At 61.8% G+C, this 113,280-nt stretch carries 110 protein-coding genes (2 of these 110 only partly in view); 51 read left to right on the top strand and 59 right to left on the bottom strand.

The window, feature by feature from the left end; all coding sequences use genetic code 11:
- Together QA637_RS04030 and QA637_RS04025 are read right to left on the bottom strand one after the other, a co-directional pair.
- Positions 1-175, bottom strand: partial view of an NUDIX domain-containing protein gene (locus tag QA637_RS04030; protein WP_153441463.1) — the start only. It extends 419 nt beyond the left edge of the window; 175 of the gene's 594 nt are visible here — the first part of the coding sequence; it begins with the start codon at positions 173-175; its stop codon lies beyond the left edge, outside the window.
- Between the two features lie 58 nt (positions 176-233).
- On the bottom strand, positions 234-2,366 hold the full coding sequence (locus tag QA637_RS04025) for a molybdopterin-containing oxidoreductase family protein (RefSeq protein WP_283064869.1): 2,133 nt from the start codon (positions 2,364-2,366) through the stop codon (positions 234-236).
- Positions 2,367-2,435: 69 nt separating this feature from the next.
- Between QA637_RS04025 and QA637_RS04020 the strand changes: the two genes are divergently transcribed.
- From QA637_RS04020 to QA637_RS04005, 4 genes are read left to right on the top strand one after another with little or no spacing between them, the layout of a single operon-like run.
- Entirely contained in the window at positions 2,436-3,305 is an 870-nt protein-coding gene (locus QA637_RS04020; RefSeq protein ID WP_283063731.1) for a 23S rRNA (adenine(2030)-N(6))-methyltransferase RlmJ, read from the top strand.
- 51 nt (positions 3,306-3,356) lie between these two features.
- Complete coding sequence (locus QA637_RS04015; RefSeq protein ID WP_153441465.1) at positions 3,357-3,788, top strand: hypothetical protein; 432 nt, start codon at positions 3,357-3,359, stop codon at positions 3,786-3,788.
- Positions 3,785-4,498, top strand: coding sequence for a ribonuclease T2 family protein (locus QA637_RS04010; RefSeq protein WP_283064867.1), 714 nt, complete (start codon positions 3,785-3,787; stop codon positions 4,496-4,498). The genes QA637_RS04015 and QA637_RS04010 overlap by 4 nt, the downstream gene beginning before the upstream one ends.
- A gap of 17 nt (positions 4,499-4,515) precedes the next feature.
- Positions 4,516-5,106: a glutathione S-transferase gene (locus tag QA637_RS04005; RefSeq protein WP_153441467.1), complete on the top strand. Its 591-nt coding sequence runs from the start codon at positions 4,516-4,518 to the stop codon at positions 5,104-5,106.
- A 48-nt stretch (positions 5,107-5,154) separates the two neighbouring features.
- On the opposite strand, the gene QA637_RS04000 is transcribed toward QA637_RS04005, so the two are convergent.
- Complete coding sequence (locus tag QA637_RS04000) at positions 5,155-5,793, bottom strand: outer membrane protein (protein ID WP_153441468.1); 639 nt, start codon at positions 5,791-5,793, stop codon at positions 5,155-5,157.
- A gap of 360 nt (positions 5,794-6,153) precedes the next feature.
- On the opposite strand from QA637_RS04000, the gene QA637_RS03995 reads away from it, so the two are divergent.
- From QA637_RS03995 to QA637_RS03975, 5 genes are all read left to right on the top strand, one after another.
- Entirely contained in the window at positions 6,154-6,918 is a 765-nt protein-coding gene (locus QA637_RS03995) for an SDR family oxidoreductase (RefSeq protein WP_283063730.1), read from the top strand.
- The gene (gene uvrC / locus QA637_RS03990) at positions 6,915-8,939 is read left to right on the top strand and encodes an excinuclease ABC subunit UvrC (protein WP_283063728.1); all 2,025 of its coding nucleotides are present in this window, start codon (positions 6,915-6,917) and stop codon (positions 8,937-8,939) included. The genes QA637_RS03995 and uvrC overlap by 4 nt, the downstream gene beginning before the upstream one ends.
- A gap of 276 nt (positions 8,940-9,215) precedes the next feature.
- Positions 9,216-9,803, top strand: a complete 588-nt coding sequence (gene pgsA / locus QA637_RS03985) for a CDP-diacylglycerol--glycerol-3-phosphate 3-phosphatidyltransferase (RefSeq protein WP_283063726.1) — start codon at positions 9,216-9,218, stop codon at positions 9,801-9,803.
- On the top strand, positions 9,800-10,060 hold the full coding sequence (gene moaD, locus QA637_RS03980; protein WP_283063724.1) for a molybdopterin converting factor subunit 1: 261 nt from the start codon (positions 9,800-9,802) through the stop codon (positions 10,058-10,060). Before pgsA ends, moaD begins: the two co-directional genes overlap by 4 nt.
- A 4-nt stretch (positions 10,061-10,064) precedes the next feature.
- Positions 10,065-10,535: a molybdenum cofactor biosynthesis protein MoaE gene (locus tag QA637_RS03975; RefSeq protein ID WP_283063722.1), complete on the top strand. Its 471-nt coding sequence runs from the start codon at positions 10,065-10,067 to the stop codon at positions 10,533-10,535.
- On the opposite strand, the gene QA637_RS03970 is transcribed toward QA637_RS03975, so the two are convergent.
- Positions 10,536-11,432, bottom strand: a complete 897-nt coding sequence (locus tag QA637_RS03970) for a branched-chain amino acid ABC transporter permease (protein WP_283063720.1) — start codon at positions 11,430-11,432, stop codon at positions 10,536-10,538.
- 67 nt (positions 11,433-11,499) lie between these two features.
- Here QA637_RS03970 and QA637_RS03965 point away from each other — a divergent pair, with 67 nt between their 5' ends.
- Both QA637_RS03965 and QA637_RS03960 read left to right on the top strand, forming a co-directional pair.
- Complete coding sequence (locus tag QA637_RS03965; protein WP_283063718.1) at positions 11,500-12,060, top strand: CGNR zinc finger domain-containing protein; 561 nt, start codon at positions 11,500-11,502, stop codon at positions 12,058-12,060.
- Complete coding sequence (locus QA637_RS03960; RefSeq protein WP_283063716.1) at positions 12,057-12,560, top strand: lipoprotein; 504 nt, start codon at positions 12,057-12,059, stop codon at positions 12,558-12,560. The genes QA637_RS03965 and QA637_RS03960 overlap by 4 nt, the downstream gene beginning before the upstream one ends.
- A 125-nt stretch (positions 12,561-12,685) precedes the next feature.
- Here QA637_RS03960 and ndk read toward each other — a convergent pair whose 3' ends face one another.
- Complete coding sequence (gene ndk, locus QA637_RS03955) at positions 12,686-13,108, bottom strand: nucleoside-diphosphate kinase (RefSeq protein WP_003531616.1); 423 nt, start codon at positions 13,106-13,108, stop codon at positions 12,686-12,688.
- A gap of 285 nt (positions 13,109-13,393) precedes the next feature.
- Here ndk and QA637_RS03950 point away from each other — a divergent pair, with 285 nt between their 5' ends.
- Positions 13,394-13,906 carry a DinB family protein gene (locus tag QA637_RS03950; RefSeq protein ID WP_283063673.1) on the top strand — a complete coding sequence of 171 codons (513 nt, stop codon included), beginning with the start codon at positions 13,394-13,396 and terminating at the stop codon, positions 13,904-13,906.
- Here the strand turns inward: QA637_RS03950 and QA637_RS03945 are convergent.
- Complete coding sequence (locus tag QA637_RS03945; protein WP_283063671.1) at positions 13,847-16,498, bottom strand: non-ribosomal peptide synthetase; 2,652 nt, start codon at positions 16,496-16,498, stop codon at positions 13,847-13,849. The genes QA637_RS03950 and QA637_RS03945 overlap by 60 nt on opposite strands.
- 251 nt (positions 16,499-16,749) lie before the next feature.
- Between QA637_RS03945 and QA637_RS03940 the strand changes: the two genes are divergently transcribed.
- Positions 16,750-17,829 carry a GGDEF domain-containing protein gene (locus tag QA637_RS03940; protein WP_283063669.1) on the top strand — a complete coding sequence of 360 codons (1,080 nt, stop codon included), beginning with the start codon at positions 16,750-16,752 and terminating at the stop codon, positions 17,827-17,829.
- A gap of 75 nt (positions 17,830-17,904) precedes the next feature.
- Here QA637_RS03940 and QA637_RS03935 read toward each other — a convergent pair whose 3' ends face one another.
- Both QA637_RS03935 and QA637_RS03930 read right to left on the bottom strand, forming a co-directional pair.
- Complete coding sequence (locus QA637_RS03935) at positions 17,905-18,189, bottom strand: hypothetical protein (protein WP_153441481.1); 285 nt, start codon at positions 18,187-18,189, stop codon at positions 17,905-17,907.
- A gap of 75 nt (positions 18,190-18,264) precedes the next feature.
- Positions 18,265-18,555, bottom strand: a complete 291-nt coding sequence (locus QA637_RS03930) for a hypothetical protein (protein ID WP_184108525.1) — start codon at positions 18,553-18,555, stop codon at positions 18,265-18,267.
- A 309-nt stretch (positions 18,556-18,864) separates the two neighbouring features.
- Between QA637_RS03930 and QA637_RS03925 the strand changes: the two genes are divergently transcribed.
- Entirely contained in the window at positions 18,865-20,754 is a 1,890-nt protein-coding gene (locus QA637_RS03925) for an ABC-F family ATP-binding cassette domain-containing protein (protein ID WP_283063666.1), read from the top strand.
- A gap of 66 nt (positions 20,755-20,820) precedes the next feature.
- Here the strand turns inward: QA637_RS03925 and QA637_RS03920 are convergent, their stop codons facing one another.
- Positions 20,821-21,663, bottom strand: coding sequence for a GNAT family N-acetyltransferase (locus QA637_RS03920; protein ID WP_283063664.1), 843 nt, complete (start codon positions 21,661-21,663; stop codon positions 20,821-20,823).
- Positions 21,664-21,863: 200 nt separating this feature from the next.
- On the opposite strand from QA637_RS03920, the gene QA637_RS03915 reads away from it, so the two are divergent.
- Positions 21,864-22,790, top strand: a complete 927-nt coding sequence (locus QA637_RS03915; RefSeq protein WP_283063662.1) for a Gfo/Idh/MocA family protein — start codon at positions 21,864-21,866, stop codon at positions 22,788-22,790.
- A gap of 224 nt (positions 22,791-23,014) precedes the next feature.
- Here the strand turns inward: QA637_RS03915 and QA637_RS03910 are convergent, their stop codons facing one another.
- Both QA637_RS03910 and QA637_RS03905 read right to left on the bottom strand, forming a co-directional pair.
- Positions 23,015-23,464 (bottom strand): DNA polymerase III subunit chi, encoded by a 450-nt coding sequence (locus tag QA637_RS03910; protein ID WP_153441486.1) that lies wholly within the window; start codon positions 23,462-23,464, stop codon positions 23,015-23,017.
- 33 nt (positions 23,465-23,497) lie between these two features.
- A complete protein-coding gene (locus tag QA637_RS03905) occupies positions 23,498-24,991 on the bottom strand; it encodes a leucyl aminopeptidase (protein WP_153441487.1) in 1,494 nt (497 codons plus the stop codon).
- Positions 24,992-25,301: 310 nt separating this feature from the next.
- Here QA637_RS03905 and lptF point away from each other — a divergent pair, with 310 nt between their 5' ends.
- The 6 genes from lptF to rsmA all read left to right on the top strand — a co-directional run bounded on the left by lptF (position 25,302) and on the right by rsmA (position 32,905).
- Positions 25,302-26,474: an LPS export ABC transporter permease LptF gene (gene lptF / locus QA637_RS03900; RefSeq protein WP_283063659.1), complete on the top strand. Its 1,173-nt coding sequence runs from the start codon at positions 25,302-25,304 to the stop codon at positions 26,472-26,474.
- Positions 26,471-27,553, top strand: a complete 1,083-nt coding sequence (gene lptG, locus QA637_RS03895; RefSeq protein WP_153441489.1) for an LPS export ABC transporter permease LptG — start codon at positions 26,471-26,473, stop codon at positions 27,551-27,553. Before lptF ends, lptG begins: the two co-directional genes overlap by 4 nt.
- Positions 27,553-29,901 carry an LPS-assembly protein LptD gene (locus QA637_RS03890; protein WP_184108524.1) on the top strand — a complete coding sequence of 783 codons (2,349 nt, stop codon included), beginning with the start codon at positions 27,553-27,555 and terminating at the stop codon, positions 29,899-29,901. The genes lptG and QA637_RS03890 overlap by 1 nt, the downstream gene beginning before the upstream one ends.
- Before the next feature lie 197 nt (positions 29,902-30,098).
- A complete protein-coding gene (locus tag QA637_RS03885; protein ID WP_167528343.1) occupies positions 30,099-31,037 on the top strand; it encodes a peptidylprolyl isomerase in 939 nt (312 codons plus the stop codon).
- A gap of 9 nt (positions 31,038-31,046) precedes the next feature.
- Positions 31,047-32,075 (top strand): 4-hydroxythreonine-4-phosphate dehydrogenase PdxA, encoded by a 1,029-nt coding sequence (gene pdxA, locus QA637_RS03880; protein ID WP_283063656.1) that lies wholly within the window; start codon positions 31,047-31,049, stop codon positions 32,073-32,075.
- Complete coding sequence (gene rsmA / locus QA637_RS03875) at positions 32,075-32,905, top strand: 16S rRNA (adenine(1518)-N(6)/adenine(1519)-N(6))-dimethyltransferase RsmA (protein ID WP_283063654.1); 831 nt, start codon at positions 32,075-32,077, stop codon at positions 32,903-32,905. Before pdxA ends, rsmA begins: the two co-directional genes overlap by 1 nt.
- Before the next feature lie 18 nt (positions 32,906-32,923).
- On the opposite strand, the gene gmk is transcribed toward rsmA, so the two are convergent.
- The 7 genes from gmk to fabD all read right to left on the bottom strand — a co-directional run bounded on the left by gmk (position 32,924) and on the right by fabD (position 39,972).
- Positions 32,924-33,583 (bottom strand): guanylate kinase, encoded by a 660-nt coding sequence (gmk, locus tag QA637_RS03870; RefSeq protein ID WP_153441494.1) that lies wholly within the window; start codon positions 33,581-33,583, stop codon positions 32,924-32,926.
- A 3-nt stretch (positions 33,584-33,586) separates the two neighbouring features.
- The gene (locus tag QA637_RS03865) at positions 33,587-34,474 is read right to left on the bottom strand and encodes a YicC/YloC family endoribonuclease (protein ID WP_283064865.1); all 888 of its coding nucleotides are present in this window, start codon (positions 34,472-34,474) and stop codon (positions 33,587-33,589) included.
- A gap of 202 nt (positions 34,475-34,676) precedes the next feature.
- Positions 34,677-35,882 (bottom strand): endolytic transglycosylase MltG, encoded by a 1,206-nt coding sequence (gene mltG / locus QA637_RS03860; RefSeq protein ID WP_283063652.1) that lies wholly within the window; start codon positions 35,880-35,882, stop codon positions 34,677-34,679.
- A 328-nt stretch (positions 35,883-36,210) separates the two neighbouring features.
- Positions 36,211-37,476: a beta-ketoacyl-ACP synthase II gene (fabF, locus tag QA637_RS03855; RefSeq protein WP_153441497.1), complete on the bottom strand. Its 1,266-nt coding sequence runs from the start codon at positions 37,474-37,476 to the stop codon at positions 36,211-36,213.
- A 218-nt stretch (positions 37,477-37,694) separates the two neighbouring features.
- Complete coding sequence (locus tag QA637_RS03850; RefSeq protein ID WP_003531676.1) at positions 37,695-37,931, bottom strand: acyl carrier protein; 237 nt, start codon at positions 37,929-37,931, stop codon at positions 37,695-37,697.
- Positions 37,932-38,263: 332 nt separating this feature from the next.
- Entirely contained in the window at positions 38,264-39,001 is a 738-nt protein-coding gene (fabG, locus tag QA637_RS03845) for a 3-oxoacyl-[acyl-carrier-protein] reductase (protein ID WP_283063564.1), read from the bottom strand.
- 26 nt (positions 39,002-39,027) lie between these two features.
- Positions 39,028-39,972 (bottom strand): ACP S-malonyltransferase, encoded by a 945-nt coding sequence (gene fabD, locus QA637_RS03840; RefSeq protein ID WP_283063562.1) that lies wholly within the window; start codon positions 39,970-39,972, stop codon positions 39,028-39,030.
- Between the two features lie 336 nt (positions 39,973-40,308).
- On the opposite strand from fabD, the gene QA637_RS03835 reads away from it, so the two are divergent.
- Positions 40,309-41,352: an aldo/keto reductase gene (locus QA637_RS03835; protein WP_283063560.1), complete on the top strand. Its 1,044-nt coding sequence runs from the start codon at positions 40,309-40,311 to the stop codon at positions 41,350-41,352.
- 129 nt (positions 41,353-41,481) lie between these two features.
- On the opposite strand, the gene QA637_RS03830 is transcribed toward QA637_RS03835, so the two are convergent.
- Positions 41,482-41,814, bottom strand: a complete 333-nt coding sequence (locus tag QA637_RS03830; RefSeq protein ID WP_153441501.1) for a four-helix bundle copper-binding protein — start codon at positions 41,812-41,814, stop codon at positions 41,482-41,484.
- Between the two features lie 356 nt (positions 41,815-42,170).
- Between QA637_RS03830 and rpsF the strand changes: the two genes are divergently transcribed.
- The 4 genes from rpsF to rplI all read left to right on the top strand — a co-directional run bounded on the left by rpsF (position 42,171) and on the right by rplI (position 44,642).
- Positions 42,171-42,617: a 30S ribosomal protein S6 gene (gene rpsF, locus QA637_RS03825; protein WP_034854248.1), complete on the top strand. Its 447-nt coding sequence runs from the start codon at positions 42,171-42,173 to the stop codon at positions 42,615-42,617.
- Between the two features lie 24 nt (positions 42,618-42,641).
- Positions 42,642-42,890, top strand: a complete 249-nt coding sequence (gene rpsR / locus QA637_RS03820) for a 30S ribosomal protein S18 (RefSeq protein WP_025426448.1) — start codon at positions 42,642-42,644, stop codon at positions 42,888-42,890.
- 187 nt (positions 42,891-43,077) lie between these two features.
- On the top strand, positions 43,078-44,031 hold the full coding sequence (locus QA637_RS03815; protein WP_283063537.1) for a YybS family protein: 954 nt from the start codon (positions 43,078-43,080) through the stop codon (positions 44,029-44,031).
- Positions 44,032-44,066: 35 nt separating this feature from the next.
- The gene (gene rplI / locus QA637_RS03810; RefSeq protein ID WP_153441502.1) at positions 44,067-44,642 is read left to right on the top strand and encodes a 50S ribosomal protein L9; all 576 of its coding nucleotides are present in this window, start codon (positions 44,067-44,069) and stop codon (positions 44,640-44,642) included.
- 108 nt (positions 44,643-44,750) lie between these two features.
- On the opposite strand, the gene QA637_RS03805 is transcribed toward rplI, so the two are convergent.
- The 3 genes from QA637_RS03805 to QA637_RS03795 all read right to left on the bottom strand — a co-directional run bounded on the left by QA637_RS03805 (position 44,751) and on the right by QA637_RS03795 (position 47,975).
- Positions 44,751-45,818 carry an HlyD family secretion protein gene (locus tag QA637_RS03805; RefSeq protein WP_283063536.1) on the bottom strand — a complete coding sequence of 356 codons (1,068 nt, stop codon included), beginning with the start codon at positions 45,816-45,818 and terminating at the stop codon, positions 44,751-44,753.
- A gap of 21 nt (positions 45,819-45,839) precedes the next feature.
- A complete protein-coding gene (locus tag QA637_RS03800) occupies positions 45,840-47,408 on the bottom strand; it encodes an MFS transporter (RefSeq protein WP_283064864.1) in 1,569 nt (522 codons plus the stop codon).
- Between the two features lie 123 nt (positions 47,409-47,531).
- Entirely contained in the window at positions 47,532-47,975 is a 444-nt protein-coding gene (locus QA637_RS03795) for a MarR family winged helix-turn-helix transcriptional regulator (protein ID WP_283063535.1), read from the bottom strand.
- Between the two features lie 330 nt (positions 47,976-48,305).
- On the opposite strand from QA637_RS03795, the gene QA637_RS03790 reads away from it, so the two are divergent.
- From QA637_RS03790 to QA637_RS03765, 6 genes are all read left to right on the top strand, one after another.
- Positions 48,306-49,805 carry a replicative DNA helicase gene (locus QA637_RS03790; protein ID WP_153441505.1) on the top strand — a complete coding sequence of 500 codons (1,500 nt, stop codon included), beginning with the start codon at positions 48,306-48,308 and terminating at the stop codon, positions 49,803-49,805.
- Positions 49,806-50,116: 311 nt separating this feature from the next.
- A complete protein-coding gene (gene alr / locus QA637_RS03785; protein ID WP_283063532.1) occupies positions 50,117-51,256 on the top strand; it encodes an alanine racemase in 1,140 nt (379 codons plus the stop codon).
- Positions 51,257-51,402: 146 nt separating this feature from the next.
- The gene (gene radA / locus QA637_RS03780) at positions 51,403-52,809 is read left to right on the top strand and encodes a DNA repair protein RadA (RefSeq protein ID WP_283063531.1); all 1,407 of its coding nucleotides are present in this window, start codon (positions 51,403-51,405) and stop codon (positions 52,807-52,809) included.
- Positions 52,810-52,953: 144 nt separating this feature from the next.
- Entirely contained in the window at positions 52,954-53,550 is a 597-nt protein-coding gene (locus tag QA637_RS03775; RefSeq protein ID WP_153441508.1) for a CvpA family protein, read from the top strand.
- Positions 53,551-53,698: 148 nt separating this feature from the next.
- Positions 53,699-55,189, top strand: coding sequence for an amidophosphoribosyltransferase (gene purF, locus QA637_RS03770; RefSeq protein WP_283063530.1), 1,491 nt, complete (start codon positions 53,699-53,701; stop codon positions 55,187-55,189).
- Between the two features lie 11 nt (positions 55,190-55,200).
- Positions 55,201-55,941, top strand: a complete 741-nt coding sequence (locus tag QA637_RS03765; RefSeq protein ID WP_283063529.1) for an SDR family NAD(P)-dependent oxidoreductase — start codon at positions 55,201-55,203, stop codon at positions 55,939-55,941.
- A gap of 101 nt (positions 55,942-56,042) precedes the next feature.
- Here the strand turns inward: QA637_RS03765 and QA637_RS03760 are convergent, their stop codons facing one another.
- The 4 genes from QA637_RS03760 to QA637_RS03745 form a co-directional block, all read right to left on the bottom strand.
- Entirely contained in the window at positions 56,043-56,912 is an 870-nt protein-coding gene (locus QA637_RS03760; protein WP_283063527.1) for a CDP-alcohol phosphatidyltransferase family protein, read from the bottom strand.
- Positions 56,913-56,921: 9 nt separating this feature from the next.
- A complete protein-coding gene (locus QA637_RS03755) occupies positions 56,922-57,620 on the bottom strand; it encodes a phosphatidylserine decarboxylase (RefSeq protein WP_283063526.1) in 699 nt (232 codons plus the stop codon).
- A 101-nt stretch (positions 57,621-57,721) separates the two neighbouring features.
- Positions 57,722-59,614, bottom strand: coding sequence for an ABCB family ABC transporter ATP-binding protein/permease (locus tag QA637_RS03750; RefSeq protein ID WP_283063525.1), 1,893 nt, complete (start codon positions 59,612-59,614; stop codon positions 57,722-57,724).
- Positions 59,615-59,838: 224 nt separating this feature from the next.
- On the bottom strand, positions 59,839-61,566 hold the full coding sequence (locus QA637_RS03745; protein ID WP_283063523.1) for a LysM peptidoglycan-binding domain-containing protein: 1,728 nt from the start codon (positions 61,564-61,566) through the stop codon (positions 59,839-59,841).
- 251 nt (positions 61,567-61,817) lie between these two features.
- Here QA637_RS03745 and QA637_RS03740 point away from each other — a divergent pair, with 251 nt between their 5' ends.
- Positions 61,818-62,435 carry an LOG family protein gene (locus tag QA637_RS03740; RefSeq protein ID WP_283063521.1) on the top strand — a complete coding sequence of 206 codons (618 nt, stop codon included), beginning with the start codon at positions 61,818-61,820 and terminating at the stop codon, positions 62,433-62,435.
- A 94-nt stretch (positions 62,436-62,529) separates the two neighbouring features.
- Here the strand turns inward: QA637_RS03740 and rarD are convergent, their stop codons facing one another.
- The 7 genes from rarD to cysS all read right to left on the bottom strand — a co-directional run bounded on the left by rarD (position 62,530) and on the right by cysS (position 69,206).
- Positions 62,530-63,468 (bottom strand): EamA family transporter RarD, encoded by a 939-nt coding sequence (gene rarD / locus QA637_RS03735; RefSeq protein WP_283063519.1) that lies wholly within the window; start codon positions 63,466-63,468, stop codon positions 62,530-62,532.
- A 194-nt stretch (positions 63,469-63,662) separates the two neighbouring features.
- Positions 63,663-65,279, bottom strand: a complete 1,617-nt coding sequence (gene cimA, locus QA637_RS03730; protein WP_283063517.1) for a citramalate synthase — start codon at positions 65,277-65,279, stop codon at positions 63,663-63,665.
- Positions 65,280-65,344: 65 nt separating this feature from the next.
- Positions 65,345-66,307, bottom strand: a complete 963-nt coding sequence (gene pip, locus QA637_RS03725; protein ID WP_283063515.1) for a prolyl aminopeptidase — start codon at positions 66,305-66,307, stop codon at positions 65,345-65,347.
- Positions 66,304-66,804 (bottom strand): GFA family protein, encoded by a 501-nt coding sequence (locus QA637_RS03720; protein WP_283063513.1) that lies wholly within the window; start codon positions 66,802-66,804, stop codon positions 66,304-66,306. The genes pip and QA637_RS03720 overlap by 4 nt, the downstream gene beginning before the upstream one ends.
- Complete coding sequence (locus QA637_RS03715; RefSeq protein ID WP_283063511.1) at positions 66,801-67,280, bottom strand: GFA family protein; 480 nt, start codon at positions 67,278-67,280, stop codon at positions 66,801-66,803. The genes QA637_RS03720 and QA637_RS03715 overlap by 4 nt, the downstream gene beginning before the upstream one ends.
- Entirely contained in the window at positions 67,277-67,759 is a 483-nt protein-coding gene (locus tag QA637_RS03710; RefSeq protein WP_153441521.1) for a GFA family protein, read from the bottom strand. The genes QA637_RS03715 and QA637_RS03710 overlap by 4 nt, the downstream gene beginning before the upstream one ends.
- Before the next feature lie 46 nt (positions 67,760-67,805).
- The gene (gene cysS, locus QA637_RS03705; protein ID WP_283063509.1) at positions 67,806-69,206 is read right to left on the bottom strand and encodes a cysteine--tRNA ligase; all 1,401 of its coding nucleotides are present in this window, start codon (positions 69,204-69,206) and stop codon (positions 67,806-67,808) included.
- Between the two features lie 419 nt (positions 69,207-69,625).
- On the opposite strand from cysS, the gene QA637_RS03700 reads away from it, so the two are divergent.
- The gene (locus QA637_RS03700) at positions 69,626-69,772 is read left to right on the top strand and encodes a hypothetical protein (RefSeq protein ID WP_153441523.1); all 147 of its coding nucleotides are present in this window, start codon (positions 69,626-69,628) and stop codon (positions 69,770-69,772) included.
- 22 nt (positions 69,773-69,794) lie between these two features.
- On the opposite strand, the gene QA637_RS03695 is transcribed toward QA637_RS03700, so the two are convergent.
- A complete protein-coding gene (locus QA637_RS03695) occupies positions 69,795-70,574 on the bottom strand; it encodes an SOS response-associated peptidase (RefSeq protein ID WP_283063507.1) in 780 nt (259 codons plus the stop codon).
- A 58-nt stretch (positions 70,575-70,632) separates the two neighbouring features.
- On the opposite strand from QA637_RS03695, the gene QA637_RS03690 reads away from it, so the two are divergent.
- From QA637_RS03690 to QA637_RS03655, 8 genes are all read left to right on the top strand, one after another.
- Positions 70,633-71,097: an NUDIX hydrolase gene (locus QA637_RS03690; RefSeq protein ID WP_283063506.1), complete on the top strand. Its 465-nt coding sequence runs from the start codon at positions 70,633-70,635 to the stop codon at positions 71,095-71,097.
- Positions 71,094-71,531 (top strand): TIGR02301 family protein, encoded by a 438-nt coding sequence (locus tag QA637_RS03685; RefSeq protein ID WP_283063505.1) that lies wholly within the window; start codon positions 71,094-71,096, stop codon positions 71,529-71,531. Before QA637_RS03690 ends, QA637_RS03685 begins: the two co-directional genes overlap by 4 nt.
- A gap of 160 nt (positions 71,532-71,691) precedes the next feature.
- Positions 71,692-71,961 (top strand): hypothetical protein, encoded by a 270-nt coding sequence (locus QA637_RS03680; RefSeq protein WP_153441527.1) that lies wholly within the window; start codon positions 71,692-71,694, stop codon positions 71,959-71,961.
- A 16-nt stretch (positions 71,962-71,977) separates the two neighbouring features.
- A complete protein-coding gene (locus tag QA637_RS03675; protein WP_283063503.1) occupies positions 71,978-72,727 on the top strand; it encodes a hypothetical protein in 750 nt (249 codons plus the stop codon).
- Between the two features lie 109 nt (positions 72,728-72,836).
- A complete protein-coding gene (gene ygfZ / locus QA637_RS03670) occupies positions 72,837-73,685 on the top strand; it encodes a CAF17-like 4Fe-4S cluster assembly/insertion protein YgfZ (RefSeq protein WP_283063501.1) in 849 nt (282 codons plus the stop codon).
- A complete protein-coding gene (locus tag QA637_RS03665) occupies positions 73,682-74,290 on the top strand; it encodes an HD family hydrolase (protein ID WP_283063499.1) in 609 nt (202 codons plus the stop codon). Before ygfZ ends, QA637_RS03665 begins: the two co-directional genes overlap by 4 nt.
- A complete protein-coding gene (locus QA637_RS03660) occupies positions 74,291-74,830 on the top strand; it encodes a tyrosine phosphatase family protein (protein WP_283063497.1) in 540 nt (179 codons plus the stop codon).
- Entirely contained in the window at positions 74,820-75,800 is a 981-nt protein-coding gene (locus QA637_RS03655; RefSeq protein WP_283063495.1) for an NUDIX hydrolase, read from the top strand. The genes QA637_RS03660 and QA637_RS03655 overlap by 11 nt, the downstream gene beginning before the upstream one ends.
- Positions 75,801-75,810: 10 nt before the next feature.
- Here QA637_RS03655 and QA637_RS03650 read toward each other — a convergent pair whose 3' ends face one another.
- The 8 genes from QA637_RS03650 to QA637_RS03615 form a co-directional block, all read right to left on the bottom strand.
- A complete protein-coding gene (locus tag QA637_RS03650) occupies positions 75,811-76,341 on the bottom strand; it encodes a superoxide dismutase family protein (protein ID WP_283063493.1) in 531 nt (176 codons plus the stop codon).
- Positions 76,342-76,533: 192 nt separating this feature from the next.
- The gene (gene nadC, locus QA637_RS03645; RefSeq protein ID WP_283063491.1) at positions 76,534-77,436 is read right to left on the bottom strand and encodes a carboxylating nicotinate-nucleotide diphosphorylase; all 903 of its coding nucleotides are present in this window, start codon (positions 77,434-77,436) and stop codon (positions 76,534-76,536) included.
- A 58-nt stretch (positions 77,437-77,494) separates the two neighbouring features.
- Positions 77,495-79,093 (bottom strand): L-aspartate oxidase, encoded by a 1,599-nt coding sequence (locus QA637_RS03640; protein ID WP_283063489.1) that lies wholly within the window; start codon positions 79,091-79,093, stop codon positions 77,495-77,497.
- A 57-nt stretch (positions 79,094-79,150) separates the two neighbouring features.
- Complete coding sequence (nadA, locus tag QA637_RS03635; protein ID WP_283063487.1) at positions 79,151-80,230, bottom strand: quinolinate synthase NadA; 1,080 nt, start codon at positions 80,228-80,230, stop codon at positions 79,151-79,153.
- Between the two features lie 165 nt (positions 80,231-80,395).
- Entirely contained in the window at positions 80,396-81,634 is a 1,239-nt protein-coding gene (locus QA637_RS03630) for an MFS transporter (protein WP_283063485.1), read from the bottom strand.
- A gap of 152 nt (positions 81,635-81,786) precedes the next feature.
- Positions 81,787-82,638, bottom strand: coding sequence for an MOSC domain-containing protein (locus QA637_RS03625; RefSeq protein ID WP_283063483.1), 852 nt, complete (start codon positions 82,636-82,638; stop codon positions 81,787-81,789).
- A 79-nt stretch (positions 82,639-82,717) separates the two neighbouring features.
- Positions 82,718-83,374, bottom strand: coding sequence for an HD domain-containing protein (locus QA637_RS03620; RefSeq protein ID WP_283063481.1), 657 nt, complete (start codon positions 83,372-83,374; stop codon positions 82,718-82,720).
- Positions 83,371-86,190: a DUF2339 domain-containing protein gene (locus QA637_RS03615; RefSeq protein WP_283063479.1), complete on the bottom strand. Its 2,820-nt coding sequence runs from the start codon at positions 86,188-86,190 to the stop codon at positions 83,371-83,373. Before QA637_RS03615 ends, QA637_RS03620 begins: the two co-directional genes overlap by 4 nt.
- A gap of 195 nt (positions 86,191-86,385) precedes the next feature.
- Here QA637_RS03615 and QA637_RS03610 point away from each other — a divergent pair, with 195 nt between their 5' ends.
- Positions 86,386-88,398, top strand: a complete 2,013-nt coding sequence (locus tag QA637_RS03610; RefSeq protein WP_283063477.1) for a PhoX family protein — start codon at positions 86,386-86,388, stop codon at positions 88,396-88,398.
- 72 nt (positions 88,399-88,470) lie between these two features.
- On the opposite strand, the gene recO is transcribed toward QA637_RS03610, so the two are convergent.
- Positions 88,471-89,220, bottom strand: a complete 750-nt coding sequence (gene recO, locus QA637_RS03605; protein ID WP_153441541.1) for a DNA repair protein RecO — start codon at positions 89,218-89,220, stop codon at positions 88,471-88,473.
- A gap of 226 nt (positions 89,221-89,446) precedes the next feature.
- Here recO and QA637_RS03600 point away from each other — a divergent pair, with 226 nt between their 5' ends.
- Positions 89,447-90,187, top strand: coding sequence for a L,D-transpeptidase (locus QA637_RS03600; protein WP_283063475.1), 741 nt, complete (start codon positions 89,447-89,449; stop codon positions 90,185-90,187).
- A gap of 4 nt (positions 90,188-90,191) precedes the next feature.
- On the opposite strand, the gene QA637_RS03595 is transcribed toward QA637_RS03600, so the two are convergent.
- Together QA637_RS03595 and QA637_RS03590 are read right to left on the bottom strand one after the other, a co-directional pair.
- On the bottom strand, positions 90,192-90,554 hold the full coding sequence (locus QA637_RS03595) for a hypothetical protein (RefSeq protein WP_283063473.1): 363 nt from the start codon (positions 90,552-90,554) through the stop codon (positions 90,192-90,194).
- An 11-nt stretch (positions 90,555-90,565) separates the two neighbouring features.
- On the bottom strand, positions 90,566-91,048 hold the full coding sequence (locus QA637_RS03590) for an SRPBCC domain-containing protein (RefSeq protein ID WP_283063471.1): 483 nt from the start codon (positions 91,046-91,048) through the stop codon (positions 90,566-90,568).
- 51 nt (positions 91,049-91,099) lie between these two features.
- Here QA637_RS03590 and QA637_RS03585 point away from each other — a divergent pair, with 51 nt between their 5' ends.
- The 3 genes from QA637_RS03585 to rkpK all read left to right on the top strand — a co-directional run bounded on the left by QA637_RS03585 (position 91,100) and on the right by rkpK (position 94,081).
- Positions 91,100-91,432: an ArsR/SmtB family transcription factor gene (locus QA637_RS03585; RefSeq protein WP_283063470.1), complete on the top strand. Its 333-nt coding sequence runs from the start codon at positions 91,100-91,102 to the stop codon at positions 91,430-91,432.
- 172 nt (positions 91,433-91,604) lie between these two features.
- Positions 91,605-92,630 carry an NAD-dependent epimerase gene (locus QA637_RS03580; RefSeq protein ID WP_283063468.1) on the top strand — a complete coding sequence of 342 codons (1,026 nt, stop codon included), beginning with the start codon at positions 91,605-91,607 and terminating at the stop codon, positions 92,628-92,630.
- A gap of 137 nt (positions 92,631-92,767) precedes the next feature.
- Positions 92,768-94,081 carry a UDP-glucose 6-dehydrogenase gene (gene rkpK, locus QA637_RS03575; RefSeq protein WP_153441545.1) on the top strand — a complete coding sequence of 438 codons (1,314 nt, stop codon included), beginning with the start codon at positions 92,768-92,770 and terminating at the stop codon, positions 94,079-94,081.
- Positions 94,082-94,185: 104 nt separating this feature from the next.
- Here the strand turns inward: rkpK and QA637_RS03570 are convergent, their stop codons facing one another.
- The 4 genes from QA637_RS03570 to QA637_RS03555 form a co-directional block, all read right to left on the bottom strand.
- The gene (locus QA637_RS03570; protein WP_153441546.1) at positions 94,186-94,500 is read right to left on the bottom strand and encodes a hypothetical protein; all 315 of its coding nucleotides are present in this window, start codon (positions 94,498-94,500) and stop codon (positions 94,186-94,188) included.
- Positions 94,501-94,746: 246 nt separating this feature from the next.
- A complete protein-coding gene (locus QA637_RS03565; protein ID WP_283063464.1) occupies positions 94,747-97,050 on the bottom strand; it encodes a Tex family protein in 2,304 nt (767 codons plus the stop codon).
- A gap of 200 nt (positions 97,051-97,250) precedes the next feature.
- Positions 97,251-98,507 carry a cyclopropane fatty acid synthase gene (locus tag QA637_RS03560; protein ID WP_283063462.1) on the bottom strand — a complete coding sequence of 419 codons (1,257 nt, stop codon included), beginning with the start codon at positions 98,505-98,507 and terminating at the stop codon, positions 97,251-97,253.
- A 395-nt stretch (positions 98,508-98,902) separates the two neighbouring features.
- Positions 98,903-99,901 carry a glutathione S-transferase family protein gene (locus QA637_RS03555; protein ID WP_153441548.1) on the bottom strand — a complete coding sequence of 333 codons (999 nt, stop codon included), beginning with the start codon at positions 99,899-99,901 and terminating at the stop codon, positions 98,903-98,905.
- Positions 99,902-100,075: 174 nt separating this feature from the next.
- Between QA637_RS03555 and QA637_RS03550 the strand changes: the two genes are divergently transcribed.
- Complete coding sequence (locus QA637_RS03550; RefSeq protein WP_153441549.1) at positions 100,076-101,074, top strand: glycerophosphodiester phosphodiesterase family protein; 999 nt, start codon at positions 100,076-100,078, stop codon at positions 101,072-101,074.
- A gap of 66 nt (positions 101,075-101,140) precedes the next feature.
- Here the strand turns inward: QA637_RS03550 and era are convergent, their stop codons facing one another.
- The 8 genes from era to rpoZ all read right to left on the bottom strand — a co-directional run bounded on the left by era (position 101,141) and on the right by rpoZ (position 108,019).
- The gene (gene era, locus QA637_RS03545) at positions 101,141-102,070 is read right to left on the bottom strand and encodes a GTPase Era (protein WP_153441550.1); all 930 of its coding nucleotides are present in this window, start codon (positions 102,068-102,070) and stop codon (positions 101,141-101,143) included.
- 8 nt (positions 102,071-102,078) lie between these two features.
- On the bottom strand, positions 102,079-102,795 hold the full coding sequence (gene rnc, locus QA637_RS03540; RefSeq protein ID WP_153441565.1) for a ribonuclease III: 717 nt from the start codon (positions 102,793-102,795) through the stop codon (positions 102,079-102,081).
- Entirely contained in the window at positions 102,795-103,538 is a 744-nt protein-coding gene (gene lepB, locus QA637_RS03535; protein ID WP_283063459.1) for a signal peptidase I, read from the bottom strand. The genes rnc and lepB overlap by 1 nt, the downstream gene beginning before the upstream one ends.
- Before the next feature lie 147 nt (positions 103,539-103,685).
- On the bottom strand, positions 103,686-104,105 hold the full coding sequence (gene acpS, locus QA637_RS03530) for a holo-ACP synthase (protein WP_153441551.1): 420 nt from the start codon (positions 104,103-104,105) through the stop codon (positions 103,686-103,688).
- A complete protein-coding gene (locus tag QA637_RS03525) occupies positions 104,102-104,659 on the bottom strand; it encodes a DUF2062 domain-containing protein (protein WP_283063457.1) in 558 nt (185 codons plus the stop codon). The genes acpS and QA637_RS03525 overlap by 4 nt, the downstream gene beginning before the upstream one ends.
- Before the next feature lie 191 nt (positions 104,660-104,850).
- A complete protein-coding gene (locus QA637_RS03520; RefSeq protein ID WP_283063455.1) occupies positions 104,851-105,003 on the bottom strand; it encodes a DUF3563 family protein in 153 nt (50 codons plus the stop codon).
- 279 nt (positions 105,004-105,282) lie between these two features.
- Entirely contained in the window at positions 105,283-107,508 is a 2,226-nt protein-coding gene (locus QA637_RS03515; protein WP_283063453.1) for a RelA/SpoT family protein, read from the bottom strand.
- A gap of 103 nt (positions 107,509-107,611) precedes the next feature.
- A complete protein-coding gene (gene rpoZ, locus QA637_RS03510) occupies positions 107,612-108,019 on the bottom strand; it encodes a DNA-directed RNA polymerase subunit omega (protein WP_136504099.1) in 408 nt (135 codons plus the stop codon).
- Positions 108,020-108,486: 467 nt separating this feature from the next.
- Between rpoZ and QA637_RS03505 the strand changes: the two genes are divergently transcribed.
- Positions 108,487-109,065, top strand: coding sequence for a LabA-like NYN domain-containing protein (locus tag QA637_RS03505; RefSeq protein ID WP_153441554.1), 579 nt, complete (start codon positions 108,487-108,489; stop codon positions 109,063-109,065).
- Positions 109,066-109,115: 50 nt separating this feature from the next.
- Here QA637_RS03505 and smpB read toward each other — a convergent pair whose 3' ends face one another.
- A complete protein-coding gene (gene smpB / locus QA637_RS03500) occupies positions 109,116-109,595 on the bottom strand; it encodes an SsrA-binding protein SmpB (protein ID WP_136504097.1) in 480 nt (159 codons plus the stop codon).
- Positions 109,595-110,479 (bottom strand): 4-hydroxy-tetrahydrodipicolinate synthase, encoded by an 885-nt coding sequence (dapA, locus tag QA637_RS03495; RefSeq protein WP_283063450.1) that lies wholly within the window; start codon positions 110,477-110,479, stop codon positions 109,595-109,597. Before dapA ends, smpB begins: the two co-directional genes overlap by 1 nt.
- A 292-nt stretch (positions 110,480-110,771) precedes the next feature.
- Here dapA and QA637_RS03490 point away from each other — a divergent pair, with 292 nt between their 5' ends.
- Both QA637_RS03490 and QA637_RS03485 read left to right on the top strand, forming a co-directional pair.
- On the top strand, positions 110,772-112,838 hold the full coding sequence (locus QA637_RS03490) for a transglycosylase SLT domain-containing protein (protein WP_283063448.1): 2,067 nt from the start codon (positions 110,772-110,774) through the stop codon (positions 112,836-112,838).
- Between the two features lie 158 nt (positions 112,839-112,996).
- Positions 112,997-113,280 carry the 5' portion of a BA14K family protein gene (locus tag QA637_RS03485; RefSeq protein ID WP_283063447.1) on the top strand. Its footprint extends 208 nt past the window's final position, so the window shows 284 of its 492 coding nt (coding positions 1-284); it begins with the start codon at positions 112,997-112,999; its stop codon lies off the right edge, out of view.

Below are 113,280 nucleotides of genomic sequence, written 5' to 3'. Positions count from 1 at the left end.
GATCGAAAAGCAGGATTGTTGCGGCGCGACCGTGGTCGTGAACTTCCCGGACCAGCCGGGCGGTTTGACCATCGGACATTTCCTGTTCGAGCGTGACCTCCTCGAGGCTGACGAAGCCGTTCCAGAGGGTTTTGCGGTCGATGATCCGGACGCGCGGGTCGGCATGTTCCGTCATGTGAGATCCTTGTCGAAAAAGGGAATCCGGCTGCAGAAGCCGCGGGCGCGAACAATCGTCAGGCCCGACGCACCCAGACCCGGTTATCGTGGAAAGCCGCGCCGCCGTAGGGCGCGACGGCGTCGGCACCGGTGAGGACATTGATCCCTTCGCCGTCGAGATGGGCGCCGTTCGGCCAAATCCCTTCGGCGATGACGACGCCGCGGCGTGCCCCGCCGCCGATTTTCGCATGGAGCCGGACCTCGCCGCGTTCGTTGCCGAGCATGACGACATCGCCCTCGGCAATGCCGAGCGCAGCCGCATCTTCGGCGTGGATCATGGCCTCCGGTCGTCCCTCCTTCTGAATGGACGACGGCGTTTCGGAGAAGGTCGAGTTCAGGAACGAGCGCGCCGGGGAGGTCGCCAGCCGGTATGGATGGCGTTCGTCGGCCACTTCGATCAGATCGACATGGTCCGGAAATTCAGGCAGCCTGCCGTACGGGCCCTGCGGGCCCATCGATTTCGGCGGCCGGTTGGGTGCGGGCGTGCCGGTCCAATCGGCCTTGAAGCGGAACTTGCCGTCCGGATGCCCGAAGCCGTTGAGAAAATGCGCCTCCTCGAAAGCCGGCTGGCAATCGAGCCACTTCTCCTCTTTCATGCGCTCGTAACCGATGCCGTAGTTGGCCAGCAGTTGATCGATGTGCTGCTGTTCGGTGAGCCCAAAGCCGGTGCGGTCGGCAACGCCGAGGCGCTTTGCCAACTCCTCGATGACGAAGAGATTGGTGCGCACGGTCGGCGGGGGCTCAACGATCTTCGGACCGATGAGAATGTGCTGGTGGCCTCCGCCGCGATAAAGATCGTCGTGCTCGAGGAACATGGTTGCAGGCAGGACGATGTCGGCGAGGCGGGCGGTGTCCGTCATGAACTGCTCGTGCACGGCAACGAAGAGGTCGCCGCGCAGGAAACCCTGTTTCACCAGTCGCTGCTCGGGCGCGACATTGGCGGGGTTGGTGTTCTGGATGAGGAGCGCCGTCACGGGGCCGCGATGGCGCAGCGCCTCGGCATCGCCGGTCAGCACACGGCCGATCTGCGATTGATCGAGCATGCGGATGTCGGGATCGTGGAATGCGGAACCGAGGAGTTCGCGCTTGTCCAGCTTGAAGATGTCGTTGTTCGAATGGAACGCGCCGCCGCCCTCGTGCTGCCAGGAGCCGAGCACCGTTGCGACCGAAGCCGCCGCATGGATGGCGACGGAGCCGTTGCGCTGGCGGGTGAAGCCGTAGCCCAGGCGGAAATAGGTCCTGGGCGTCGTCCCGACGAGCTTGGCGAAGGCCTCGATCTCCTCCACCGACAGGCCGGTGACGGCGGAGGCCCACTCGGGGCCCCGTGTCTTAAGATGCGCTTCGAGGCCCGCGGGATCATCGGCGAATTTCGCCATGTAGGCGCGGTCGGCATAGCCGTCGCGGAAGGCGATATGCATGACGGCGCAGGCAAGCGCGGCATCTGTGCCCGGTTTCAGCACGAGCCCCATATCGGCTTGCTTGACGGTCGGGTTCTCGTAAACGTCGATGACGACGATCTTGGCGCCGCGGTCCTTGCGCGCCTTGACCGCATGGGTCATCACGTTGACCTGCGTCGCGACCGCATTGGTGCCCCAGATCACGACGCAATCGGCCTTGGCCATCTCGCGCGGGTCGGGACCGCGCAAGGCACCCGTCGCCATGGTGAAGCCGGTCCAGGCCATGTTGGTACAGATCGAGCCGAAGAAGCCGGAATAGCGCTTGGCGTGGCGCAGCCGCTCGATGGAGTCACGCTGGACCTGTCCCATGGTGCCGGCGTAGAAATAGGGCCAGACCGCTTCCGAGCCGTGCTTCTGCTCGGCTTTGACGAATTGATCGGCAATCTCGTCGAGCGCTGCTTCCCAGGAAATTTCCTGCCAGTTGCCCTCGCCCTTGGCGCCGGTGCGGCGCTGCGGCACCATCAGCCGGTCGGGATGATAGATGCGCTCGGCATAGCGCGCGACCTTCGCGCAGATGACACCGGCCGTGTAGCTGTTTCCGGCCGCGCCGCGCAGGCGGCCGATCTGGCCTTCGGCCGTGAGATCGACCTCAAGCGCACAGGCGGACGGACAGTCGTGCGGACAGACGGAGTAGCCGATCGATTTTTCTGCTTTGATAGGGGTCGCAACGTTCATGGCTTTTCTATATGGCATCCGCTTGAGGGCAAAAAGCCCCATTCGCCAATCCATCGAAACAATTGATCAGAGCCATCGGCAACGCTCATGAACTACCGGCACATCTATCACGCAGGCAATTTCGCCGATGTCCTGAAACATGCGGTGCTGGCGCGGCTTATCACGTACCTCAAGCAAAAGGACAAGGCCTTTCGGGTGCTCGACACGCATGCCGGCATCGGGCTCTATGACCTTTCGAGCGAGGAAGCGCAGAAGACCGGCGAATGGCGCGATGGCATCGGCCGATTGCTCGACGCTGAGCTTCCTGCCCCGATTGCCGCGATCCTCGAACCTTATCTCTCCGCCGTCCGCAACCTCAATCCCGACGGCGGCCTCACCCATTATCCCGGCTCACCGAAACTCGTGCGCATGCTGTTCCGGCCGCAGGACCGGCTTTCGGCGATGGAACTGCATCCGGACGATTACGAGACGCTGCACCGCCAGTTTGACGGCGACTTCCAGAGCCGCATCACCCATCTCGACGGCTGGCTGGCGCTCGGAGCCCACCTGCCGCCGAAGGAAAAGCGCGGCCTCATTCTCGTCGATCCTCCGTTCGAGATCGAGGGTGAATACGAGCGGCTGGTCGACGGCCTTGCAAAGGGATACCGCCGCTTCGCCGGCGGCATCTTCTGCCTCTGGTATCCGCTGAAGAAAGGTGCGCCGATAAAGGACTTTCACGCGGCGCTGAAGGTGCTGGAGATTCCGAAAATGCTCTGTGTGGAACTTTCGGTGCGCAGTGATCGCGACACGACCGGGCTTGCCGGATCGGGGCTCATCATCGTCAACCCACCCTTCACGTTGAAAGGTGAGCTCGATATCCTGCTGCCCTTCCTGAAAACACAGCTGACGCAGGATCGCTTCGCTTCGGCCCGCTGCTTCTGGCTGCGAGGTGAAGCGCCTCTCAATCCGGGGCCTTGACGGATCGAGGGCGAAGGCGTCAATCTCCTGAAAGGATTCAGGGAGATGGCCATGACTCGTACGCTTGCCGCATCGCTTCTGCTCTCGCTTTCCCTCACCACCGGTGCTGCCGCCGCCGACTATATCGGGGAACCCGCTCCCCATGCAGTCTATGATATCGGCGCCTGCGGCAACGCCTCCGTTCTGGGTTTCATCACCCGGCGCTTCGACTACAAGGCAGCAAACTACCTTCATGCGAACCTCGCCATAGCGGAGATTCGCGACATGGGCCAAAATCGGTTCGAGCCACGTGATTATACGCATCTCGTCGAGCGCGAATATTGCTACGCGACTGCAGTGATGACGGACGGCGAACGACGGCCGCTCTGGTATCTGATCGAACGCCCATGGGGCTTTGCCGGTGTCGGCAGGAGTATCGAGTTCTGCGTCGGCGGCCTCGATCCCTGGTACGTCTACGGCGCCCATTGCGCTTCGCTTCGCTGACTGCTGTGAAAAGGCTGCTGCCGGCGCTCGTCGCCGTTCTGACGATCGCCGCCTGCAGCGATGACAGTGCAGAGAGAACCGCCCCGCATTCCGGAACCGGCGCCACGAAGACTGCCGCGGCAGCTCCGGTTCCCGTCGGCAAGGGCTTCGACTTCTACGTCCTTTCCCTGTCCTGGTCGCCCACCTGGTGCGGCAACAACGATCCCTCCGGGAAGTCCGATCAATGCGAGACCGGCAGTCGCCGTGGCTTTATCGTGCACGGGCTCTGGCCACAAAATGAAAAGGGCTATCCGGAATATTGCCCGACGCGGCAATCCGATCGCGTCCCGGAGGCGCTCGGCCGGCAATATCTCGACCTCATTCCCTCGATGGGACTGATCGGCCATCAGTGGCGCAAGCACGGCACCTGCTCGGGCCTCAGCCAGGCGGACTATTTTGCCGTGGCGCGCGCCGCGCGCGAACGGGTGACGATCCCGCCGGAACTTGCATCGACGGAAGGATCGCGCGATGTCCCCGTGTCGACGATCGAAGCCGCGCTGATCGCGAAAAATCCCGGCATGACGCCGGAGACGATCGCTGTTACCTGCGAAGCCAGGCTTCTTGAAGAGATCAGAATCTGCTTCGACAAGACACTGAAATTCACGGCGTGCCCGGGAGTGGATCGCCAAGCCTGCAGAAGGGATGCGGTTTCTCTGCCCCCTGCCCCATGACAACGGAAAGACTTCGAATGAAGATACTCTATTCGCCTGCCTCCCCCTATTCGAACAAGGTCCGCATGGCCGCGCACCATATCGGCATCGCCGCGGAAAGCGTGCTGACGGACACCAACGCCAATCCGCCTGAACTGATCGGCAACAATCCGCTGGGCAAGATTCCGACCTTGATTACCGCGGACGGCAAGGCGATCTACGACAGCCGGGCGATCATGCATTTCCTCGACCGCGAAACGAAGGGCAAGCTTTATCCGAAGAACGCAGCCAAGCGCACCGAAGTAGAAATCTTCGAGGCGCTTTGCGACGGCATCTGCGACAGCCTGCTTGCAATCGTCTACGAAAAGCGCTTTCACCCGCCGGAGAAGGTGCATCAACCCTGGATCGACCGCCAATGGGAAAAAGTCGAGCGTGGGTTGGATTACCTGAACGCCAACCTGCCCAAGACCGGCGGCAAGCTCAACGCTGGACATTTCGCGCTAGCAGCCCTGTTGCGCTACATCGAACTGCGTTTCGCCGGCGAATGGCAGAAAGGGCGACCGAAGCTCAAGAATTGGCCGGCGAAGTTCGAGAAGTACTTTCCCGACTATTCCAAATTCAAGGCATGAAAAAAGGCCGGGTCACCCCGGCCTTTTCGCTGATGCGGCGTCAGCCGATCAGAACTTGACACCCATACCGAGGCGCACGCTGTGCTCGTCGTAGCCGGAGGAGACGCTGGTACCGCCGGCGCGGAAGTCCTTGGAAGCGTAATCCGTGTAGCGGTATTCGACGCGCGCCGTGACGTTGTCCGTCACGAAGGTTTCGGCGCCGGCACCGGCTGTCCAGCCAACAAGGGTCTTGTCGTCGGCACCGGCCGCTGTTCTAAGCTTGGCATTGCCCAGAGCAACACCGGCGGTGCCGTAAAGCAGGACCGGATTCAGATCGACACCGACGCGTCCGCGGACCGAACCATTGACGCCTTGTGTGACGCTGCGACCGCTGGAGTGGGAGTCGTTTCCGGCATAGTTCACGTCGGCTTCACCGCCGTAGACCATCTGGCCGCTCTGAACGTTGTAGCCGCCATAGAGACCGCCGCCGAAACCGGCGGAGGTGTTCCCGCCGGTCGCATCGGCTTCGCCGTGATGCCAGCTCGCAGTGCCGCCAACATAGGCGCCCGACCAATCCTTTGTCACCGGTTCGGTATATTCGGCAGCCGGGGCAGCCGGAACCTCTTCGACGACGTCTGCGGCGTGGGCGGCCTGCAAGGCAACGAGAGCCATGGCCGAAGCCATGAGGGTGGTGGTCAGCGTACGCATACTATTCTCCTTTTCAACCGATGCTCCGATGCAATTGTATCTTTGCGGAGCACCGGACATTCTCTGATTAACCCGCCCGGTCGAGTGGAAATTGATCAGAAAATACGGATTCTCAAGAGCTAAAATGTGGAATTTTGGCGGCACGGACGTGGCTGAAATTAGGTGTTGCCTACGCGACACAGGGTATTTATTAACCATAATACTAGTTTAACGAAATATATACTATAACACTTCAAATTAATACAACTTACCGGCTTTGCATTAATTTTTCCGAAATGAATCCCTTCGGATAGTTTCAGGTTGGCGGTTCTTGCCTATATCTTCGTCCAGCCAGAACAGGATTCGAGGGACGGGAAAAAGTTGACGAGAACACTCAAGGCGGCGCTTGTAACCGGCGGCGCCAAGCGCATCGGCAAGGCAATAGTTGAAGATCTCGTCGCGCACGGCTTCGCCGTCGCCATCCATGCAAACGGATCGATCGCCGAAGCAGATGCGCTGGCGAAGAGCCTCACTGCGAAAGGCGCCAAGGCGGTCGCGCTGAAAGCCGACCTCACCGATTCGGCTGCCGCGTCACGGATCATCGCGGAGGCGACGGCTTTGCTTGGTCCGCTCGACCTGCTCGTCAACAATGCCTCGATCTTCAAGAAGGACAGTCTGGAGGAGTTCGACGAGGATGTTTGGGAGCGTCATTTCGCGCTGCACGTCAAGGCCCCTTCCCTGCTTGCGCGCGACTTTGCCCGGCAGCGACCGGACGACGTTTCCGGCCTTATCGTCAACATCATAGACCAGCGCGTCTGGTCTCCAAATCCGCGCTTTTATTCCTATATGCTTTCCAAGTCTGCACTGTGGACGGCAACCCAGACGATGGCGCAGGCGCTTGCCCCGCATATTCGCGTCAACGGCATCGGACCGGGGCCGACACTGCCGAACGAACGGCAGAAACAGAGCGAATTCCAGGCGCAGGTCGACGCCCTGATCCTCAAGCGCGGTCCGGCGCTCGACGAGTTTGGACGCGCGATCCGCTTCCTTTTCGACACGCCGTCGGTTACCGGACAGATGATCGCGCTTGACGGCGGCCAGCACCTTGCCTGGGAGACGCCGGATATTCGGGAGATAGTGGAATGAACGGGCAGACGCCCACCGATGGCGGCATCCTTTACGACGGCAGCGAAACCGATGACGACGACGATTTGCTCGATGTGACGGAAGGCGAGCGGCTGGCGCCGACGATCGATTGGGCGGAGAACCGCGTCGAAACGCAAGGCCTCAAGGGTGCGGAACTCATTCAGGCCTTCGTCAAGCTTTTGCCGAACGGCCCGGGCGTCTACCGCATGTTCAACGACGCCGGCGACGTGCTCTATGTCGGCAAGGCCCGCAGCCTCAAGAAGCGGGTGAACAACTACGCACAGGGCCGCGGCCATTCCAACCGCATCTCGCGGATGATTCGCGAGACGGCGAACATGGAGTTCGTCACGACGCGGACGGAGATCGAGGCGCTGCTGCTCGAAGCCAATCTCATCAAGCGGCTGCGTCCACGCTTCAACGTGCTTTTGCGCGACGACAAATCCTTCCCCTATATCGTCGTCACTGGCGACAGCAGGGCGCCGGCGCTCTTCAAGCATCGCGGGGCCCGCAGCCGCAAGGGCGATTACTTCGGTCCCTTCGCCTCGGCCGGCGCCGTCGGACGGACGATCAACTCGCTGCAGCGCGCCTTTCTCTTGAGAACCTGCACGGACAGCGTATTCGAGACGCGCACCCGCCCCTGCCTGCTTTACCAAATCAAACGGTGTTCGGCGCCCTGCACTGGCGAAATCAGCGATGCCGACTATGCGGAGCTCGTTCGCGAGGCAAAGGATTTTCTCTCCGGCAAGAGCCAGGCTGTGAAGGCGACGATCGCCGCCGCCATGAGCGAAGCCTCGGAGAATCTCGATTTCGAGCGTGCCGCGCTCTACCGTGATCGCCTCGCGGCGCTGAGCCACGTACAGAGCTATCAGGGCATCAATCCGGCAGGCGTTGAAGAGGCGGACGTCTTCGCGATCCATCACGAAGGCGGGATTTCCTGCATACAGGTCTTCTTCTTCCGGACCGGACAGAACTGGGGAAACCGCGCCTATTTCCCGAAGGCCGATCCGTCGCTTCCTTCGTCGGAGGTCCTCAGCGCCTTTCTCGCCCAGTTCTACGATGACAAACCTTGTCCGCGGCAGATCCTGCTTTGCGAGGCGGTCGAGGAACAGGAGCTGCTCGGTCGGGCGCTCAGCGAGAAATCCGGCTACAAGGTATCGATCCTGGTGCCGCAGCGCGGCGAGAAGAAGGATCTCGTCGATCACGCGCTCGCAAACGCGCGCGAGGCCCATGGCCGCAAGCTTGCCGAGACCGCATCGCAAGCGCGGCTGCTCGAAGGCTTTGCCAGGACCTTCCAACTGGAACAGGTGCCGCGCCGCATCGAGATCTACGACAACTCGCATATCATGGGTACGAATGCCGTCGGAGGCATGGTGGTCGCCGGTCCCGATGGTTTCGTCAAAGGCCAGTACCGCAAGTTCAACATCAAATCGACCGATATCACTCCGGGCGACGACTTCGGGATGATGCGCGAGGTCATGACGCGGCGCTTCTCGCGCCTCCTGAAGGAGGAAGGCAAACCCGATCGCAGCGCTGAACCCGGCGACGACAGCGCATTCCCGGCCTGGCCGGATGTCATCCTGATCGACGGCGGCCAGGGCCAGATGACTGCCGTCCGCGCGATACTCAAGGAACTCGACGTCGAGGACTGCGTAACTGCAATCGGCGTTGCCAAGGGCGTCGATCGCGACGCCGGCCGCGAGCGCTTTTTCGCCGCGGGGCGCGAGAGCTTCACGCTGCCGCCGCGCGATCCGGTCCTCTATTTCATTCAAAGACTGCGCGACGAGGCGCATCGATTCGCCATCGGCTCGCACCGCGCCCGCAGGAAGAAGGAAATGGTCAAAAATCCGCTCGACGAAATCACCGGCATCGGGCCGACGCGCAAGCGCGCGCTGCTCACTCACTTCGGTACGGCCAAGGCGGTTTCCCGGGCCGGCATCAACGACCTGATGGCGGTCAGCGGTATCTCGGAAGCGGTCGCACGCCTCGTCTACGAACACTTTCACGAGGACGGCGTCAAATAATTGTCCGGCAGCGCCGCGCGCCCGATCCAGGCATCATGCAGTGCAGGACAATTCAGCCTGCGTTCAGATGAAATCCGCCAAATATGACAACCGGTACACAATGACCTGTTGACCTTATGGTCGCAAAGTCATTCTGTACACCTGAAACCCGGTGGGGATGAGGAAAGGCGTCCGGCGCCTTCCGCCCGCATCCCGCTCCGACCGTTAGAATCGATCGCGCCGATAACCCCAGATCGCGGGAAATGAGGGATTGTCGTGTCCAGAGAAACCGAGTCCATGCCAACGCCCATCGCCTATAGCGTCCCGAATCTGCTGACCTATTTCCGTATCCTGATCGTGCCGCTGATCGTTTTCTGCTTCTTCGTCGAGGGTCGCCTCCACAGCTCGGATTTCGCACGCTGGACCGCGCTCGTCCTGTTCATCACCGCATCGATTACGGATTTCTTCGATGGCTATCTTGCGCGCATCTGGAAGCAGACGTCGAATATCGGCCGGATGCTGGATCCGATCGCCGACAAGCTCCTGGTCGCGTCGATCCTGCTTCTCGTTGCCGCCGACGGCACGATCGCAGGCTGGTCGATCTGGGCCGCGATCATCATTCTCTGCCGCGAGATTCTCGTATCCGGCCTGCGCGAATATCTGGCTGCGCTGAAGGTCAGCGTGCCGGTAACACGCATCGCAAAGTGGAAGACGACGATCCAGATGGTGGCGATTGCCTTCCTGCTGGCCGGGCCGGCCGGTGACAAGGTCGTTCCCTATATCACCGAGGCCGGCATTGTGCTTCTGTGGATCGCGGCTGCAATCACCCTCTATACCGGCTATGATTATTTCCGAGCCGGTTTGAAACATGTGGTCAATGAATGAATACGATCAACCTCGTCTATTTTTCCTGGGTGCGGGAACGTATCGGCAAGGGTGAGGAAACGCTGGAGCTTCCGGCGAATGTGGTGACCGTCGCCGATCTGCTTGCGCATCTGAAAACGCTCGGCGAGCAATACGATGCGGCGCTCGAACATCAGAACGTCATTCGCGCGGCGATCAACCAGGAGCATGTCGACCACGATGAGCCAATTGCCGGCGCACGTGAGATCGCCCTCTTCCCGCCGATGACCGGCGGTTGAGGCGATGACTTCCCCCGTCACCGTGCGCGTCCAGCGCGAAGACTTCGACCTCGCCGCCGAAGTTTCCGCGCTTTCTCGCGACCGCGCGGATATTGGGGCGGTTGTGACGTTCTCGGGGCTTTGCCGCGACGAGGCGGGCGCACTTAGCGCGCTTGAGCTGGAGCATTATCCCGGCATGGCCGAGGCGGAAATCGAACGCATTTGCCGTGAGGCGATCAAGCGTTTCGGCCTGCAGGCGGCGACAGCCATTCATCGCTTCGGCAAGATCATGCCGGGCGAAAATATCGTGCTTGTGGTGACGGCCTCGTCGCACCGACAGGCGGCCTTCGACGGCGCCAACTTTATCATGGATTTCCTGAAGACATCGGCCCCCTTCTGGAAGAAGGAGCACCATGCCGATGGCAGCGCCGGCGGCTGGGTCAGCGCCAAGGACGCCGACGACACCGCCCGGGACCGCTGGTCGCAAAAGATGTGATCAGGGAATGACCTTTTCCCGGCGCGTCACGACCAGCACGATCACCAGAAAGCCGAAGATAGCGAAATCCCGCCACAGGATCGGGCCGTAGGCGCTCCACAGCGTTTCGAGCAGGCCAACCCCGGCTGCTCCGAGGGCGGCGAACAGTGGTGCTGTCTGCCCCCCGATTGCGGCAATGAACAGGACCTTGACGCCGAAGGTCAGACCCGTCCCGAAATCCATGTTGCCATAGTAGGAAGCGGCAAGGATTCCGCAGAACGCAGCAATCAGCGACGCCGTGCCATAGGCAAAGATATAGACCGTTGCAGGGTCGATGCCGCAAAGCGCTGCGGCCTCGCGATCTTCCGAAACGGCGCGCCAGTAGCGCCCCGCATAGGAATGGGTGAGCAACCAATGACCGCCGGCGACCAGCGCCACCATCAGCGCGGTGTTGATGAGCTGGACGGCGGTCAGTGCCACCGGAAACTCGGGGCTGGGCCAGAACACGATGACCTGATTCAGGAAGGGCGGCAGCCACAGGTTGCGCGTGTCAGAGGCGAGCCGTGCCGTTTCCATGAGCACCAGCAGACTGCCGAGCGAAGCGACGACGACGGCATTGGCCGAGGAAAACGCCAGCGGCCGCATGACATAGCGCCCGGCGACCAGACCGGCGCCAAGCCCGAATGTGAGTGCCGCCGCCGCCCCGACACCAAGTGCGGCCGGCAGGACCAGCCAGAGCCGATCCCAGCCGAAATCTGCGAAAAGCACGAACATCTGACCGGCGAACGCAAAGAGCGCGCCATAGGTGAGGTCTGCCCGCCGGGTAACGGCAAAGGCAATCGCGTAGCCGAAGGCCAGCGCCGCATAGAGCGCGGCGACGGGTACGGCGTTGGCTATCTGCTGAAGAAAGTAGGCCATGGCACATCCGCGTGGTGACACAAGCAATATAACTGGTAATATCCGTTTTACCAGTTAGGATTTCCGCATGAGCTTCACTTGGACCGCACATAGATTCTCGGGCGGCGCGCTGGCGCTGGATATCGCCAATTCCGTGGTTCTGCGCTTCGATCCCGAGCGTCGGATCGACCGCTTCGCGGATCCCGCGGCGATGGACTCCTTTGCCGAGGCCGCAAGTCTCTACAGCGCCGAAAGGGAGCGTTTCGGCACGCTTGCTCCCGCGCCGCCGGAGAACCGGAAATCACTCATCGGATTGCGCGAGGCGACGGACCGCCATTTTCGGGCGCAAGTCGAGGCCGAAGACCGGCCTGATCTGCTGGCAGGCCTGCTCGAGGCGATTGCCGCCGTCTTGCGTCGGCCAGCGGGCAACAGCCGAGGCATATCGCTCGATGTGGCGACGGCGCATTCGGCACTCAGCCTTATCGCCAATCCCGAGCCGGACCGCCTGAAGATATGCCCCAATTGCTGCTGGCTGTTTCTCGACCGCAGCCGCAACAAAAGCCGCACCTGGTGCGACATGGCGGTCTGCGGCAACCGCACGAAGGCAAGGCGTCATTATCGCCGCAACAGGCAGGGAGTTCAGCCATGAAACGCGTCATCCTATCCGCTCTCTTTGCCGCGGCGGTGCTTGCCGGCTGCCAGCGCGAAACCGGGCCGGACCCGCTGAAGTTGACCGGCAAGATGTTTGTCTTCAACTACCGGCTTGCCTACGCCGCCTACATGATCACGCTCAACAAGACGGAGCCGGTACCGGACGGCAGCGTCGTCGTGGCCCGTTTCGAAAACCCGGCCGGCGGTGAGGCATTGACACTGGAACGAAAACTCTTTCCGAAGCTCGACAAGGTGGTGCTGGAGAGTCCGGATATAATCTGCGTCAAGAAAGAGAAGCCTTATGCGGTGACGATCGAGGTCAAGGGCCCCGATGGCGCCACGCTTCAGAAATTGGAAACAACCGTCGTTTCCGACGTCGATCAGGACATCATGCCAGCGAAGCCGTTGGTCGAGGGACCGGCTTACGACAAGAACCCGGAGGTCTTCGTCGGCGGCAGGGCGCCGGAGCGCTTCGAGACGGCGGCCTGCCCGACGTGACATGCGTCATGCATGTGCTCGTCTCAAGACCGCTGGACAGCGGCTGCAATAAAAAACCGGGGCGTCACCACCCCGGTTTCGAAGAATCTTTTCAAGCCCTTGCCGGCCGAAACGAAGAAAGTGAATCAGCCGACGATCTCGGTGCCGGAGAACCAGTAGGCGATTTCCTCAGCGGCCGTTTCCGGAGCATCCGAACCGTGGACCGAGTTCTCGCCGATCGACAGGGCATGGACCTTGCGGATGGTGCCTTCGGCGGCGTTCGCCGGATTGGTGGCGCCCATGACTTCGCGGTTCTTGGCAATGGCGTTCTCGCCTTCGAGGACCTGAACAACGGTCGGGCCGGAGGACATGAACTCGACCAGTTCTCCGAAGAACGGGCGTTCCTTGTGTACGGCGTAGAATCCTTCAGCTTCGCGGCGGCTCATCCACACGCGCTTCGAAGCGACGACGCGCAGGCCGGCATCTTCCAGCATCTTGGTGATGGCACCGGTCAGGTTGCGCTTCGTCGCGTCCGGCTTGATCATCGAGAAAGTACGTTCAATCGCCATTGGCTCAGATCCCTTGTTTCTTGAGAAGTGGCGGTTCATTAGCCGCCAATTCCGTGCAAAACAAGGGGGCGCGGCGATGTTTCGGCCCGGCTGGTGCGAGTTTCATGCCGCTGTCACGGAACGCCGGGACCCCGCGAAGATCGAGGCGGCAGTCGGACAAGCCGTCGTACTCAGCACGCAGGCCCCCGCACCACGACGCGGATCAAATCAGCATAATTCATAAGTGACATTCGACACAGGAATGCCGATTTGCTTTAGGTTGACCCGACCATAGAGGGATTACCAATGCTCGACCATTTTCGCATGTTCGCCGACTACAACCGTTGGGCCAACCGGCGGCTCTACACCGCAGCAGCCGAGCTTTCGGATGCGGAGTTCCGCCAGAACAAAGGCGCGTTCTTCGGCTCGCTCCACGGGACGCTCAACCACTTGCTGGCAGCCGATCGCATCTGGATGAAACGGTTCACCAAAGAGGGCGAAGCTCCCTCGGCGCTCGACGCGATCCTCCACGACGACCTCGCCGGCTTGACCGCGGCACGCGTGGCGGAAGACGAGCGCATCGTCGCCTGGATCGACAGCCTCGACGAGACCCGCCTGGCGGCGCCAATCACCTATTCGCCGCTCAGCGTGCCAGGCGAAATCACGCAGAGGCTGGGACCAACGCTCGCACACTTCTTCAACCACCAGACCCACCACCGCGGCCAGGCGCATGCGATCTTAACCGCACTCGGACGACCGTCATTGACGCTGGACCTGGTTTTCTTCCTGCGGACCGATGGCCAGAAGTGGGCGGACTGAGGGAAGCTGCGCGGCGAGACGGCTCTGCCAATCGGCCAAGCCAACGCCGCCGTCCGTGAGCTGCGCCCACAGCTTCATGAGGCGGCGCTGGCCAGACCAGGCCGCCATGCCCAGCGCTATCCCGCCGACGATGGAGAACAGCGAATAAACCGTTGACGACACCAGCGGCTGCACTGGCAGCAGCAGGAGTTCCGGCGCGAAACGATGCAGAATGTAGATATGAAAACCGGCGGCCGAGACGGGCAGGATCAGCTTCGCGCTCCATTGCGGCATCCTGACGTGCGGCAGGAACAACAGGGCGGCAAGGACCGCGATCTGCAGCAGATACTTGATCTTTGTGCCGATCCACACGCCTTCATATAGCCCGAAGAACAAGAAGATGCCGGCTCCGGCCAGCATCAGGACGCCGCGCTCGAGAGTAGTACTGGCGATCGCAGCGCACCAGCCGATGACCGCCAGATAGAAAATCCACGGCAGCGTGAAAATCTGGCGGTTGCCCATCTCGACGACCAGCGGCAATGCCAGGCGGGCGAGGAGCGCTGCTGCGAGCAACGCCATTCCGAACGCGTAGGGTCTTAAGGCAGCCGCACGCCGGACCGATGGCACTGCGAACAAACCCGCGAACACGACGAGCATCTGGCAGTACGCCTCGATGAACCAATAGAGGTAAGGGACCATGCTGTGGCGTTCTGGATCGGCAAAACCGAAATTGCCGACGAGGAACACGGACGCCCAGGGCACCTCTCCCCAGACAAGGGCGTAGGCTGCGACGATCAGATAATAGGGAACGAGGATCTGCGTAACCGACCGCAAAAACCGCAGCATCGCGCCGGACAGCAACACGCCACGCTGGAAGCGCGCAAGGCCGAAGCCCGCGAGGATCACCATTGCCGCGGATCCGCCGGGGATAGGCCACAGGGTCTCGTGGTGCAGGACGACAAGCAGGATCGCCAATGCCCGGATGAGCAAGTCGGTGGCGATGCGCCTGCCTTTGGTTTCGCGCTGCCCCAGCGCCGCAAGCTCGGCGACCGACATTTTCTCCCAGGCCTCGGGCACATCGCCAAGAAGCTTCTCCAGGCCGATCGAAAGCTGGACGAAACGCAGCGAGTCGCCGCCAAGCGACAGGAAGCTGTCGCCGGGTCTAACCTTTTTCGTGCAGAAGACCTGGTTGAAAAGCGCCTCGATGCCGTCCTCACCCGCGGTGGAGCCGATGTCCCCCTTCATCGCCTTGCGGAGAGCTTCGTAATCGATCTTGCCGGAAGCGAGCCGCGGCAGCGCATCGACGCGCGAAGCCTCCACCTGCAAAAAGGTCAATCCGCTTGCGGCAGCCAGCATTCCACGGATTTCGTCGCGATCGCGCGTTCCAACATAGAAGGCATGGACGCAGCTATCGTCACCAACGACGGCTGCCGTGACGCCCCGGCGCTCGAGCGTCACCTCCAGACTGTCGTGCGCGATCCGCAGGCCGGCGATTTTCGATATCCGCTTCGTCCGCCCGATGATCCGGAAGAAACCGTCGGCGTCCTTCGTCGCCAGATCGCCGGTGCGCAATTCGGCAAAGTCGCATCCGCGCGCAAGGTCGGCACGCGAGGAAGCGTAACCCATCATCACGTTCGGTCCCCGATAGACGAGCTCGCCCGGCATATCCGTGCCGGTGACCAATTGGCCCCCGTCATTCTCGATGCTCAGGCTCCCGCCCGGAATGGCGATGCCGATCAGGTCTTCCCTGCCCCTGAGGCGGTCAGGGGGAACATAGGCCATGCGGGCGGTCGCTTCGGTCTGGCCGTACATCACGAAAAAGGAAGCGCCCCGCGCGGTGAGGTGTTCGTTGTAGAGACGAACCTTCTCGGACGCCAAACGTCCTCCGGCGACAGTCATGAAGCGCAGGTCTGGAAATTCGCGCTCGCGGAAACCCACCTTTTCCAGAAGATCGTAAGAGTAGGGAACGCCTGAAAGATTGGTGCTGCGGCTTTCGGCGAGCCCGTCGAGGAAACCGTCATCGAGGATGGAGGAGCCCGGAACATAAAGGCTTGCGCCGCCCGACAAGTGAGCGTTCAGCACAGAAAGGCCATAGGAATAGTGAAACGGCAGGATGAGGCAGCTTCGATCCGAAGCCTTGAGGCCCAGATAATCGGCGATCGAATGTGCATTCGACTGAATGTTCGCGGCAGACAGTCTCACGCATTTGCCGTGCCCGGTGCTGCCGGATGTAGAGAGCAGGACCGCAAGATCCGGATGAAGCTGCGACTTGCTTCCGGCTAAACGTTCCGTCCGCCAGCGGCCGTCGCAACGGCGATAGCAAAACTCCGGCTCCAGAAATGTTCGGTCTGGAGTGCCGGGGCCTTGGATGGCAATCGCATGTCCGGCTTTAAGCGCCGCAAGGTAGGCGATGATTGCGTGTTCAGAGAGATCAGCCTCCAGCAGGACCAGCCCGCGTTCACCGCGCCAATGCGACGCCTGACGATCGACGCGCTCGGCCAGATCGCGATAGCTTACGGTCCGCCCTCCGGGAAACAGCAGTGCCGGCCGTTCTCCCCAGGCGGCCAGATTCGCAGCGAAGAAGGGGAAATTCGACAAATCGCCTGCGCTCAAAACCGCCTCCTATTTCAGCGAGGCGGCATATAATTGCTGACTTTAATAGTCAAGTATGAGGCGGTGGCAAAAATGATAAGTTCTGTGACAATCGGTGCGGCAAACAGCAGCACCGACCACCTCGGCGGAACCGATCATGATTCAGCAACCATATCGTGCATTTTGATCCCATTGCCCGGCTATTTTCAGGATCTCTTAAATTCGCGCCAAGGATAGTGCGGAGCGAGTTCGACAGTATCAAAGGCACCGCAATGACCCAGCATCCTCCAACGGCGCGCGCCCGATCGCAGGCACGAAATGCAGCGATCATCCAGAAATTGGCGCATTCCATGATGCGGCTCGGCGTTGCTGTCCTCCCCCGCAATTACGAGCTGATTTATGAAGCGCTGTCCGGTCAGATGCCGCAATTGTCGCGCGATCTCGCGGCGCTGGGTCCGGAGCCGACGCAAGAGGCGCTGGACGAACTTGGCATCAAGCACAAACTGGTCGGCCACAGCGCGCTTGCGGCCGACCGCGCACGGGCGGAGGCGCAACAGACACTCGGCGAACTGACGACGATGTTCGCCGACGCGTTGGCGCGAAAGCACGCCTTCAATGGTCAACTGCAGCGGTTCGCCGCTCGCCTTGCCTCCGATCCGGTCGCAACCATGTCGGAATTCGCCGATGAGGCGGCACGGCTACGCGACGCAGCAGGGCTGCTGATGAATGAGGAAACCGCGCTGCGCGCTGCGATAGAGATGCATTCTCAACGCTTGGGCGAGTTGGAAGGCGATCTGGAAGAAAGCCGCATGGCTCTTAACCGGGATCGACTGACCGGTCTTCCGAACCAGGCGGCCCTTTCGAAAAGGCTTAACGCCGTTTTCGAGATTGAGCGATCCGGCCAGTCCGCCGCACTTGTCCTGGTAACGGTTGAAGGATTGCGTGACCTTGGAGAACAACATGGCAGCGCACTGGCGCAAAAGGTGCTGAGCGAGTTCGCCACCGTCTTCCGCAAGACGATCAAGAAAAATGACTTCGTTGCACGGGTCGGCCTGCAGGAGTTTGCTTTCGTCTGCTACGACGTCACCGCGGAAAATGCCGAGACGATTGCGCGGCGTATCCATCAAAGTGTCGCGGAGCTGGCGATCACTCCCCCCGGCCGCGCGTTCACAAGCGAAACACTCTCCCTTTCCGCCGGCATTGCGCTGACCCCGGCCGCAACGAGCGCCGCTGAATTGCTGGGCCAGGCCGAACTTGCATTGACTTCGGCGCGGGCGCAGGGCGGCATTCGGGTCTATTCGTCAGATATCGAAAAGACGGGCGGTAAGGCCTGTGTGCCGGCTGCCGCCTGACGGGCATCGCCAAATAAAAAGCGACCCGGCTCCACGCACAGCGGGACCGGGTCGCTCGGTTCACCTATTGGCAGATTAACGGGCGTTCTGTTCGTCTGCGGCCGGGACGTTCACGGCTGCGCGGCCATTGACAATTGCGCCGGTCGACGCCGCATCGACGGACTTGTTGTCAACGCCGGCATAAAATTCACCATTGTCGGCGGTGCTCGCCGAAACGCCGGTACCGGCCGAGGCCGCCGCGCGGCCCGTGAAAAGCGGAGTCGAGCTGACGCCTTTGTAGTAGCTGCCGCCGGCGCTTGCCGTGGAGGCGACGCCAGTCACAGCGACGGCAACAAGAAGGGCTGCAATGGATTTATTCATGGGATTGTTCCTTGCTGAAATGGGGTGCGGGCGCGGCGCTCTCGCGCCGTGCCCGCGCTTGGGAGGCGGCCTGCGTTAGCGGCTGATGCCCTGATAATATTCACCGTCGCCGCCCGAAACGTAGGCAGGCTGCGAGCCAAAGCTCGATACCGAACCGGTGGACGTGCGGTCGAGGGAGCCGTTGCGGCCGCGGACGGCAGCGCCCGTTGCCTCACGCGCCTTGGGTGCGCGGTCGGTGAACAGCGGCTTGTCGCTGACGCCTTCATAGTAGCTGCCGCCAGCAAAGGCGGCGGATGCGCCGCCGAGAACGGCAGTGGCAACCAGGGCTACAGCAAGCGCAGTATGGATTGCATTCCTCATGATCATCTCTCCTGAGCGGTCGTTGCGTGAACGACGATTTCCTAAAGATGGCCGGAACGTTTCCTTCGAACGCGGTGGCCTTGCCGATAGCGTTCGGTGTGATCCGGTCGGTCGGAGGAGCTTGGGAGTGCTCTTCCACGATCTATGTGGTCCCTCATGATGATGTTTGGAAGTATTGATTATCAGAACACGTTGTCCACGATTCGATAACAATCGCCCCTTGAAATACGCAACCGGGGTCCCATCGCGTGACAGGCACGGATGTCACTGCCGCACCCCTTGCCTTCCCGGAAAAGTCCGGGCAAAAGGCGCGGCATGATCCAGATCGCCGGTCTTTCCGCCCGCATCGCGGGCCGTCTTCTCATCGAAAACGCTTCCGTGACGCTTCCGGCGGGCACGAAGGCAGGGCTCGTCGGACGCAACGGGGCAGGCAAATCGACGCTCTTCCGGGTGATTACCGGCGAGTTGTCGGCGGAAGCCGGCAGCGTGTCGTTGCCGAAAAACGCGCGCATCGGCCAGGTGGCGCAGGAGGCGCCCGGCACCGAGGAGCCGCTGATCGAGATCGTGCTCAAGGCGGACAAGGAACGCACGGCGCTTATCGCCGAGGCGGAGACCGCGACCGATCCGCACCGGATCGCCGAGATTCAGACGCGACTTGCCGACATCCGTGCCCACTCCGCGGAAGCGCGCGCGGCGAGCATTCTCGCCGGTCTCGGCTTCGACCATGAGGCGCAGCGGCGCCCTGCGTCATCCTTCTCCGGCGGCTGGCGCATGCGCGTGGCGCTTGCGGCCGTTCTCTTCTCCGAACCCGACCTGCTGCTTCTCGACGAGCCGACCAACTACCTCGACCTCGAAGGCACGTTATGGCTTGAGGACTATATCCGCCGCTATCCGCATACGGTCATCATCATCAGCCACGATCGTGACCTCCTGAACACTGCCGTCAACGCGATCGTTCACCTCGACCAGAAGAAGCTCACCTTCTATCGCGGCTCCTATGACCAATTCGAGCGGCAGAAAGCGGAAGCCGACGAACTGCAGATGAAGGCGAAGGCCAAGAACGAAGCGGCGCGCAAGCATCTGCAAAGCTTCATCGACCGCTTCAAAGCCAAGGCGTCGAAGGCCCGCCAGGCACAAAGCCGCGTCAAGGCGCTGGAGCGCATGGGCACCGTGGCGGCGGTCATCGAGGACCACGTGCAGGGCTTTTCCTTTCCTGATCCTGAGAAACAGGTGGCTTCTCCGATCGTCGCCATTCAGGGCGGTGCAGTCGGCTACGAACCGGGCAAGCCGATCCTCAAGCGCCTCAATCTCCGCATCGACGCGGACGATCGCATCGCCTTGCTCGGCTCGAACGGCAACGGCAAGTCGACCTTCGCGAAATTCATCTCCGGCCGGCTCCAGGCGGAAGCCGGCGATGTCCGGATCGCCCCAGGGCTGAAGATCGGTTTCTTCGCCCAGCACCAGCTTGACGATCTGGTGCCGACGCAAAGCGCGGTGGAGCACGTCCGGCGCCGGATGCCCGATGCGCCGGAAGCAAAGGTTCGCTCGCGCGTCGCACAAATGGGGCTCGCGACAGAAAAGATGGATACCGCCGCGAAGGATCTTTCCGGCGGCGAGAAGGCGCGGCTTCTGATGGGGCTTGCCGCCTTCGACGCGCCGAACCTCTTGATCCTCGACGAGCCGACCAACCATCTCGACATCGACAGCCGCAACGCACTGATCACCGCACTCAACGACTATTCCGGTGCGGTCATCCTCATCTCGCACGACCGGCATCTGATCGAGGCCACCGCCGACCGGCTATGGCTCGTGCGCGAAGGAACGGTGGCCAGCTATGATGGCGACCTCGAAGACTACCGCAGCCTGATCGTCGGCGGCCCCAAGCCCCGGGACGACAAGCCGAGGATCAATGGATCGGACGAGGCCCTGTCGAAAGCCGATCAACGCAAGGTCAATGCCGACAAGCGCGCGTCGCTGGCGCCTCTCAAGAAAAAGATAAACGAGATCGAATCGTTGACGGGGAAACTGGAGAAACTGATTCAAGCACTTGATGCCGAACTTGCAGATCCGGGTCTGTACGAAAAAGCTCCGGCAAGGGCCGCGCAGAAGGCCAAGGAGCGCGCAGATGCCGCCGCGAAACTGGCCGAGGCGGAGGAGCAGTGGCTGGAGCTGTCGACCGAATACGAAGAGGCGATGATCAGTTGATCCGCTCCGATTTCCTCAAAGCGGAATCGACTTGAGGAGCCATGCAGCAATACGGCGATACTGTAATCAACCAAGCTCGAATGTGGTGATGCCGTAGATCCGCCCCAGCGGAAGATCCGGTGCCGGACCGCGGTACATGCGGGCGGTTTCGAAGACCGGCTTCATGTTGTACCGTTCGCAGAGTGCCTTGGCGGACGCGTTCGGCTCGGGGATGTCGAGATAGATCTGAGTGCCTTTGGCATCTGCGGCAAGTTTGCGAAAAATGAGATCGGCGCCGGTCTCCGTGTCGGCGAAGAGCGGGCCGATCTTGAACCCCTCGCGACAGGCCCGCAGCGTTCCATAGCCGGTGATCGTTCCATCCCGGAGCAGCACGACGCTTCGGCGCGTCTTCAACTGCTTCGTCCATTCACGCAGAAACGCCTCGCGGCTTGCCGGATTGAAACCGCGATCATACTCGATCAAGGCAGGCGCATGAATTGGCGCCGCGTCGATCAGGTTCGTTCCCGGCGGCTCCTTCACGTCGACAGCGCCGCCATAGCGGATATTCGCGTGAGACCGGACGAAGCCCGATTTTCGATAGTTCTCCTGCTGCGCCACCACACCGTCGAGCCCAATGGTCCGTTCGCCCGCTTCGGCAATCGCCCGCTTCCACAGAGCCAGACCAATGCCCCTGCCACGATACGCAGGGTGAGCGACGTAAAAACCAAGAAACGCGTAGTCGGTGCCGTAACGCACGAGGGAGATCGCGGCAGCAAGCGTGTCTTCCTCGGTAGAAACCCAATAGCCTTCTGGGTCTGCCGCCCAGAAAGCGTTGGCATCCTCCAGTCCGGGGTTCCATCCCTCTCGCGCAGCCCAGTCGATGATCGTGTCGAGTTCGGCGCGCGTTGCGTGGCGAATGGTTTGTGTCATTGCAAATCCTCAACAACCCGCTTTAGGGTACCGATACCGTCTGCTGGCGAACAGCCAGTTTATCCTCGCCGGCGGCAAAGGACGCCGATATCTTGTGCAATCCGCGTGACACCGTGATGCACGCCCGAACCGCGCTTGCCCGCCGCCTTCAATCTGCTACAAGGATCGAGAATAAATCATACTAATCCGAGCGAAGCACCATGACCCCCATTCAAATTGCGATTGTCGGCGTCGGCAAGATCGTGCGCGATCAGCACCTGCCGGCCATTTCAAGGAACGCCGACTACCGGCTGATCGCGGCGGCAAGCCGCCACGGAACGGTCGACGGCATCGACAATTTCAAGTCCATCGAGGCCATGCTGGAGGCAGTGCCGGCAATCGACGCCGTCTCGCTGTGCATGCCGCCGCAATACCGCTATGAGGCGGCACACGTGGCGCTCCAGGCCGGCAAGCACGTCTTCCTCGAAAAGCCCCCGGGCGCGACCTTGAGCGAGGTTGCCGATCTCGAGGCGTTGGCGGTAGCAAAGGGCGTTTCGCTCTTTGCAAGCTGGCATTCGCGCTATGCGCCGGCGGTCGAAGCCGCAAAGGCGTTCCTTGCGTCGACCGCGATCCGCAGCGTCAAGATCATCTGGAAGGAAGATGTCCGCCACTGGCACCCGAATCAGGAATGGATCTGGGCAGCCGGCGGCCTCGGCGTCTTCGACCCGGGCATCAACGCGCTCTCGATCATCACCCATATCCTGCCCCGCCCAATCTTCATCACCTCGGCAACGCTCGAGTTTCCGGAGAACCGCGACGCGCCGATTGCCGCGACGATCGCTTTCAGCGACGCGGGCAAGCTCAGCGTTTCGGCGGAATTCGACTGGCGCCAGACCGGCAAGCAGAGCTGGGATATCGTCGCGGAAACCGATGCCGGCGAGATGGTTCTCTCCGAAGGAGGCGCCAAACTGGCCGTCGACGGCAACCTCGTGCATGAGGAGCCCGAGCAGGAATATCCTATGCTGTACCGGCGCTTTGCCGAACTCATCAAGGCCGGCAAATCCGACGTCGATCTGGCACCTCTGCGTCACGTCGCCGACGCCTTCATGCTCGGCCGCCGCAAGTTCGTGGAAGCGTTCCACGACTAGGATGATGTGGCGAGTGTGAGCGTGAATTCACGCCCAATCGTGAGTTGGCCCCTCCCCAACCCCTCCCCACAAGGGGAGGGGCTCGCAGAGCCGCACCCTCTCCTCCCTATCTCACCGTTTGCGCCAGTCTCGAAGTTGAAGAGGACGCAACGGTGCGGCAGGCACCAAGCCCCTCACCCTTGCGGGAGGGGTGATATTGTACCTTCAATTGATGTGAGGATGGCTCAGGCCTTCTTCTCCCACCGCCCATCTCTGTTCTGTTGCCAGTAGGTGAGGTTATGTCCCTCCCCCTTGAGCCGCCGCCATTGGGCGCGTGCTGCCTCGAGCTGCTGCTGGTCGTAGCCGTCGAACATGAAGACTACTCGTTCGTAATCCGAGACCGGCGGCGGCTCCGCGCCGTCAACCAGGAAGCGTACCGTTGCGGCATTCTGGTTGCTTTCATTGGCAACAATCAGGATCGGCTGATCTGCCGCGAAGTCGCCTGCGTCAGTACCATGCGGTAGAAAACTGTCGTCGCGATAGACCCAAAGGTGCGTGTCCAGCACGTCGCGGCGCTCCGCATCAACGGTTTGCACCACCACCCGCCATCCGCGCTCGATGCTCTTGTCAAGCAGCGGCGGCAGCGCATCCTCGAGTTTCGATTCCGTCAGGTGGTAGAAAAGGATCTCGGTCATGCCGATCGCTCCCGAACCCCCGCTGTGAAGCAATCAGGCTTCGTAGCTCGTGCGGACCAGTTCGTCGAGAAGGCGCACGCCGAAACCGGATCCCCAGGACTGGTTGATCTCGTCGGTCGGCGAGCCCATGGCCGTTCCGGCGATGTCGAGATGTGCCCAGGGCGTATCCTTGACGAAGCGCTTCAGAAACTGGGCAGCCGTCACCGAACCGCCGTGGCGCCCGCCCGTGTTCTTCATGTCGGCGAACTTGCTGTCGATCATCTTGTCGTATTCCTTGCCGAGCGGCATCCGCCAGAGGCGCTCCTGCGTCGCGGTTCCGGCTGCGAGCAACCGTTCGGCCAGGCGATCATCGTTCGAGAACAGACCCGCATAGTGGCTGCTGAGTGCCACCATGATCGCGCCCGTAAGCGTCGCGAGATCGATCATCGCCTGCGGCTTGAAGCGATCATTGCAGTACCAGAGCGCATCGCACAGCACGAGCCGGCCCTCGGCATCCGTGTTGATCACCTCGATCGTCTGCCCGGACATCGAGGTAACGATATCACCCGGCCGCTGGGCGCTGCCGTCCGGCATGTTTTCGACGAGCCCAATGATACCGACTGCGTTGACGTTTGCCTGCCGCGCGGCGAGCACATGCATCAGGCCGGTGACCGCCGCGGCGCCGCCCATGTCGCCTTTCATCTCCTCCATGCCGGACGCGGGCTTGATCGAGATGCCGCCCGTGTCGAAAACGACGCCCTTGCCGACAAAGGCGATGGGTTTTTCTTTCGCCTTTCCGCCTTTCCACTGCATGACGACGAGGCGCGGCGGCCTGGAAGAGCCCTGGGCAACGCCGAGCAGTGCGCCCATTCCAAGCTTCTTCATCTCCCGCTCGGTGAGGACCTCCACTTCCACGCCAAGCTTTTCCAGTTCCTTCGCCTTGGCGGCGAATTCCACCGGCCCGAGCACGTTGGCCGGCTCGTTGACGAGATCGCGCGCGAGAAAAACGCCTTCGCCGACTGCCTGAGCGACGGCGAACGCCTTCTTGGCGGCGATCACCGTACCGGTGACGATCGTGACCTTAACCGGTTTCTGCTGAGATTTTGGCTCGTCGTCGGATTTCTTGGTCTTGTAGCTGTCGAAGGAGTAGGCATTCATCTCCATGCCAAGAGCGAAGTCGGCGGCAGCCTTGCCAGTGACTTCGACACCGGGAGCATCGAGAAAGACAGTGACTTTTTCGGCGGAACGCAGCTTCGCTGCAACCGCGCCGCCGGCCTTCAGCCAATCATGATTCGTCAGCGCGGAAGGATCGCCGAGCCCGAGAAGGAGAATCCGATCGGCCGACGATCCATGAGGAGCGACGATGTCGAGTGTCGAGAGCGCTTTGCCCGTGAACTTGCCGATCTTGGCCGCTTTCGGTAAAACGCCTTCCGGATCGGCGACTGCCGCACCGGCCGCTTCCTTGGCGCCGGCGACCTGAAGAAGAACCGCAAGGCCACCAGCGGGGCGGTGGGACTTACTGAAAGCGAATTCGAATTTCATCGGCATTTAACAACTCCGGGCATTTCTGATTGGATCCGCCCGCTCTGTTACCGGACGGTTACAGTGACAAACATTCGCGACGCCGGCCACCGTCAAAGCTGTGGCGCGCACCCTTCTCGCTTTTCAGCCGCTTGGCAAGATGCCCACACGTGTTTACATGCAGTTAACCGCAGTTGTTCGCCTTATATTATCCCTGTTGTTCGAGAATCGGATTCCTGGGCACAATCGGCGGAGACCCGGTCGGTCGTGAGTGAGCATTGAGCAAGCTCGGGAACGCGGATGAAAGACTTGAGCAGGATTTGGACCGGATACGGACATGAAGCTGGTTGAACGCTACATCTTCCGACGCGCCGCGACCATGTTCCTCGCAACGCTCCTGCCGTTGATGGGTATCGTCTGGACGACTCAGGCCCTCACGAACGTGAACCTGGTCACCGATAGCGGCCAGTCGATCTTCGCCTTCCTGAAACTTGCGACGCTGATTCTGCCGTCGGTCGTTCCGATCATACTCCCGTTCGCGCTCGTGATCGGCGTGACGCAGACGCTAAGCGCAATGAATACCGATTCGGAGCTGACGGTGCTGAATGCAGCCGGCAGCTCCCGCATGTCGATCATCCGGCCGGTCATCTATCTCGCCGCGGGATTAAGCGTGCTGTCCTTCACGATCGACAATTTCGTCGAGCCCTATTCACGTGTCGCCGTGCGCCGGATGATCGCGACGGCGCATGCCGACCTTCTCTCCGCCGTGGTCCAGGAGAGCGCCTTCCGCAAGATCACCGATGGGCTTTATGTCCAGGTCGGCGCCCGCCGCAGCGGAGGCGTGCTGCAAGGCATCTTCGTTGCCGATTCGCGCAATCCGAATTTCGAGCTCGTCTATTATGCTCGCGAGGGCGCCGTGGACGAGGAAAGCTCGGCTCTGGTGATGAAGGATGGCGAGGTCCACCGCAAGCTGCCGGATGGTGGCGTCTCCGTCATCAAGTTCGACTCCTATGCCTTCGACCTGACCGACATGACCAAGGCAGTGGGCGAGGCCAACATCCGCGCGAAGGATCGCGACCTTTTCTATCTGCTCAACCCCGATCCGAACGACCCGGCCTACAAGCGGGCGCCGCTAGCCTTTACGGCGGAGCTCCATAAACGTTTCACCGAATGGACCTACCCGCTGCTGTTCGGCCTCATTGCACTCGTCTTCAGCAGCGATGCGCGCTCTCACCGCGAAGCGCGCGTGCACCCGATGATCAGCGCGCTCGGAGCGGCGCTTGTGATCCGATGGATGACGTTCTATGCGGCCAACAGCGCCGAGGAGTCTTTCTGGTTCATTCCGCTCATGTATTTTGTTCCGCTGGCAGCCGGCGCACTTGCGATCCATCAGTTGGTCAGCAATCACCGGCTCGACATACCGATGACATGGCGGGAAAAACTCTCCGAACTCATGATACGGCTACGCTTCATGCGGCCGGCGGGCGCTGACGGGGAGCAGGCCTCATGATGCTCAACACGCTCGGACGCTATTTCTTCAAGCGCTACACGATCACGACCTTCTGGTTCCTCGTCGGGATCTTCGCGCTGATCTTCATCATCGATTTCAGCGAACTTGCCAGCCGCATGTCAGCACTCCCCCACTACACGGTGAGCGGCGCGCTGCTGATGACGACGTTTCGCATCCCGACGATCATGCAGCAGACAGTCCCCTTCATCGCGCTCTTTGCGGCGATGGCAGCATTGATCTCGCTGAACCGCCGCTATGAATTGGTCGTCACGCGGGCAGCCGGCATTTCCGTCTGGCAGTTCCTTCGACCCTTCGTGCTCGGGGCGTTTCTTTTCGGCCTGCTCGCCGTGGCTGTGCTCAACCCGCTTGCAGCCTGGGGGACGAAGAAAGCCGAGGCGCTCGAAGCCGAGTGGGGCTCGTCCCGTTCCGCCCAAGCAAATTCGATTCCCTGGCTCCGCCAGATCTACGACGGCACAGACACGATCATCGGAGCGCGCTCCGTTCAGAACGGCGGAACGGAGCTTATCAACGTCACCGTCATCCACTTTGATCCACAGGGTACGATCATCAAGAGGCAGGACGCGAAGTCCGCGAAGCTCGAAGATGGTTACTGGTTACTTAACGACGTGACGGAAACCGGCGGCGGAAAGCTGCCGCGTCGTCAGGAAACGGCACAGCTTCCCACCAACCTAAAGGCGGAATTCGTTCAGGAGCGCTTGGCAAAGGCTGATTCCATTCAGTTTTTTGAGCTTCCACGGAAGATCGACGTAGCGCGATCCTTCGGCTTTTCCACCAACGCCATGGAGACGCAATTCCACTCGCTGCTCGCTCTGCCGTTGCTGCTTGTGGCGATGACTCTGATCGCGGCATGCGTCTCTTTGAAATTTAGCAGGTTTAACCAATCACGCTCCGTAATTCTCGGTGGAATCCTCTCGGGCTTCGTGCTTTATGTCGTCACCGTGCTTGTCAAAGCATTCGGGAGCAGCGGTATTGTGCCTCCGTTCGTTGCAGCCTGGTTGCCAGTTGTTGTAGCGATGGCGCTGGGCTCGACGATTCTACTACATCAGGAGGATGGCTAGTGGCGGCAGGCAACCGCAAACGCACGAAGCTGATCAATGCTGCCCTGCTTTCAGGCGTGGCATTGCATACACTTGCCATGGGAATGAATGCGCCTGCCCTGGCGCAGGACACATCGGCACGAATCGATTCGCTGCAGCCGAACATCCCGGCTGACGCAAAGCTGCTGCTGTCCGCCAATGAGCTCATCTACAATCGCGACGCGGAAACCGTCACTGCGCGCGGTAGTGTTCAGATCGCGTACGGCGGCTACAGAATGGTCGCCCGTCAAGTCGTTTACGACCAGAAGTCGGGGCGAATCATCGCGACCGGCGAGATCCAGCTGACCGAACCGGACGGCAATGTTGTCTACGCCGACAAGATGGATGTCACCGACGACTTCGGCAACGGTTTCGTCCAGGCCCTGCGGATCGAGACGACCGATTTGACGCGGCTGGCGGCCGAGTCCGGTGAGCGCCGCAACGGCGAGGAGTTCATCCTCAACAAGGCCGTCTATACCGCTTGCACGCCCTGCAATATCAAGCCGGAGCACCGTTCGCTATGGCACATCAAGGCGGAGCGTGTGATCCAGAATGGCAGGACGCACACGATTCGGCTTGAACACGCCTATTTCGAGCTTTTCGGCAAACCGATCGCCTATATTCCGGTAATGGAAATCCCGGACCACACGGTCAAGCGCAAGAGCGGGTTTCTGTTCCCGAAGTTCCGCTATACGCAGAAACTTGGCGCCGGTGTGGGCGTCCCTTACTACTGGGCGATCTCGCCCTATATGGATGCAACCGTCACAGCAACGGGGCTGACGCGGCAAGGCTTCCTGCTCGAGGGCGAATTCCGTCAGTCCTTCCATAATGGCTTGCACACGCTGAACGTAGCCGGCATCAGCCAGCTCGACAGAGGCAAATTCACGCCCGATACCGTCGATGCCCAGGAGACCAACCGCGGGATGGTGGCGTCGAAGGGTGAATTCGAGATCAATCCGCGCTGGTCATTTGGCTGGAACGTTCTCGTCCAATCGGACGCCAACTTTGCCAAGACCTATGATCTGGAGAGCTTCGACGGCACGACCTACACCAATCAGGCCTACCTGACCGGCCTCGGCAAGCGCAACTACTTCGACCTGCGCGCCTTCTATTTCGACATCCAGGACGCCGACCCCAACAGCCTCGAGGAAAATCAGCAGCCTGCGGCTCAGGTCCTCGACTACTCCTACTTCGCGCCGGAATCCGTCCTGGGCGGCGAGCTCAGCGCAGACGTGAACCTCACGAACATCAAACGCAACCGACTGGACAGCATTAACGTTCTCGGCGTCGAGCGCTTCCGCGGCCTTGAAGGCACCACGCACCGTCTGAGCGCGGACCTCGAATGGAAGCGGACATTCATTGCGCCCGGCGGTCTCGTATTGACACCATTGCTCGCGGCACGCGGCGATGCCTTGGGCCTCAACATGGATAACCCGGGCCCCGCTTACACCGGCGACTACACGAATAGCGACGCGGTAACGCGGCGCATGCTGACCGCAGGCTTGGAGGCACGCTACCCGATCCTCTTTGCCGGTGAGAACAGCAGCCACGTGCTGGAGCCGATCGGGCAGATCTATGTCCGGCCGGACGAACAGCATGCCGGCGGGCTCCCCAACGAAGACGCACAGAGCTTCGTCTTCGATGCGACCAACCTTTTTGATCGCGACAAGTTCTCCGGCTTCGACCGTATCGAAGGCGGAACGCGCGCCAACCTCGGCATCCGCTATACCGGAAGCTTCGACAATGGTTACGGCTTGCGCGCCATCGCCGGCCAGTCGTTCCACCTCGGCGGGCTCAACTCCTTCGCAACCGACGATCTCGTCAAGGTCGGAGCGGATTCGGGACTGGAAACCAAGAGTTCGGACTATGTGGCGATGGTCGGCATCGACGCGCCCTACGGCCTGATGGCAAGTCTCTCCGGGCGACTGGACGAGGACGACTTTGCCCTGCGCCGCGCCGACGCCACGGTCGGCTATCTTGGCCTGAATTGGCAGGCGGCCCTGACCTATACGCGGATCGAAGCACAGCCGACCTATGGCTCGCCCTCCGACCAGGACGAGATCCAGACGGCCGCTGCCTACCGATTCCAGGATTACTGGTCGGTGTTCGGAGCATTGACCTATGACATCAACAATGATGTCATTTCCCGCAATGGCTTCGGCATCACCTATGACGATCAGGATACGTTGTTCTCGATTGTCTACACGCAGGAGCGCGATACCGACAGTTCGGTCGCGAACGACTGGTCGATCGGCGCTCGCATCAGCTTCCGCACGCTTGGCGACATCAACGTCGGTGACACCACGTTCGACGAACTGGACTTCTACTGAGGTCCGCACCGGACGCCCATGACCTTATTCTGCCAGCTGCGCGTCCAGAAGACGCGCAGCACCTAAGGTTGATCATGTGGTCTTGTCATCCTTTGGCCGCATGTATTATGCATTTCCTCCAACTGACACAGGGAAGGCGCAAGCTGGCGGTCCAACGCGGACCACAGGCGGTTGGGGCGCGGGACGGACAGGGAAATATGATGGGCGGGAAATCGATCTTGAGGGTGATACCGGCGCTGGTGCTGGCCGGCACGCTGAGCGTCGCTGCATACACGACGGCACTGGCCGCAAGCGGCGTCAAGGTGATCGTCAACAATGTCGTCATCACCTCAGGCGACATTGCCAAGCGCGCAGCCTTCCTTCGCCTTCAACGCCAAGGAGGCGGCGCCGAGGAAGCCAAGCGGCAGCTTATCGACGAAGTGCTGAAGCGCGGCGAGATCGCGCGCGTCCAGCAGTCGGTCAGTACCCAGGACGTTGACGCCGCCTTTGCGCGGTTTGCAGCGGGAAACAAGATGTCGACCGACCAACTCGGCAAGATCCTCGATCAGGCCGGTGTCGGCGTCGATCATTTCAAGCAGTTTATCGCCGTTCAGATGAGTTGGCCTCGCGTCGTCAATTTCCGCTTTGGCAACGCCAATCGCCTCTCCGGCGGCGACCTTGTGAAGCGCATGATGGAAGGCGGCGGCAACAAGCCTGTGACGACAGAGTATTTCCTCCAACAGGTCATCTTCGTCATTCCTGAATCCAAGCGCGGCGCGATTACGGCAAAAAGGCAGGCCGAAGCGAACGCGTCGCGATCGCAGTTCCCCGGTTGCGAGACATCCAAGGTCTTTGCGGCCAATTATCGCGACGTATCGATTCGCAACCTCGGCCGCGTGCTTGCCCAGCAATTGCCGGAAGATTGGAAGCCGCTCGTCGAAAAGGCCGGCGACGGCATGACGACTGGCACGCGCGTCACCGAAAAGGGTGTCGAATATCTTGCAATCTGCAAGAAGCGTCAGGTCAATGATGATACCGCCGCCGAAATCGTCTTCCGCGCCGAGGACCTGGGCAAGAAGAAGGCCGGCGGCGAAGACCCGAACAGCGCGAAATACCTCGAAGAGCTGCGTGAAAAGGCGCAGATCATCAACAAGTAACGGGCGACCATGAGCAAGACGAGCGGCAGGCCGATCGCCCTGACGATGGGCGATCCGGCCGGTATTGGCCCGGATATCAGCCTGGCTGTGTGGGCAAGGCGCGAGACGCGGGCGACGCCGCCTTTCCTCTTTATTGGCGATCCTGCAGTGCTCTCGGCCCGCGCAAAGGCTCTCGGCCAGGCGGTGCGGATAACGGAAACCGATTGTCTTGACGCCTGTGCGGCCTTCGCGAACGCCTTGCCCGTATTGCCGGTGCGTTGCGCTGTTCCGGTTGTCGCCAGCGAACCCGACCCGGCCAACGCCTCCACCGTCACCGCCGCCATCGATACCGCCGTGCAGCTCGTCATGGCTGGCCAAGCCACGGCTGTAGTCACCAACCCGATTGCGAAGGCCGTGCTCTACGAGGCCGGCTTCCGCTTCCCCGGCCACACCGAATATCTTGCGCATCTCGCTGAGCAGACAACCGGGACTCCCGTCCTGCCGGTGATGATGCTGGCCGGACCGAAGCTGCGCGCGGTTCCCGTCACGATCCATATTCCGCTCAAGGATGTTCCCGGCGCGCTGACGCCGGAACTGATCCACCAGACCTGTACGATAACGGCCGCAGATCTCCGAAACCGCTTCGGCTTGGCGAGGCCGCGCCTTGCCGTCGCCGGTCTCAATCCGCATGCAGGCGAAGGCGGTGCGCTCGGCCTCGAGGACGATGCCCTCATCCGTCCGGTCATCGACCGGCTCCGCGCTGAGGGACTGGATGTCGTCGGCCCGCTCCCGGCCGATACCATGTTCCACGACCGTGCCAGGGAGACCTACGACGCGGCGATCTGCATGTATCATGACCAGGCATTGATACCGGCGAAGGCGCTGGGCTTCGATGACAGCGTGAATGTCACGCTCGGGCTGCCCTTCATCAGAACGTCGCCGGACCACGGCACCGCTTTCGGCATTGCCGGAAAGGGCGTCGCGCGCGAAGACAGCCTGCTTGCGGCGCTTCGCCTCGCGGCGGAGCTCGCCGCCAATACGGAAGGGGCGCATCGCTGATGGCGGCGCTTGACGGTCTGCCGCCGCTCAGAGACGTCATCCAGCGTCACGGTCTCGATGCGAAGAAGGCGCTCGGCCAGAACTTCCTGCTGGACCTCAATCTCACCCAGAAGATTGCCCGCACGGCCGGTCCGCTCGACGGCGTGACCGTCATCGAAGTCGGCCCGGGACCGGGCGGCCTCACAAGGGCGATCCTGGCGCTGGGCGCCAAAAAGGTGGTGGCAATCGAACGGGATGCCCGCTGCCTGCCGGCGCTCGCCGAAATCGCCGCCCATTATCCTGGGCGGCTCGACGTGATCGAGGCCGACGCGCTGAAGATCCCCTTCGAAACGCTCGCCAACGGTCCGGTCCGTATTATCGCCAACCTGCCCTACAACGTCGGAACGCAACTTCTCGTCAACTGGCTGCTGCCGGAGCAATGGCCGCCGTTCTGGCAGTCGATGACGCTGATGTTCCAGCGCGAGGTGGGCCTCAGGATTGTGGCGGGTGCCGACGACGATCATTACGGCCGTCTCGGCGTTCTCTGTGGCTGGCGGACCAAGGCGCGCATGGCCTTCGACGTCTCGCCGCAAGCCTTCACGCCGCCGCCCAAGGTCACCTCGTCAGTCGTCCATCTGGAGCCGATCGCCGATCCGATCCCCTGCTCTGTCTCCGCGCTCGAAAAAGTGACGCAAGCGGCCTTCGGGCAACGCCGCAAGATGCTGCGCCAGAGCCTGAAAAGCCTGGGTGGCGAGGCGCTGTTGGCAAGAGCGGATATCGATCCCCAAAGGCGCGCCGAAACGCTGACGGTCGATGAATTCTGCCGATTGGCGAATTGCCTCAACGGTTAAACGCTGCCCCCCGCTCGATCAAAAGGGGTTTTCCGTCAGCAGTCCGTTGACGAATTCGAACAGGCCGGGACGGCGGTCGCGGCGCAGGCGTTCGGCTTCCACAATCGCCCGGACAGCGGAGAACGCCCGGTCGAGATCGTCGTTCACGACGATATAGTCATATTCGCGCCAGTGCTCGATCTCGGCACGCGAATTAGCGAGCCGGGTCGCAATCACGTCCTCACTATCCTCGGCGCGCCGGTGCAGCCGCGACTGCAATTCGGCCATGGACGGCGGCAGAATGAAGATCGAGACGACATCGCCGCCCATCTTTTCCTGCAATTGCTGCGCGCCCTGCCAATCGATGTCGAAGAGCATGTCGCGGCCTTCGGCCATCGCCGCCTCGACCGCATCGCGCGGGGTTCCATAGAAGTTGCCGTGCACCTCCGCCCATTCGAGGAGCGAGTCGGTCGCGCGCAGCGCCTCGAATTCGCGGATCGACTTGAAGAAATAATGCCGTCCCTCGATCTCGCTCGGCCGCCGCGCGCGCGTCGTCACGCTCACCGAGATGCTGAGTTCCGGATCGGCCTCGAGGAGGTTGCGGGCGATCGTCGACTTGCCGGCGCCCGACGGCGACGAAATCACGAGCATCAGCCCACGGCGGGCGATCTTAACGGGCGAAGCGGTCGCCGATTTCATGTCTTACTCCAGATTCTGAACCTGCTCGCGAAACTGATCGATCACGACCTTCAACTCGATTCCGGCGGCCGAAACGGCGGCGGCATTCGACTTCGAACAGATCGTATTCGATTCGCGGTTAAATTCCTGTGCCAGGAAATCCAGCTTGCGGCCGACGGGACCGCCCTTTGCGAGAAGATCCCGGGCAGCGGCGACATGCGAACCGAGACGGTCGATTTCCTCTCTAAGATCCGCCTTCGTGGCAAGCAAAGCGACCTCCGCATGCAGTCTTTCGCGGTCGAGCGAGGACGCGCCCTCCATTAACAGCGCCACCTGCTGCGCCAGCCGTTCGGCGATCGCGGAAGGGCTTCGGGACGGGTCGCTCTCAACGCCAGCCCTCAATTGCTCGATGCGATCCACATGCGCAAGCAGGATCTGCCCGAGCGCCGCTCCCTCCTCTTCGCGCATGGACCGCAGGTCTTCAAGGGCGAGCGCCAAACCGGAGAGGATATCGGCGTCGCGCGCGACACGCTCGCTTTCGCTTTCCTCCGGCTCCCGAAAGTCGACGATGCCGCGGATCGAGAGCAGCGTGTCGAATTTCAGCGGCGCCGGATCGACGAGATCACCAAGCTGCTCGCGCAGCCGCAATACGGCCGACAACGCGCCCTGGTTGACCACGGCCTCGACGGCGGCCTCGCCCCCGCTCACGTTGAGTCCGATTTGCAGGTTGCCGCGAGCGAAATATTCCGAAGCAAGGCGCCGGCAGTCGGGCTCGAAGCGTTCAAGGCCCTGCGGCAAGCGAAGGCGAACATCGAGCCCCTTGCCGTTAACCGACCGCAATTCCCAGGCCCAGCGATGGCGTCCGCTGCTGCCCTCTCTCCTCGCAAAGCCAGTCATCGATTGGAGCGGCATCATTACCTCCGTCCGCTGCAGCATGTTTCCCGGGATCGGAACCGTTTGAGGGTGAAACCATACAGCGTCTCAAGCTGCGACGGCGACCCTTATGCATCGGAAGCGACGCACGACCCTGCAGTCGCAAAAGCAATAGGGCGACGGCGCGGCATCCCGCAAGGGATATCCGCACCGCACCCTGTCCGTCCACAATAAGGGCCTGTTACTGTGCCTCCGCCGGCGTCACCGTCGGCTCGGCGGCTGCGGCCGCCTCCGCCGCCTTGGCTGCCTCTGCCGCCTTCTCGGCCTCAAGCTTTCTCCAACGCCTTACGTTTGCGTTGTGTTCGTCGAGTGTCGCTGCAAAGACATGGCCGCCTGTTCCGTCCGCCACGAAATAGAGTTCCGGCGTGCGCGACGGGTTGGCAACGGCCTCGAGGGCCGCGCGGCCCGGATTGGCGATCGGCGTCGGCGGCAAGCCTTTGATGAGATAGGTGTTGTACGGCGTTTCCTTATCAAGGTCCGACTTCAGGATTGCGCGGTCCGCCGGCTTCCCCTCCCCGCCGAAGATGCCATAGATGATGGTGGGGTCGGATTGCAGCCGCATGCCCTTTTCGAGGCGGTTGATGAAGACCGACGCCACGCGCGGCCGCTCGTCCGCGCGGCCCGTTTCCTTTTCAACGATCGAGGCCAGCGTCACGAACTCCTCAACGGTCGAGACCGGAAGATCGGGGTCGCGCATTTTCCAGATCTGATCGACCAAGGCCTTCTGCGCCGCAACCATCTGCTGAACGATCTCGGCGCGCTTGGTGCCGCGGGTGAATTTGTAGGTGTCAGGCTTGAGCGAGCCTTCGGATGGCAGATCCTGCGGCAGATCGCCGACCAGCACCGGATCGTTGGCGAGCTTGTTGAACATCTGCTTGACCGTCAGCCCCTCCGGGAGCGAAACGGAGTAGAGGATCGACTTGCCGGACTTCAGCAATTGCATGATTTCTTGCATCGACGATCCGGCCTTGATCTCGTATTCACCCGCTTTCAGGGTTTCGTTGTCGAGATAGGCCTCAGACACGAAACGGAACACGCGTCCGTCGGTAATGATGTTGTTGCGCTCAAGGCCGCTGGCAATTTCGCTGATGCCCGCGCCATTGCGAACAATGAAGTTCTTGTTGGCTTCCAGCGGGCCGGGCTTTTCATATTCGTGCATCGCATAATAGACCGCGCCGGCGGCTGCGAGCGCCACGAAGACGATTACCGTCATCACGAAATTGAGAAAGATGACGACCTGACTGCGCGCCTTGCGGGAACGCTTCGGCGGTTGCGGAACCTTTTCGGGGCGCAGGGCCTCGCTCGCCGATTTCGGGATGATCGGCCCGTTGCTCCCGGTTTCATTGCGGCCGAATTGTACCGCGCTGTTATCGTCTGAGTCGCTCACGATTATCCCGAATCCGAAATCCGCAACCTCAATCAAGCTGCCACCGATGCGAATTTCGGCTTAAAACCGACGGCAAGCTGAATGTGTCAGAGCAATGGATATTCTACAAATTGTCAGAAATGCCTTGCGCGAACATAGTCTCGGCGTCGCCGCCCAGCGGCGGCGAATCCTCCGATTACAGCTTGTAGCGAGCAATGCGGCAAAAAGCAGGATCACAAGCGGTGTTTGAAGTGCACCGGAGGGTCGGAAGCGGTCTCCGACGCAAATGCCGATCCTCGGCAGAACCAGCCGAGGATCGGCATTGTCGATCGCATCATAAAGCCGATGGTTAGTTGCCGTTATAACGGCGCAGCACCAGTGAGGCATTCGTGCCGCCGAATCCAAAGGAGTTCGACAGCGCGACGTTGATCTCCCGCTTGCGCGCAACATGCGGCACCAGATCGATCTTCGTCTCGACGGAGGGATTGTCGAGGTTGAGGGTCGGCGGAGCGATATTGTCGCGAATCGCGAGCGCCGAGAAGATCGCCTCGATCGCGCCGGCGGCGCCAAGCAGGTGCCCGATTGCCGACTTGGTCGAGGACATGGATATCTTGGACGCGCTGTTGCCGACCAGCCGCTCGACCGCGCCGAGCTCGATCGTATCAGCCATCGTCGAGGTACCGTGTGCATTGATGTAGTCGATGTCGGCGGCCATCAGGCCGGCACGCTTCAATGCCATTTGCATGCAACGATAGGCGCCGTCACCGTCCTCGGACGGAGCAGTGATGTGGAAGGCGTCGCCCGACAGACCGTAGCCGACGATTTCGGCATAGATCTTGGCGCCGCGTGCCTTCGCATGCTCCAGTTCTTCGAGGATGACTACGCCTGCGCCCTCACCCATGACGAAACCGTCGCGATCGGCGTCATAGGGGCGCGATGCCTTTTCCGGGTTATCGTTATGCTGGGTCGAAAGCGCCTTGCAGGCGGCAAAACCTGCGAGCGAGATGCGGCAGATCGGCGATTCCGTGCCGCCCGCCACCATCACGTCGGCATCGCCGAGCGCGATCAGCCGGCTCGCGTCGCCGATCGCGTGCGCGCCCGTCGAGCAGGCCGTCACGACCGAATGGTTTGGGCCACGCAGCTTGTGGCGAATGGAGACCTGACCCGAAGCGAGATTGATCAGACGGCCGGGAATGAAGAACGGGGAGATACGGCGCGGGCCCTTGTCGCGCAGCGTATACCCCGCATCGACGATGCCCTCGAGGCCACCGATGCCGGAGCCGATCAGCACGCCGGTCGCGATCTGGTCTTCATCGCTTTCCGGTTTCCAGCCGGCGTCGGCCAGCGCCATGTCGGCGGCCGCCATCGCGTAAACGATGAAGGGGTCGACCTTGCGCTGCTCCTTCGGCTCCATCCAGTCGTCGGCATTGAAGGTGCCGTCGGAGCCGTCACCGAAAGGAATACGGCAGGCGATCTTGGCAGGAAGATCCTCAACCTCGAATTCGGTGACCTTGCGCGCAGCGTTCTGGCCCGCGATAAGACGCGACCAGCTGACTTCGGTTCCGCAACCCAAAGGAGATACCATGCCGGTACCGGTGATAACGACACGTCTCATAAACCGTGACCCACCCTGACTGTTCAGTTCCAGAGCCGGACCGGACCACGCGTGACGACCCCGATCCGTGCATCCATTGTAAATTTCTCATGTGACGATCAGAGGGAAAGGCGGGAACGCTTTGCTGATCGAACCCGCGGTCGACGCAGGTCAGCCCACTTCCCCTGGGCTGGTACGGGCCGCACAGGCGGCCCGTCAAACGGCCGGGACCGTAAAGATCAGGCCTGAGCCTTCTCGATGAACTTGACGGCATCGCCGACGGTCAGGATCGAATCTGCCGCGTCGTCCGGGATCTCGACTCCGAATTCTTCTTCGAATGCCATGACCAGTTCGACGGTGTCGAGCGAGTCCGCGCCGAGGTCATCGATGAAGCTTGCGCCTTCGCTGACCTTTTCGGCGTCGACGCCAAGATGATCAATAACAATTTTCTTCACGCGTTCTGCGATATCGCTCATGTCGGAGTTCCTCGACCTTCGTTTCTCTGCGGCGCCATTCTTGGCGCCGTCACTTTCAATCAAGCCTGATAGACCAAGATGGTCCGCCGGGCAATCCATCCAACCGAACCCGCGGAAACCCAAGGCAGCCAGGGCTGCCGGACACCTGGCCGGACCGGTCGACTGCGCACAGTCATGGCCCGATTAACATGGTTTAAGTCTGCCGCAAAGTGCGAAAATGCCCGACATTCGCTTGGTCAACATTGAATTTCAGGCATTTGGCACCGACCAGTGAAGGTGGCGATGCAGGTGCCCGCGACAGGCCGCGCGCGCCGTTCCTCACCGGTGTCGGATCAGATCATCGCCATGCCGCCATTGACGTGAATGGTCTGGCCGGTGACGTAACCTGCTTCGTTCGAAGCAAGATAGGCAACGGCGGATGCGACCTCGGCACCCGAGCCCATGCGCCGCATCGGGATCGCACCCATGATACTCTCCTTCTGCTTGTCGTTAAGCTTACCGGTCATCGCGCTTTCGATGAAGCCCGGAGCGACGCAGTTGACGGTAACGTTACGGGTGGCGATTTCCTGCGCGAGCGACTTGGAGAAGCCGATCATGCCAGCCTTCGAGGCACAATAGTTGGCCTGCCCGAGGTTCCCGGTGACGCCGACGACGGAGGTGATGTTGATGATGCGGCCGAAGCGGCGACGCATCATCGGGTGAGTGAGCTCACGGGTCAGGCGGAACACCGCCGTGAGGTTGACCTCGATGACGCTGTCCCAATCTTCATCGCTCATGCGGACGAAGAGTCCGTCCTTGGTGATGCCTGCATTGTTGACGAGGATATCGACGCCGCCGAGTTCAGCCTCCGCCTTCTCGCCAAGCGCCTTGACTTCGGCGCGATCGGAAAGGTTGGCGGGGAAGATCTGAACACGCTCGCCAAGTGTGTTGGCGAGCGCCTCAAGCTTCTCGACACGCGTGCCGTGCACACCGACGATGGCACCCTGTGCGTGCAGGATGCGGGCGATTTCCTCGCCGATGCCGCCGGACGCGCCGGTGACGAGAGCCTTGCGGCCGGAAAGATCAAACATGGGCTTGTTCCTTATAACTGGGGCGCTCAGGCCAGAAGGGCAGCGAGCGCCGTGTCAATATCGGCGGGCGTATTGACGGCGATGCCGTTGACAGTCTTGTCGATCCGCCGGGCAAGTCCCGTCAGCACCTTGCCCGAGCCGATTTCATAAAGCGTCGTGACATTGTTGGCCGCGAACCATTCGACCGTCTCGCGCCAGCGTACCTGGCCGGTCACTTGCTCGACGAGCAACCGGGCGATCTCGCCGGCATCACTCACGGGAGCAGCCAGAACATTCGCCACAAGCGGAACGGAAGGATCGCGCTTCTCGACCTTGGCAAGTGCATCACGCATCGCGTCAGCGGCGGGCGCCATCAGCGAGGAGTGGAAAGGTGCGGAGACCGGCAGCATCAGCGCGCGTTTGGCGCCCTTTTCGGAGGCAAGCGCCGCTGCCTTCTCCACCGCCTGCTTCTCGCCCGAGATCACCAGCTGTCCACCGCCGTTGTCGTTGGCGATCTGGCAGGAGCCGAGCGCTGACGCTTCGCGGCAAACCGCGTCGACGTCCGCATGTTCCAGGCCGATGATGGCAGCCATCGCGCCTTTGCCGACAGGGACGGCCGCCTGCATCGCATTGCCGCGAATGCGCAGGAGCCGTGCCGTGTCTGCAAGCGAGAAAGTTCCGGCAGCGCAAAGCGCGGAATATTCGCCGAGCGAATGGCCGGCGACGAAAGAGACTTTGTTCTTGAGATCCAGGCCCCTGGCTTCAAGCACGCGGATCACGGCCATGGAGACGGCCATCAGCGCCGGCTGCGCGTTTGCCGTCAGCGTCAGCGTTTCCTCCGGTCCGTTCCACATGACGTCCGACAGCTTTTCGCCAAGCGCTTCATCGACCTCGGCGAAGACGGCTGCCGCCTCCGGAAAGGCGTCCGCCAGATCCTTGCCCATGCCGACAGCCTGGCTGCCCTGCCCGGGGAACGTGAATGCAATGCTCATGGGATGCCCCTCCCTGGATCACGAAACGAGCGAACCAGAACTCTCGCGATCGTTTCTCACATTGGAACGGATGCCGGCGAAGCCCGCCTCATTGCTCATCCGCGCCATTTTTCCTCTCCATTCACATTCCTGAACAGCGAGTCAAGCGCAGAGGCTGACCTTCGCGGTTCCCGGCGGGCTTTTGCCCTTGATCTTCGTCAATCAAGGCGTAAGTTTGCCGCGCATTGCTGCCGCGCCGGTCAACAAGCCATGAAACCGCGGCCCCTTCAATTCATTTGGCGGCGCGCCTCTCCCTCCTGCCGGCGCAAACCCGCCTTCCACGAGGAATGTTATTTCATGCGCTACAACACGCTGGGCCGCACAGGCATCAAGATTTCCGAGATCTGCCTCGGCACAATGACCTGGGGCTCACAGAATACGCAGACCGAAGCTCATGCGCAGCTGAATTACGCCTTCGACCGTGGCGTCAATTTCATCGATACGGCCGAACTCTACCCGACCACGCCGCTTTCGGCCGAAACCTATGGCAACACCGAACGCATCATCGGGAACTGGCTGGCGGCGCGCGGCCGGCGCGACGATGTGGTGCTCGCGACCAAGGTGGCCGGCCCCGGCCGTCCTTATATCCGCGACGGCGGACCAATGACGCCGGAAGCAATCGAGGAGGCCCTGAATGCCAGCCTCAAGCGGCTGAAGACGGACTATGTCGACCTCTATCAGCTTCATTGGCCGAATCGCGGCCATTATCACTTCCGCAATGCCTGGTCCTACGACCCGTCGAAGCAGGACAAGGAGCATGTCGCCACCGACCTGAAGGCGATACTCGACAAGCTTGGCGAACTCGCGAAGGCCGGCAAGCTTCGCGCCATCGGGCTTTCGAACGACACCGCCTGGGGCACCATGAAGATGCTCGATCTCTCCGACAAATATGGCCTGCCGCGCATTGCGACGATCCAGAACGAATACAATCTGCTCTATCGGGCCTACGACCTCGATCTGGCGGAGCTGTCGCATCACGAGGATGTCGGCCTGCTTGCCTATTCGCCGCTTGCGGCCGGTCTCCTCACCGGCAAATATCTGGGGGGCGGGAAGCCCGCGGGATCGCGCCTGTCGATCAACGGCGATCTCGGCGGGCGCTTCACGCCGCACCAGGAGCCCGCCGTCGCCGCCTATGCGGCGCTCGCCCGCGAGCATGGCCTCGACCCGGCGCAGATGGCGATTGCCTTCTATTTGACGCGCCCATTCATGGCTTCGGTCATCATCGGCGCGACGTCGATGGAACAATTGAAGACCGACATCGGCGGCGCCGGCATCACGCTCTCGCAAGATGTGATGAACGGCATCCGGCGCCTTCATCGGCTCTATCCGGCGCCGATCTGAGCCGCCCCCACTGTGAAGCGAGGGCTTAAAGCGCGTCGCGTTCAATCGGACTCATGCGGCGCGCTTTAGGTCCTTGCTTTTATGCATGTCGTTGTCCCAAAACCGCTGCACACTTTTGGCCGACATGCACTAAGCAGCCATCTGGCGGCAGCTCTCGGCGCAGCGCCAGCAGGCGTCGGCGCATTCGGTCATGTCACCGATGCGCTCGCAATCCTTGGCGCATTCGGTGGAGATCTCCGCGCATTCCCGGCACAGATGCGGGTGGTGAGGGCTTCCGATCAACATGAAATGCGCCGCGGTCCGGGAGATCTCGGCGCAGGCTGCCATCAGCCTGAAATGCGCCGGTTCGGTATGCTCGCCGCCTGCCTGGAGGCAATGGTTCATCGCGGTCGACAAGCAGACGGAATAACAGTCCAGGCAATTGTCGATGCAGGCTTGCATTCTTGGATCAACATGGGCCATCGTCGGCTCCCGCTGTTTTGAGTTGCCGATATCCAACAGCAATGCCCGGCGATTGTTCCGGCAGGCACCCGGCGGCTCCCGGACGGCGAAGTTCGGATCGCGGCTTGCATTTCGGCGGAAAATCCGTATAAGCGCGCTGTTCGAAACACCCGGTCTTCTGGCTGGTGGCTGAACGGAGGGCCGGTTTCCCGCGTTGGAAGCCGCCAGGAATGCAAGGCATTCCGGCCTCCCGTGTCTCCGCTCTCGACCGTCTCGATACAACACTTTCTTGCCGGCCGCCTCGCGGCCCTTAAGAACAGTCGTTGAGGCTTAGCCGCCGAGGTCCGGGCTGATTAACGCAAGAAAGGCAAGCCACAATGGCTCTTTATGAACACGTATTCCTTGCCCGGCAGGATATCACGCCGCAGCAGGTCGATGCCCTCGTCGAGCAGTACAAGGGCGTCATCGAAGCGAACGGCGGCAAGGTCGGTCGCGTCGAGAACTGGGGCCTGAAGTCCCTCACCTACCGCATCAAGAAGAACCGCAAGGCTCATTACGTCCTGATGGACATCGATGCTCCGGCACCGGCCGTCCACGAAGTCGAGCGCCAGATGCGCATCAACGAAGACGTCCTGCGCTACATGACGATCGCCGTCGAAAAGCACGAGGAAGGCCCGTCCGCGATGATGCAGAAGCGCGATCGCGACGATCGTCCCCGCGGCGAAGGCCGTGGCCCGCGCGAAGGCGGTTTCGACCGTGGCCCGCGTCCGGACCGTGGCGACCGTGAAGACCGTCCGCGCCGTCCGCGTGAAGACCGCGCGTAACCCGAAGCTTAGGAGATAAAAACAATGGCTGAAGTTTCTTCCGCTCCGGTACGCCGTCCGTTCCACCGTCGCCGCAAGACCTGCCCCTTCTCGGGCGCAAACGCTCCGCGGATCGACTACAAGGACATCCGTCTCCTGCAGCGCTACATTTCCGAGCGCGGCAAGATCGTTCCGTCCCGCATCACGGCGGTTTCCCAGAAGAAGCAGCGCGAACTCGCCCAGGCGATCAAGCGTGCACGTTTCCTCGGCCTGCTGCCCTACGTCGTATCGTAAGGCGAACTGACTCTCCGTCAGTCGATTGACTCGACGGAAGCTCGTTCCGAGGCAAGGCATTTCCGCACCGTAAGTGCCTTGCCTCTCTCCCTTCCGCGGTGGGCGCGGATCGGAACCGGCGCATGCGCCAAAATCCCATGTTGGGGCTTCATTTGACCCCTAACTGCGTTGAAGCAGGACAGCGAACGTGAATATCTGGAACAGGACATCGCTGATCACCGGCGCGCTTGCCGGCATTACCGCCGCCCTTCTGTCGATGGGCGCGAACACGCAGTCGTCCTTTGCGATCGTTCTCTACGCCGCTTCCGCACTGCCCATCCTGATTGCCGGCCTCGGCTGGGGCAACGCGGCCGCGGTCGTCGCCATCGTCGTTGCCGGCGCGACTGCCGCCACGCTCGTTTCCGCCTATTTCGCGCTGCTGATTCTGCTCGTGACGCTTGTCCCGGCCGGCTGGCTCAGCCACCTCGCGAACCTTGCGCGCCCGGCCTCCGAGCTCGGCGGCCCCGAAGGCGCGCTTGCGTGGTATCCGTTGTCCGACATCCTCGGCCATCTCGCCGGGCTCGTTACCGTCGGCATGATCATCGTCGGCTATATCGTCGGCTACGATTCCGACGTCTCGGACCGCATGATCGACATGGTGATCGAGGCTGTGAAGGCGCAGGAGCCGCTCTACAATCCGGATGCCGCGGCGATCGCCCAGATCAAGTCGATGTTCACGCTCGCCCTGCCGCTCGTGCAGGGCGCGATCTGGGTGCTGATGCTGTTTGCCGCGTACTATCTCGCAACCCGGATCGTCCAGATGTCCGGAGGGTCACTGCGTCCGCGCGAAGACATTCCGTCGTCGTTGAGGATGCCCCGCAATGCCATTTTCGTGTTTCTCGCCGGCCTGGTCCTCGCCTTTCTCGGCGGAGCGCCGGCGGCGATCGGCGCCCTGATTTGCGGCACGTTCGGCGCAGGCTTCCTGCTCTCGGGCTTTGCCTCGTTCCATTTCCGCACGCGTGGCAAGTCCTGGCGGCTTCCCGTTTTGTGGATCGCCTACCTGTCGGTGCTCGTCTTCACGATCCCGGCCGTGTTTTTCCTCCTGTCCGGCCTGACCGACACCCGACGCACCATCGCGGTTACGCCGACGGGAAAAAGCTGACCAACGAACCAACGACAAACTGAAAGGAAATCAAAATGGAAGTCATTCTCCTTGAACGCATCGCCAAGCTCGGCCAGATGGGCGAAACCGTAAAGGTTCGCGACGGCTTTGCACGCAACTACCTGCTGCCGCTCGGCAAGGCGCTGCGCGCCAACGCCGCCAACAAGGCACGGTTCGAATCCGAGCGCGCAACGCTCGAAGCCCGCAACCTCGAGCGCAAGTCCGAAGCCCAGAAGGTCGCAGACAAGCTCGACGGCAAGTCCTTCATCATCGTCCGCTCTGCTGGTGAAACCGGCCAGCTCTACGGCTCGGTTGCGGCCCGCGACATCGTCGAGACGCTTGCTGCCGAAGGCTTCAACATCAACCGCAACCAGGTCGACCTCAACCACCCGATCAAGTCGATCGGCCTGCACAAGGTGACGCTGCACCTGCATGCGGAAGTCGAGATCGGCGTTGAAATCAACGTTGCCCGTTCGGCCGAAGAAGCTGAGCGCCAGTCCAAGGGCGAAAGCCTGACGTCTGCCGACGCCATCTACGGCGTCGACGAAGACGCCCTGAAGCCGGAAGACTTCTTCAATCCGGAAGCTGAGTTCGAAGCCGAAGAAGAATAAGCTTCGCCGCAGACCCGAATTGAGAGGCCCGGATCCAGCGATCCGGGCCTCTGTCGTTTGTCGCGACTGCCTCTAGCAGATCACCACTATCTTTGTCGGATGCGCCGATCAGCTGGCGGATGCGAATGCCGCTCGCGGCTCTGCCGACTTGTCGACCTTCACGACGACTGAAAGTCCCGGCGCCAGCAAGGCCGCCAGCGGTTGACCCGGATCGACCGCGATACGAACGCCAAGGCGCTGGGCAACCTTGGTGAAATTGCCGGTCGCATTGTCGGGCCGGATGATGCTGAATTCCGATCCTGCGGCCGGAGAGAAGCGCTCGATATGGCCTTGCAGCACCTGCCGATTGAGGGCGTCCACGGAGATGGTCACCGCCTGGCCGATCTTCATGCCGTCAAGCTGTGTTTCCTTGAAATTGGCGACGACCCATACGTCGCCCGGAACGATTGCGAGCAGACTAGTCCCGGCCGCGACATACTGACCGACGCGGGCGCCGATCTCGCCGAGCCTGCCGTCGCGCGGCGCCACGATCCGCGTATTGTCGAGATCGATCCGGGCTAGCTCGACCGCGGCCTGCGCGCCGGACACCGAGGCCTCCAGACCGGCGCGTGCCCCACGCGTGGTCGCAAGTGACTGCCTCGACACTTCAAGATTCGCCTTGGCCTGATTGACGGCAGCCACTGCCTGCTCGAAGCCAGCGCGCGACTGGTCCGCGTCGCTGCGCGTGGCGACGCCCTTTTCGGCCAGGGGGCGAATGCGGTCCCACGACGCTTTCGCGGTAACCAGGGCTGCCTGAGCGCTGTCGAGTTGCGCTTCGCTGGCCTCGATCCCCGCCTTTGCCGACAGCTCCTGCTGGAACGAATTCGCGAGCGCCGCGCGCTGCGCCGCAAGCGTCGCCTTCGCCTGGGCGAGTTTTTGCGCGTAGATCCGATCATCGATCCTGACGAGAAGCTGGCCGGCCCTCACCTCCTCGTAGTCCTTGACGGGCACTTCCGCCACGTAGCCGGAAAGCTGGGGGCTGACGATCGTCACATAGCCGCGGACATAGGCATTCTCGGTGGTTTCGACCGAGCTGTCGAAGGGCGGCAAGCGCCAAGCGTAGAGAACGAGCGAGAGGCCGGCGAGGCCGGCAAGAAGGACGATAAGCGTGGTGGCAGAACGAAGATTTTTCAGCATGGTGGTGGTCTACTTGGTGTATCAGGATGTGGTCGCCGCCGCTGCAGGGAGGTTGCGTGCGGTGAGCCAATTTAAAGCGATATGGATGATGAGCACGACGAGCGCGCAAAGGGCGAGGATCGCCGTCAGCAGGAACGCGTCGTTATAGGCAAGAATATTGGCCTCGCGCGTAACCGTCTGCCCGAGCAGGGCCACACCCTCCCCGTTGAGCAACGCCTTGTCGCCGATTGCCTTGGCATAGGCGCCCGACAGCTGGGCGAGGCGCTGGGAGACGAGAGGATTGGTGGCAATGATCTCATCGGCGAGGATGTTGGCGTGAAACTTCTCGCGGACCGTGACAAAGGTCCCGAAGGCTGCCGACCCCATCAGGCCGCCGATGCTCTGGGTGAAGAGAAAGACGACGATGAAGCTCACGATGTAGCTCGGTCCCTTGGCCAGCGCCGACCTGAACCCCCGGGCCATTGCCGGCGGCAGGAAAAGCGCCGTGCCGGCTGCTACCAGAGCCTGGCTGAGATACATCTGCTCTGGGCGCGTCAGGCTCGTCGCGTGACTGTCCATGTAGGCACCCGCGGCAAGCAGCGTCAAAGCAAGGACATGGACGGCGTCCGCATACCCGGGCTGCATCAGAGCCGCACACAGCAGCCCGCCGCCGACGGATGCCGCCAGAATGATCCAGTAGAGCGTTGCGAGCTGATCGTACTGCAGGCCGAGCAGCTGGTAGAAGTTGGTAGCAATCGCCGACTGCTCCGACGCCACGAGGCGGAAGATCAGCAGCACTGTGGCAAAATGCAAGATCTCGCGTGACGCGAGCCAGCGCACGTCGATCAACGGCAACTCTCTGTTGAGCTCTATCAGCACGAAAGCGGTGAGAATCACGACCGAGGTCGCAAGCAAGACCCCGAGCCAAGAAGCTTCAAACCACCAGTAAAGCCTTCCCATCGTGAGGACGATCGCGATGCAACCGAATCCGGCGGCGAGCAGCAGATAGCTCACGATATCGGTGCGCTGGATGACCTTGCCATGAGGGACGGGTGTCAGCGGCAAAAGATAGATGATCGGCAATGCGATCAGGGCCAGCGCCATCTCGAGGGTATAGAGACCATGCCACTGGCCGTATTCGATGAGTTCCGGAGAGATCAGCCGCGTAATCGGCGCGGCGAGCGTCGTGCAAGTGAGCGCCAGCGCGAGCCCGACAGTCAGCTTGCGCGCGGGGGGAAAGGCTTCCAGCATGTAGAGGAAGCCTAGCGTCGACATCGGCGCGGCGGCAATGCCGCTGATGAAGCGCACGACAATCGCCGAGTGCAGGTCGGAAACGAAGACATTCAGCAGCGAGACGAAGACGAAACCGACGATGCCGATCTCCGCAAAGCGGCGCAGCCCATACTGTGCGCGGATCTTCACCAGAGCGGCCGAAAGGCTGACATTGGGCGCCATGTAGGCGGCCGACAGCCACGCGGCCTCCACCGACGTTGCCGATAGCGAACCTTGCAACTGCGTGAGATTGGCGAGCGCCAGGTTCATGCCGAGCCCCTGCGTCAGGAACAGGAGCACGGAGCAGGCAATGTAGATGGCCGATTTACCGAGGCCCATCGCCGGAGGCGCAGATGCGGACGCAGCCGGCTCGGGCCGTTCTTCGGCCGGTGTGCCTCTCGTCTCCGGCGGAGTGCCATGATTCTCATCGGCGGTGGGTTTGGCGAGCGCCTGCATCGGTCGTCATACCCTTGCGATCGACTGCACGTTGCTTGCGATCGTTGAGACGACCTTCAGCGCAACAGCGATTTCCTCCGGTTCAAGGCCGTCGAGGACGTCGTTTCGTATGTCGTTCGCAAGGTTCTGGATATCGCGGGCCACGGAGCGACCGAAGTCCGTCATGTGGATCTGCTTGGCGCGGCGGTCGGAGAGCTCCACACGGCGCTCGATGAAGCCTTGCTTTTCCATACCGTCCAGCAGACGCACGATGGTCGGCGTCTCGATCTCGAGTTCGTCCGCCAGCTCCCGCTGGTTGATCCCGTCCTTCTTGGCGAGCATGAACAGCGCACGCGCACGCGGCAGCGTCAGTCCCCGCTCCTTCACCCGTGCGTCGAAGACCGCCCGCAGCTTGCGATTGACCATCGCCAGCGCGTCGAACAATTCGCGGTTTGCGTCTGAATCGCGCATTGGTATCTTTTCCATATTACTAGTATGCTAATTATTTTGCCCCTACTTAATGCAACTGCTGAGTTTTTTCAAGATGGCGAATGATGGGGGCAAGCGACGGCGGGGTGCGAATCAGGTACCTTTGCCTTCGCTCGCGGCGTCAAACAAATTTGCCGGGGATGGAGCGCTTTGTGACGCTTCGCTCCCGCCCCTGTGGATCAGTCGAACAACGGGCAAAGACGATCGGCACGTTTGGATGCCGCGGCACTGTTGCATGCCTACACTAGACTTGCCGCGTGACAGGAAGCAAATCGGGTAACTCACGGGATCACAGGCGGAAACGGAAAGACCATGAACGACGCAGCGCGCAAGCTCGCCCCCTTGGCCAAGGATCAGGCGGACCAGCACTACCGCGAAGCGCCGAACAACCTCGAGGCCGAGCAGGCGCTGCTTGGCGCAATCCTGGTCAACAACGATGCGTTCTACCGGGTTTCCGACTTCCTGAAGCCGGTACATCTGTTCGAGCCATTGCACCGCCGCATCTTCGAGGTTGCCGGCGAGATCATCCGCATGGGCAAGACCGCCAACCCGGTGACGATCAAGACCTTCCTCAAGGCGGACGAAAAAGTCGGCGACCTGACCGTTGCCCAGTACCTCGCGCGCCTTGCCGCCGAGGCCGTTTCGATCATCAATGCCGAGGATTATGGCCGCGCCATCTACGATCTTGCACTCCGCCGATCGCTGATCACCATCGGCGAGGACATGGTCAACATCGCCTATGACGCGCCGCTCGATATGCCGCCGCAGAGCCAGATCGAGGACGCGGAGCGGCGCCTTTTTGAGCTTGCCGAAACAGGACGCTATGACGGCGGCTTTCAGTCGTTCAGCGACGCCGTGACACTCGCCATCGACATGGCCGCGACGGCGAAGGACCGGGACGGCCATCTTTCCGGCATTTCGACCGGCATCCATTCGCTCGATGGAAAGATGGGCGGCCTGCAGCGTTCGGACCTGATCATCCTCGCCGGCCGCCCGGGCATGGGCAAAACATCGCTCGCAACCAACATCGCCTACAACATCGCCGCGGCTTACGAGCCCGAGGTGCAACCCGATGGCTCCTTCAAGGCGAAGAACGGCGGTGTCGTCGGTTTCTATTCGCTCGAAATGTCGTCCGAGCAGCTCGCCACGCGTATCATCTCCGAGCAGACCGAGGTTTCGTCCTCGAAGATCCGCCGTGGCGACATTTCGGAAGCCGATTTCGAGAAGCTCGTCGCCTGCTCGATGATGATGCAGAAGGTGCCACTCTATATCGACCAGACCGGCGGCATCTCGATCGCCCAGCTCGCGGCACGCGCCCGTCGCCTCAAGCGTCAGCGTGGCCTCGACGTACTCGTGGTCGACTACGTCCAGCTCATGACCGGCTCCAAGAAATCAGGCGAGAACCGGGTGCAGGAAATCACCGAAATCACCACCGGCCTCAAGGCGCTCGGCAAGGAGCTGAATGTGCCGATCATCGCGCTCTCACAGCTCTCGCGCGCGGTGGAAAGCCGTGAGGACAAGCGCCCGCAGCTCTCGGACCTGCGTGAATCGGGATCGATCGAGCAGGACGCCGACGTGGTGCTCTTCGTGTTCCGCGAGGAATACTACGTGAAGAACATGGAGCCGCGCGACGAACTCGATCCGAAGTACGAAGAGTGGAAGATGCAGATGGACAAGGTCAAGGGCACGGCCGACGTGATCATCGCCAAGCAGCGCCACGGGCCGACCGGCACGGTGAAGCTCGCCTTCCAATCCGAATACACACGCTTCTCTGACCTGGCGGATCCGTCCTTCACACAGTACGAGCACTGAACCGCGGCTGTTCGCCACGCGTGAACTGCACGCCTCTGCCCCTCATCCCGCTGCCGCGACCTTCTCCCGTCTCGACGGGGAGAAGATGGCGGCAGCCGGATGAGGGGCGGTAAAATCAGCCGACTGGAAGCGAAACACGTTTAATCCGGCAGTCACCCGGCACCAGCCGACTCACGCTGCGATCACCACTCTCGCAGCGACCACAACGACGACGCCTGTCGCAACAGCGGGCATCCCGATCGCACCAGATCGTTTGCGGCCTTCGCTGCCAGGATGTATTGCTGCTGTATCGTCCACTCAGAGCTTCCGGTATGCACGAACCAGAATTCCTCTCCGCCTCCAACAGGCTCACCATCGATCTTGCGGCGCTGGCCGACAATTGGCGCGCCATGAACGAGCGCTCCGGCACGGCTCGCGCGGCCGCCGTTCTGAAGGCAGATGCCTATGGGCTCGGCATTGCGCAGGCGGCCCCTGCCCTTTACGCCGCCGGTGCACGCGACTTCTTCGTCGCCAACGCGGAAGAAGGGGCGGAGCTCCGCCCTTTGGTTCCGGATGGGCGCATCTACATTCTGGCCGGCATGTGGCCAGGCAACGAGGAACTCTTCTTCGACTACGATCTCGTGCCGATCATCAACTCGGATGAACAACTCGCCGTCTTCATGGCGGCGCTTTCCGAACGCGGCGACCACCCTTGCGTGCTTCATGTCGACACCGGCATGAACCGGCTCGGGCTATCGGTAGAGGAAGCCGTCGCGCTTGCCAACGATCCTGCGCGTCCGGCAAGTTTCTCACCCGTGCTGATCATGAGCCATCTTGCCTGCGGTGATGATCCCAAACATCCGATGAACCTTTATCAGCTCGAGCGCTTCCGTGAGGCGGCCGCCGCCTTCGAGGGCGTCCCGGCGAGCCTTGCGAATTCCGGCGGTGTTTTCCTCGGCAAGGACTACCATTTCGACCTCACACGCCCCGGGATTGCAGTTTATGGCGGCGAGGCGGTGAACGGTGCGATCAATCCGATGAAGCCGGTGGTGACCGCCGAAGCGCGCATCATCCAGGTCCGCACAGTCCCCTCCGGCGCAACGGCGAGCTACGGCGCATCGGCACGCTTCGCCCGCGAAAGCCGCATCGCAACGGTCGCGATCGGCTATGCCGACGGATATCACCGCTCGGTATCCGGCGGCGGTGTGACGCTCAGGCAGGCGATGCCTTCCGGCGCCTATGGCTTCCTGCATGGCAGGAAGGTGCCGCATGTCGGCCGGGTCACCATGGACCTCAGCCTGTTCGACGTCACCGACCTGCCGGAAAAGGCCGTCCGCGCCGGCGACTATATCGAGCTCTTCGGCCGCAATGTCGCGATAGACGACGTCGCGCGCGCCGGCGGAACGATCGGTTACGAGCTGCTGACGAGCCTCGGGCATCGCTATCATCGAAGCTATATCGGCGGTGCGTGAACGCGGGGCCATTGCTGCTTCGCCGGACAGTCGCCGAAAAACACCCTTTCGGGCAGCATTTCGCGGCATTATGTGAACAGCGGCAGTGATTCTCGGAATCGCGGCCGTATTCACGCAGCCTCCCGCATATCCGAAAGCTAGTCTCGATGGCGAAAGCCCGCACCCAGTTCATCTGCCAGAATTGCGGCACCGTCCATTCCCGCTGGGCGGGCAAGTGCGACGGCTGCGGCGAGTGGAACACGATCATCGAGGAAGACCCGACGGCGGGCATCGGCGGCGGCCCATCGCGCGCGCCGAAGAAGGGTCGGCCTGTCGCGCTCACCACCCTTTCCGGCGAGATCGAGGACGCGCCGCGTATCCAGACGGGGATATCCGAACTCGACCGCGTCACGGGCGGCGGCTTCGTGCGCGGGTCGGCCTTGATCGTCGGCGGCGATCCCGGCATCGGCAAGTCGACCGTGCTGATGCAGGCGGCAGCGGCCCTTTCCCGCCGCAAGCATCGCGTCATCTATGTCTCGGGCGAGGAGGCCGTCGCCCAGGTGCGTCTGCGTGCCCAGCGGCTCGGGGCGGCCGACAGCGACGTGCTTCTCGCCGCCGAGACCAATGTCGAAGACATCCTGGCGACGCTTGCGGACGGCAAGCGCCCTGATCTCGTCATCATCGATTCGATCCAGACGCTATGGAGCGACATCGTCGATTCGGCGCCCGGGACCGTGACCCAGGTACGAACCGGCGTCCAGGCAATGATCCGCTTCGCCAAGCAGACCGGAACGGCGGTCGTGCTCGTCGGCCATGTGACGAAGGAGGGCCAGATCGCCGGCCCGCGTGTCGTCGAGCACATGGTCGATGCCGTGCTCTATTTCGAGGGCGATCGCGGGCATCACTATCGCATCCTGAGGACGGTCAAGAACCGCTTCGGTCCGACCGACGAGATCGGCGTGTTCGAGATGTCGGACAGGGGCCTGCGCGAAGTCGCCAATCCGTCGGAGTTGTTTCTCGGGGAACGCAACGAGAAGTCGCCGGGAGCCGCCGTCTTTGCCGGCATGGAAGGAACCCGGCCGGTGCTGGTGGAAGTGCAGGCGCTCGTCGCGCCGACGTCGCTTGGAACGCCGCGCCGTGCGGTCGTCGGCTGGGATTCCGCCCGCCTCTCGATGATCCTCGCCGTGCTCGAGGCCCATTGTGGCGTTCGCCTCGGCCAGCACGACGTTTATCTCAATATTGCCGGCGGTTACCGCATTTCCGAGCCTGCCGCCGACCTGGCGGTCGCTTCCGCGCTGGTTTCCTCGCTTGCCGGGCTTGCCCTTCCGGCCGATTGCGTCTATTTCGGCGAAGTCAGCTTGTCGGGTGCCATCCGGCCGGTTGCGCATACCGCCCAACGTCTCAAGGAAGCCGAGAAGCTCGGTTTCTCCCAGGCCGTATTGCCGTCTGCATCGACCGAGCTGCCGAAGAACGGCAACGGCCGCTGGAGCGAAATGGAGAGCCTGCCGGATCTCGTGGCGCGTATCGCCGGATCGCGGAGCGCTCTGAGGCAGACGGAAGGCGAAGACGAATGACCTCGGCGGGGATCGGCAAGAGCATCCGCAGATGCGCGCCTTGACAATTGGTCGTGGAAAGACGTTCTGAGTGCGTGCAGACACGACCGACGGCGGATAAGCTTGGTGTGGCCCGGATCAAGACGGGGTCGGAGTAAGGACAACATGCCCATTACAATTCTCGATGGTATCGTTCTCGGCGTTGCGCTGTTTTCGGCCATCCTCGCCATGGTCCGCGGGTTCTCGCGCGAGGTCCTGTCGGTTGCGAGCTGGGTCGGCGCGGCGGCGGCCGCCTATTTCCTCTATCCCTTCCTGCTGCCCTATGCCTCACAATACACCAGCAGCGACACGGTCGCGATGGCCGGCTCGGCCGCCGTGGTCTTCCTGGTGGCGCTGATCGTCATCTCCTTCATCACGATGCGGATCGCCGATTTCATCATCGACAGCCGCATCGGCGCGCTCGACCGGACCCTTGGCTTCCTGTTCGGCGCCGCCCGCGGCATCCTGCTCGTCGTCGTTGCCATGCTGTTCTTCAACTGGCTGGTGGCACCGCAGCAACAGCCGATCTGGGTTACCCAGGCGAAATCGAAACCGCTGCTTGACAATCTCGGCAACAAGCTGATCGCGCTTTTGCCGGAAGAGGCCGACGCCACGATCCTCGATCGCTTGCGCGGTAAGGACAACACGGGCGAAGGCGAACCGGAAACCCCGCCGGGCCCGGCCGAACAGCCCCCCGTCCAGGATGCGCCGACGAACGGCTGAGATAGAACATCAGTTTCCGACAAGGCCCGCTGCGCGGGCTTTGTCCATTTGGAAATAACGCTTGCTGCTGTTTTCGTTTAAGATCGCTTGAAGACGGGCAGCCTGATCACGATATGCGCACCGGCATGGAGCAAAAGGCGAACTTGTGATGACCGATCTTAGATCCCGTGAAATCCACGACGAACTCGATGGCGACACCCTGCATGAGGAATGCGGTGTCTTCGGCATTCTGGGACATCCGGATGCAGCCACACTGACGGCGCTTGGATTGCACGCGCTCCAGCATCGCGGCCAGGAAGCGGCCGGTATCGTCACCTTCGACGGCAAGCAGTTCTATACCGAAAAGCGCATGGGTCTCGTCGGAGATCACTATACCGACCCCGCCACGCTGGCCAAGCTGCCCGGCTTTATTTCCATCGGGCACACGCGCTACTCGACGACCGGCGAGGTGGCGCTGCGCAACGTCCAGCCGCTCTTTGCCGAACTCGAAGTCGGCGGCATCGCTATCGCCCATAACGGCAACTTCACCAACGGGCTGACGCTGCGTCGCCAGTTGATCGCCGACGGCGCGATATGCCAATCGACCTCGGACACGGAAGTCGTCCTTCACCTCATTGCCCGCTCCAAACAGACCTCCTCCTCCGATCGCTTCATCGACGCCATCCGCCAGATGGAAGGCGGCTATTCGATGCTGGCGATGACGCGCACCAAGCTGATCGCCGCGCGCGACCCGATCGGTATCCGCCCCCTCGTCATGGGCGAACTCGACGGCAAGCCGATCTTCTGCTCGGAAACCTGCGCGCTCGACATCATTGGCGCCAAATACATTCGTGATATCGAGAACGGCGAAGTGGTCATTTGCGAGATTCAGCCGGACGGCTCGATTTCGATCGACGCGCGCAAGCCGGAAGCACCGCAGCCGGAACGCCTCTGCCTCTTCGAATATGTCTACTTTGCACGCCCGGATTCGGTCGTCGGCGGTCGCAGCGTCTATGTGGCGCGCAAAAATATGGGCGTCAATCTCGCCAAGGAATCGCCCGTCGAGGCGGATGTAGTCGTACCTGTGCCCGACGGCGGCACGCCGGCTGCGCTCGGCTATGCACAGCAGAGCGGCATTCCCTTCGAATACGGCATCATCCGCAACCACTATGTCGGACGGACCTTCATCGAGCCGACGCAGCAGATCCGCGCGTTCGGCGTCAAACTGAAGCATTCGGCCAACCGTGCCATGATCAAGGACAAGCGCGTGGTGCTCGTCGATGATTCCATCGTGCGCGGCACGACGTCGGTCAAGATCGTACAGATGATCCGCGACGCCGGCGCACGCGAGGTGCATATCCGTGTTGCTAGCCCGATGATCTTCCATCCGGACTTCTATGGTATCGATACGCCGGACCGCGACAAGTTGCTCGCCAACCAGCATCCCGATCTCGCGTCCATGTGCCGCTTCATCGGCGCTGACTCACTCGAATTCCTGTCGATCGACGGGCTCTACCGGGCTGTCGGGGGTGTAGTGCGCGACCCGCAAGCGCCGCAATTCACCGATCATTATTTCACCGGGGACTACCCGACGCGCCTGCTCGACCAGGATGGCGCAAGCAATGTCCGCAAACTCTCGGTTCTCGCCAGCAACGGATAAAAGACAATCAAATGACGCCCAATCTGAAAGACCGGGTCGCACTGGTCACCGGCGCATCGCGCGGTATCGGCTATTTCACTGCCCTCGAACTGGCTAAGGCTGGCGCGCACGTCATCGCCTGCGCGCGCACGGTCGGTGGCCTCGAGGAACTGGACGATGCCATCAAGGCGGTCGGCGGTTCGGCGACGCTCGTCCCCTTCGATCTCGCGGACATGGCGGCAATCGACAAGCTCGGAGGAGCGATCCACGAGCGTTGGGGCAAACTCGATATCCTCGTTGCCAATGCCGGTGTGCTCGGCACGATTTCGCCAATCGGCCATGTCGAGGCCAAGGTGTTCGAAAAGGTGATGACCATCAACGTCACCGCGACCTGGCGGCTGATCCGGTCGGTTGAGCCGCTGCTCGTCAAATCCGACGCGGGCCGGGCCCTCATGGTCTCATCGGGCGCAGCGCACAAGTGCAAGCCCTTCTGGGGCCCCTACTCCGCCTCCAAGGCGGCCGTCGAGGCGCTGGCACGCACCTGGGCGCACGAAACCCAACGGCTGCCGCTCCGCATTCTCAGCGTCGATCCGGGGCCGACCCGCACGGCAATGCGGGCCCAGGCGGTACCCGGCGAAGATCCGGCAACCGTGCCGCATCCGTCCGAGGTCGCGGCCGCGCTGATTCCGCTTCTCGGGCCAGACCAGACCGAGACCGGCAAACTGTTCCTGGTTCGCGAAAACAGGATCGTCGACTATCGGATGCCGGAATAACCGGAGCAATTCCGGGAAATTCAAGCGAAAAAGAAAGCCACCACGGTCATCCGTGGTGGCTTCTTCTTTTATTACGAGGCCCTTTTTACGAGGCCTTCCTGTCAGTCGTTATCGCCCGGCAGCCCATCGCCCCCCTGCGCCGGGTGTGCCGGCCAGTCGCCATATTTGCGCTGCCAGGAGCGGGCGCCGAACGGCAGGCTGATCAGATAGGCGAGCGCCGTCACCACCATCGTTTCCCATGTATAGGTCATCAGCGTCGCGACATAGAAGACGACGACGAGGATCGCCGGCAGGACGAGATCGCGGCGCACGCGGTTCTCCGACTTGCCGGACCAGACCGGCAGGCGGCTGACCAGAAGGAAGGCGATCAGCACTGTATAGGCCGACGCGATAAGCGCAAACAGCCGATCCGGCGCAAGGCCGAGCAGACCGAGATAGACCGGCAGCAACACCAGCATGGCGCCGGCAGGTGCCGGGACGCCGACGAAGTATTCCGACTGCCAGGATGCCTTGACCTGGCGCTCGGCCATGACGTTGAAGCGTGCCAGCCGCAATCCGGTAGCAATCGCGTAGATCAGGGCGGCGATCCAGCCGATCGACCGCGCCTGATCCAGCACGAAGACATAAAGAACCAGTGCCGGCGCGACGCCGAAATTGATGATGTCCGCGAGTGAATCCATCTGGCCGCCGAAGCTCGACGTCGCCTTGAGCAGCCGCGCGACCCGTCCATCGATACCGTCGAGGAACGCTGCAAACAGCACCATGGCGACGGCCAGTTCGACGCGGTTCTCGAAAGCGAGCCGGATGCCGGAGAGGCCGGCGCAGATCGCGAGCACAGTGATCATGTTGGGGATCATCAGGCGCAGCGGAATTTCGCGCAGGCGCGGCCCGCGCGCCTTGTCGTTCGATCCGTCCGTCTCCGCCGGCGGTTGCACTGTTTCCGTAGGCTTTTCCTGCTGGGGTTCTTCCATGACGGCTCCTTATGCGCGGCGGCTGACAACCGGCCCCTTCGCGGAGCCGAATTCAGCAAGCACCGTTTCGCCGGCGACGGCGGTCTGCCCGACGCTGACGCGCGGCTCGGCTCCTTCCGGCAGAAACACATCAAGCCGGGAACCGAACCGGATGAGACCGAAGCGCTCGCCCGCTTCGAGCGAGGCGTTTTGTGCGGTCCAGCAGAGAATGCGCCGCGCGACCAGGCCGGCAATCTGGACCACGCCGATTTCGCCGTGCTTCGTCTCGATGACGAGGCCGTTGCGTTCGTTTTCGTGGCTGGCCTTGTCGAGCTCGGCGTTTACGAACTTACCGGCCCGATAGGCGATGCGGCGCACGGTTCCGCTCATCGGAGCGCGGTTCACATGGCAATTGAAGACGTTCATGAAAACCGAGATGCGCAGCATGGGCGTCGACCCCAGGCCCAGTTCATCCGGCGGGGTCATCACGGCAATCGAGGAGACACGGCCGTCGGCCGGGCTGATCACGAGGTCGTCGTCGATCGGCGTCATGCGTTCGGGATCGCGGAAGAAGTAGGCGCACCAGGCGGTCAGCAGGAAACCGAGCCACATCAGCGGTTCCCACAGTAAGCCAAGCACCAGCGACACAACGAAGAAGATCGCAATGAAGCGGTAGCCTTCCTTGTGCACCGGAACGAGCGTGTTTCGCACCGTGTTGACCAAGCTCATGAACTCTACTCCAGATTTGACGTGGCATGTGACCTAGCGCGAATCCCGGAGTCCGGCAACGTCGAAAGATTGGTGCCAGGCCGCGCATTCACCGTCCATCGTCACGCGGCTGGTTGGCCACGGTCGATGATGCCCAGATCGTCGCTCTCGCGCACCCGCTTCAGCTGCTCTTCCGCCTGAGTTGCTTCGCGCTGGCGGCTCCACATGGAAGCATAAAGGCCCTCGCGATCGATCAGTTCTCCATGTGTACCGCGCTCGGCGATCACGCCGTCCTTGAGGACGATGATTTCGTCCGCATGGATGACCGTCGACAGGCGGTGGGCGATGACGAGCGTCGTGCGGTTGCGGGACACGATGTCCAGTGCCGCCTGAATTTCCTGTTCCGTCTTGGTATCGAGCGCGGATGTCGCCTCGTCGAGGATCAGGATCGGCGGCGCCTTCAGGATCGTGCGCGCGATCGCCACGCGCTGCTTCTCGCCACCTGAAAGTTTCAGCCCGCGCTCACCCACCATGGCCCGGAAACCGTCCGGAAGACCGCGGATGAACTGCGCAATCTGCGCCGCCTCGGCAGCCGCCTCGACCTCAGAGTCGGATGCTTCGATGCGACCATAGCGGATGTTGTAGGCGATCGTATCGTTGAAGAGCACCGTGTCCTGCGGGACCATACCGATGACCGCGCGCAGGCTTTTCTGCGTCACGTCGCGAACGTCCTGTCCATCTACGGTGATCGACCCATCCTGGACATCGTAGAAGCGGTAAAGCAGCCGCGACAACGTCGACTTGCCTGCCCCGGACGGTCCCACCACCGCCACCGTCTTGCCGGCGGGAACGTCGAAGGAAATGCCCTTGAGGATTGGCCGGGCGGAATCGTAGGCGAAGTGCACGTCCCTGAAGGAGATCGCGCCCTTGTCGATCGTCAGTTCCTTCGCATCCGGCTGATCGACCACTTCTGCCTGAACATCGAGGAGATCGAACATGTGCTCGATGTCGGTCAGGCCCTGGCGGATTTCGCGGTAGACAAAACCGATGAAATTCAGCGGGATGGCAAGCTGGATCAGCATCGCATTGACGAAGACGAAATCACCGATCGTCTGATCGCCGCGCTGCACGGCAAGCGCCGATATCGTCATCATCACCGCGGTACCCGCGCCGAAGATCAGCGCCTGACCGAAGTTCAGCCAGCCGAGCGAAGTCCAGACCTGGGTCGCAGCGCGCTCGTAGCGCTCCATCGATTTGTCGAAGCGCTTCGCCTCCATCTCTTCGTTGCCGAAATACTTGACGGTCTCGAAGTTGAGGAGCGAGTCGATCGCCTTGGTGTTCGCATCGGTGTCGCTGTCGTTCATCGAGCGGCGAATAGCGATGCGCCAGTCGCTGGCGCGCACCGTGAACCAGATGTACAGCCAAACCGTCACGGCCGTCACGAAGAGATAGCTGAAGCCGTAGCCCCACCAGAAGATCACCGCCGTCAGCAGGAATTCGATCAGCGTCGGCACGCTGTTCAGGATGGTAAACCGGACGATCGTCTCGATGCCTTTGGTTCCGCGCTCGATGATGCGCGAAAGCCCGCCCGTGCGCCGCTCGAGATGAAAGCGGAGCGAGAGCTGATGCATGTGGACGAAGGTCCTGTAGGCAAGCTGCCGCACCGCATGCTGGCCGACGCTCGCAAAGAGTGCGTCACGCAGCTGGTTCAGACCCGCCTGCAGCAGACGCGCGAGGTTGTAGGCGAGCACCAGCATGACCGCGCCGGTCAGGAACTGCGGCAGCGAGGCCAGTGCGTCCGGCCTGCTGTTGAGCGCATCGGTGGCCCACTTGAAGAAATAGGGAACGAGAATAAGGACGATCTTCGCGACCACGAGGATCACCGTCGCCCACACCACCCGCAATTTCAGGTCGGCGCGATCGGCCGGCCACATATAGGGCCAGAGGTTCGCGATCGTCTCGAACGGATTGCTCGTATTGGCCGAAACCGTCTTTTTCTGGGTCTGGGGTGCCACGTCTCAGTCCGCTTCCAGTTCTGCTGCATGTTTCCTTAAATCGGAGCCGATTCAAGGATAAAACATGCGGCAATTCAAAGTGCCACAGCGTCGTTTGTGCGTATGGAAAGACGCGCGGCGCTGTAGATCGTCAATGAAAAGCGGCGCCTTTGGGAGACGCCGCGTTTTCTGACAGATAGGTCCGCCTGCTTCTCGCCGCAATGGAATTGCCGGCAAAAGGCAGACTATTCTTCGTGCTTCACGTGCTTGCGGTGAATTTCCCGCGATTCGTCGTCGGACATAGCCTCATCCGGAACACCGAACACCTGGCCCGGACGGATCAAGTCAGGATTTTCGATCTGCTCCCGGTTGGCAAGGTAAATCGTCGTGTAGCGAACCCCTGCCCCGTAGACCCGGCGCGAAATCTGCCAGAGCGTGTCGCCGCGCCGGATGATGACCGAACTCTTGCTCTCCTTGAGCGGAGCCTGCTCGATCGTCGCGGGTTGCTCGGGTGTCTCGACCGGAGCCGCCGCCGCTGCCTGTTCGGAAGCAGGCGCTGCCGCAGCACTGCCGGCACCTTCGGCCACCGGCGGCGCCGCCGGCTTGGCTGCGTCCGCCGCCGTCGTCGTGGCCTCGGGCCTGATAACCGCCTCCGCGACAGCACTCGGCCGCGTCAGCGCAGAGCCTACCGTTGCCTCGACCTTTGCCAGTGCCGCGGCGACGCTTGCCGGGTCCTGCTGTGACGACTTGAGCACCGCCAGCGCATCAGCCGCGGCCTTGGATGCTGCGGCTGCGGCGGTCGCCTGCGCTTGGTCTGCATTGTCCGCCGGCTTGAAGTCGGCGAGCGACTGCAGCGCGATTTCCGTGGCGGAACGGGCCGCGGCAAGCTGCTCGGCGGAGGGCCGTTTGCCATCTGCGAAAAGCCCTTTCAGCAAGGCAATCGCCTTGCTCGCCTCGCTCCGCACGCGATCAAGCCCGTTGCTCGCTTCCCCCGCCTGCGGGCCCGCGACGGCTGCCACCTGACTGCCTGCCGGACGGTCGAAGGGCACCGATGCGCGCATCGCCACCTTGCTTCCGTCCTCGTTCAGCATGTCGGCCCGGATGATGTGGCTGCCGACCGTCAGATCGATCGAGCCATCAACAACGAATTTGCCCTTGTCGTCGGCCTTCATCTCGCCGACGAACTTATCGTCGGCATAGATGCGCACGAGCGCGCCGGGCTTGGCATTGCCGGCAACGTACATCGTCCCGCCCTCGATCTCGACGGCGGTGACCTGAAGACCTGGAACGCCAGCGGGTTTGGCCGGCGTCTCGGGCGCGCCCGCAGGCTCGCTGCCTTGCGCATTCGGCTGCACAGCAGCGCCCACCGGCTTTTCATCGACCTGGGGCGTGGTGATCAGGCGGCTCGCTTCGCCGGGTTTGGACACCATCGCCAGCAATTGGCCGGTCGAGTCCTTCGGGACGGAGACCGTCGCCACTTCTTCGGACGTCTTCGTCGCGCCGCCTGCACCGACACTGCGAAGGGTCAGCTGGTGGTCGCCGGCGACAAGCGGCTTGTCAAAGACGGCGGCGAAATCGCCCGCGGCGCCGACGTCAGTCGTTCCGATAACGGTGTTGCCGCTGAGGATTTCGAGTTTGGTGCCGGGCTGGGCGCGTCCCGCTATGACCGTCGATCCATCGGGTTCGACACGAAGGATGTCGAAGCCCGGGACCGTCCAGTTCGCTGGATTGGAAGCGTCGGCAGTCGCCTTGCCCGCGACGTCCGGCGCAGCCGCCTGACCTTCCGGCGCGGCCGGGGCGGTTTCGACCTTGGCCGCCGGCTTCGTCTCGGCCGGCTGACCGCCACTCGCGGTCGGCCGTGCGGCCTGCTCCTTGTCGTCGTCACGCAGATTTGGCTGGACCACGAAAACCATTAAGGCGGTCGCGGCTGCCAAGACGCTCAGCGCCACCCAACCGGCTTTGTTCTTCATCATGCTACTCTCCACACGGGGCGGAGCAATACAAGGCTCCGCGCATGTCCCTTTTATTGGTCCCCGGCGCGGACATTTTTTTGCCATTATAGCGCAACAGCCGCCCACCCGTCCTAATTCTTCAACGTATTACTGAAATTGCTAACGTTTCCTATAGTTTCATACAAGCGCCCAAGTCTCATGCAGGCCTCATTGCCGCTGCTTTTTCCCTCATTTTTCTTGACCGATGCTGCGCTGCAATGTCTTTTGGCTCCATGACCAAGCAAAACACCCCGATTCGATCGATCTGCGTCTATTGCGGCTCTCAGCCGGGACGGGACGCGGCCCACATCCAGGCGGGTCGCACGCTGGGAAAATCGATCGCCGATCATGGCCTCGGCCTCGTCTATGGCGGCGGCACGCGTGGCATCATGGGCGCGGTGGCAAGCGGCGTGCTTTCGGCGGGCGGCGAGGTTACCGGCATCATTCCGGAATTCCTCATGGACAAGGAAGCAACCCGCCACTCGCTGGGACAGCTCAGCGAACTCGTTGTCACCGCCGACATGCATGAGCGCAAGCACAAGATGTTCGAGCGTGCCGATGCATTCGTGGCGCTTCCAGGCGGCATAGGCACGCTTGAGGAAATCGTCGAGATCATGACCTGGGCACAACTCGGCCGGCACAGAAAGCCGATGGTCTTCGGCAACATCAACAGCTTCTGGAATCCGATGCTGGAACTGTTGCAGCATATGCGCGATCAGGGCTTCGTGCACACGGCCCATCTCGTCCAGCCGCTGGTGATCGACAGGGCCGAAGACATCGTCCCCGCAATTCTTGCCTCGGCCGCCGCGATGGGCCGCGAGGGCGAAGCCGAGATCATTTCCAAGCTCTAAAGCGCGTTTATGTATGTCGTTAACCCAAACCGCTGCTTCAGAAGCGTCGCGGTTCAAGCAACGTTGCGCGTCTGAAAAGACGCGCAGTGCTGTTCTACTCAGCCGGAGCCGGCTGCGCCGCGCGACGGGCTCTGCTTTCGGCGAGCATCGCGCCCGAATAAACAAACAGCGCCGCCCAGATCAACGCAAAGGCGATGAGTTTCGCGGTCCCGAAAGGTTCGTGAAAGACGAAGACAGCGATGACGAAGATCATCGTCGGGGCGATATACTGCATGATGCCGATGGTGGAGAGCCGCAGGAGCTTCGCGCCATTGGCATAGATCATCAGCGGCACGGCCGTGACGATGCCGCAAGAGAGCAGCCACAGGACATCGGCAAGACCGGTATCGCCGAAGTGGCCTTGGCCGGTCGATTCCAGCCAAAGGATGTAGCCGATTGCGGGAATGCTGAGCAGCAGCACCTCGAGAAAGAAACCCTGATTCGGCCCGATCGGCAGCGTCTTGCGGAAGAAGGCGTAGAACCCCCAGGAGATGCAAAGCCCGATCGAGACCCACGGCAGGCCGCCGGCATCGAAGGCGAGCACGGCAACCGCGATGACGGCGAGCGCGATCGCCACCATTTGTGCCGCGTTCGGCCTCTCCTTAAGCAGCACCGCCCCCAGGAAGATCGAAAACAGCGGATTGATATAATAGCCAAGCGCCGTCTCGATCGCCCGGCCGGCACCGATCGCCCAGACATAGATGCCCCAGTTGATCGTGACGAGCACAGCCGTCAGTGTTGCCATTCTCAGCATGCTCGGCGACCTGAGCGCAGTCTTGAGCTCTTGCGTGCGACCGAGCCACACCAGCACGAGGCCCGCAAGCGGGACCGACCAAACGATGCGATGGGCGACGACTTCCGCCGCCGGGATGTGCGCCACCGCCTTCATGAAGAAGGGCAGGAAGCCCCAGAGCAGGTAGGCGGAAAGCGCAAAGGCGAAACCCTTGGCGGAATCGGTATTTTCGGCGGGGGTCTTCGCGTTTGGGTCGGCCATAGTCTTTTTCCTGAAACGTCACCGGAGCCGAACGAAGGTTCGCAATCGCTCCGCCATTGATCAACGGTCTGGCCTCAACGGACCGCCGTTCCTCCAGCGTCCTACTCCAATGAATGGTGATGCACCAATTCATTTCCGTGAAACGAAGAGTGAGAGCCACTTAATATCGCGCGAGAGATAGCCCCCTGCACCCCTTATTCGGCCGCAATCAATCCGATCTGATCGCGGTTCTTAAGCAACTTATAGACGATACTGTCCATAAGCGCCTGGAAGGACGCGTCGATGATGTTGTCGGAAACGCCGACCGTCCACCAGCGCGCGCCGGTGCGGTCGGTCGATTCGATCAGGACGCGCGTGATCGCCTCGGTACCGCCGTTGAGGATACGTACCTTGTAGTCTGCAAGCTCGAGATCGGCGATCTCCGACTGGTATTTGCCGAGATCCTTGCGCAACGCAAGGTCGAGCGCATTGACCGGGCCGTGGCCTTCGGCAACCGACATCATGACTTCCCCATCGACGACGACCTTGACCACCGCTTCCGAGACTGTCTTCAAGTTTCCGTTCGCATCGAAACGCCGTTCGACCATCACGCGGAAGCTCTCGACATGGAAGAAATCGGGAACGGTCCCGAGAATGCGGCTTGCGAGCAGGGCAAAACTCGCATCCGCGCCCTCGTAGGCATAGCCTGTCGCCTCGCGCTCCTTGACGATGGCAATCAGCTTGTCGAGCCTGGGGTCGTCCTTGGCGACACTGATGCCGCGCCGCTTGAGCGCGTTGATGAAATTGGCCTTGCCGCCCTGATCCGAGACCATGACCTTGCGCAGATTGCCGACGCTTTCGGGCGCGACGTGCTCGTAGGTTTTCGGGTCTTTCAACAGGGCTGAAGCGTGGATCCCAGCCTTGGTCGCAAAGGCCGATGCCCCGACATAGGGCGCCTGCGGATCCGGCGAGCGGTTCAAGAGCTCGTCGAACGCATGGGCGAGCGTCGTCAATTCCTGCAGTTTTTCGGAATCGATTCCGGTTTCGAAGCGGCTCGAATAGGTTTCCTTGAGTGCCAGCGTCGCGATCAGTGTCACCAGATTGGCATTGCCGCAGCGTTCGCCGATGCCGTTCAGCGTTCCCTGGATCTGGCGGACACCGGCCTCCACGGCGGCAAGCGAATTCGCCCCCGCCTGGCCGGTGTCATTATGGGCATGGATGCCAAGATTGGCACCGGGCACGCCTCCGGCGATCACGGCGGCAACGATTGCGCGCACCTCCGGCGGCTGCGTACCGCCGTTGGTGTCGCACAGCACGACCCAGCGTGCTCCCGCCTCAAGCGCCGTCCTGGCGCAGGCAAGCGCATAGGCGGGGTTTGCCTTGTAGCCGTCGAAGAAATGCTCGCAATCGACCATGGCCTCGCGGCCGGAGGCGACGACGGCCTCGACCGAGGCGCGGATATTGTCGAGGTTCTCCTCGTTCGAGCAGCCAAGCGCTACCTCGACATGATAGTCCCAGCTCTTGGCAACGAGACAGACCGCATCGCTCTTGGCATCGAGCAAGGCGCGCAGGCCCGGGTCGTTGGAGGCGGAGACGCCGGCGCGCTTGGTCATGCCGAACGCCACAAACGATGCCTTCTGCGTGCGCGTCCGCTTGAAGAACTCGGTGTCCGTCGGGTTGGCACCCGGGTAGCCGCCTTCGACATAGTCGATGCCGAATTCGTCGAGCATGGTCGCAATCGCAATCTTGTCCTCGACGGAAAAATCGATGCCGGGCGTCTGCTGCCCGTCCCGAAGCGTGGTGTCGAAGAGATAGATGCGTTCCGTGGTCATGGCTCAGTTCCAACCTGCTAATAAGTCAGCGCGGCATGCCTGCGAAATCCGCAGGCACTTCCGTGCTATTCCGTCTTGCCTGCAAACTTGTCCGTCGCGCGGATCAGGCAGTCGAGAATGCCCGGCTCCGAATAGGCGTGTCCCGCTCCCTCGATCAGATGGAATTCCGCCTCCGGCCAAGCCTTGTGCAACTGCCAGGCATATTTGGCCGGGCACGGCATGTCGTAGCGGCCGTGCACGATCAGGCCTGGAATTCCTTGGAGCTTGTGTGCGTCGCGCAGCAACTGCCCCTCCTCCAACCAGCCGGCATTGACGAAGAAATGGTTCTCGATCCGGGCAAAGGCGTGCGCATATTCCTCCTGCTCAAAGGGTTTGCTCGTCGCCGGTTCCGGCAATAGCGTGATCGTCTCGCCTTCCCAGATGCTCCAGGCCTTCGCTGCGGCGAGCCGCGTCGCGCGGTCCTCGCTTGTCAGCCGCCGATGATAGGCCAGCATCATCTCATGGCGTTCCTCCGGTGGGATCGGAGCAACGAAGCGTTCCCATTTGTCGGGGAACATTTCCGAGACGCCGAACTGGTAGTACCAGTCGAGCTCGGCCCTGGTCAGCGTATAGATGCCCCTGACAACGAGTTCGGAAACACGGTCCGGGTGCGTTTCGGCATAGGCAAGTGCCAGCGTCGAGCCCCAGGAGCCGCCGAAAACAAGCCAGTGTTCAACGCCGGCCAATTCACGCAGGCGTTCGATATCGGCAACGAGATGCCACGTCGTATTCGCCTCGATCTCCGCATGCGGCGTGGACTTGCCGCAGCCGCGCTGATCGAACAGCGTCACGTCGTAAAGTGCCGGGTCGAAAAGGCGACGATGGTTCGGCGAGATCGTGCCGCCCGGTCCGCCATGCAGGAAAACCGCCGGCTTTACGCCGGGCGTGCCCACGCGTTCCCAATAGATCACATGGCCGTCGCCCACATCGAGGCGACCGGAGGCATAGGGTTCGATTTCCGGATAAAGGGTACGCAATGTAACGGTCACGACAGGTCTTCCTTGGGTGGCCAATGCACGGTGTCGTAGTCGGGATGCTGGCGGTTCGTTTCAAGTACAATCAAGTGACGCTCAGCCGATTCTTCGCTGCCGTCGTCGGTCTCCTTTTCGCGAAGACGCGGCAGATGAGAAAACCAGAACACACGCGACTCGATTCCGGACTGATAGACCGGCTGTACGTCGTCCGGATCGTCGAGCGAGCCGAGCGCGATGTTCAAGAAATCCTCGTTCGGCATGTCGTAGAAGAGCGGTGTGCCGCAGTCGCGGCAAAAGCCGCGCCGGACGAGTTGCGACGACTGGAACCAGGACGGTTGTCCACGGGTAATCAGAAAGTCGTCCCGCTTGATATTGGCGAGCGGCAGGAAGTAGTTGCCCGCCGCCTTCTGGCACATGCGGCAATGGCAAATATGCGGATCGTCGAGCGTACCCTCGGCGCGATAGCGCACCGCGCCGCACTGGCAGCCGCCGGTAAAGATTCGTCTGATCATGACTTCCAGTCCCCTGGGGCCGGCCACTGATCGGTCTCATGGTCAGGGTGCTGGAAAGAAATGATCTGTTCCTGCCTTGCATAATAGTCCGGGTCTTCGTGCACCGGCTGATCGAAAATCGTTTCGACCCAAGGCAGTCGCGAGGCGTAGTTGACCTGGATTTGCGGAGCAAGGTCCGAACGGTCATCAAACGTGCCGATCGCAATTTCGAGGCCGCCCGGATGTCGGTAGGTCAGCGGCGTGCCGCATTTCCGGCAGAAGCCGCGATCGATATTGACGGAGGACTGGAAGTAACTCGGTTCGTCGCGGGTCCACTCGACCCCGTCCTTTGGGGCTGTGACAAGCGCCGAAAAGAACGACCCAAACTGCTTCTGACACATGCGGCAGTGGCAGATCGAGGGGCGGCCGAGCTTTCCATGGATGCGGAAGCGCACGGCTCCGCATTGGCATCCTCCTGTGCGTACGGCATCGGTCATCGCTTTGCCTCCGGTGGCCAGGTTTCGGTGTCGTGATCGGGGTGCTGATACGAAACGAGATCGGCGAGGAACGAGCCCGCTGCCACATCCGCCATCGTATCTTCGCCCGGCAATTCGTGCACCCGGTCGACATAGGGCAGCTTTGCCTCGATACCCCACTGGACCGTCGGCACGATGCCTTGAGGCCTGTCGAAGGCTGCGATCGCCAGTGCCATGCCGTCCGGCGCCTCATAGGTCAGCGGCGTGCCGCAATCACCGCAGAAGCCGCGCCAGACGGCGTTCGACGACTGGAAGCGCCGGCGCTCGCCGCGCGTCCAGGTGACCGTCGCGCCGCGCACGGAGACGAGCGGCAGATAGAAGTTTCCGCTCGCCTTCTGACACATGCGGCAATGGCAAACCGAGGCGTCGCCGAGCTCTCCCTCGACGCGAAAGCGGATCGCGCCACATTGGCATCCGCCCGTATGGATCTCGTCCGTCATGTCGCGCTCCTCTTCCTTCTGCCGGGTCGCCGCCGACCCGGCTACGTCACGTCTGCGACCGCTTGACTTCCCAGGTTGTCACGCGCTCGCCGGTTTCCGGGTCCTTGCCGTCCTTGAGCTGGATTCCTCGTGCCTGAAGATCGTCACGAATGCTGTCCGCTTCGGCGAAGTTCTTCGCCCTGATGAGTTCGAGCCGCGCGCGCACGCGCTCGTCGATCTCATGCACGACTGCCTCGTCGAGCTCGATTTCCTTTGGCGCAACGCCGAGCAGAGCCGCACTTGCGGCAAAAACGCCGGCCTGACGCGAATCGACGGATGCCTTCTGGGCAAGCGCGTGCAGTGCCTGGACCGCGGCGACGGTGTTGAGGTCATCCGCAAGCGCCGCGACGACCGCAGGATCCGGTTCGTCGGCCGCCTCGCCGGGCACAGGCCATTTCGACAGCAGGTGCTCGGCCTCCTCGAGCCGCTTGACGGAGAAGTCAATCGGCTCGCGATAGTGGGTCATCAGCATTGCGAGCCGCAACACCTCGCCCGGCCATTTGCGCCCGCCGAACTTCTCGGTGTGGAGAAGTTCGTAGATCGTGACGAAATTGCCCTCCGACTTCGACATCTTGCGGCCTTCGACCTGCAGGAAGCCGTTGTGCATCCAGACGTTTGCCATCACCTCGGTGCCATGGGCGCAACGCGACTGGGCGATTTCGTTTTCATGGTGCGGGAAGATCAGATCCAGCCCGCCCCCGTGAATGTCGAACACCTCGCCGAGATAACGCCCGCTCATCGCCGAGCATTCGATGTGCCAGCCGGGGCGACCGCGCCCCCAGGGGCTCTCCCAGCCGGGTTCGTCGTCCTCGGAAAGCTTCCAGAGCACGAAATCGCCGGGATTTTTCTTGTGAGCATCGACTGCGATGCGGGCTCCGGCCTGCTGCTCGTCGAGGTTGCGCTTTGAAAGCTGGCCATAGTCAGCCATCGATTTCGTATCGAACAGCACTTCCCCGGCCGCTTGATAGGCGTGCCCCTTCGCGATCAGCTTCTCGATGATCTCGATCATCTGCGCGATATTCTCGGTCGCCCGCGGCTGCACGTCCGGATCAAGGCAGCCGAGCGCCTTCGCATCTTCGAGAAACTGTGTCTCGGTTTTCTCGGTCACGTGCCGGATCGCCTCGTTCAGCGAGAGCCCGGGATAATCGCGCAGCGCCCGTGCGTTGATCTTGTCGTCGACGTCGGTGATGTTGCGAGCATAGGTGACATGGTTCGCGCCGTAGACATGGCGCAGCAGTCGAAAAAGAACATCGAAGACGATGGTCGGGCGCGCGTTGCCGATGTGGGCATAGTCGTAAACCGTGGGGCCGCAGACATACATACGAACGTTTTCCGGGTCGATGGGCCGGAAATCGGCCTTCTCCCGCGTCAGTGTGTTGTACAGCTTCAACGTCGGCATTCCGCCCATCCCAAATCTCCAAGCCTGCATGCAACCGTCGGAATATACAGCGTCCGGGCGGCCCGCACGTTTGTCATCTTGGATTTTAGGAGACGAAAACGGCCAGGCCAGCGGATCGCTAGCGAATAATCTTCCGGCAAATAATGCAGATAACCGTTTTCATGGCGACACTTATCGCGCTTCGCACCACGCCGGTCAAGAGGTCAACCACAGGCAAGCAAAGACCGGCATCTTCAAACGAAGGCGGCCATGGATTTGTCATCATTTGGCAATCTGGATCGCCGCAACGGGAAGGAGATTCGCGATTGCAGATTGGACCCCTGCATCCGATCCCTGTTTCCGGAGGAACAACGGGGAGCTTGGCTTTCGCGCACAACGGGAAAACCAAGTGTTTCCGGTAGGGGACCGCATCAAGGAGAGAATGCACAGTGAAGGCCGCCAAGATCACCGAAACGAAACCGCCCGCCGCCGACCTGGTAACGCTGTATCGGCCGCTTGGCCTGAAGGCCGTGCTCGCCGCAGCACTGCAGGTCAAGGTCAAACCCGCAGGCAAGCTCGTCAAGCGCACCGCCTGACCACCACTGACGCGGCGCGCTGCTAAAACAGGGACATCTGCCGGTCGTCGCCGTTCCGGTCTTCAGCGCGTTTCCGCCCTACCGTTTCCGGCGATTTGGCAGGGACGACCTCCTCCTGGATCTCGGGTCCGGTATTCGCGACCTTGTTGACCCTGTCCGATACAGCGATCGCCTCGAAATAGTCGTCCGGAGCCGGTCTCATGAGATCGGCTATTTCGCGCGGTTCCTGCGTTTTGCAATCCAGCCAGCGGGCGAAGTCTTCCGGCAGGATCACGACCGGCATGCGATCATGGATATGCCGAACCGCCCTGTTGGCACCGGTGGTGAGGACAGCCGCCGTATCGACCTCCGAGCCGTCTGCTGAAGACCAGGTCTCCATGAGGCCGGCAAAGGCGACGATCCCGCCCCTCTTCGGGCGGACCCAGTAGGCCTGGGACGCTTCTCCGCTGCCTTTTGCCGGGCGGTGCCACTCGTAGAAGCCAGAAGCCGGCACCAGAATGCGGCGATGCCGCATCGCCGCGCGGAAGGCAGCCTTTCCGACCGCCGATTCGGAACGGGCGTTGATGAGCAGCGGGAACTTGCGAGGATCCTGCGCCCAGCCGGGCGTGAAGCCCCAGCGGACGAGCATGGCTTTTCGCTCCGGCAGATTGCTGCCCGGCTTCGCCCGATCCGAGGCGGTGACCACGATGATCGGCTGCGTTGGCGCGATGTTGTAGCGCGCCGGGAAGTCTTCCGCCTCCAGCAGGCCAAACAGTTCTATCAATTCTTCCGCCGTCGCTGTCAGCGCAAATCGTCCGCACATGACACCGATGTGGCACTTCACGTAGGATGGGTCAACGATCCAACGCCATTTTGATTCTGTGATGCGAAAGCAGCCCCAACTCGCTTCCTCCGCCATCCTCGAACGGGATGGGCGCTATCTGCTCGTCCGGCGTGCCAACCCGCCGTCGGCCGACATGTACGCGTTCCCCGGCGGCCGGGCAGAGCCAGGCGAGGCGCCCGCAGAGACCGCGCTGCGCGAGCTTGCCGAGGAGACCGGCATCAGCGGCCGCGACCCGGTGCTCTTCGAAACCTACGATCTGCCGGGTAAGGAATCGGAGGGGCGGCATTTCCTGCTTTCGGTTTTCAGGGTCCAGGCGGATAGCGACGCCGTTGCGATCGCAAACGACGACGCCGCAGGCGTCGGCTGGTTTACGCCTGAGGAAATCTTCGAATTGCCGATACCCGAGAGCGTTCGCCAATGCGTGGAAAGGCTATCCGGAATGCAATCAAGACCTTCGGTTTGCCATAAATCCGACGCTGATTCGGACTTGATGGGATCATGACCAGCGCCCCGCCCATCTTCCGACTTGCCTTGACCGGCGCCCTCCTCGTTTTCGCGGTCGGCGCCGCCGCCCAGCAAGAAGAGACACCACGACCGGACAAGGCGGCGCCTCCCGTGATTGGGCAAAACACGACACCGTATGACCAGCGACTGATTCGCCTCGCCGAAATTCTCGGATCGGTCCATTATCTGCGCAATCTCTGCCTCAAGGGCGGAGAAGACACGTGGCGACGTTCGACACAGGAACTGATCGAGAAGGAGACGGCCAACGAACCCCAACGTCGTGATCGTCTGACTGCCGCCTTCAACCGCGGGTATCGAACCTTCGCGTCCGTCTACACCACGTGCACCGAGCCCGCCACGCTCGCCGAGCAGCGGTACCGTGCCGAAGGTGCAACACTTGCATCAGAAATCGTCGCTCGCTTTGGAAATTAGCAAGAAATTAACCTCTTTTCTCGGGACCCCGTGTCGTTTCGGGAAAAGGCTGCTAAGTTCGTTAAGAGAGTGGTAAGAAGTCACCGGCCTATCCGCCCCGTTCAGTCGCGGTTCAGCGGAACGGCGTTAGATTGAGCCAAGTGCACGTATTGGAAGTCGCATGGAACGAATGATGGAACCAAGCCTGTCCGACATCGACGACATGATCGTCCACGAGAAAATGCAGGCGGCCCTCGAACATCAGAACGAAGCCTGGGCGGACGGCATGGCGGACGGCATCGAGCCGGAGATCATCGCCGATGCCGCGATTGCGCTGGCCATGCGGGAAACCATCCGCCTCCATGGCGAAGAAGGTGCGGAAGCGATGCTGAATTCGCTTCGTGAGCGCATGCTGGCCGGAGAATTCTCGCCGCAGCGGACAATCCAATAAAATCGGGACTGCCTCAATGAGACGGAACCTTGCAAACCGGGTTTCCTCGGTTCGCCTTGCTACGCTGCTATTGGCCGGCGTGGCGGCATGCACGCCGATCATGGCTGCTCCCACCTTTGCGCTCAGCGAGCTTCAAGGTGTTCCCGGCCCCATCGCCAGCGATCAGAATACGGCGCCCTCCGACCAGCCTGACCAGGTCGAGTCAGAGAAGGCGCCTCTCGAAATTCCGATGCCTGACCCATTGGTCGACAACGCTGCCGCCAAGGATGACGAAATCGGAACCTCGCAAATCGTTGACCCGGTCGAGGTGCTGACGGACGTCTCCAAGATTCCGGCGCCCGTTGCGCGCATGCGCGAACTGATCGTCGAAGCCGCCGCCTCGGGCGATATCGAGAGATTGCGGCCGCTGCTCGGCAAGGGACCGACCCAAACGCAAGTGACAGGTGTCAACAGCGACGAGGACCCGGTTGCAACACTCAAGGGTCTTTCCGGCGACCAGGACGGCGTCGAAATCCTGGCGATACTTCTCGACGTTCTGTCGACCGGCTTCGTTCTCGCGGACAAGGGCACGCCGGAAGAAGCCTATGTGTGGCCCTACTTTGCCGAAAAGCCGCTGTCCTCGCTGACGGCGCCGGAAAAGGTGGACCTGTTCCGGCTCGTCACGGCCGGCGATTTCGCCGAGATGGAAGAATTCGGGAGCTACAACTTCTACCGCGTCGGCATCACGCCCGACGGCCGGTGGAAGTTTTTTGTCGCCGGCGACTGAGTGATCCAACGACCGGAACGGAGCACTTTTCTCGCACCGTCCCGGCGGTATGCTTGCCGATGACCTGAGAACATCCTACCTCTTCGACAAAGAGAACAGGATTCGAACCATGTCAAAGGTCTGCCTCGATGACCGCGCGATCCTCAGCGTGTCCGGCAAGGACGCCGAAGATCTTCTGCAAAACCTGATCACCACCGACCTCGGCGGGCTCGGTGCCGATGAAGCGCGTCCCGGCGCCTTGCTGACGCCGCAGGGCAAGATCCTGTTCGACTTCCTGATTTCCCGCGATGGCGACGCGCTTAGGCTGGAGACGACGAGCGACCAGGCCGAGCCGCTGCTGAAGCGGCTGACCATGTATAAATTGCGTTCCGCAGTCGAGCTCTCACTGCAGTCGCCGGCGCCGGTCACGGTCGTGTTCGGCGAGGAACCACCGGCGGAGAGTTACCGCGACTATCGATTTGAAAAGGCCGGACTTTCCGTTTTCCGCCTCTATCGCGAAATGGAGGGAGCGGATGCAACGGTCGCCGATATCGAGAGGCTTAGAATCGCGGGCGGTATTGCCGTTTCGGGCGCCGATTTCGCCTTGCAAGACGCCTTTCCGCACGATGTCCTGATGGATCTCAATGGCGGACTCTCCTTCCGGAAGGGCTGCTATGTCGGCCAGGAGGTCATTTCCCGCATGCAGCACCGCGCCACAGCGCGCCGCCGTGTCGTGATCGTTACGGGTGAAGCGCCGCTTCCGCAGACGGGTGCGAGCATCTCGGTCAATGGCCGATCGATCGGCGCTCTTGGCACCGTACGCGATAGAGCCGCCCTTGCGATCGTCCGCATAGACAAGGCCGGCGAGGCGATCGCCAATGGGGACGCCATTCTCGCCGGTGACTTGCCCGTGACGTTGACCCTGCCCGGCTGGACTGGCCTTTCGTTCCCGACCGAGGCGGACGAGGCAAGCGCATGACGAATGCGCGAGCCTGGCAGCGTATGCTTTCCGGGCGGCGGCTCGATTTGCTCGATCCGTCGCCGCTCGACGTCGAGCTTTCCGACATTGCCCACGGACTTGCCCGCGTGGCGCGCTGGAACGGCCAGACGGCGGGCGACCACGCTTTTTCCGTTGCCCAGCATAGCCTGATCGTCGAGGATATCTTCCGTCGGACCAACCGCTGCAATGCGGACGAATGCCTGTTGGCGCTCCTTCACGATGCCCCGGAATATGTCATCGGCGATATGATTTCACCGTTCAAAGCGGTCGTCGGCGGTGGTTACAAGTCCGTGGAAAAGCGGCTCGAAAGCGCCGTACACCTGCGCTTCGGCTTGCCGCCTCATACGCCCAAGGAACTGAAAGAGCGGATCAAGAAGGCCGATCACATCGCCGCCTACTTCGAGGCGACCGAGCTTGCGGGTTTCTCGGCGGAAGAGGCCCGCAAGTTCTTCGGCCAGCCGCGCGGCATTACGCGGGAGACCCTGCTGATCGATCCGCTGCCGGCGGTCGAAGCGCAGCGGCTCTTTGCCGAACGGTTCAATACGCTCGAAGGGGAGCGGGCCATGGCAAAGGCGGAAGCCTGAATGACCGGCATTGTCGTCTCGCCGCTTGCGCGCATCGCAGAAATGGCCGTTCGCCACGGTTGCCGCGAGATGGTGAGCCTGCTTGCCAAAGGACAGGATTTTCACCGTCCCGCCGTCATCGATCGGGCGAAACACGTGACGATCGGTGTCAACGACATCAGCTTCGCGGGAACCGGCGACCTGATTGCGCCGCAGGAGGAACACGTCCGGCGGATTATTGATTTTGCCCGCAACTGGGACCGTACCCGGCCGCTCCTCATCCATTGCTGGATGGGCGTTTCTCGTTCGCCGGCGGCGGCGTTGATCGCGGCACTGGCGGTCGAGCCGGACCAGGACGATGCCGCCCTCGCTGCACGCCTGCGGCACGTCTCGCCATACGCCACGCCTAACCCACGGCTGGTGGAGATCGGCGACGAGGCACTATCGCGAAAGGGCAGGCTCGTTGATGCCGTGCGGTCCATCGGCCGCGGCGCCGACGCCGACGGCAATGCGCCATTCATGCTCCCCACTCGAGCGGAGAGCGCGCGGCATGCTGACTGACTTGCCTGCCGTCACAGTCGAGATCGGCCTCAATGCGGCAATCGTCGCTGTCGTCAACCGCAGCCCGCATATTCTCGCCGTCAGCGAGGCGGATGGCGACGCGCGCGACAGCCTGCCCTTCGGTCCGTTCGATCCGGCGCGTCACCGCACCTTCGAGAGCGGGCTGCGTGACCGCGTCGAAAAACGCATCGCTCTCAGGCTTGGATATATCGAACAGCTCTACACCTTCGGAGACCGTGGGCGCCAACGGCTGCCGGGCGAAGAAGGCAAGCACATGGTCTCCGTCGGTTATCTGGCGCTGACGCGCACTGACGCGGAGAACAATGAGCAGTTGGCGGAGGCCGGTGCTCACTGGCGGGACTGGTACGGCTATCTGCCGTGGGAGGACTGGCGGCGGGGGCGTCCCGCCCTCCTCGATCAGGTGATCCTGCCGGCGCTTGCGCGCTGGGAAAACAGTCCACCCTATGACGAACGATCGGCTTCAGCCGCGCAACGCCGCTCCCGCATTCGCCTCGCCTTCGGCCTTGACGATTTTCCCTGGGACGAGGAGCGCGTGCTCGAACGCTACGAGTTGCTTTACGAGGCCGGCCTTGTACGCGAGGCGGTGATCGACGGGCATTGCCGCGATCTCGACAATCCGGCTATCGGCTTGGCGATGCGCCACGACCACCGTCGCATTGTCGCCACGGCGGTCGCCAGATTGCGCGGCAAGATCAAATACCGGCCCGTCGTGTTCGAACTGATGCCACCGGAATTCACGCTCACCGATCTGCAGGCAACCGTCGAAGCGATCTCCGGCCGTCACTTGCACAAGCAGAACTTCCGACGGTTGGTCGAAGGCGCAGAACTCGTCGAGCCGACCGGTGGAACGCTTGCCTCCACAGGCGGGCGGCCGGCCGCGCTTTTCCGCTTCCGCCGGCAGATCCTGGACGAGCGGCCTGCACCCGGTCTGAAAGTCGGCGGGCGGTGAGAACAGCAGGCTACTTGATGATGGCACAAGCCAGCCGGTCACCCGCGTCGCCCGCCGGTTGGCTGCGGTTGTCATCGGAGTGCGCATGGATCATCAAGGCGCGGCCACGAATGGCGGTACCCTTGTCGTCGAGAGAGACGAAGCTGTTGAACACCTGCGCGCGCAGAGTCCCGTCGTCGCCGACATACTGGTTCGGCATATCGCCTGCATGCGGGCCTTTTGCCGCCAGGAATCCATGCTCGGCGTTCGCATCCTCGCCGGCAAAATGCTTGCCCGCCGACTCGAAGCCGCCGGCTGGGTCGCAGCTTCCGACTTCGTGAACATGGAAGGCAACCCAGGTGTCTTTTGGCAGGCCGGTGACCTCCATTTCGATCAGCACCCCTTTTCCGGCCGCGGTCAGCGCGGCTCGGCCCGTCTCCTTGCCGTCCTTGCCGATGAAATTCGCGACGGCGGTCTGCGATGACTCTTGCGCAGATGCGATCGCAGGCACAGTGGTTGTCGCGCCGACGGCCAGCGCAACGACGGCTAATGTTCTGATCATCACCAAAATCCCTCCTCGCTCACGGGCAAAGAGAAATCAACGCGCGGATGGTAATGTCGTTCCACGCGAGCGCGGAAGAGTTGTGGTTGATGATTTCGGCGCATGCGAGCGCCCGGCGGCGAACTGCGCGCCAATTTTTTGAACTTGCGCAACTCCGGACGGAAAACCGTTACACACTTTTCCTGGAATTGCTCAGATCGTCACGTCGAGCCCAATATCGAGCGTCGGCGCCGCCATGGTGATCTTCGAAGTCGAGATGTAGTCGACGCCTGTCTCGGCGATTGCCCGGATCGTGTCGATCTTGACATTGCCCGACGCCTCGAGCCGCGTACGGCGCGGGTCGGCGGCATAGTCGGCCGGGCCAAGCTTCCAGTGTTCGGAATTGACCGCAACGGCCTCGCGCAGCATCTCCGGTCTCATGTTGTCAAGCAGGATCACGTCCGGCGCAGCAGTCAGCGCCTCGCTCATCTGCGCAAGCCCATCGACCTCGACCTCCACCTTGACGAGATGGCCGCAATAGGCGCGTGCGGCACGAATCGCGCCGGCTACACCGCCGGAAACAGCGATGTGATTGTCCTTGATCAGCACAGCGTCGTCGAGGCCATAGCGATGATTAGAGCCGCCGCCGAGGCGGACAGCGTATTTCTCCAGCGCACGCAGGCCGGGGATGGTCTTGCGGGTACAGCAGACCTTGGCGGTCGTATGCGCGATCTCATCGGCGAACTTCGCGGTGTAGCTGGCGATCCCGGAGAGATGCATGAGGAAATTGAGGGCAACGCGCTCAGCGGACAGCAGCCCCCTTGCACGGCCGGATATCCGCGCAATGGCGGCGCCGGGCGCGACGCGATCGCCGTCGGCAGCGAGCGCGTCGAAGCGGATCGACGGATCGACCAGCCGAAATGCCGTCCTTGCCAGGTCCAGCCCGGCGACGACACCCGCATCGCGAGCGCGCATGTCCGCCGATGCCGTCATATCCGGACCGATCGTCGATAGCGTCGTGATATCGCCGGCGCGGCCGAGATCCTCCAGGAGGGCGGCTCTCACCTGGTCTTCGACCATGAGTGCGGGCAGTTCCGGGCGTAGCGCGGCAGTCATGGGCTTGGCTCCTGTCGGGATGTCATCATAACGATATAACGATCGCGGATACCCGGCGTCACGCCGGCTCGGTCTCGGCCACTTCTGCGGCCAGGCGCTCGGCCTGCGCCAGCGTCAGATACGTGCGCCGCTGCCATTCCGCGCGTTCGGACGGGCAGTCGGCGCGGAAATGACCTCCGCGGCTCTCGGTGCGTTGAAGGGCTGCGACGGCGATGAGCTTGGCGGTGGTGATGATGTTGGCGAAGCGCAGGCGGTTGTTGGCGCGCTCCAGCGCCGCAATCTCGCGGATTGCCCGCGTCAGGCTCTCGCGCGTGCGGACAACGCCGACACACTCGCTCATCAGGCTGCGCAGGACCTTGAACGGAGGGCTGTCCTCGACCGTCACCGGATCGTCGTTCTCGCCGGCGTCGTCGCCCCACTCGGTGAGCTTCGGCGCCGGCAATGTGCCCTTGATGCTTTCCGCAATGCGCGCGGCGAAGACAACGGCCTCCAGCAACGAATTGGAAGCAAGGCGGTTGGCGCCGTGAACGCCGGTTGAGGTCACCTCGCCCGCTGCCCAGAGACCATCGATCGAGGTGCGGCCCTGGCCGTCGGTCAACACACCGCCCATGTGATAGTGAACTGCGGGGACGACCGGGATCGGTTGCGTCACCGGGTCGATACTGGCCGCAAGGCAGGAGGCGTATACGGTCGGGAACATCTCCGGGAAATGTTTGCCGACCGCCTTGGTGCAATCGAGGAAGGCGCCGCGTCCGGCCTGCACCTCGGCGAAAACGCCACGCGAGACGATATCCCGCGGCGCGAGTTCGCCGTCGGGATGAATGTCGAGCATGAAACGATGACCTGCGGAATTGACAAGCACGGCGCCATCGCCGCGCAGTGCTTCCGTAGCCAAGGGCGCCGGGTCCTTGCCGATATTGATCGCGGTAGGATGGAACTGGACGAATTCCGGGTCGGCGATGATGGCGCCTGCTCGCGCGGCCATGCCGACACCCTGGCCGCAGGCCTCCCACGGATTGGTCGTGACGGCGTAGAGATGCCCGATGCCGCCGGAGCAAAGAACGACGGCACGGGCCGGGAAGGAAACGCGGGTCTTCGACTGGCCGGCATCCGGCCTTGCGACGACACCCGAGATGAAGCGCCCCTCGCGCACCAGTTCCTCGACCACATAGCCTTCGATGATGCGGATCGACGGGGTCCTGCGCACGGCGGCGATCAGCGCTTCCATGATCGCCTTGCCGGCCATGTCGCCCCTGACGCGAACGATACGCCGCTCGGAATGCGCCGCCTCGCGCGAAAGCAGGAGCTTGCCTTCCAGATCGCGATCGAAGGGTACGCCGTATTCGAGGAGGTCGTGAATGCGCGCCGGCCCCTCGGCGACCATCATCCGCGTCATCTTCTCGTCGACGATCCCGGCACCGGCCGTGACCGTATCGGCGACGTGCTTCTCGAATGTGTCGCCCGGGCTCATCGCGGCAGCGATGCCGCCTTGCGCCCAGGCAGACGAGGCGCCGTGGCCGATCGGGGCGGCGGCAAGGATGGTCACGGGACGCGGCGCCAGCTTCAGTGCGCAGAAGAGCCCGGCGAGCCCGCCGCCGACGATGACTATGTCATCAATGCCGTTGAAAGATTGCGGGCGAAAATGGTCTTTCAGCATGGTTCGGTAGCTCCTCCAACCGCATGCATGGGTGCCGAGCCGAGGCCCGGGCATCGATTACTGCTTGAGGTTCACCATGCGCTCGACCGCAAGGCGTGCGCGGCCGGCGATCGCCGGATCGACCAGAACCTCTTCCGTCATGGTGAGCAGGCTGTCGAGGATCTTCGGCAGCGTGATGCGCTTCATGTGCGGACAGAGGTTGCAGGGCTTGACGAAATTGACGCCCTCGACTTCCGCCTGGATATTGGAAGCCATGGAGCATTCGGTGACGAGAAGTACCTTTTGCGGCTGCTTGTCCTTGACGTAATTGATCATGCCCGAGGTGGAGCCGGCGAAATCGCAGACGGCGATGACGTCCGGGTGGCATTCCGGATGGCCGATGATCTCGATGCCCGGATTGGCCTCCTTATAAGCGAGGAGTTCCGCCGCGGTGAAACGTTCATGGACCTCGCAATGGCCCTTCCAGGTGAGGATCTTCTTGTTCGTCTGGCGCGCGACATTCATCGCCAGGTATTCGTCGGGAATGCAGAGGACGGTGTCGGACTCCAGGCTCTCGACGACCGCCAGCACGTTGGATGACGTGCAGCAGATGTCGGTCTCCGCCTTCACTTCCGCCGAGGTGTTGACGTAGGTGACGACCGGCACGCCGGGATAACGCTGCTTGAGCAGGCGTACATCCGCGCCGGTGATCGATTCGGACAACGAGCAGCCGGCCTTGGCATCCGGGATCAGTACGGTCTTTTCCGGGTTGAGCAGCTTCGAGGTCTCAGCCATGAAATGCACGCCGCACTGGACGATGATTTCGGCGTCCACCTTGGTGGCGTCGCGCGCGAGCTGCAGCGAATCCCCGACGATGTCGGCAACGCAATGGAAAATATCGGGCGTCTGGTAGTTGTGCGCCAGAATGACGGCGTTGCGCTCCTTCTTCAGCCGATTGATCGCATGAACATAGGGCGCATAGGCGGGCCACTCGATGGCCGGGATGAAATCCTTGACCTTCTCGTAAAGATGCGCGGTTTCGCGGGCGATCGCTGGCGTGTAGGCGAGGTCCGGCTTTTCGATGACATCGAAGCGCGCGGCCGCGCTGACGAATGCCGGGACTGGCGTTGCGTCCGCGCGAAGGTCAAGATTGCTCATCGGGCTTCTCCTCTCCCGCCGTTCCCGGCGGTTTCCAATTATGCTCATATTGAGCATAATTGGGCCAAAACAAAAGCGGCCAAGCCGCGGCGACTGATTTAGAAAGTTTTGTGACAGATTTCAAGGAGGATGCGCCCTTTTCGGGCGCACCGGTATTGTCGCCGGTCAGGCCATCGCCGGTCTTGCGACACCACGCTCCTCGATCGGCCAATGGACGATGGCCGCAAAAACACCGAGCGCGACACCCAGCCACCAGACCGGGTCATAGGAGCCGAAGCGGTCGTAGAGGTAGCCGCCCATCCAGACGCCGAGGAACGAACCGATCTGGTGGGAAAGGAAGACGATGCCGCCCAGCAGGCCGAGATGCCTCGTTCCGAACATGATCGCCACCAGGCCATTGGTCGGCGGCACGGTCGACAGCCACAGCAACCCCATGACGATGGCGAAGATGATGACCGAGGCCGGCGACTGCGGCAGCAGCAGGAAGGCGGTAACAGCGACCGAGCGGGCAAGATAGATCAGCGCCAGGAAATAGGGCTTCGAATAGCGCTGGCCGATGATGCCGGCCGAAAACGACCCGATGATGTTGAAGAAGCCGATCAGCGCAAGCGCAATCACCGCATAACGAGCATCGATGCCGATGTCGCCGATATAGGCGGGGAAATGGGCGGTGATGAAGGCGACCTGATAGCCACAAACGAAGAAGCCCGAAACCAGCAGCAGATAGCTTCTATGCCCCATTGCTTCCCTCAGGGCCTCGCCAACCGTCTGCTTGTAGTGCGTTTCCGACTGGCGGCCGGAAGACGCGTTGCCGCGCAACGGAATTGCGACAAGCGGGACGAGCAGCATCAGCACGCCGAGATAGACCAGGCTGTCGGACCAGCCAAAGGCGGAAATCAGTCCCTGGCTCAGCGGCGCGAACAGGAACATGCCGGCCGAGCCGGCCGCCGTGCCGATACCGAAGGCGAGCGAACGCTGCTCCGGCGCGACATTGCGGGCGAAGGCGGAAAGCACGATGCCGAAGGAACCGGACGCAACGCCGAAACCGACCAGCACGCCGCCGCCGATATGCAGCCAGATCGGCGCATTGGCAAAGGCCATGATTGTGAGACCCGCCGCATAGATGAGCCCGGACAGCGCCAGCACGCGCCAGGTGCCGAACTTGTCGGCTATCGCCCCGAAGAACGGTTGACCAAGCCCCCAGCAGAGATTCTGGAGCGCCATTGCGAGGCCGAACGTCGTTCGATCCCAGCCCGTGTCGGCAAGCATCGGCAACTGGAAGAAGCCCATGGCGGAGCGCGGACCGAAGGTGAGCATCGCGATCACGGAACCGGCGGCGATGATCAGCCACGGCAGGCTGCTGCGCTCGGAGACACGGGTTGCGGTGGCAGAAACGGCGGACATGGATGAGCTCCGATCGATGAGGGGCCATGGCTATGTCCCCTCAAACTGAGGAGGGCGCATGCTATGCTCAAATTGAGGAAAGCCAATTAATTTGACGATGAGATCACAGGAATTGATGCTGGAGCCGCGGGCAGCCGCTCGCGAATAGTGCGTCAATTGGTGGCGCGGATTTTCATCGGCCAGCGCTCGCCGCGCCGGCGAACAACCCTGGCCTCGTCGCCGAGCCTGACGGTGCCTTCGCCCCGCGGCACGGCATTCCAACCGAAGAGCACGCCCGCCACGCGCCGGTCAGCAGACATGCGCTTGTCCGCAAGACCTTGGATCGGATTGCCACCGATCCTCTCGCCTGTCAGATGGTCCTGCGTGGTCATGATGCATCGGGCGCAGGGTTTGACGAGATCCAAGGTGATGCCCGCGATCTCCAGGCTTTCCCACCAATCTTCTTCCCAGGGGTCGTCGCAATCGATCAGGATGTTGGTGCGGAAACGCTCCATGCCGACTGGCTCCTGCCGCTTCTCGACCAGCGTGCGGTTGAGATCGGCAAGCGACCCGGTGGTCGTGATGAGGATCGGAAAGCCGTCGGCAAATCCAACCGGCGCTGCCGCGCCCGCCCATTCGGCGCCGACGAAGCGCTCCGCCTGTTCGTCCATGTGGACGAGCTTCACTGACCGCCCCAACCAGCCGGAAAGCGCGTCATTGGCCGCATCGTCGGCCACCGCGGCATCAACATCGCTCGACCAGACGCGGACATCGAGCCGACGATCCGGATCGAAGCGCACCGCCAATTCGTTGCCGTTCATTTTCAGGTGCACGCCGCCGTCGATGTGCGCCGCTTCGACCTGCGCCAGCGCCTGCAACTCGCGCTGGGTGATGAAATGGCCATCCGGTTCGACCACCATGAAGCGCCGGTCGCCGGCGAGCCCATCGACATTGACCGTCACTTCGGTTTGCGGAATGGCGCGGCCGCTCTTCAGGGGATGGATGTTAAGGCCGGTCACTTTCATGTCGATCTTCCCGAGCTCAGAAATTGATTCAGGCCGCTCGCAATCTGATTCACGGAGCGGCGCCAATCCGTTGAAAGATTTAGATTTCATCCAGCAGCATGGCAAGTACGCCACGCAGCCGTGCTTGCCGCTCCGCCGCCAGCCGACGCCCTGTCGCCGTCTGGAAGCCGTCCGCTAGACGAAATAGCTTCGTCTCGAAGTGATCGATCGCGAAGGCCTTGTCGTCGAGCGTTCGGTTCTCGGCCAGCGGATCGAGCGGATCATAGAGCCCGCTGCCCATGCGTCCGGCGATGTAGAAGCAGCGCGCCGCACCGACCATGCCGATCGCGTCGAGCCGGTCTGCATCCTGCAAGATCTTCGCCTCCAGCGTTTCGGGCGGCAAGTTGGCGGAGAAGCTGTGCGTCAGAATCGCATGGGCGACCGGCGAAATGTCCGCCGTGCGCCAGCCGAGTCCGTCGAGAATTTGCCATGCCTTCTCGGCAGCAAGCCGGGAAGCCTCGGCGCGTCGCGGCGAATTCTTTTCGACCGCAACGCAATCGTGGAGCAGGACGGCGGCTGAGAGAATGCGCGGGTCGCCACCCTCCTCGGCCTGAATGCGCGCGGCATTCTTCCAGACGCGAATGAGGTGAGACGCATCGTGCGAACCGTCGCCGTCGGCGAAGGCATGCGGCAGGAGTTTCGCGGCAAGCTCGTAATGTGGTGCAAAGGCTGCGGCCAGTTCCGGAAGGCGTGTCATGCGCGGCTTGTCCTTTCGCCTGCCTCAGCCGCGGTTGCTGCAGCGCCGGCCGGGCCACCACTCCCCGTGTTGGACAGGATCTTCTGGTAGAAGAGGCCGATACCGATCAGCACGCCGCCGAGCCCGATGAAGGACAGGGCGCGCAGGAAGCCTTCCAGATTCGACATGTCGATGAGGAAGACCTTGAGCACGGCGATGAAGACGAGCGCGGCCGAGGCAATCCGGATGCTTTTCGCATTGAAGCGCGAGCCGGCGACCAGGAGCAGCACGCCGAGTACGAGCCAGACGACCGAATAGGTGTAGGTTTCCCCTTGAAGGAAGCCCCTCCAGTCCGCGACATTCTCCCCTTGCCAGAAGCGGCGAACGCTGAGGCTCGCCCAGGAAAAGGCGAGTACGGCGCCGCCTACCGCAAGCGCGGCCACGTAAGCCCATGGGCGCTTGTCGCGCGCATACCAGGAGAGGCCGGCATAGGCGATGCCAGGCAGCAGATAGCCGATGAAGAGCAGATCGAAGAACGGGATCCTGCCGAGCAGTTCGCCGCTGAAATACGGATTGAGGCCGAAAAGGTGCGCCGAAAGCACTGACAGCATCGAGAGCACGCCGAGCCCCATGCCGCCGTAACGGAACACCGGACTCGGCGACCTCGTATCCAGGGTCATGAAGATACCGGACGCGCCGATTGCGATGAGCGTATAGATAGACTGCTCCGCAAGCGTCGGAACAGAGCTATCCAATACGCCGCCGTTCATTGCGTGGCGAACAAGGATTGCCAGTGTCAGCAACACGAAAAGGCTCGCAAGCGCCTGCAGCAGATTGCGCACACGCGCCGCCGGCGAGGCGCGAAGCAGATACGCGGACGCCACCAGCAGCAATGCCGGAATGCCGTAGCCCGGCAGGAGGGCATTGAAGACGGACGTCGTCGAGAGCTTGCCGGCGCCGACGATCGTCGGCTCCCAGCCGATCCGCGCCAGCACCACCAGGGCAGATCCGACGGTTATCCAAGGCAGAACGGGCCAGGAGCGGGCGCGTGCGGCGAAGGTGTAGCCGGCGCCGAGCAGAGCGATCGCAAGGGTGGTGACGAGGCCGTCCGTCCAGGCATGCAGGCCGAGGACGAAGAGGCCGAAGGAGCCCGCAACCGACAGCCCGCCGGCGATATGCAAATCCCTCGTGTCTGCGCTTCGGCGGTATAACCACTCCACGAGAGCAAGGAGAAGCAAGCCGCTGACGAAGGCTGCAAGCCCATGTGGCAGATCGAACGCGAATTTGCCGGTCATGAGGAAGGACATGGCCAAAAGCGCGTTCGGCGCGATGGCGGCGATGCCCGCCCACAGGACGGCAAACTGCGAACGGGTCTCGAGCCGCCTGGCGAGCACGAAGGAAGCCAAAAGGACGAAGACGGCCGACAGCACCATCGCGGTCAGCATCGCCGTGCCGCCGGAAACGACGATCTCGGGCTGCGCGCGAGACGGGTCGAGATAGGCAAGAACATTGCTGAGCGCAGTCAGGCTCCACGTGCCGGCAATCGCGCCGAAGGTGGCGAAGAGGGCCGGATAGATTGCCGTTGCCCTCAGTGCGCCGACCAGGGCCAGCGCTGCGATTAACGCGACAAATTCCTGGACCGGGAAACGTGCGGCGGTAACAGCCGGGCTGATGAGGAGGAGTGCCAGAACCGTTGCGGCGATCGCGGCCGAAACGGTGACTGCCGCGTGGGGCGGCGCAAACAGCCTTTCCCATCGGCCGGCCGCGGTCGCCGCAGCACGCCCTGTCCCCGGCCCGTCCTCTGCCGCTCGCTCGGCGGCGCCGGGCCAGACCAGTCCGACGCCCGCGATCATCACCAGGAGCGCGAAAGTGACGGGTGGAGCCTCGAAGGGCGTCACACCGACAACGTAGGCGAGTCCCCAGAGGCCAAGCCCGACGTTGGCAAGCGTCGGCACAACCGTCCAGCGGCGCAGGCGCGAGGCGCAGAGCGTTGCAAGCCAGGCAATCGAGAGGAAGCCGAACAGCACCCAGGGTCGAGGTTCTGCGCTCGATACAAACAGGGGTGTGAGCAATGAGGCGAGAAGCCCGAGTCCGGCAAGGGCCTGGCCATGCAGCAGCGACAAGGCCACAGTCACCAACGAAACCAGCGCCAGCAACGCGAAAGCGGTCGCGGTGCCGATGAATCCATAAATACCGTGGGCGGCGTATACGACACCGAACAGCGTGACCGCGCCGGCGGCCGTCAGCACGCCCGGGATCATTGCATGACGGAACCTGTCGGCTATCGTCGGCACCGCGCGGCGGCGGATCACTTCGCCGGCGATCCCAAGCACTAGACCGAAAGCCGCCGCGAGCGTCAGCCGAACCGCTGGACTCAGCAGCCCTGCATCGATCGAATATTGCACCAGGAAGTAACCACCGAGCGCCAGCGCCAGACCGCCGACCCACACGGGCCATTGGCCGCCAATTCGGCTCTCGAGGCTCTCCGTCGCGGCTGGCTCTACCGTGACCGCCGCAGCGACCTGTTCGTCCTGGCCCGCCTCCTCAACCTTCTCCCGGTCCGCAGTCTCCCCGCCGAAGATGCGTGCGCCTTCTCGCGCCGCCCGCGACCAGGGGCCTTCCTTTCCTTCGTCTTCAGAAGCGATCGCTTCCGGAGCCTGCGCCTCTTCAGCCGTCTGCGAGGGGGCAGATTCGGGCGCGGTCTGTCGCTCGCTCAATCGAGCGATTTCGGCCTTCAGCGAATTGATTTCGTTCTCCAGCCGCTCCGCGGTCTTTCGGCCACCGAGAAAGGCGGCAAGCGCCATGGCAAAGGCAACAAAGGCAATGACTTCCAGCATCTTTTCCCCGACCGGCAATCTCCGCAGGCTGCTCGCGACCATACAGGTTTTCGCACAAGCGCCAAATGCATTGACGGACGGCGCAGCAATCTCTTCACTGAACTGTCGCGGAACTGTCATGAACTTGCTGCTACAGCGGCAGGCGGACGTCGCAGAACAGGCGGCGGCTCTATCGTTCAATGAGGAGAACCGGCAATGGACAAGTATCTCGCCTCAACGGAAGAAACCGAATTCAAGACGCTGACGGAACGCAGGGAGGAACTGGAGGACATCGGCCAGAACTGTTCCACCAATCCGACCATGGGCGATATCATCAATCGCCGCTTCTCGCGCCGCTCCTTCATCGGCGGCTCGCTCGCCGTTGCCGCCATTTCGACGACGGTGAGCCCGCTCGCGCTTTTGACGGCCGATGAAGCGCGTGCCGACGACGCCTCGCGTTTCGACTTCGCTGAAGTCGAGGCCGGCGTCGACGAAAACCATCACGTCGCCGATGGCTACGATGCCGATATCCTCTTGCGCTGGGGCGACAAGGTATTTGCCGACAGCCCGGACTTCGACCCGAAGAACCAGACGGCTGCCGCCCAGGAAAAGCTCTTCGGTTACAACAATGACTATGTCGGCTTCATCCCGCTCGAAGGCAGTGCGGACCATGGTCTGCTGGTCGTCAACCACGAATACACCAACGCGGAACTGATGTTCCCGGCCTTCGCCTCGATCGTGAAGGAGAAGGTGACCAAGGACGGCAAGGAAGTCGAGGAGGAAAAGGTTACCCTTGGCGAATACACCAAGGACCTCGTCGACATCGAAATGGCCGCCCACGGCGGCACGATCGTCGAAATCCGCAAGGTGGACGGAAAGTGGCAGCCGGTGCTCGACGGCAAATACAACCGCCGCATCACGCTCAATACCGAAATGCAGCTCTCCGGACCGGTCGCCGGACATGACCGTGTGAAGACGCCGTCCGACCCGACTGGCAAGAAAGTCTTCGGCACCGTCAACAATTGCGCCGGCGGCGTCACCGCCTGGGGCACCTACATGATGGCCGAGGAAAACTTCAACGGCTATTTCGGCGGCGAAATCGCCGATGACCATCCGGAGTTCAAGCAGTTGAAGCGTCTCGGGGCGCCGGGCGGACAATACGAGTGGTCGAAATTCTACGACCGTTTCGACGTGTCCAAGGAGCCGACAGAGGCCAACCGCTTCGGCTGGATCGTCGAAGTGGATGCCCTCGACCCGACCTCCGTCCCGAAGAAGCGCACGGCGCTTGGCCGCTTCAAGCACGAAGGTTGCGAATCCATCGTCAACAAGGACGGGCGTGTCGTGCTCTATACCGGCGACGACGAGCGCTATGATTACGTCTACAAATTCGTGACCAAGGGCACCTACAACCCGAACGGCCGCGCCGCCAACATGGACCTCTTCGACGAAGGCACGCTTTATGTGGCGAAGTTCGACGAAGATGGCACCGTCACCTGGATGCCGCTCGTCCATGGCGAGGGGCCGCTCACCGCTGAAAACGGTTTCGCTTCGCAGGCCGACGTGCTGATCGACACCCGGCTTGCCGCCGATGCGCTCGGCGCCACCAAGATGGACCGCCCGGAGGACATTCAGCCCAACCCGAAGACCGGCAAGGTCTACGTGATGCTGACCAACAACACCAAGCGCAAGGCAGAAGAAATCAACGCCGCCAATCCGCGCGCCAAGAACGCCTTCGGCCACATCATCGAAATCACCGAGACCGATGGTGACTTCGCCTCGCTCACCAGCCGGTGGGACGTTCTTCTGAAATGCGGCGATCCGAGCGTTGCCGAAGTCGGTGCGTCGTTCTCGACGGCAACGACCAAGAACGGCTGGTTCGGCATGCCGGACAACTGCACGATCGACGCGGACGGCAGGCTCTGGGTGTCGACGGACGGCAACAACGAAAAGGAAACCGGCCGCACCGATGGCGTCTGGGCGATCGACACCGAGGGCGACGCACGCGGAACCTCCAAGCTGTTCTTCCGTGTTCCCGTCGGTGCCGAGATGTGCGGACCCTGCTTCAATCCGACATCCGACACGTTCTTCCTCGCTGTCCAGCACCCGGGCGACGCCGGCCTTGCCACTTACGAGACGCCGGCAACGCGTTGGCCGGATTTCAAGGACGACATGCCGGTGCGTCCCGCCGTGGTGGCCGTTACCAAGCGCGGCGGCGGTCGGATCGGCTGAACCCCATAGGCAACGGACGCCGCGAAAACGCGGCGTCCGGATCCATCGCGGCAAGTTGTCGATAGGCGCCGATCACGCCGCGGACGGTGGAGACGATTTCAATGCCTTCAGCGCCGCGTGCACAAAGGCGTCACGCACGGAAGCGGCGTCGAGACCGCGCGGCTCGTAGACATGGCGGTTGAGAAAATAGGCGGTCAGCCGGAACGCGGCCGCAAGACTGTCGTGGTCGGCCGCCTGATGCCCGCCGGGGGATAGGAAATCCGGAAGGGCGAGCATGCGTTCGGCATAGCGCGCGCCCGCCTCCCGGCTGACGGCGCGGCCGGACTTGGGAGAGACGTAGACGAGATCCTGACGTACGCCGGTCGCCGCACATTCCGACAGATCCAGACCGAAGCCGAGGTCGTTCAAGACGGCAAGCTCGAAGCGTACGAACAGTTCGCCGGCATCCGCCGGATCCTGTAGATGGTCGACGATGACGGCAAGCGCCTCGTAGAGATGCGGGTGCGGATCGCGCTCCGGCAGCAGCCGCAACAGCGCGCCGAGGGCCTGGATGCCATAGACGGATGTCGCCGCCTCCATCAACCTTGCGGCGCGCAATTGAAGCGGCTCCACCCGAAACTCGCCGAGATGCTCGTCCAGCCGCGCCCGCCAGATCACCTCGACGGAATTGCCGGGCTGCAGCACCGGCTGCATCGTGCGCGACCGACCGGAGCGGACGAGGCCGAGGTGCCGTCCGTGCGCGGCGGTCATGACTTCGGCAATCACGGAGCTTTCGCCGTGCCGCCGGATGCCGAGTATGATGGCTTGATCGCTCCACTGCATGGAAGAGGCATACACCCGGGCCTGAAAGCGGATCAAGCACAGATGCTTGGCCTCGGACGAGCCGACGTGAACGGGTCCCGACGCCACTGTCACCTTTTCGCGACACCGGCCGCCGGCCACATTTCCGCCCTTCTCTTGCCTCTTCTCAGACACTTTTGGCGCTCAAGCCGAACTGGTCGTTGGAATGCCTCCCGAGTCCAAGAATTTGCAGTCAGCAGGATCAACTATGTGTGTGTCCCGGAACAGCGCCGTTAGCTCCGCGCAGCTCTTCGCCGTTCTCCTCGTTTCGTCATTTCTCGCCGGCTGCGCGACAAGCGGCCAAAACGCCAAGCTGAAGGGCCCGGATCCCTATTACGTCGCAATGTACGGGCCGAAACCGGAAGAGAAGTTCCCGCTTGCCGCCATCGACATCAGCAAGGTCGAACCTCGCTTTCTGCGCCAGCAGGTGGCCTATCCCACCTCGGAACCCCCGGGCACGATCATTGTCGACACCCAGAATCGCTTCCTTTATCTCGTGCAGGACGGCGGGATGGCGTTGCGCTATGGAATCGGTGTCGGCAAGGCGGGGCTGGAATTCCAGGGCGAGGCGCGTGTCGGTCGCAAGGCCGAGTGGCCGCGCTGGACGCCGACGTCGGACATGGTCGCACGCGAACCGGAACGCTATGGGCCGCTCGCCGGCGGAATGGAGCCGGGAATTCGCAACCCGCTCGGTCCACGCGCGCTCTATCTTTACCAGGGCAACCGCGACAAGCTGTTTCGGATCCACGGCACCACCGAGGCCTGGTCGATCGGCAAGGCCGTTTCGAGCGGCTGCATCCGGCTTTTCAATCCGGACATCATCGATCTTTACAGCCGCGTGCCGACGGATACGCGCGTCGTCGTACTGCAGTCCGAGCCACCCGTGGCCGGACCGCTCCAAGCGCCAATGTCGACAGCCACCAGTGCGGGGCAACCGCTTCCCATGTGACGCCTCACCAGGCGTCCGGCTCGCGTACCATGTGCACAATGTTCGCAGGGTTCATGATCCAGCCGCCGCGAAAGCCTTCACCCAATTCCTCGACCGCGTCGCAGCGGACAGCCCCGTTCGTCGCGAGATGGTCGAGCGCCTTCTCGTGGTCGTTGGTGAAAAGCTCCAGCCAGATTTCCGCCTGGCTGTAATGCGGCGCCTCGTCTATCCAGAGACGGTTTGGGCCGAGAACAAACCCTTTGGCTGGCGCCTTCTCGTCGAAGGGCGGAAGCCCGACGACGTCGCGGTAGAAGGCAATCACAGCCTCGTATTGATGGCTCGGAACCTTCATGGCGATGTTGAGCCCGCCCTTGATCTCCTTCGACATCGCACGACCTCCTAGGCGTCCGGCTCGAGCGCCGGGTTGCCCGAGAGTTCGCTGACGTAATAACCCTCACGCAGGTTGATGCCGTATTCGACCCAGGCCTTCATGCAGGCGAGCATCTGCGACCAGCCTTCGCAGTTCATATAGGAGCTCTTCTGCCCCTGCTCGTTCTCTCGCCAACCGGTTTCGGCAATGGTGACCATCGTTGCGCCGTCGTCGAGAGACTTGAAGCGCATCTCCACCTGTGTTCGATAGGGTGCCTCGCCCTCGGCCACCTTGGCGTCCCAACGGAATACGATTCTTTCATTCGGCTCGACGGTTTCCACCTCCACCGGCACCTCGCCCCACCAGGTCACGGTCGTGCCGGCAACCAGTGGCGCGCTGACACCGCCAAGCGTCACGAAATAACGGCTGAGTTGATCCGGATTGACGACAGCGTCGAACACTTCGTCGACAGGACGGGCGATGCGACCATTCACGCGAAATTCCAAGGTCATGTCTTCCTCCTCGCCATTGTGTCGCACAATAATATGTTATAAAAATATAACATGTCAACCGACTCGAAGGACGATGCCGTTTTCAAGGCGCTGGCCAATGGCCTGCGCCGACAGATGCTGGACGCCCTGAAGGCCGCACCCCAGACGACCGGCATGCTTTGCGAACAATTCTCGCAGCTCGACCGCTGCACCGTGATGCAGCACCTGAAGGTTCTGGAGGATGCGAGCCTGATCCTTGTCCACCGCGAGGGACGCGAGCGGTGGAACCATTTGAATGCGCTACCAATCCAGGCCATTCATGATCGCTGGATCAGCCAGTATGCGGGCCACGCGATGTCTGTCCTCACGGCCATGCATCGCGGGCTCGAAAGCCCGTCCGAGTGACGGATTCGGCTTTCCATCGCTCTGCTTTCTTCGTATGAACTGTCCGACTACAGGGCCGCGCGTCTTGTCAGACGCGCAAAAAACGCTGTAGCACTTTGATTTGCTGCATGTTCTTATCCTTTATCGGCTACGATTTAAGGGAACATGCAGTAGGCAATTTGGGGATACCGTAGTGCGCTACCTCATTACTGGCACGGCAGGCTTCATCGGTTTTCACGTCGCCAAACGGTTGATCGACGAGGGCCATTTCGTGGTCGGCTTCGATGGCATGACGCCCTATTACGACGTGACGCTCAAGGAGCAGCGCCACGCGATCCTGAAGCGCTCCAATGGATTCAAGGCGGTGACCGCGATGCTTGAGGACCGGCGGGCGCTCGACCAGGCTGCCGAGCTTGCCGAGCCCGAGGTGATCATTCATCTCGCGGCGCAGGCGGGCGTTCGCTACAGCCTCGAAAATCCCAAGGCCTATGTCGACTCGAACCTCCTCGGCACCTGGAACATACTGGAACTTGCGCGCGCGATTGGCCCCAAACACCTGATGCTCGCCTCAACTTCCTCGATCTACGGCGCCAACGAAAAGATTCCCTTTTCCGAGATGGACCGGACCGACGAGCCGCTGACGCTCTATGCGGCAACGAAAAAATCGATGGAATTGATGGCGCATAGCTACGCCCATCTCTACAAGGTGCCTACGACGGCGTTCCGCTTCTTCACGGTTTACGGTCCGTGGGGACGCCCGGACATGGCGCTGTTCAAGTTCGTGGACGCGATTTTCAACGATCGGCCGATCGATATCTACGGTGAGGGCCGGATGAGCCGGGACTTCACCTATATCGATGATCTCGTCGAAGGTATCCTCAGGCTTTCGCATGTTGCACCGGCGGAGGAAAATCGCGTCGCAACGGCAAAGGCGAAGGACACGCTCTCCCATCAGGCGCCGTTCCGCATCGTTAATATCGGCGGCGGCCAGCCGGTCGAATTGATGACCTTCGTCGAAACGGTCGAAAAGGCAGTCGGCCGGCCCGCCATCCGCAACATGCTTCCGATGCAACAGGGCGACGTTCCCCGCACCTACGCTTCACCGGATCTGCTCGAAGCGTTGACTGATTTCAAGCCGTCGATTTCGGTCGAGGAGGGTATCGCGCGCTTTGCGGAATGGTATCAGACATATTATCGTAAGACCGGCCAGATCGCGTGACCCGGTCAACCAACGAAGCTGCGGCAAAACCTCAGATCGGGCCCAAAATGGTCGCAAATAGGTCTATTTCGCCTTTAATACACAAAGTTATTTAACCGACATCCTCAAGAAATACCCATCAAACAAAGGAAGAACCGATGAAAATCACGATGATCGGCGCCGGCTATGTCGGCCTTGTTTCGGGCGTCTGTTTTGCGGATTTTGGCCACGACGTGATCTGCCTCGACAAGGACGAAGGCAAGATCGAGGCGCTGAAGCAGGGGCAAATCCCGATCTTCGAACCGGGCCTCGACCATCTTGTCGCCAGCAATGTCGCGTCGGGACGCCTGAGCTTTACGACCGACCTCAAGTCCGCCGTCGCGGAAAGCGATGTGATCTTCATCGCCGTCGGCACGCCGTCGCGGCGCGGTGACGGGCATGCCGATCTCTCCTACGTTTATGCCGCCGCCCGGGAGATTGCGACCAACCTCACCGGCTTCACCGTTGTCGTGACGAAGTCGACGGTTCCGGTCGGAACGGGCGACGAGGTCGAGCGCATCATCCGCGAAACCAATCCGCAAGCCGATGTCGCCGTCGTCTCCAATCCGGAGTTCCTGCGCGAGGGCGCAGCGATCGAGGATTTCAAGCGGCCGGATCGTATTGTCGTCGGCCTCAACGGCAATGACCAGCGGGCACGCGAAGTCATGACCGAGGTCTACCGCCCGCTCTACCTCAACCAGTCGCCGCTTGTCTTTACCACGCGCCGCACCTCCGAACTGATCAAGTATGCGGGCAACGCCTTCCTGGCGATGAAGATCACCTTCATCAACGAAATGGCCGATCTGTGCGAAAAGGTCGGTGCCGATGTCCAGGATGTCGCCCGCGGCATTGGCCTCGACGGCCGCATAGGCTCGAAGTTCCTCCACGCCGGGCCGGGTTATGGCGGCTCTTGCTTCCCCAAGGATACGCTGGCACTCGTCAAGACCGCCCAGGACTACGACAGCCCTGTTCGCCTCGTCGAGACGACCGTCGCGATCAACGACAACCGCAAGCGTGCCATGGGCCGCAAGGTAATTGCCGCCGCAGGTGGCGATGTGCGCGGGCGCAAGGTCGCCGTCCTCGGCCTCACCTTCAAGCCGAACACCGACGACATGCGCGACAGCCCCGCGATCGCGATCGTACAGACCCTGCAGGATGTCGGCGCCAAGGTCGTCGGATACGATCCGGAGGGTGTCGAGAACGCCCGCAAGTTGATCGACGGCATGGATTATGCGAACGACCCCTACGACGCGGCGGCCGATGCCGACGCACTGGTCATCGTGACCGAGTGGAACGAATTCCGGGCGCTCGATTTCGCACGGCTCAAGAACGTCATGAAAACGCCGTTGCTCGTCGACCTGCGCAATATCTACCGCAAGGACGAGGTGACCAGGCACGGTTTCAGCTATGCCAGCATCGGCCGGCCCGATTGACCGATAGAGTACGTTCCGGAAAACCGGGATAGGAAATTTCACGTGACGGCGGATTTATCACGCCGTCACGTGACAGCGCGGCTGCAGTCGGAAGCTCTCCGTCCTCACGCCTTCGGGCCCACCTGTGGCATCGAGTCCCAGCTTTTTCCTGCGAGGATGACGCAGCTTCGGCCCGAAACATCCGTCACGATCAGCGTCCAACTGCCGTTGTCGGCGGCAAAGACTTCCATCACGGCCTGCGGATTGATCAAGCCGACAGCCGCAGGCTTCTCATCATACTTCTGCGCAAGAAACTCAATCACCTGGGAACGCTCGGCACAATTCGCGATCGCCTGCGAGTCCGCCGGATAGGGATGCGCCGTCACTGCTACAGCCAATATGATGGCTCTCGTGAGGCCGCGGATCACATTGCCTGCCATGAGGCACCTCCTTTCGCCGGGGGCTCCCGGCGGAAGAGGATTTCCGCTGACCTGTTCCGCCGTGGACCGGCATTCTATGGTCGACACCTGCTCGCGACCCGAGACCGGTGTCGCCACGAGAGGAGTATGACGGAAAGCAGGTTATATTTCAATTAACTAATATATAGACCGTTCACCTGAAAGCCGCCATGCCAACGTCGATGTTGAACAAACGATCATTGGCACTGGGCCGTTCCACTTTCCCGATCACTTTTCTTTCAAGGCCGCCATCAATGCGGCGCCAAGCGCGCCCTGAGCAGGCGCTTGCGATCGCGGCTGACGCTCGGCTGCATTGCGGGTGCCGGCACCACTCGATGCAGGCCCCCTCGCCTCGCGGCCCCTATCCGCGCCGCCGTCCTTGCGCATCGAAAGACCTATACGCTTGCGGGCGACGTCGACTTCGGTGACACGCACCTGCACGACATCGCCCGCCTTCACGACCTCGTGCGGGTCCTTGACGAAGCGATCGGCCAGTTGCGACACATGGACCAGGCCATCCTGATGCACGCCGATGTCGACGAATGCCCCGAAGGCGGCGACGTTCGTGACAGTACCCTCGAGTTGCATCCCGACTTTCAGATCCTTGATGTCATCGACGCCCTCGGTAAAGGTCGCCGTCTTGAAGCTCGGGCGCGGATCGCGGCCCGGCTTTTCGAGCTCGGCAAGAATATCCTTGACCGTCGGCAGGCCGAAACGATCGTCGACAAAGGCGCGCGGATCGAGCTTCTTCAGGGCAGCGCTGTCGCCCATCAGTGACCGGACGTCGCGACCGCAAGCAGCGACGATCTTTTTCGCGACACCATAGGCCTCCGGGTGCACCGAGGACGCATCGAGCGGCTCCGTTCCGTTCGGTATTCGCAGAAAGCCGGCGCATTGCTCGAAGGTCCGGGCACCAAGGCGCGACACCTTCAAAAGCTGCTGACGGCTGGAAAAAGGGCCAGTCGCGTCACGGTGCGCGACGATCGCTTCCGCAGAGGATTTGCCGAGACCAGATACGCGCGCCAGCAGCGATGCCGAGGCGGTGTTGAGATCGACGCCGACGGCGTTCACCGCATCTTCGACGACCGCGTCGAGCGAGCGGCTGAGCTTCGACTGGTCGACGTCGTGCTGGTATTGACCGACGCCGATCGATTTCGGCTCGATCTTGACGAGCTCGGCGAGCGGATCCTGCAACCTCCGGGCGATCGAAACGGCACCGCGCAGCGAGACGTCGAGGGTGGGAAATTCGGCCGCCGCCGTTTCGGACGCGGAATATACCGAGGCGCCTGCCTCGGAGACGATGACCTTTGTGGGTTTCGGCGCCGGCAGCTGCGCAAGCATGTCGGCCACGAGCTTCTCGGTCTCGCGGCTGCCGGTGCCGTTGCCGATGGCAACAAGTTCGACCTTGTGCTTGCGGATGAGCGAGGCGAGTTCCGCCTGGGTGCCGCGAACATCGTTCTTCGGCGGGAAAGGATAGACCGTCGTCGTGTCGAGCAATTTGCCCGTGCCGTCGACAACCGCGACTTTGACCCCGGTGCGGATGCCCGGATCAAGCCCCATCGTCGCCCGCGAGCCGGCGGGTGCGGCAAGCAGCAGATCCTTGAGATTGCGCGCGAAGACGCGGATTGCTTCCTCTTCGGCCCGCTCGCGCAACTCACGCATCAGGTCCAGCGAGAGCGACATGGAAAGCTTCACCCGCCAGGTCCAGCCGATCACGTCCGCGAGCCATTTGTCGCCGGGCAGGTGCGCGCCGACATTGTAGGCGGCCGCAATCATGCGCTCGACCGGTTTCATCAGCGACACCTCGTCCTGGTCGACGACGATATCGACCGAGAGGACCTCCTCGTTCCAGCCGCGCAGCATCGCAAGCGCGCGATGGCCGGGTGCTGTCGCCCAGCGTTCCGAATGATCGAAATAGTCCGAGAATTTCGCACCCGCTTCCTGTTTGCCGTCGACCACTCTGGCGCGCAGGTAGGCCGCGTCCTTCATGTAATTGCGCAAACGCCCCAGGAGGTCGGCATTTTCGGTCATGCCTTCGGCGATAATGTCGCGTGCGCCGTCGAGCGCCGCCTTGATGTCCGCTACATCGCCCGACAGGAACGCTCCGGCCCGGTCAGACGGCGCGACCGACCGATCTGCAAGAATTGCCTCCGCCAGCGGTCCAAGGCCCCGCTCCCGGGCAATTTCAGCTTTGGTTCGCCGCTTCGGCTTATAGGGCAGATAGATGTCCTCGAGCTCCGCCTTGGTGACCGCAGCGGCGATCTTGCGTTCAAGCTCGTCGGTGAGCTTGTCCTGGCCGCGGATCGACTCGAGGATCGAGTTCCGACGCGCCTCGAGTTCGCGCAGATAGGTGAGCCGCTCCGAAAGCACGCGCAACTGCGTGTCGTCGAGGCCGCCGGTGACCTCCTTGCGATAACGGGCAATGAAGGGCACCGTTGCTCCCGCGTCGAGCAGATCAACGGCCGCGGCAACCTGTGCGGCTGTTGCCCTGATCTCGCTGGCGATGATGGCGGCAATGGGCTTTGCGGTCATTCTGCGTTCCGTATGCTGTTTCGAAGCGGACCATACTGACGCAGATCATCAAGGCCAAGTGAAGGCCGATGCTCTCTCACCGAACTCCACAGAAGATGGCAGGGGGATGCCTGCCGCTCTGCTCACCGGAGGCGCGCTGCTTCCCCTTCTCCCAGGCTGGAGGAGAAGGGGCGGCAGGATGAGTGGCGTCCATGCCCGCTCTAGACTGCGACCAGTTCCAATCGCCGGCGGGTTCTCTCGAATTCGAGCAGTTCGCGTTCCTTCTGAGCGATATAGTCCCGCGAGACCGGCACCGATCCCAGCGACGGTGAGAGCTGCAACTGGAAGACGAAATGCTTGTCGTAGAGAAAGGCAGTTTCCGAGGCTGCGAGATAAAATTCCCACATCCGGAAGAAGCGTTCGTCGTAGAGCCGGATCGCCTCCTCCCGCTTAGCCACGAAGCGCTCACGCCAGGCTCGCAGCGTCCAGGCGTAGTGCATCGGCAGAATCTCGATATCCTTGACGAGCAGCCGGGTGCTTTCGACAGACGGCAGCACTTCGGAGAGAGCCGGGATGTAACCGCCGGGGAAGATGTATTTCTCGATCCAGGGATTGGTGGCCCAGGGCTTGTAGATCTGGCCGATAGAGTGAAGCAGCATCACACCTTCGGGTTTCAGCAGTTCCTTCATCTTGCGGAAAAAGTTGCCGTAGTTGCCGATGCCCACGTGCTCGAACATGCCGACGGAGACGATGCGGTCGAACTGCCGCCCCTCCATCGTACGGTAGTCCTGAAGCTCGAAGCGCACGCGATCGGCCAGTCCGCGTCGCTCCGCGCGCTCGCGCGAAACCTTCAGTTGCTCCTCGCTCAGCGTGATGCCGGTGACCTCGACGCCGGACGACTCGGCGAGATACATCGCCATGCCGCCCCAGCCGGAACCGACTTCGAGCACCTTCTGGCCGGGCTCGAGCAAGAGCTTCGCCGCGATGTGCCGCTTCTTGGCGCGCTGGGCCTCATCGAGCGAAATTCCCGGCGGATGGAAATAGGCGCACGAATATTGCCAATCCTCATCGAGGAAGAGATTGAAGAGCTTCCCGTCGAGATCGTAGTGATGGGCGACGTTGCGACGATTGCGGTTGACGGGAAGCCGGCTCTTGATCTGCTGACGCAGCACATGCAGCAGCGCGACGATCGAATTCCGGAAGGTCGCGGCGTTTGCGAGGTCATTGCTCTTGGCAATGGACAGCACATCGAAGATATCGCCTTCCTCGATGAGGACGCGACCGTCCATATACATTTCACCGAACTTAAGACCGGGGTCGCGCGCGATCGCTTTTTCAGCCCTGGCATCGGCGATCCGTATGGTGGCAGGTTTCCCCGTGCCATCGCCGAGGACAACCTCTTCACCTGATGAGAAAACAACCGTCAGCTTGCCCTTTTGGACCAGGCGGCGGAGCATGTTCAACAATGCCGCATTCATATCCTACCTCAGCATCAGACCTACACGGACATTACGTCCTTCCGCACAGGAGACGCTTGGGCGGTTCGATCGGCTTTTGGAGGATATGCGTGCAGGCATGCACTTCAAGAAACGGCGCCGACGCATCCTGAAAAGCTAGAACCGACTTGGCTGCAGCCCCACGGCTTCCGGCAGGCAGGGCACCGCAGGGTCACCACACGCCGGGAATTTCGTCAGGCTGGCCCCACCGGGCTCCTATCCATCAGAACTTCCATTAACTTAGCGGCGTTCCACAGTTTATCAATGGGGTTCTTTGTGGCCCCTCAAAGATTTGCTTCCTTAGTAAATTCGAAGAAAAGCGGCTTTGCGCTCCCCGCGTCAGTCGGGAGTGCGTCGGCGACAGACCGCCGCTCGCTTTAACTGCCGAACACACCGAGGCCGCGGAGACGTGTGCGATCGTGCGGGCGATCGAGATCGAGCATCGGTCCCGCCGGAACGATTCCGGTCGGATTGACATGGCGGATGCCGTAGTAACCACGCTTGATGTGATCGATGCGCACAGACTCGCGAATGCCCGGCCACTGATAGATCTCACGCATATAGTTCGACAGCGACGGGTAATCCTCGATCCGGCGGATGTTGCACTTGAAGGCGCCGTGATACGCGACATCGAAGCGGATCAGCGTGACGAAGAGCCGGATATCCGCCTCAGTGAGGTAGGCGCCGGCAACATATCGGTTCTGAGCAAGATGCTGCTCGAGTTCGTCGAGCATGTCGAACAGGCCGAAAACCGCCTCGTCATAGGCTGCCTGCGTCTTGGCGAAACCGGCGCGATAGACGCCATTGTTGACGCGGGCATAGATCGGCTCGTTCCAACGATCGATCTCCGCGCGCAGGGCGGCCGGATAGAAATCCAGGCGATGGCCGGTCAGATGGTCGAATGCCGAATTGAGGATGCGAATGATGTCGGCCGATTCGTTGTTGACGATGCGACCTTCCTTCATGTCCCACAACACCGGTACCGAGACCTTGCCGGTGTAATGCGGATCGCTCGCCGTATAGAGCTGATGATGGTATCGAATCTCTCCGACCCGCACGCCGGCGTCGACAGGCTGGTCATAGGTCCAACCATCTTCACCCAGAACGGGGTCGGCGACTGTCAAGCCGACTATGGCTTCGAGGCCCTTGAGGTTGCGCATGGCGATCGTGCGTGAAGCCCAGGGGCACAGATAAGAAACGAACAGCCGGTAGCGCCCGGCCTCCGCGGTCAGCGCCGGTTGCCCATCCGGACCGGCCCGTCCGTCGGGCGTGAGCCAGTTGTGGAACCGCGTCGGTTCACGATGGAAGGCACCGTCCTTCATCTCGCTCGCGGCGACGTCACCCTTGACCCACTTTCCATCGACGAGCTGCGGCATGAGAGTCCTCCTGCAGGCGTTGCCAAAACCGGCACCGATGGCTTAGGTTCCACAGGGTTGATTTCCGGTCAATCGCGCGCGGAGGAGACAGATCGTTCGCATTCCATGTGCCTGCGTTCGCTTCATCCTCCGGCCACGTTGCCGGGTGAAGCGGCTGCCAGAGGAGAAGTCACGATGAAGAAGCTCATCGTTGCGGTGTTTGCCATTGCTGCCGCCCTCTGGTTTCTAAATACATCCACGTTGGTGACGCCGCCGTCAGGCGCTGTGAAAATCCTTGCGCATCGCGGCATTCATCAGGTGTTCCAACCGGACGGAGTGGAAAACGATACGTGTACGGCCAAGCGGATCGAACCGCCGCGTCACGCCTATCTCGAAAACACGATCGCCTCCATGCAAGCGGCGATGGACAGCGGCGCGGAGGTCGTGGAACTCGATGTTCACCTGACCCCGGATCGCGAATTTGCCGTGTTCCACGACTGGACGCTCGACTGCCGTACGGACGGGACAGGCGTGACCGAGGAGACGCCGATGTCGAAACTGAAGACGCTCGACATCGGCTACGGCTACACGGCCGACGGCGGCAAGACCTTTCCCTTCCGCGGCCACGCACAAGGCCAGATGCCAACCTTGACGGAAGTATTCACCGCCCTGCCCCACGGCCGTTTCCTCATCAATTTCAAGAGCGAACGGCGGGCGGAAGGCGCAACACTGGCGGTCCTGTTGCGCGCGCATCCCGAATGGCGGAAATCCGTCTTCGGCGTCTATGGCGGCACCGCACCGACGCAGGAAACCCTGCGGCTGGTTCCCGGCTTGCGCGGCTATGACAAGCAGTCCACGCTTGCCTGCCTTGGCCGCTATGCCGCCTACGGCTGGACTAGCATCGTACCGGAAGCTTGCCGCAACACGCTTATCGTCGTGCCCGCCAACTACGCGCCGTTCCTTTGGGGCTGGCCCAACCGTTTCGCCGCGCGCATGAGAGACGTCGGAAGCGAGGTCATCCTTCTCGGACGCTATGGTGGCGGCGATTTTACCTCTGGCATCGACAGTGCAGACGACTTGACGCTCGTTCCCCAGAATTTCGCGGGCTACGTCTGGACCAACCGGGCGGAAACGATCGCTCCGCTTCTCGGAAAACGGATGGCGGCGACCAACCACCAGGCCAATCGGGAATGAGTGCAGCCTGCTGCATGTTTTACAGCGCCGTGCGTCCTTTAGGACGCACGGCGCTGTAGTCGGCCGTCATCGCGGGAATTCGAGCCCCATTTCGCGGAAGCGCTCGGGATCGTCACCCCAGTTCTCGCGCACCTTTACGAACAGAAAAAGGTGCACGGGTTGCTCGAGGATTTCCGAGATTTCCTTGCGCGCCGCGGTGGAGATTGCCTTGATCGCCTCTCCTCCCTTGCCGAGCGCGATCTTCTTTTGGCTGTCGCGCTCGACATAGATCACCTGCTCTATGCGCACCGAACCGTCCTTGCGCTCCTCCCATTTCTCCGTCTCGACGTGGGAGGCATAGGGGAGTTCCTGATGCAGCCGGAGGAACAGTTTCTCGCGGGTGATCTCGGCGGCAAGCTGGCGCATCGGTAGATCCGAGATCTGATCCTCCGGGTAGTACCAAGGCCCCTCGGGCAGCGCGCTCGCAAGATAGTCCATGACATCGTCGCAGCCGGAGCCGGAAAGCGCTGAGATCATGAAAGTGCGCTCGAACTTGACCATCTCGTTTGCCGCAGCCGCGAGCTTCAGCAAATCCTCCGGACGAACCTGATCGATCTTGTTGAGCGCCAGGATCTTCGGCTGCGGAACTTCCTTCAGGCCTTCGAGGATCGCCTCTGCGTCCCCCTTCAACCCGCGCTCGCTGTCGATCAGCAGCATGATCAGATCGGCATCCTTGGCGCCGCCCCAGGCAGTCGTCACCATAGCGCGGTCGAGCCTGCGCCGCGGCTTGAAGATGCCGGGCGTATCCATGAAGACAATCTGCGCGTTGTCGTGGATGGCGATACCACGCACGATGGCGCGCGTCGTCTGCACCTTGTGGCTGACGATCGATACCTTCGCACCGACGAGGCGATTAACGAGCGTCGATTTCCCAGCATTGGTGGCGCCGATCAGCGCCACGAAACCCGAGCGGGTCGGCGCGCCGGCAGCGGCCGTATCATGTTCCATATCCGTCATAGCTTCCGTCAATTTCCGGCAGGCTTCTGCTGCCAAACGCCTTCACGCTCCAGCAATCGTGTCGCGGCGACCTGTTCGGCGCCGCGTTTGGAGCGATCGGTTCCCGTCTCCGGTTGAAGACCCGCAACCTCGACCGTCACCGTGAAGCGCGGGTCGTGATCGGGGCCGGAGCGATCATCTGTCCTGTATTTCGGCGCAACACCGAATCTGGCGTGCGCCCATTCCTGCAATTCAGTTTTCGCATCGCGACGGGCGCCGTCGGCGCTGGCCGCCCGGTCCGTCCAATGAAGCAGCACGAAGCGGCGCGCCGCCTCCAGGCCGCCATCGAGATAGATTGCGGCGATCAGCGACTCTACCACATCGGCGCGCACATTCATCATGTGCTTGCCGGTGATCTTCTTCACATCCGAACCGGTGCGGATGAACTCGTGCAGCGAGAGGTCATCGGCGACCTTCGCGCAACTTTCCGCGCTGACCAGTTGGTTCAGTCGGACCGAAAGTTCTCCCTCGTTCGCGTCGCGAAAGGTCTGAAACAAGAGCTCGGCAACGCACAGGCCCAGAACCCGATCCCCCAGGAATTCGAGACGCTGGTAGTTGCTGCCCTTGGCGCTGCGGGCGCTGGAATGGGTAAGTGCCCGGTCCAGGCGTTCCTTCTCCGAGAACTGATAACCGATCACGGCCTCGAGCCTTGCCCGATCCTCCGCGCTCAGCGATCGCCCCTTCATCATTCGACGACCTTGAACAGGCGGTCGTAACGCAGGTTTGCCGGCCATTTCCAGACTTCGCGGAACGACGTGTCGTTGCCGAGCGAGAAGAAGATCAGGCTGGCGCGGCCCACCAGGTTCTCCGCCGGTACGAAGCCGACGTCGAAGCGGCTATCGGCGGAATTGTCTCGGTTGTCGCCCATCATGAAATAGTGACCCTCGGGGACAATGAACTCACGCGTGTTGTCGCCGCGCGAATCCGGAAACTGGTCGAGCGTGTCGTAGGAAACGCCGTTGTCCATCGTCTCACGGTAGACCGGCACATCGCCGCCAGTGTCGTACTGGTCGTCGGCGCGGAATGCGCCAGCCGGAACGCGGTCCACAGGCTTGTCATTGACATAGAGGATGCTGTTCCTCACCTGGATCCGGTCACCCGGAAGTCCGACGAGACGTTTGATGTAGTCGATGTCGGGATTCGGCGGAAAGCGGAAAACAACGATATCGCCGCGCCTCGGCTCGCTCGCGAAAATCCGCCCGCTGAAGAGATCCGGCGAGAACGGTATCGAGTACTTCGAATAGCCGTAGGCAAACTTGTTCACGAAAATGTAATCGCCGACAAGCAGGGTTGGCATCATCGAACCCGACGGGATCGTAAAGGGCTGGAAGAAGACTGTTCGGATGACGACCGCCAACAGCAGCGCCTGGATGATGACCTTGACATTCTCCCAGAGGCCGCTCTGCTTCGTTTCTGTCTTTTCTGCCACGCTGCTGTCTTCCTTTGTCATCCTGATCCGGATGCCCGATACTCGCGCGTCTGGCTCCGGGTTGCGCGTCGCCACGCAATTCGATCCTATATGTTGCCGGAACTCCGCGCTTCAAGCGATCGTCGGTCCGCTTTTCAGCAGAATGCTCTAAACCGTTCCCTCCACCGGGGCAACGGGCAGTGCCTCGATAATCACGAAGGCTTGTGCGAGCGGGAAGTCGTCCGTGATCGTCAGATGGATCGCGGCACGATGACCGGCGGGCAATATTTTCTGGAGCCTCTCGGCCGCGCCGCCTGTCAATTGCATCGTCGGCTTTCCGCCAGGCATGTTGACGACGCCCATGTCCTTCCAGAAAACCCCTTGGGCCAAACCGGTCCCAAGCGCTTTCGAGCAGGCCTCCTTGGCGGCAAAGCGCTTGGCATAGGACGCTGCGCGGTTCTTGCGTCCGTCCGATTTTGCAATCTCGATGTCCGTGAAGCACCGATTGACGAAGCGTTCGCCGAAACGTTCGAGCGAGCTCTCTATGCGGCGGATATCGATAAGATCGCTGCCGATGCCGATGATCATGATGAGCGTCCGACCGTTTGGGAACGCGCTCGCCGGCGCCGCTGTTGGAAAAGGCGCGCGGCCTGATAGGCGAGCGGATAGAAGACAAGTGCGCCGGCAATGGCGAGCGGAAGCGAGCCGATGAGCATCGGCTTGAAGACCGGCCCCCAGAGCTCCGTCAGTTCCAGGCGCTCGACCATATCGCCAATCTCCGCGCCGCTGACAGCGGCGCCATCCTGCGGCTCCGTCAGCACAATGCCGATCTCATAGGATGCCGTCAGGATGACCGGAATGGTGATCGGGTTGGCGAGCGCCGTCGTGATCGCAGCCGCAATAAGATTGCCGGAAAAAATCGACGCGAGGACGACGGCAAGTACGATGTGAAGGCCGAAGAACGGCGTAAACGACGACGCGGCGCCCGCCGCAACCCCGACCGCGATCGAGTGCGGAGAGGAAGACAGGCGCAGAATGCGCAACGCAACGTAGCGCAGCCCGCGCGAGAGACCCTTGCGCGGCCACAACAGCGCGCGAAGCCTTTCGGAAATCGTAACCGGTTTTCTGCGCCTGAATAACATTATGCCGTCATGATCGCGTCTCGAAGCGGCCATGGGCACGACCAAAGCGCCTCCGCCCCGTTGTGGGCCGCAAGATAGGCGTCATGTCCGTCGCAGGCAAGTGATGCACCGCACCGCGAGACCTGCAACGGAGCTATTCGCTTGACGCATAGCTTATCGTGAAGTGCGCCCTGAAGGTCAGCACAGCAAACTCAGAAGCTGTTGCGGAACAGACCGCGATCGATCTGGCGCTGGCGGTATTCGAGGTCGATGCGATCGACGGAGCCGTTCAGATAGGCGGTCTCACGCTCTTGAACGGTCGGAATGTGCAGGGCACGGGTGAGTTTCTTCAACTGCTTGAACATGGCAAACCTCTTCGTTTACCTCCCAAGCAAAAGATAGTTTGGCGACCCGCGCCCCACCAGCGCCAGGATGAGGCGGCAGCCATGCATGTGACGCATGACACGCGACGTTCCACCCTGCCGTCTGCCCATTCCTTGGGCACATTGCATAGAAATCATATCCTTCGGAACGCAGTGTCCATCGGCGTCACCGAGGCGCGACTCAATGACACGACCGCCAACCGCCGCCGCGGAACAATGGCGATGGCCGGCGGAATGCTCCTCGCAGGCTTCGTGACGTCACTATTCGAAGAGCCGCTTGACCATGGAAATGCTCGGCAACTCTTTGAGCTGGGCGATCAGGTGGTTCAACTGACGCAGATCCCAGACTTCGAGGTCGAATTGCAACTCGCTGAAATCCGCCGCAACCCGTCCCATGGAGAGCGAACGAATGTTGACATCGCTCGTCGCGATCGCCTGGGCGATCTCCGCGAGCGTGCCGGGTTCGTTCAGCGCGCTGACCGCGATCCTGGCTATGAACCGGCTGTTGTTCGCCTCGTCGAGATCCCAGCGCACATCGATCCAGCGCTCCGGCTCGTCATCGAACTTTTGCAGGATCGGCGACTGGATCGGGTAAATGGTAATCCCCTTGTCGCTGTCCATGATGCCGACGATGCGGTCGCCCGGAACGGCGCCGGCCGGACTGAAGTGCACCTCGGCATTGCCGGAAAGCCCGCGGATCGGTAGTGCTTCCGGCCCTTCGACCTGTTGCGCTTCGACCATCTCTTTCGTGCGGCCGGGGAGCTTGAAGACCATTCCTGCGGCGCTGCGCATATTGAACCAGCCGTCGTCCGCGCTGGGCTTTACCGTGACGCGCTCGTCCTGATGATCGGGGAATACGGCGCGCAGGACGTCAAGCGAGGACAGTTCGCCCCGTCCGACGGCCGCGATGGCGTCTTCGACTTCTTTCTGCCCCAGCCTGTGCAAGGCGGGCTTCAGCCCCTCGCGCGAAAAACTCTTGCCGGCGCGTTCGAAGGTCCGCTCCAGAATGCGGTAGCCGAGACCGGCATATTGCTTGCGGACGGCGGCTCGCGTCGCGCGACGGATGGCAGCGCGCGCTTTGCCGGTAACGACGATCTCCTCCCACGCGGGCGGCGGGACCTGAATGCCGGAGCGGATGATCTCGACCTCGTCACCGTTGTTGAGGCGTGTGACCAGCGGCATGATGCGGCCGTTGATCTTGGCGCCGACGCAGGTATCGCCGATATTCGTATGCACGGCGTAGGCGAAATCGATCGGTGTAGCGCCGCGCGGCAGTGCGATCAGCTGCCCCTTGGGGGTGAAGCAAAATACCTGGTCCTGGAACAGCTCGAGCTTCGTGTGCTCCAGGAACTCCTCGGGATTGTCGCCTTCCGCCAATGCTTCGATCGTGCGGCGAAGCCAGGAATAGGCGTTCGACGTCGGTGATCGCGGCGCATCCGCCGCCACGGCGTCGCGATCCTTGTAGAGCGCGTGCGCGGCGATGCCGTATTCCGCGATATCGTGCATGCGTTTCGTGCGGATCTGCAGTTCAATACGCTGGCGCGACGGGCCGATGATCGTCGTGTGCAGCGATTGGTAATCATTCTGCTTCGGCGTCGAAATATAGTCCTTGAAGCGACCCGGGACGACACGCCAGCGCGTGTGCACGATGCCGAGCGCCCGGTAGCATGAGGGAATATCGTCGACAATGATGCGGAAGCCCCAGACATCCGACAGTTGCTCGAAAGAAAGCGATTTCGACTGCATCTTTCGGAAGACCGAATAGGGCTTCTTCTGGCGTCCCTTGACCAGCGCCTCCTTCAGGCCCTCGGCCTGCAGCAGCTCGCTCAGTTCCTCCTCGATCTTCTTGATCAGGCCCTCGTTGCGCTCAGATAGTTCCTGCAGCCGCCTCGTGACCGTCTCGTAGGCCTCCGGGTTGATGTGGCGGAAAGCGAGGTTCTCGAGCTCCTCACGCATGTCCTGCATGCCCATGCGTCCGGCCAGCGGCGCATAGATGTCCATGGTCTCTTCGGAAATGCGTGCGCGCTTCTCCGGCGACATATGGTCGAGCGTGCGCATGTTGTGCAGCCGGTCGGCAAGCTTGACGAGCAGGACGCGAACGTCGTCCGAGATGGCAAGCAAGAGTTTGCGCAGGTTTTCGGCCTGCTTCGCCTTCTTGGTGACGAGATCGAGCTTCTTGATCTTGGTCAGGCCCTCGACCAGCGCACCGATGTCTTCGCCGAAGAGATCGTCTATCTCCTGGCGCGTCGCGGTCGTGTCCTCGATCGTATCGTGCAGCAGGGCAACCGCGATCGTGGACTCGTCCAGATGCATCTCTGTGAGAATGGCTGCCACTTCGAGCGGATGGGAGATGTAGGGATCGCCGCTTGCCCGCTTCTGCTGGCCGTGCTTCTGCATGGCATAGACGTAAGCCTTGTTCAGCAGGGCTTCATTGACGTCGGGCTTGTATTTCTGCACGCGCTCAACGAGCTCGTATTGGCGCATCATCCGCTGGCGGCTCCGTGGGAAAAGGCAAACAAAAAAGTGCGCCAATCATAGGAGTGGCGCACTGCTTTGAAAACACGTCGGAACATGCGTTCCGGAACGGATCTTAGTAGTCGTCGCTCTTTTCCGGAGGCACAAGACCTTCGATGCCCGCAAGCAGTTCTTCTTCGGACATGCGGTCGAAGGTCAGCGCCTCCGGCTGATCTTCCTCTTCCGCTGCGTCCGCGAAAGCGGCGGCCGCTTCCGGCTGGGTCAGCGAAGCCGGATCCGGCTCGGGCTCGTCCACCTCGACATGCTTCTGCAGCGAGTGGATCAAGTCCTCCTTCAGATCGCCGGGCGAGAGGGTCTCGTCGGCGATCTCGCGCAACGCCACGACAGGGTTCTTGTCGTTGTCGCGATCAACGGTGATAGCGGCACCCTGAGAAATCAGACGTGCGCGGTGACTGGCGAGCAATACAAGCTCGAAACGATTGTCGACTTTGTCAATGCAATCTTCGACGGTGACGCGGGCCATAGCCTGTCCTTTGCGACTCAAAGCGCGGCGGCATTGCCGCTGCACGGATTAAACGACACGAGACCGGAACAGCCGTCGCTTGACGGCCTCATTGGCTCCGATTTCTGGAATTAGCCGCTCGGATACAATCAAAACAGCATAAGTTCAAGTTTTTCCTGCATTCGGTGCTCACATCCACCTATGACACATGGTAGAATACACCATGTACGCGCCGCAAGCGTGACCACACATGCCGATTGCATTGCACGATACAATGGTCGAATGTGCAGCAGCAATCGGAAATTGAAGTGTGGACGATCTGCAGCAACTGCTAAAACTAGCTATATGCGCCGTGCGCTGCTTGGATTAATGCGTGGTATAACTTACATTATTTGCAATATCAGCAATTATTAATGTAATCCACCTATTTTCGCGCACGCTTCCCTCGGGAGGTCGAATTTGCGCCGGGCATGAAAAAGGAAATTACGATGTTCGATCCCCGCGAGAAAATCGCACTTTTCATAGACGGCGCCAATCTCTACGCCGCATCGAAAAGTCTCGGTTTCGACATCGACTATCGCAAGCTGCTGAAAGCATTCCAGAAACGCGGATATCTGCTCAGGGCCTACTATTATACCGCGCTTATCGAAGACCAGGAATATTCGTCGATCCGTCCCTTGATCGACTGGCTGGACTACAACGGCTACAAGGTCATCACCAAGCCGGCCAAGGAGTTCACCGACTCGCTCGGGCGACGCAAGATCAAGGGCAACATGGATATCGAGCTGGCGATCGACGCCATGGAGCAGTCGGAAACGGTTGATCATCTCGTCATCTTCTCGGGCGACGGCGACTTCACCACTCTTGTCGAAGCGTTGCAGCGCAAGGGCCGCAAGGTTTCGGTGGTCTCGACCATGTCGACCCAGCCGCCGATGATCGCAGACGATCTGCGACGCCAGGCGGATCACTTCATCGACCTTGTTACGCTTAGAAGCGAGATTGGCCGCGAACCCTCGGAACGCACGCCGCGCACCGTCGAGCCTGTCTCCGACGACGTCGAGCTTTAAGATCCGGAATTCATGCAAAGGGCGGCGCAAGCGCCCCCTCGCCGGCCAGTTCAGCCGCGTTCCTTAAGCAGGCGGTTCTTCTGCCGGTTCCAGTCGCGTTCCTTGGAGGTCTCGCGCTTGTCGTGCAACTTCTTGCCCTTGCCCAGCGCTAGCTCCAGCTTTGCCCGCCCGCGGTCATTGAAATAAATCCGCAACGGGATCAGCGACATGCCTTCGCGGTTGACGGCACCCTGCAACCGATTCACTTCCCGCTTCGACAACAGCAGTTTGCGGCGCCGGCGCGTTTCGTGGTTGAAGCGGTTGGCCTGCAAATATTCCGGCAGATAGGAGTTGATCAGCCAGATCTCACCGCCCTCGTCGGTGGCGTAGGACTCCGAAATGTTGGCCTTTCCTTCGCGCAGCGACTTGACCTCCGTGCCGGTCAGCACAAGGCCGGCTTCGTAAGTATCGACGATCTCGTAGTTGAAGCGGGCCTTGCGATTCTCCGCCACGACTTTCTTGACCGTACGCTGGCTGCCTTTGGGGGCCATCAGTTCATCAATCCCGCATGCCGGAGCGCAGCATCGATCGCCGCTTCCGTGCCCGGCTCAAGCGTCGCCAGGAGCGGCGATCGGACGGCGCGGCTCATCCGCCCCAGGCGATGGAGTGCATATTTTGCGCCGCAGAGGCCAGGCTCCATGAAGATAGCTTTGTGGAGCGGCATCAATTTGTCCTGATACTCAAGCGCCTTGGCGAATTGACCGGCAAGCGTCGCTTCCTGAAATTCCGCGCAAAGACGCGGCGCGACGTTGGCAGTCACGGAAATGCAGCCAACACCACCATGCGCGTTGAAGCCAAGGGCCGTCGCATCCTCCCCGGAGAGCTGCACGAACTCTGGGCCGCAGGCCATGCGCTGCTCCGAGACACGCTCGATCTTGCCGGTGGCATCCTTGACGCCGATGATCGTCGGATAGGCCTTTGCCAGCGCGGCCATCGTCTCGACGCTCATGTCGACGACCGAACGACCGGGAATATTGTAGATTACGATCGGCAGCTTCACGCTTTCGGCGATTGCGCCATAGTGGGCGAAGAGACCTTTCTGCGTCGGCTTGTTGTAGTAGGGCGTCACGACCAGAAGGGCATCGGCACCCGCCTTCTCCGCATGCTGCGCAAGCTCGATTGCTTCGGTCGTGTTGTTGGAGCCTGCTCCGGCAATGACAGGCACACGTCCGGCTGCTGCTTCAACGCAGAGCTCGACGACCTTCTTGTGCTCATCGTGGGACAAGGTCGGCGATTCCCCGGTGGTGCCCACCGGCACCAGCCCGTGGCTGCCTTCTTTTATCTGCCATTCCACATGCGTGACGAAACTATCCGCGTCTACCGAGCCGGTGGCGGTGAACGGTGTTACGAGTGCGGGAATGGAACCCTTGAACATGCACAACTCCTGACGGCCGTAAGGAGCAGGAAACTCCCACGCTTTGGCCGCAATCGACGGTTAGAAAACTGCCGCACCATAATCATGTGACGTGGTTGCGGCAAGCGTCGTGACGACGCATTTCATGTCGGTTTTCACCCAAGCGACAGCACGAGAGGCAGTTCGGCCAGCTCGAAGCAAGGCTGGAACGGCCCCGCGGAAATAGTGCACCCATTTGCGGTCATCGATTAATGCAGCTAACTTTTCGGCAGGCGATCCGGCGGAGAATGAACGGGGACACACGGGGCTCTTGATGCGCGGACCACTCCTTCTGCCTGTCGCCGCCATGATCGGCGCCGTGATGCTGGGTTCCTCGGCTGCTGCGAGCGAGGCGCGGACACCGGTACCGGCGAACAAGCCTGGCTCGGCCGGCAAGGCGGGACGCGCCGCGACCAAGGACCTCACCAGCGCAATACCCGCAGCCGTCACGCCGATCGGCTCAGACTTAAAAACAGGCCTCGATGCGCTTTCCAACCGCCAGCCCACCAAAGCAATCGCGGTTCGCGACGGCATGCCCTCCGGGACGCTGGAGCGCCATATCCTCACCTGGGCCATCGCCGTTTCCGGGCAGAAGGGCATTCCATCCTACGAGATCGCCGAGGCGCAGAGGGAGCTTCAGGGCTGGCCCGGGTTGAAATCGCTGCGGGCGCATTCGGAAAGGGCGCTCTACCGGGAAAATCCGCCTGCACCAGACGTGATCGCCGCCTTCGGGGCTACCCGGCCAGAAACGGCGGAGGGAACAATCATCCTGGCGCGGGCGCTGGTGGCCCAAGGGCAAAAGGCAGCGGCGGCAAGGCACCTGCGCGCCATCTGGTTGAAGGACGCGCTCGACAAGGACACCGAAACAAAGATCCTTTCGGAATTTTCCGACCTGCTGACGAGCGCCGACCACAAGCGCCGCATGGAGATGCTCCTCTATCGCAGCCGCGTCGAACAGGCGGGGCGCTTCGGCGACCTCGGCAAAGCGCAATCTCTATATCGTGCTTGGGCCGCGGTTATCCGTGGCACCGGCAATGCGGCATCGCTGATCGAGGCCGTCGACCCGTCGTGGCGGAACGACCCCGCCTTCCTGTTTGTCCGCATCGAGCATCTGCGCAAGCAGGAAAAATACCGGGAGGCGGCCAAGCTTCTCGCCCAAATGCCGGGCGACAGCGACGCCCTTGTCGACCCGGGCGAATGGTGGATCGAGCAGCGCATCGTCAGCCGCGGCCTGCTCGACGCGGGCGATTTCCGCGGCGCCTATCGCATTGCCGCCAACCATGCGGCAACTGAAGCGACTGACATTGTCGACGCGGAGTTCCATGCCGGCTGGTACGCGCTCCGGGGTTTGGAGGACCCGGCGACTGCGGCAGGCCATTTCCAGAAGATCCTGGAAGCGTCGAGCCGGCCGATCTCGGCCTCGCGCGCCTGGTACTGGCTGGGACGTGCTGCCGAAGCAGGTGGACCCGGCAATTCGAGCGAATATTTTGGCAAAGCGGCACGCTATCCGGGCACATTCTACGGGCAACTTGCCGCGGCCAGGCTCGGCCGCCGGACGCTTGACGTGAGCTACCCCTCCCCCACGCCCGAGGATCGAACACGATTCGAAGGCCGCGAGGCCGTTCGGGCTATCGCCCGGCTCGAAGTCGCAGGCCACGGCTGGCGCGCGGACAGCCTTTACCGGTCGCTGGCCGATGAACTGACCAGTCCCGGAGAACTCGCGATGCTTGCGGCGCGAGCGGAACAGACGGGCAATCACCAGCTGTCGCTGCAAGTTGGCAAGATCGCTTTCGCCCGCGGCATCAATGTCGCCGCGCTCGCGTTCCCGATCGGCGTCATCCCGTCCAGCGCCGATATCACTGGCGCCGGCAAGGCGCTTGCCTATGCGATCGCCCGGCAGGAAAGCGCCTTCAACCCCGCCGCCGTCTCCACCGCCAACGCCCGCGGACTGCTGCAACTTCTCCCGGGCACGGCCAAGGGAGTCGCAAGCCGCTTCGGCCTCGCCTATTCGAGGGACCGGCTGACGACCGACGCAGGCTACAATGCGACGCTCGGCGCCCATTATCTCGGCGAGCAGATCAACAGCTTCGGCGGCTCCTATATACTGACCTTCATCGCTTACAATGCCGGCCCGGGCCGCGTGCCGGAATGGCTCGAACGTTATGGCGACCCGCGCGGCATGCCGATCGACGAGGTGGTGGACTGGATCGAGCGCATCCCCTTTCAGGAGACGCGCAACTATGTGCAGCGGGTGATGGAGAACTATCAGATCTACAAATCCCGACTGGGAGAGCCTGCGGACATCGTGTCGGATCTGCGAATGGGGCGACAATTACCCTGAGCTTAGACGACCCGGTGGCGTCTGATCCCAAGGCTACACCGCGCAGAACGCAGCGATCAAATGATCGTGATCGGGACTCGAAACACGGCACAAAATGCCGTTTCAGCCATTTTCTTTCCAAAAGAATCCGTCTGTCTCGAAAGGAAATGGTAAAGCCAATGAAGACGTTAGCAATTGTCGCCCTGTCGCTGGCAACGGCGATGAGCAGCGTTCCGCCCGCAGAAGCATTTCCGATCGCTCCGGTGGTAAAGCCGCAGGCCACTGATATTCAGCGGGTGCAGTTTCCTTACGAGCGCGGCGAGGAGCGTAAGAGCGGCAAGTGTCGCTTGCCCTACTGTGGACGTGGTTATCGAGCGGACCGGCGCGACTATCGTGACTATCGCCGTAGCTATTACCGCAACCGCTACCACCGCCGTTATCATCATGACGACGACGACAACGA

Source organism: Sinorhizobium terangae, assembly GCF_029714365.1.
In the GTDB taxonomy this organism is placed as follows: domain Bacteria; phylum Pseudomonadota; class Alphaproteobacteria; order Rhizobiales; family Rhizobiaceae; genus Sinorhizobium; species Sinorhizobium terangae.
The sequence above is the reverse complement of the archived record's forward strand: the minus strand, read 5'-3'. Positions and strand labels throughout refer to the sequence as shown.

Excerpts from the sequence above, each read along its gene's own strand:
- fabF (WP_153441497.1), bottom strand. The coding sequence starts at position 37,476 with ATGAGACGTGTCGTTATCACCGGTACCGGCATGGTATCTCCTTTGGGT.
- QA637_RS03745 (WP_283063523.1), bottom strand. The coding sequence starts at position 61,566 with ATGATGAAGAACAAAGCCGGTTGGGTGGCGCTGAGCGTCTTGGCAGCC.
- QA637_RS03905 (WP_153441487.1), bottom strand. The coding sequence starts at position 24,991 with ATGCCGATGAAATTCGAATTCGCTTTCAGTAAGTCCCACCGCCCCGCT.
- QA637_RS03975 (WP_283063722.1), top strand. The coding sequence starts at position 10,065 with ATGACTTCCCCCGTCACCGTGCGCGTCCAGCGCGAAGACTTCGACCTC.
- QA637_RS03525 (WP_283063457.1), bottom strand. The coding sequence starts at position 104,659 with ATGTTATTCAGGCGCAGAAAACCGGTTACGATTTCCGAAAGGCTTCGC.
- rsmA (WP_283063654.1), top strand. The coding sequence starts at position 32,075 with ATGGCGGCGCTTGACGGTCTGCCGCCGCTCAGAGACGTCATCCAGCGT.
- QA637_RS03555 (WP_153441548.1), bottom strand. The coding sequence starts at position 99,901 with ATGCCGCAGCTCGTCGATGGAAAGTGGGTCAAGGGTGACGTCGCCGCG.
- QA637_RS03720 (WP_283063513.1), bottom strand. The coding sequence starts at position 66,804 with ATGATCAGACGAATCTTTACCGGCGGCTGCCAGTGCGGCGCGGTGCGC.
- acpS (WP_153441551.1), bottom strand. The coding sequence starts at position 104,105 with ATGATCATCGGCATCGGCAGCGATCTTATCGATATCCGCCGCATAGAG.
- QA637_RS03585 (WP_283063470.1), top strand. The coding sequence starts at position 91,100 with ATGTCAACCGACTCGAAGGACGATGCCGTTTTCAAGGCGCTGGCCAAT.
- rplI (WP_153441502.1), top strand. The coding sequence starts at position 44,067 with ATGGAAGTCATTCTCCTTGAACGCATCGCCAAGCTCGGCCAGATGGGC.
- QA637_RS03795 (WP_283063535.1), bottom strand. The coding sequence starts at position 47,975 with ATGCGCGATTCAGACGCAAACCGCGAATTGTTCGACGCGCTGGCGATG.
- rnc (WP_153441565.1), bottom strand. The coding sequence starts at position 102,795 with ATGAAGGGGCGATCGCTGAGCGCGGAGGATCGGGCAAGGCTCGAGGCC.
- ygfZ (WP_283063501.1), top strand. The coding sequence starts at position 72,837 with ATGTCAAAGGTCTGCCTCGATGACCGCGCGATCCTCAGCGTGTCCGGC.
- era (WP_153441550.1), bottom strand. The coding sequence starts at position 102,070 with ATGACGGATATGGAACATGATACGGCCGCTGCCGGCGCGCCGACCCGC.
- QA637_RS03760 (WP_283063527.1), bottom strand. The coding sequence starts at position 56,912 with ATGGAAGAACCCCAGCAGGAAAAGCCTACGGAAACAGTGCAACCGCCG.
- QA637_RS04000 (WP_153441468.1), bottom strand. The coding sequence starts at position 5,793 with ATGCGTACGCTGACCACCACCCTCATGGCTTCGGCCATGGCTCTCGTT.
- QA637_RS03970 (WP_283063720.1), bottom strand. The coding sequence starts at position 11,432 with ATGGCCTACTTTCTTCAGCAGATAGCCAACGCCGTACCCGTCGCCGCG.
- rpsR (WP_025426448.1), top strand. The coding sequence starts at position 42,642 with ATGGCTGAAGTTTCTTCCGCTCCGGTACGCCGTCCGTTCCACCGTCGC.
- QA637_RS03660 (WP_283063497.1), top strand. The coding sequence starts at position 74,291 with ATGACCGGCATTGTCGTCTCGCCGCTTGCGCGCATCGCAGAAATGGCC.
- QA637_RS03595 (WP_283063473.1), bottom strand. The coding sequence starts at position 90,554 with ATGTCGAAGGAGATCAAGGGCGGGCTCAACATCGCCATGAAGGTTCCG.
- QA637_RS03655 (WP_283063495.1), top strand. The coding sequence starts at position 74,820 with ATGCTGACTGACTTGCCTGCCGTCACAGTCGAGATCGGCCTCAATGCG.
- cimA (WP_283063517.1), bottom strand. The coding sequence starts at position 65,279 with ATGACCACGGAACGCATCTATCTCTTCGACACCACGCTTCGGGACGGG.
- QA637_RS03680 (WP_153441527.1), top strand. The coding sequence starts at position 71,692 with ATGGAACGAATGATGGAACCAAGCCTGTCCGACATCGACGACATGATC.
- radA (WP_283063531.1), top strand. The coding sequence starts at position 51,403 with ATGGCGAAAGCCCGCACCCAGTTCATCTGCCAGAATTGCGGCACCGTC.
- nadA (WP_283063487.1), bottom strand. The coding sequence starts at position 80,230 with ATGAGCAATCTTGACCTTCGCGCGGACGCAACGCCAGTCCCGGCATTC.
- ndk (WP_003531616.1), bottom strand. The coding sequence starts at position 13,108 with ATGGCGATTGAACGTACTTTCTCGATGATCAAGCCGGACGCGACGAAG.
- lptF (WP_283063659.1), top strand. The coding sequence starts at position 25,302 with ATGAAGCTGGTTGAACGCTACATCTTCCGACGCGCCGCGACCATGTTC.
- cysS (WP_283063509.1), bottom strand. The coding sequence starts at position 69,206 with ATGGGCGGAATGCCGACGTTGAAGCTGTACAACACACTGACGCGGGAG.
- QA637_RS03590 (WP_283063471.1), bottom strand. The coding sequence starts at position 91,048 with ATGACCTTGGAATTTCGCGTGAATGGTCGCATCGCCCGTCCTGTCGAC.
- QA637_RS03650 (WP_283063493.1), bottom strand. The coding sequence starts at position 76,341 with ATGATCAGAACATTAGCCGTCGTTGCGCTGGCCGTCGGCGCGACAACC.
- QA637_RS03925 (WP_283063666.1), top strand. The coding sequence starts at position 18,865 with ATGATCCAGATCGCCGGTCTTTCCGCCCGCATCGCGGGCCGTCTTCTC.
- QA637_RS03850 (WP_003531676.1), bottom strand. The coding sequence starts at position 37,931 with ATGAGCGATATCGCAGAACGCGTGAAGAAAATTGTTATTGATCATCTT.
- QA637_RS03965 (WP_283063718.1), top strand. The coding sequence starts at position 11,500 with ATGAGCTTCACTTGGACCGCACATAGATTCTCGGGCGGCGCGCTGGCG.
- pdxA (WP_283063656.1), top strand. The coding sequence starts at position 31,047 with ATGAGCAAGACGAGCGGCAGGCCGATCGCCCTGACGATGGGCGATCCG.
- QA637_RS03665 (WP_283063499.1), top strand. The coding sequence starts at position 73,682 with ATGACGAATGCGCGAGCCTGGCAGCGTATGCTTTCCGGGCGGCGGCTC.
- rpsF (WP_034854248.1), top strand. The coding sequence starts at position 42,171 with ATGGCTCTTTATGAACACGTATTCCTTGCCCGGCAGGATATCACGCCG.
- rarD (WP_283063519.1), bottom strand. The coding sequence starts at position 63,468 with ATGGCCGACCCAAACGCGAAGACCCCCGCCGAAAATACCGATTCCGCC.
- QA637_RS03940 (WP_283063669.1), top strand. The coding sequence starts at position 16,750 with ATGACCCAGCATCCTCCAACGGCGCGCGCCCGATCGCAGGCACGAAAT.
- QA637_RS03920 (WP_283063664.1), bottom strand. The coding sequence starts at position 21,663 with ATGACACAAACCATTCGCCACGCAACGCGCGCCGAACTCGACACGATC.
- gmk (WP_153441494.1), bottom strand. The coding sequence starts at position 33,583 with ATGAAATCGGCGACCGCTTCGCCCGTTAAGATCGCCCGCCGTGGGCTG.
- alr (WP_283063532.1), top strand. The coding sequence starts at position 50,117 with ATGCACGAACCAGAATTCCTCTCCGCCTCCAACAGGCTCACCATCGAT.
- QA637_RS04025 (WP_283064869.1), bottom strand. The coding sequence starts at position 2,366 with ATGCCATATAGAAAAGCCATGAACGTTGCGACCCCTATCAAAGCAGAA.
- QA637_RS03960 (WP_283063716.1), top strand. The coding sequence starts at position 12,057 with ATGAAACGCGTCATCCTATCCGCTCTCTTTGCCGCGGCGGTGCTTGCC.
- QA637_RS03835 (WP_283063560.1), top strand. The coding sequence starts at position 40,309 with ATGCGCTACAACACGCTGGGCCGCACAGGCATCAAGATTTCCGAGATC.
- QA637_RS03505 (WP_153441554.1), top strand. The coding sequence starts at position 108,487 with ATGTTCGATCCCCGCGAGAAAATCGCACTTTTCATAGACGGCGCCAAT.
- moaD (WP_283063724.1), top strand. The coding sequence starts at position 9,800 with ATGAATACGATCAACCTCGTCTATTTTTCCTGGGTGCGGGAACGTATC.
- purF (WP_283063530.1), top strand. The coding sequence starts at position 53,699 with ATGACCGATCTTAGATCCCGTGAAATCCACGACGAACTCGATGGCGAC.
- QA637_RS03740 (WP_283063521.1), top strand. The coding sequence starts at position 61,818 with ATGACCAAGCAAAACACCCCGATTCGATCGATCTGCGTCTATTGCGGC.
- QA637_RS04015 (WP_153441465.1), top strand. The coding sequence starts at position 3,357 with ATGACTCGTACGCTTGCCGCATCGCTTCTGCTCTCGCTTTCCCTCACC.
- QA637_RS03790 (WP_153441505.1), top strand. The coding sequence starts at position 48,306 with ATGAACGACGCAGCGCGCAAGCTCGCCCCCTTGGCCAAGGATCAGGCG.
- QA637_RS03910 (WP_153441486.1), bottom strand. The coding sequence starts at position 23,464 with ATGACCGAGATCCTTTTCTACCACCTGACGGAATCGAAACTCGAGGAT.
- QA637_RS03515 (WP_283063453.1), bottom strand. The coding sequence starts at position 107,508 with ATGATGCGCCAATACGAGCTCGTTGAGCGCGTGCAGAAATACAAGCCC.
- QA637_RS03830 (WP_153441501.1), bottom strand. The coding sequence starts at position 41,814 with ATGGCCCATGTTGATCCAAGAATGCAAGCCTGCATCGACAATTGCCTG.
- rpoZ (WP_136504099.1), bottom strand. The coding sequence starts at position 108,019 with ATGGCCCGCGTCACCGTCGAAGATTGCATTGACAAAGTCGACAATCGT.
- QA637_RS03695 (WP_283063507.1), bottom strand. The coding sequence starts at position 70,574 with ATGTGCGGACGATTTGCGCTGACAGCGACGGCGGAAGAATTGATAGAA.
- pgsA (WP_283063726.1), top strand. The coding sequence starts at position 9,216 with ATGCCAACGCCCATCGCCTATAGCGTCCCGAATCTGCTGACCTATTTC.
- QA637_RS03755 (WP_283063526.1), bottom strand. The coding sequence starts at position 57,620 with ATGAGCTTGGTCAACACGGTGCGAAACACGCTCGTTCCGGTGCACAAG.
- rkpK (WP_153441545.1), top strand. The coding sequence starts at position 92,768 with ATGAAAATCACGATGATCGGCGCCGGCTATGTCGGCCTTGTTTCGGGC.
- QA637_RS03625 (WP_283063483.1), bottom strand. The coding sequence starts at position 82,638 with ATGAAAGTGACCGGCCTTAACATCCATCCCCTGAAGAGCGGCCGCGCC.
- QA637_RS03950 (WP_283063673.1), top strand. The coding sequence starts at position 13,394 with ATGCTCGACCATTTTCGCATGTTCGCCGACTACAACCGTTGGGCCAAC.
- uvrC (WP_283063728.1), top strand. The coding sequence starts at position 6,915 with ATGAACGGGCAGACGCCCACCGATGGCGGCATCCTTTACGACGGCAGC.
- smpB (WP_136504097.1), bottom strand. The coding sequence starts at position 109,595 with ATGGCCCCCAAAGGCAGCCAGCGTACGGTCAAGAAAGTCGTGGCGGAG.
- QA637_RS03915 (WP_283063662.1), top strand. The coding sequence starts at position 21,864 with ATGACCCCCATTCAAATTGCGATTGTCGGCGTCGGCAAGATCGTGCGC.
- dapA (WP_283063450.1), bottom strand. The coding sequence starts at position 110,479 with ATGTTCAAGGGTTCCATTCCCGCACTCGTAACACCGTTCACCGCCACC.
- QA637_RS03800 (WP_283064864.1), bottom strand. The coding sequence starts at position 47,408 with ATGGGCCTCGGTAAATCGGCCATCTACATTGCCTGCTCCGTGCTCCTG.
- QA637_RS03490 (WP_283063448.1), top strand. The coding sequence starts at position 110,772 with ATGCGCGGACCACTCCTTCTGCCTGTCGCCGCCATGATCGGCGCCGTG.
- QA637_RS04020 (WP_283063731.1), top strand. The coding sequence starts at position 2,436 with ATGAACTACCGGCACATCTATCACGCAGGCAATTTCGCCGATGTCCTG.
- QA637_RS03520 (WP_283063455.1), bottom strand. The coding sequence starts at position 105,003 with ATGTTCAAGCAGTTGAAGAAACTCACCCGTGCCCTGCACATTCCGACC.
- QA637_RS03675 (WP_283063503.1), top strand. The coding sequence starts at position 71,978 with ATGAGACGGAACCTTGCAAACCGGGTTTCCTCGGTTCGCCTTGCTACG.
- fabG (WP_283063564.1), bottom strand. The coding sequence starts at position 39,001 with ATGTTTGATCTTTCCGGCCGCAAGGCTCTCGTCACCGGCGCGTCCGGC.
- QA637_RS03550 (WP_153441549.1), top strand. The coding sequence starts at position 100,076 with ATGAAGAAGCTCATCGTTGCGGTGTTTGCCATTGCTGCCGCCCTCTGG.
- QA637_RS03865 (WP_283064865.1), bottom strand. The coding sequence starts at position 34,474 with ATGCCGCTCCAATCGATGACTGGCTTTGCGAGGAGAGAGGGCAGCAGC.
- QA637_RS03570 (WP_153441546.1), bottom strand. The coding sequence starts at position 94,500 with ATGGCAGGCAATGTGATCCGCGGCCTCACGAGAGCCATCATATTGGCT.
- QA637_RS03775 (WP_153441508.1), top strand. The coding sequence starts at position 52,954 with ATGCCCATTACAATTCTCGATGGTATCGTTCTCGGCGTTGCGCTGTTT.
- QA637_RS03685 (WP_283063505.1), top strand. The coding sequence starts at position 71,094 with ATGACCAGCGCCCCGCCCATCTTCCGACTTGCCTTGACCGGCGCCCTC.
- QA637_RS03765 (WP_283063529.1), top strand. The coding sequence starts at position 55,201 with ATGACGCCCAATCTGAAAGACCGGGTCGCACTGGTCACCGGCGCATCG.
- QA637_RS03935 (WP_153441481.1), bottom strand. The coding sequence starts at position 18,189 with ATGAATAAATCCATTGCAGCCCTTCTTGTTGCCGTCGCTGTGACTGGC.
- QA637_RS03630 (WP_283063485.1), bottom strand. The coding sequence starts at position 81,634 with ATGTCCGCCGTTTCTGCCACCGCAACCCGTGTCTCCGAGCGCAGCAGC.
- lptG (WP_153441489.1), top strand. The coding sequence starts at position 26,471 with ATGATGCTCAACACGCTCGGACGCTATTTCTTCAAGCGCTACACGATC.
- QA637_RS03600 (WP_283063475.1), top strand. The coding sequence starts at position 89,447 with ATGTGTGTGTCCCGGAACAGCGCCGTTAGCTCCGCGCAGCTCTTCGCC.
- QA637_RS03710 (WP_153441521.1), bottom strand. The coding sequence starts at position 67,759 with ATGACGGACGAGATCCATACGGGCGGATGCCAATGTGGCGCGATCCGC.
- QA637_RS03885 (WP_167528343.1), top strand. The coding sequence starts at position 30,099 with ATGATGGGCGGGAAATCGATCTTGAGGGTGATACCGGCGCTGGTGCTG.
- fabD (WP_283063562.1), bottom strand. The coding sequence starts at position 39,972 with ATGAGCATTGCATTCACGTTCCCCGGGCAGGGCAGCCAGGCTGTCGGC.
- QA637_RS03615 (WP_283063479.1), bottom strand. The coding sequence starts at position 86,190 with ATGCTGGAAGTCATTGCCTTTGTTGCCTTTGCCATGGCGCTTGCCGCC.
- nadC (WP_283063491.1), bottom strand. The coding sequence starts at position 77,436 with ATGACTGCCGCGCTACGCCCGGAACTGCCCGCACTCATGGTCGAAGAC.
- QA637_RS03715 (WP_283063511.1), bottom strand. The coding sequence starts at position 67,280 with ATGACCGATGCCGTACGCACAGGAGGATGCCAATGCGGAGCCGTGCGC.
- QA637_RS04005 (WP_153441467.1), top strand. The coding sequence starts at position 4,516 with ATGAAGATACTCTATTCGCCTGCCTCCCCCTATTCGAACAAGGTCCGC.
- QA637_RS03620 (WP_283063481.1), bottom strand. The coding sequence starts at position 83,374 with ATGACACGCCTTCCGGAACTGGCCGCAGCCTTTGCACCACATTACGAG.
- QA637_RS03560 (WP_283063462.1), bottom strand. The coding sequence starts at position 98,507 with ATGAATGCGGCATTGTTGAACATGCTCCGCCGCCTGGTCCAAAAGGGC.
- QA637_RS03930 (WP_184108525.1), bottom strand. The coding sequence starts at position 18,555 with ATGATCATGAGGAATGCAATCCATACTGCGCTTGCTGTAGCCCTGGTT.
- QA637_RS03565 (WP_283063464.1), bottom strand. The coding sequence starts at position 97,050 with ATGACCGCAAAGCCCATTGCCGCCATCATCGCCAGCGAGATCAGGGCA.
- QA637_RS03610 (WP_283063477.1), top strand. The coding sequence starts at position 86,386 with ATGGACAAGTATCTCGCCTCAACGGAAGAAACCGAATTCAAGACGCTG.
- recO (WP_153441541.1), bottom strand. The coding sequence starts at position 89,220 with ATGCAGTGGAGCGATCAAGCCATCATACTCGGCATCCGGCGGCACGGC.
- QA637_RS03640 (WP_283063489.1), bottom strand. The coding sequence starts at position 79,093 with ATGCTGAAAGACCATTTTCGCCCGCAATCTTTCAACGGCATTGATGAC.
- QA637_RS03805 (WP_283063536.1), bottom strand. The coding sequence starts at position 45,818 with ATGCTGAAAAATCTTCGTTCTGCCACCACGCTTATCGTCCTTCTTGCC.